This is a genomic window from Polynucleobacter yangtzensis, from assembly GCF_001595965.1.
Taxonomy (GTDB): domain Bacteria; phylum Pseudomonadota; class Gammaproteobacteria; order Burkholderiales; family Burkholderiaceae; genus Polynucleobacter; species Polynucleobacter yangtzensis.
This window is the reverse complement of the sequence record NZ_LOJI01000040.1, coordinates 278-115,105: the sequence shown is the minus strand read 5'-3', so window position 1 is coordinate 115,105 and position 114,828 is coordinate 278. Positions and strand designations below refer to the sequence as shown.

The 114,828-nt window shown below is 45.4% G+C and carries 112 protein-coding genes, 2 tRNA genes, 1 other RNA gene, 4 pseudogenes and 1 riboswitch (1 of these 120 running past the window's edge); of the genes and pseudogenes, 69 read left to right on the top strand and 50 right to left on the bottom strand.

Translation table 11 applies throughout. The features are described from left to right. Positions 1–873 carry the 5' portion of a hypothetical protein gene (locus JaK3_RS09390; RefSeq protein ID WP_150114261.1) on the bottom strand. The gene continues 54 nt to the left of window position 1, outside the view, so 873 of the gene's 927 nt are visible here — the first part of the coding sequence; its start codon is at positions 871–873; its stop codon lies off the left edge, out of view. Between the two features lie 497 nt (positions 874–1,370). On the opposite strand from JaK3_RS09390, the gene JaK3_RS09385 reads away from it, so the two are divergent. Beyond that, complete coding sequence (locus JaK3_RS09385) at positions 1,371–1,802, top strand: hypothetical protein (RefSeq protein WP_068324071.1); 432 nt, start codon at positions 1,371–1,373, stop codon at positions 1,800–1,802. Continuing rightward, a complete protein-coding gene (locus JaK3_RS09380; RefSeq protein WP_240480931.1) occupies positions 1,748–2,443 on the top strand; it encodes a sulfatase family protein in 696 nt (231 codons plus the stop codon). Before JaK3_RS09385 ends, JaK3_RS09380 begins: the two co-directional genes overlap by 55 nt. 144 nt (positions 2,444–2,587) lie before the next feature. Here the strand turns inward: JaK3_RS09380 and JaK3_RS09375 are convergent, their stop codons facing one another. Beyond that, positions 2,588–3,790, bottom strand: coding sequence for a CaiB/BaiF CoA transferase family protein (locus tag JaK3_RS09375; protein ID WP_068324066.1), 1,203 nt, complete (start codon positions 3,788–3,790; stop codon positions 2,588–2,590). 146 nt (positions 3,791–3,936) lie between these two features. Between JaK3_RS09375 and JaK3_RS09370 the strand changes: the two genes are divergently transcribed. Genes JaK3_RS09370 through JaK3_RS09360 form a run of 3 tightly spaced genes read left to right on the top strand, consistent with a single transcriptional unit; the run spans position 3,937 to position 6,855 of the window. Beyond that, on the top strand, positions 3,937–4,722 hold the full coding sequence (locus tag JaK3_RS09370; RefSeq protein WP_068324063.1) for an IclR family transcriptional regulator: 786 nt from the start codon (positions 3,937–3,939) through the stop codon (positions 4,720–4,722). Further along, complete coding sequence (locus tag JaK3_RS09365; RefSeq protein ID WP_068324061.1) at positions 4,723–5,874, top strand: acyl-CoA dehydrogenase family protein; 1,152 nt, start codon at positions 4,723–4,725, stop codon at positions 5,872–5,874. It abuts the gene before it with no gap. A gap of 18 nt (positions 5,875–5,892) precedes the next feature. Then, positions 5,893–6,855, top strand: a complete 963-nt coding sequence (locus tag JaK3_RS09360) for a Bug family tripartite tricarboxylate transporter substrate binding protein (RefSeq protein WP_068324059.1) — start codon at positions 5,893–5,895, stop codon at positions 6,853–6,855. Positions 6,856–7,571: 716 nt separating this feature from the next. Here JaK3_RS09360 and JaK3_RS09355 read toward each other — a convergent pair. After that, positions 7,572–8,642, bottom strand: coding sequence for an ABC transporter ATP-binding protein (locus JaK3_RS09355; protein WP_068324056.1), 1,071 nt, complete (start codon positions 8,640–8,642; stop codon positions 7,572–7,574). A gap of 68 nt (positions 8,643–8,710) precedes the next feature. Here JaK3_RS09355 and JaK3_RS09350 point away from each other — a divergent pair, with 68 nt between their 5' ends. From JaK3_RS09350 to JaK3_RS10695, 5 genes are all read left to right on the top strand, one after another. Beyond that, on the top strand, positions 8,711–10,276 hold the full coding sequence (locus JaK3_RS09350; protein WP_068324053.1) for an ABC transporter permease: 1,566 nt from the start codon (positions 8,711–8,713) through the stop codon (positions 10,274–10,276). Between the two features lie 130 nt (positions 10,277–10,406). Then, a complete protein-coding gene (locus JaK3_RS09345) occupies positions 10,407–11,417 on the top strand; it encodes an extracellular solute-binding protein (protein ID WP_068324632.1) in 1,011 nt (336 codons plus the stop codon). A gap of 10 nt (positions 11,418–11,427) precedes the next feature. Next, entirely contained in the window at positions 11,428–11,631 is a 204-nt protein-coding gene (locus JaK3_RS10880) for a GDCCVxC domain-containing (seleno)protein (RefSeq protein ID WP_082784020.1), read from the top strand. 47 nt (positions 11,632–11,678) lie between these two features. After that, positions 11,679–11,807: a hypothetical protein gene (locus JaK3_RS10925; protein ID WP_276203356.1), complete on the top strand. Its 129-nt coding sequence runs from the start codon at positions 11,679–11,681 to the stop codon at positions 11,805–11,807. A gap of 205 nt (positions 11,808–12,012) precedes the next feature. Next, positions 12,013–12,150 carry a hypothetical protein gene (locus JaK3_RS10695; RefSeq protein WP_161484713.1) on the top strand — a complete coding sequence of 46 codons (138 nt, stop codon included), beginning with the start codon at positions 12,013–12,015 and terminating at the stop codon, positions 12,148–12,150. Between the two features lie 25 nt (positions 12,151–12,175). On the opposite strand, the gene cadR is transcribed toward JaK3_RS10695, so the two are convergent. Next, positions 12,176–12,580 carry a Cd(II)/Pb(II)-responsive transcriptional regulator gene (gene cadR, locus JaK3_RS09340; RefSeq protein ID WP_068324051.1) on the bottom strand — a complete coding sequence of 135 codons (405 nt, stop codon included), beginning with the start codon at positions 12,578–12,580 and terminating at the stop codon, positions 12,176–12,178. 105 nt (positions 12,581–12,685) lie between these two features. On the opposite strand from cadR, the gene JaK3_RS09335 reads away from it, so the two are divergent. From JaK3_RS09335 to JaK3_RS09305, 7 genes are all read left to right on the top strand, one after another. Continuing rightward, positions 12,686–14,878, top strand: coding sequence for a heavy metal translocating P-type ATPase (locus JaK3_RS09335; protein WP_068324048.1), 2,193 nt, complete (start codon positions 12,686–12,688; stop codon positions 14,876–14,878). A 195-nt stretch (positions 14,879–15,073) separates the two neighbouring features. Continuing rightward, complete coding sequence (locus JaK3_RS09330; RefSeq protein WP_062307365.1) at positions 15,074–15,586, top strand: hypothetical protein; 513 nt, start codon at positions 15,074–15,076, stop codon at positions 15,584–15,586. Between the two features lie 597 nt (positions 15,587–16,183). Further along, positions 16,184–17,470, top strand: a complete 1,287-nt coding sequence (locus tag JaK3_RS09325; protein ID WP_068324046.1) for a TolC family protein — start codon at positions 16,184–16,186, stop codon at positions 17,468–17,470. 10 nt (positions 17,471–17,480) lie between these two features. Further along, complete coding sequence (locus JaK3_RS09320) at positions 17,481–18,053, top strand: hypothetical protein (protein ID WP_068324044.1); 573 nt, start codon at positions 17,481–17,483, stop codon at positions 18,051–18,053. Then, a complete protein-coding gene (locus JaK3_RS09315; RefSeq protein ID WP_068324041.1) occupies positions 18,050–19,084 on the top strand; it encodes an efflux RND transporter periplasmic adaptor subunit in 1,035 nt (344 codons plus the stop codon). Before JaK3_RS09320 ends, JaK3_RS09315 begins: the two co-directional genes overlap by 4 nt. Before the next feature lie 8 nt (positions 19,085–19,092). Then, positions 19,093–22,215 (top strand): efflux RND transporter permease subunit, encoded by a 3,123-nt coding sequence (locus JaK3_RS09310; protein ID WP_068324039.1) that lies wholly within the window; start codon positions 19,093–19,095, stop codon positions 22,213–22,215. A gap of 2 nt (positions 22,216–22,217) precedes the next feature. After that, positions 22,218–22,592 carry a hypothetical protein gene (locus JaK3_RS09305; protein ID WP_068324035.1) on the top strand — a complete coding sequence of 125 codons (375 nt, stop codon included), beginning with the start codon at positions 22,218–22,220 and terminating at the stop codon, positions 22,590–22,592. Positions 22,593–22,817: 225 nt separating this feature from the next. Here JaK3_RS09305 and JaK3_RS10755 read toward each other — a convergent pair whose 3' ends face one another. The 3 genes from JaK3_RS10755 to JaK3_RS10690 all read right to left on the bottom strand — a co-directional run bounded on the left by JaK3_RS10755 (position 22,818) and on the right by JaK3_RS10690 (position 23,563). Next, a complete protein-coding gene (locus JaK3_RS10755) occupies positions 22,818–22,994 on the bottom strand; it encodes a hypothetical protein (RefSeq protein WP_167345995.1) in 177 nt (58 codons plus the stop codon). A 2-nt stretch (positions 22,995–22,996) separates the two neighbouring features. Beyond that, a complete protein-coding gene (locus JaK3_RS10750) occupies positions 22,997–23,143 on the bottom strand; it encodes a hypothetical protein (RefSeq protein ID WP_167345994.1) in 147 nt (48 codons plus the stop codon). Positions 23,144–23,416: 273 nt separating this feature from the next. After that, the gene (locus tag JaK3_RS10690; protein ID WP_161484712.1) at positions 23,417–23,563 is read right to left on the bottom strand and encodes a hypothetical protein; all 147 of its coding nucleotides are present in this window, start codon (positions 23,561–23,563) and stop codon (positions 23,417–23,419) included. A gap of 293 nt (positions 23,564–23,856) precedes the next feature. On the opposite strand from JaK3_RS10690, the gene JaK3_RS10635 reads away from it, so the two are divergent. From JaK3_RS10635 to JaK3_RS09220, 17 genes and pseudogenes are all read left to right on the top strand, one after another. Then, a complete protein-coding gene (locus JaK3_RS10635; protein WP_150114259.1) occupies positions 23,857–24,162 on the top strand; it encodes a hypothetical protein in 306 nt (101 codons plus the stop codon). Positions 24,163–24,226: 64 nt separating this feature from the next. Further along, on the top strand, positions 24,227–24,544 hold the full coding sequence (locus JaK3_RS09295; protein ID WP_068324032.1) for a hypothetical protein: 318 nt from the start codon (positions 24,227–24,229) through the stop codon (positions 24,542–24,544). Next, positions 24,544–25,977: a TolC family protein gene (locus JaK3_RS09290; protein WP_068324629.1), complete on the top strand. Its 1,434-nt coding sequence runs from the start codon at positions 24,544–24,546 to the stop codon at positions 25,975–25,977. Before JaK3_RS09295 ends, JaK3_RS09290 begins: the two co-directional genes overlap by 1 nt. An 11-nt stretch (positions 25,978–25,988) precedes the next feature. Further along, entirely contained in the window at positions 25,989–27,401 is a 1,413-nt protein-coding gene (locus tag JaK3_RS09285) for a multicopper oxidase family protein (RefSeq protein WP_068324030.1), read from the top strand. A 266-nt stretch (positions 27,402–27,667) separates the two neighbouring features. After that, on the top strand, positions 27,668–28,228 hold the full coding sequence (locus JaK3_RS09280) for a cupredoxin domain-containing protein (protein WP_082786437.1): 561 nt from the start codon (positions 27,668–27,670) through the stop codon (positions 28,226–28,228). Then, positions 28,209–28,676, top strand: coding sequence for a DUF411 domain-containing protein (locus JaK3_RS09275; protein ID WP_150114258.1), 468 nt, complete (start codon positions 28,209–28,211; stop codon positions 28,674–28,676). The genes JaK3_RS09280 and JaK3_RS09275 overlap by 20 nt, the downstream gene beginning before the upstream one ends. Positions 28,677–28,684: 8 nt before the next feature. Beyond that, a complete protein-coding gene (locus JaK3_RS09270; protein WP_068324027.1) occupies positions 28,685–29,008 on the top strand; it encodes a copper-binding protein in 324 nt (107 codons plus the stop codon). After that, positions 28,995–29,255, top strand: coding sequence for a heavy-metal-associated domain-containing protein (locus tag JaK3_RS09265; RefSeq protein WP_068324025.1), 261 nt, complete (start codon positions 28,995–28,997; stop codon positions 29,253–29,255). Before JaK3_RS09270 ends, JaK3_RS09265 begins: the two co-directional genes overlap by 14 nt. 31 nt (positions 29,256–29,286) lie before the next feature. Next, positions 29,287–29,526 (top strand): DUF2933 domain-containing protein, encoded by a 240-nt coding sequence (locus JaK3_RS09260; protein ID WP_068324023.1) that lies wholly within the window; start codon positions 29,287–29,289, stop codon positions 29,524–29,526. Next, positions 29,526–30,116, top strand: a pseudogene (locus JaK3_RS09255) (methyltransferase family protein). The gene JaK3_RS09260 and the pseudogene JaK3_RS09255 overlap by 1 nt, the downstream one beginning before the upstream one ends. A 96-nt stretch (positions 30,117–30,212) precedes the next feature. Then, on the top strand, positions 30,213–30,815 hold the full coding sequence (locus tag JaK3_RS09250; RefSeq protein ID WP_068324021.1) for a LemA family protein: 603 nt from the start codon (positions 30,213–30,215) through the stop codon (positions 30,813–30,815). Positions 30,816–30,820: 5 nt separating this feature from the next. Next, the gene (locus JaK3_RS09245; protein ID WP_068324019.1) at positions 30,821–31,690 is read left to right on the top strand and encodes a TPM domain-containing protein; all 870 of its coding nucleotides are present in this window, start codon (positions 30,821–30,823) and stop codon (positions 31,688–31,690) included. 2 nt (positions 31,691–31,692) lie between these two features. After that, positions 31,693–32,199, top strand: coding sequence for a TPM domain-containing protein (locus JaK3_RS09240; RefSeq protein WP_068324620.1), 507 nt, complete (start codon positions 31,693–31,695; stop codon positions 32,197–32,199). Between the two features lie 14 nt (positions 32,200–32,213). Next, entirely contained in the window at positions 32,214–34,565 is a 2,352-nt protein-coding gene (locus JaK3_RS09235) for a heavy metal translocating P-type ATPase (RefSeq protein ID WP_068324018.1), read from the top strand. Next, positions 34,565–34,801 (top strand): DUF2789 domain-containing protein, encoded by a 237-nt coding sequence (locus JaK3_RS09230; RefSeq protein WP_068324016.1) that lies wholly within the window; start codon positions 34,565–34,567, stop codon positions 34,799–34,801. The genes JaK3_RS09235 and JaK3_RS09230 overlap by 1 nt, the downstream gene beginning before the upstream one ends. An 86-nt stretch (positions 34,802–34,887) precedes the next feature. Further along, positions 34,888–35,160: a hypothetical protein gene (locus tag JaK3_RS09225; RefSeq protein WP_068324014.1), complete on the top strand. Its 273-nt coding sequence runs from the start codon at positions 34,888–34,890 to the stop codon at positions 35,158–35,160. Positions 35,161–35,256: 96 nt separating this feature from the next. Then, positions 35,257–35,511: a hypothetical protein gene (locus JaK3_RS09220; RefSeq protein ID WP_150114256.1), complete on the top strand. Its 255-nt coding sequence runs from the start codon at positions 35,257–35,259 to the stop codon at positions 35,509–35,511. Between the two features lie 79 nt (positions 35,512–35,590). Here the strand turns inward: JaK3_RS09220 and JaK3_RS09215 are convergent, their stop codons facing one another. The 3 genes from JaK3_RS09215 to JaK3_RS09205 all read right to left on the bottom strand — a co-directional run bounded on the left by JaK3_RS09215 (position 35,591) and on the right by JaK3_RS09205 (position 36,876). Next, positions 35,591–35,968, bottom strand: coding sequence for a hypothetical protein (locus JaK3_RS09215; protein WP_161484711.1), 378 nt, complete (start codon positions 35,966–35,968; stop codon positions 35,591–35,593). An 11-nt stretch (positions 35,969–35,979) separates the two neighbouring features. Beyond that, positions 35,980–36,345, bottom strand: coding sequence for a DUF6876 family protein (locus tag JaK3_RS09210; RefSeq protein WP_068323996.1), 366 nt, complete (start codon positions 36,343–36,345; stop codon positions 35,980–35,982). Positions 36,346–36,435: 90 nt separating this feature from the next. Further along, positions 36,436–36,876: a DUF6641 family protein gene (locus JaK3_RS09205; protein WP_068323994.1), complete on the bottom strand. Its 441-nt coding sequence runs from the start codon at positions 36,874–36,876 to the stop codon at positions 36,436–36,438. Between the two features lie 133 nt (positions 36,877–37,009). Between JaK3_RS09205 and JaK3_RS09200 the strand changes: the two genes are divergently transcribed. Continuing rightward, positions 37,010–37,348 (top strand): hypothetical protein, encoded by a 339-nt coding sequence (locus tag JaK3_RS09200; RefSeq protein WP_068323991.1) that lies wholly within the window; start codon positions 37,010–37,012, stop codon positions 37,346–37,348. 558 nt (positions 37,349–37,906) lie between these two features. Here the strand turns inward: JaK3_RS09200 and JaK3_RS09195 are convergent. Further along, positions 37,907–39,235: a hypothetical protein gene (locus JaK3_RS09195; protein WP_150114254.1), complete on the bottom strand. Its 1,329-nt coding sequence runs from the start codon at positions 39,233–39,235 to the stop codon at positions 37,907–37,909. Positions 39,236–39,569: 334 nt separating this feature from the next. On the opposite strand from JaK3_RS09195, the gene JaK3_RS09190 reads away from it, so the two are divergent. Then, complete coding sequence (locus tag JaK3_RS09190) at positions 39,570–40,136, top strand: tyrosine-type recombinase/integrase (protein ID WP_068323985.1); 567 nt, start codon at positions 39,570–39,572, stop codon at positions 40,134–40,136. A gap of 3 nt (positions 40,137–40,139) precedes the next feature. Here the strand turns inward: JaK3_RS09190 and JaK3_RS09185 are convergent, their stop codons facing one another. Then, positions 40,140–41,033, bottom strand: a complete 894-nt coding sequence (locus JaK3_RS09185; protein WP_068323982.1) for a hypothetical protein — start codon at positions 41,031–41,033, stop codon at positions 40,140–40,142. A gap of 158 nt (positions 41,034–41,191) precedes the next feature. Here JaK3_RS09185 and JaK3_RS09180 point away from each other — a divergent pair, with 158 nt between their 5' ends. Both JaK3_RS09180 and JaK3_RS09175 read left to right on the top strand, forming a co-directional pair. Next, positions 41,192–41,647 (top strand): hypothetical protein, encoded by a 456-nt coding sequence (locus JaK3_RS09180; RefSeq protein ID WP_068323979.1) that lies wholly within the window; start codon positions 41,192–41,194, stop codon positions 41,645–41,647. A 17-nt stretch (positions 41,648–41,664) separates the two neighbouring features. Next, positions 41,665–42,087, top strand: coding sequence for a hypothetical protein (locus JaK3_RS09175; RefSeq protein WP_068323976.1), 423 nt, complete (start codon positions 41,665–41,667; stop codon positions 42,085–42,087). Between the two features lie 3 nt (positions 42,088–42,090). On the opposite strand, the gene JaK3_RS09170 is transcribed toward JaK3_RS09175, so the two are convergent. The 5 genes from JaK3_RS09170 to tsaE all read right to left on the bottom strand — a co-directional run bounded on the left by JaK3_RS09170 (position 42,091) and on the right by tsaE (position 46,215). Further along, entirely contained in the window at positions 42,091–42,564 is a 474-nt protein-coding gene (locus JaK3_RS09170; RefSeq protein ID WP_068323973.1) for a hypothetical protein, read from the bottom strand. Between the two features lie 50 nt (positions 42,565–42,614). Then, on the bottom strand, positions 42,615–43,997 hold the full coding sequence (locus JaK3_RS09165) for a tyrosine-type recombinase/integrase (RefSeq protein WP_068323970.1): 1,383 nt from the start codon (positions 43,995–43,997) through the stop codon (positions 42,615–42,617). A 157-nt stretch (positions 43,998–44,154) separates the two neighbouring features. After that, positions 44,155–44,230, bottom strand: a tRNA-Lys gene (locus JaK3_RS09160). A gap of 87 nt (positions 44,231–44,317) precedes the next feature. Then, positions 44,318–45,664: an N-acetylmuramoyl-L-alanine amidase gene (locus JaK3_RS09155; protein ID WP_068323967.1), complete on the bottom strand. Its 1,347-nt coding sequence runs from the start codon at positions 45,662–45,664 to the stop codon at positions 44,318–44,320. 17 nt (positions 45,665–45,681) lie between these two features. Beyond that, positions 45,682–46,215 carry a tRNA (adenosine(37)-N6)-threonylcarbamoyltransferase complex ATPase subunit type 1 TsaE gene (gene tsaE, locus JaK3_RS09150; protein WP_068323964.1) on the bottom strand — a complete coding sequence of 178 codons (534 nt, stop codon included), beginning with the start codon at positions 46,213–46,215 and terminating at the stop codon, positions 45,682–45,684. 43 nt (positions 46,216–46,258) lie between these two features. Here tsaE and queG point away from each other — a divergent pair, with 43 nt between their 5' ends. Genes queG through JaK3_RS09135 form a run of 3 tightly spaced genes read left to right on the top strand, consistent with a single transcriptional unit; the run spans position 46,259 to position 48,536 of the window. Beyond that, positions 46,259–47,356: a tRNA epoxyqueuosine(34) reductase QueG gene (queG, locus tag JaK3_RS09145; RefSeq protein WP_068323961.1), complete on the top strand. Its 1,098-nt coding sequence runs from the start codon at positions 46,259–46,261 to the stop codon at positions 47,354–47,356. A gap of 26 nt (positions 47,357–47,382) precedes the next feature. Then, complete coding sequence (locus JaK3_RS09140; RefSeq protein WP_068323959.1) at positions 47,383–48,168, top strand: AzlC family ABC transporter permease; 786 nt, start codon at positions 47,383–47,385, stop codon at positions 48,166–48,168. 8 nt (positions 48,169–48,176) lie between these two features. Then, entirely contained in the window at positions 48,177–48,536 is a 360-nt protein-coding gene (locus tag JaK3_RS09135) for an AzlD domain-containing protein (RefSeq protein WP_068324617.1), read from the top strand. A 34-nt stretch (positions 48,537–48,570) separates the two neighbouring features. Here JaK3_RS09135 and JaK3_RS09130 read toward each other — a convergent pair whose 3' ends face one another. Together JaK3_RS09130 and JaK3_RS09125 are read right to left on the bottom strand one after the other, a co-directional pair. Continuing rightward, the gene (locus JaK3_RS09130; RefSeq protein WP_068323957.1) at positions 48,571–51,672 is read right to left on the bottom strand and encodes an FAD-binding and (Fe-S)-binding domain-containing protein; all 3,102 of its coding nucleotides are present in this window, start codon (positions 51,670–51,672) and stop codon (positions 48,571–48,573) included. Further along, the gene (locus JaK3_RS09125) at positions 51,669–52,364 is read right to left on the bottom strand and encodes a GntR family transcriptional regulator (protein ID WP_068323954.1); all 696 of its coding nucleotides are present in this window, start codon (positions 52,362–52,364) and stop codon (positions 51,669–51,671) included. Before JaK3_RS09125 ends, JaK3_RS09130 begins: the two co-directional genes overlap by 4 nt. A gap of 206 nt (positions 52,365–52,570) precedes the next feature. Between JaK3_RS09125 and JaK3_RS09120 the strand changes: the two genes are divergently transcribed. The 3 genes from JaK3_RS09120 (at position 52,571) to JaK3_RS09110 (ending at position 55,772) form a co-directional block, all read left to right on the top strand. After that, positions 52,571–53,755 carry a pyridoxal-phosphate-dependent aminotransferase family protein gene (locus JaK3_RS09120; RefSeq protein ID WP_068323951.1) on the top strand — a complete coding sequence of 395 codons (1,185 nt, stop codon included), beginning with the start codon at positions 52,571–52,573 and terminating at the stop codon, positions 53,753–53,755. A 148-nt stretch (positions 53,756–53,903) separates the two neighbouring features. Next, a complete protein-coding gene (locus JaK3_RS09115; RefSeq protein WP_205627529.1) occupies positions 53,904–54,308 on the top strand; it encodes a GlcG/HbpS family heme-binding protein in 405 nt (134 codons plus the stop codon). A 6-nt stretch (positions 54,309–54,314) separates the two neighbouring features. After that, a complete protein-coding gene (locus JaK3_RS09110) occupies positions 54,315–55,772 on the top strand; it encodes a DEAD/DEAH box helicase (RefSeq protein ID WP_068323945.1) in 1,458 nt (485 codons plus the stop codon). Positions 55,773–55,848: 76 nt separating this feature from the next. On the opposite strand, the gene gluQRS is transcribed toward JaK3_RS09110, so the two are convergent. Further along, a complete protein-coding gene (gene gluQRS / locus JaK3_RS09105) occupies positions 55,849–56,796 on the bottom strand; it encodes a tRNA glutamyl-Q(34) synthetase GluQRS (RefSeq protein ID WP_240480930.1) in 948 nt (315 codons plus the stop codon). A 15-nt stretch (positions 56,797–56,811) separates the two neighbouring features. Here gluQRS and dnaE point away from each other — a divergent pair, with 15 nt between their 5' ends. After that, the gene (gene dnaE, locus JaK3_RS09100; RefSeq protein WP_068323938.1) at positions 56,812–60,429 is read left to right on the top strand and encodes a DNA polymerase III subunit alpha; all 3,618 of its coding nucleotides are present in this window, start codon (positions 56,812–56,814) and stop codon (positions 60,427–60,429) included. Between the two features lie 26 nt (positions 60,430–60,455). Here the strand turns inward: dnaE and JaK3_RS09095 are convergent, their stop codons facing one another. The 3 genes from JaK3_RS09095 to JaK3_RS09085 are packed head-to-tail and all read right to left on the bottom strand — an operon-like array spanning position 60,456 to position 63,165. Continuing rightward, entirely contained in the window at positions 60,456–61,613 is a 1,158-nt protein-coding gene (locus JaK3_RS09095; RefSeq protein ID WP_068323936.1) for a glycosyltransferase family 9 protein, read from the bottom strand. Positions 61,614–61,627: 14 nt separating this feature from the next. Further along, positions 61,628–62,407 carry a glycosyltransferase family 2 protein gene (locus tag JaK3_RS09090; protein ID WP_068323933.1) on the bottom strand — a complete coding sequence of 260 codons (780 nt, stop codon included), beginning with the start codon at positions 62,405–62,407 and terminating at the stop codon, positions 61,628–61,630. Continuing rightward, entirely contained in the window at positions 62,404–63,165 is a 762-nt protein-coding gene (locus JaK3_RS09085) for a glycosyltransferase family 2 protein (protein WP_068323929.1), read from the bottom strand. Before JaK3_RS09085 ends, JaK3_RS09090 begins: the two co-directional genes overlap by 4 nt. Positions 63,166–63,175: 10 nt before the next feature. On the opposite strand from JaK3_RS09085, the gene msbA reads away from it, so the two are divergent. Further along, positions 63,176–64,939: a lipid A export permease/ATP-binding protein MsbA gene (gene msbA, locus JaK3_RS09080; protein WP_068323918.1), complete on the top strand. Its 1,764-nt coding sequence runs from the start codon at positions 63,176–63,178 to the stop codon at positions 64,937–64,939. Positions 64,940–64,956: 17 nt separating this feature from the next. On the opposite strand, the gene rng is transcribed toward msbA, so the two are convergent. The 8 genes and pseudogenes from rng to JaK3_RS09040 form a co-directional block, all read right to left on the bottom strand. Beyond that, complete coding sequence (rng, locus tag JaK3_RS09075) at positions 64,957–66,420, bottom strand: ribonuclease G (protein ID WP_068323915.1); 1,464 nt, start codon at positions 66,418–66,420, stop codon at positions 64,957–64,959. Beyond that, positions 66,417–67,040 carry a Maf family protein gene (locus tag JaK3_RS09070; RefSeq protein WP_068324614.1) on the bottom strand — a complete coding sequence of 208 codons (624 nt, stop codon included), beginning with the start codon at positions 67,038–67,040 and terminating at the stop codon, positions 66,417–66,419. Before JaK3_RS09070 ends, rng begins: the two co-directional genes overlap by 4 nt. A gap of 4 nt (positions 67,041–67,044) precedes the next feature. Continuing rightward, positions 67,045–67,488 (bottom strand): 23S rRNA (pseudouridine(1915)-N(3))-methyltransferase RlmH, encoded by a 444-nt coding sequence (gene rlmH, locus JaK3_RS09065; RefSeq protein ID WP_068323912.1) that lies wholly within the window; start codon positions 67,486–67,488, stop codon positions 67,045–67,047. Between the two features lie 23 nt (positions 67,489–67,511). Next, positions 67,512–67,901, bottom strand: a pseudogene (rsfS, locus tag JaK3_RS09060) (ribosome silencing factor); the annotation flags it as partial. A gap of 45 nt (positions 67,902–67,946) precedes the next feature. Then, complete coding sequence (locus JaK3_RS09055; protein ID WP_068323906.1) at positions 67,947–68,636, bottom strand: nicotinate-nucleotide adenylyltransferase; 690 nt, start codon at positions 68,634–68,636, stop codon at positions 67,947–67,949. A 10-nt stretch (positions 68,637–68,646) separates the two neighbouring features. Next, positions 68,647–69,558, bottom strand: a complete 912-nt coding sequence (hemF, locus tag JaK3_RS09050; protein WP_068324610.1) for an oxygen-dependent coproporphyrinogen oxidase — start codon at positions 69,556–69,558, stop codon at positions 68,647–68,649. A gap of 44 nt (positions 69,559–69,602) precedes the next feature. After that, positions 69,603–70,880: a phosphoribosylamine--glycine ligase gene (gene purD, locus JaK3_RS09045; protein ID WP_068323903.1), complete on the bottom strand. Its 1,278-nt coding sequence runs from the start codon at positions 70,878–70,880 to the stop codon at positions 69,603–69,605. Between the two features lie 51 nt (positions 70,881–70,931). Continuing rightward, positions 70,932–71,651 (bottom strand): YebC/PmpR family DNA-binding transcriptional regulator, encoded by a 720-nt coding sequence (locus JaK3_RS09040; protein WP_068323900.1) that lies wholly within the window; start codon positions 71,649–71,651, stop codon positions 70,932–70,934. A gap of 152 nt (positions 71,652–71,803) precedes the next feature. On the opposite strand from JaK3_RS09040, the gene JaK3_RS09035 reads away from it, so the two are divergent. Continuing rightward, positions 71,804–71,888 (top strand) — tRNA-Leu (locus tag JaK3_RS09035). A gap of 62 nt (positions 71,889–71,950) precedes the next feature. On the opposite strand, the gene JaK3_RS09030 is transcribed toward JaK3_RS09035, so the two are convergent. The 3 genes from JaK3_RS09030 to lptF all read right to left on the bottom strand — a co-directional run bounded on the left by JaK3_RS09030 (position 71,951) and on the right by lptF (position 75,221). Next, positions 71,951–72,892 carry a CysB family HTH-type transcriptional regulator gene (locus tag JaK3_RS09030; RefSeq protein WP_068323897.1) on the bottom strand — a complete coding sequence of 314 codons (942 nt, stop codon included), beginning with the start codon at positions 72,890–72,892 and terminating at the stop codon, positions 71,951–71,953. A 62-nt stretch (positions 72,893–72,954) separates the two neighbouring features. Further along, complete coding sequence (gene lptG / locus JaK3_RS09025; RefSeq protein ID WP_068323894.1) at positions 72,955–74,109, bottom strand: LPS export ABC transporter permease LptG; 1,155 nt, start codon at positions 74,107–74,109, stop codon at positions 72,955–72,957. Next, positions 74,106–75,221: an LPS export ABC transporter permease LptF gene (gene lptF, locus JaK3_RS09020; RefSeq protein ID WP_068323891.1), complete on the bottom strand. Its 1,116-nt coding sequence runs from the start codon at positions 75,219–75,221 to the stop codon at positions 74,106–74,108. Before lptF ends, lptG begins: the two co-directional genes overlap by 4 nt. 164 nt (positions 75,222–75,385) lie before the next feature. Here lptF and JaK3_RS09015 point away from each other — a divergent pair, with 164 nt between their 5' ends. The 7 genes and pseudogenes from JaK3_RS09015 to JaK3_RS08985 all read left to right on the top strand — a co-directional run bounded on the left by JaK3_RS09015 (position 75,386) and on the right by JaK3_RS08985 (position 83,354). Then, positions 75,386–76,990 carry a leucyl aminopeptidase gene (locus JaK3_RS09015; RefSeq protein WP_420865701.1) on the top strand — a complete coding sequence of 535 codons (1,605 nt, stop codon included), beginning with the start codon at positions 75,386–75,388 and terminating at the stop codon, positions 76,988–76,990. Positions 76,991–77,019: 29 nt separating this feature from the next. Beyond that, positions 77,020–77,484: a DNA polymerase III subunit chi gene (locus JaK3_RS09010; protein ID WP_068323888.1), complete on the top strand. Its 465-nt coding sequence runs from the start codon at positions 77,020–77,022 to the stop codon at positions 77,482–77,484. A gap of 5 nt (positions 77,485–77,489) precedes the next feature. Further along, positions 77,490–78,278, top strand: coding sequence for a prolipoprotein diacylglyceryl transferase (gene lgt, locus JaK3_RS09005; protein ID WP_068323885.1), 789 nt, complete (start codon positions 77,490–77,492; stop codon positions 78,276–78,278). A 15-nt stretch (positions 78,279–78,293) separates the two neighbouring features. Beyond that, the gene (locus JaK3_RS09000; protein WP_068323879.1) at positions 78,294–79,202 is read left to right on the top strand and encodes a LysR family transcriptional regulator; all 909 of its coding nucleotides are present in this window, start codon (positions 78,294–78,296) and stop codon (positions 79,200–79,202) included. 135 nt (positions 79,203–79,337) lie between these two features. Beyond that, complete coding sequence (locus tag JaK3_RS08995) at positions 79,338–80,642, top strand: malonyl-CoA decarboxylase (RefSeq protein ID WP_068323876.1); 1,305 nt, start codon at positions 79,338–79,340, stop codon at positions 80,640–80,642. Between the two features lie 251 nt (positions 80,643–80,893). Continuing rightward, positions 80,894–81,790 (top strand): annotated as a pseudogene (locus JaK3_RS08990) (Bug family tripartite tricarboxylate transporter substrate binding protein); the annotation flags it as partial. Positions 81,791–81,830: 40 nt separating this feature from the next. Then, a complete protein-coding gene (locus JaK3_RS08985) occupies positions 81,831–83,354 on the top strand; it encodes a malonate--CoA ligase (RefSeq protein WP_068323872.1) in 1,524 nt (507 codons plus the stop codon). Here JaK3_RS08985 and JaK3_RS08980 read toward each other — a convergent pair whose 3' ends face one another. From JaK3_RS08980 to JaK3_RS08965, 5 genes and pseudogenes are all read right to left on the bottom strand, one after another. Continuing rightward, a complete protein-coding gene (locus JaK3_RS08980) occupies positions 83,355–84,173 on the bottom strand; it encodes a sulfite exporter TauE/SafE family protein (RefSeq protein ID WP_068323869.1) in 819 nt (272 codons plus the stop codon). Beyond that, positions 84,174–84,392: non-coding RNA, 6S RNA (gene ssrS, locus JaK3_RS08975), on the bottom strand. It abuts the gene before it with no gap. A gap of 99 nt (positions 84,393–84,491) precedes the next feature. Beyond that, positions 84,492–84,707, bottom strand: a pseudogene (locus tag JaK3_RS10950) (cell division protein ZapA); the annotation flags it as partial. Further along, positions 84,688–84,975: a hypothetical protein gene (locus tag JaK3_RS08970; RefSeq protein ID WP_068323866.1), complete on the bottom strand. Its 288-nt coding sequence runs from the start codon at positions 84,973–84,975 to the stop codon at positions 84,688–84,690. The pseudogene JaK3_RS10950 and the gene JaK3_RS08970, both read right to left, overlap by 20 nt. Before the next feature lie 102 nt (positions 84,976–85,077). Next, entirely contained in the window at positions 85,078–87,210 is a 2,133-nt protein-coding gene (locus tag JaK3_RS08965) for a TonB-dependent receptor (RefSeq protein WP_068323863.1), read from the bottom strand. Between the two features lie 132 nt (positions 87,211–87,342). Further along, a riboswitch (cobalamin riboswitch) is annotated at positions 87,343–87,557 on the bottom strand. Between the two features lie 82 nt (positions 87,558–87,639). Here JaK3_RS08965 and JaK3_RS08960 point away from each other — a divergent pair. The 6 genes from JaK3_RS08960 to JaK3_RS08935 all read left to right on the top strand — a co-directional run bounded on the left by JaK3_RS08960 (position 87,640) and on the right by JaK3_RS08935 (position 94,290). Further along, complete coding sequence (locus JaK3_RS08960) at positions 87,640–88,257, top strand: Crp/Fnr family transcriptional regulator (RefSeq protein WP_068323860.1); 618 nt, start codon at positions 87,640–87,642, stop codon at positions 88,255–88,257. Positions 88,258–88,459: 202 nt separating this feature from the next. After that, positions 88,460–90,169 (top strand): oxalyl-CoA decarboxylase, encoded by a 1,710-nt coding sequence (oxc, locus tag JaK3_RS08955; RefSeq protein WP_068323857.1) that lies wholly within the window; start codon positions 88,460–88,462, stop codon positions 90,167–90,169. Positions 90,170–90,217: 48 nt separating this feature from the next. After that, complete coding sequence (gene frc, locus JaK3_RS08950; protein ID WP_068323854.1) at positions 90,218–91,468, top strand: formyl-CoA transferase; 1,251 nt, start codon at positions 90,218–90,220, stop codon at positions 91,466–91,468. Positions 91,469–91,539: 71 nt separating this feature from the next. Then, the gene (locus tag JaK3_RS08945; RefSeq protein ID WP_068323851.1) at positions 91,540–91,968 is read left to right on the top strand and encodes a PAS domain-containing protein; all 429 of its coding nucleotides are present in this window, start codon (positions 91,540–91,542) and stop codon (positions 91,966–91,968) included. 140 nt (positions 91,969–92,108) lie between these two features. Continuing rightward, positions 92,109–93,356 (top strand): formyl-CoA transferase, encoded by a 1,248-nt coding sequence (gene frc / locus JaK3_RS08940; RefSeq protein WP_068323848.1) that lies wholly within the window; start codon positions 92,109–92,111, stop codon positions 93,354–93,356. Between the two features lies 1 nt (position 93,357). Continuing rightward, the gene (locus JaK3_RS08935) at positions 93,358–94,290 is read left to right on the top strand and encodes a methionyl-tRNA formyltransferase (RefSeq protein ID WP_068323845.1); all 933 of its coding nucleotides are present in this window, start codon (positions 93,358–93,360) and stop codon (positions 94,288–94,290) included. 12 nt (positions 94,291–94,302) lie between these two features. Here JaK3_RS08935 and panC read toward each other — a convergent pair whose 3' ends face one another. From panC to metG, 4 genes are all read right to left on the bottom strand, one after another. Beyond that, positions 94,303–95,154 (bottom strand): pantoate--beta-alanine ligase, encoded by an 852-nt coding sequence (gene panC / locus JaK3_RS08930; RefSeq protein WP_068323843.1) that lies wholly within the window; start codon positions 95,152–95,154, stop codon positions 94,303–94,305. After that, positions 95,151–96,026, bottom strand: coding sequence for a segregation and condensation protein A (locus JaK3_RS08925; RefSeq protein ID WP_068323842.1), 876 nt, complete (start codon positions 96,024–96,026; stop codon positions 95,151–95,153). Before JaK3_RS08925 ends, panC begins: the two co-directional genes overlap by 4 nt. Then, complete coding sequence (locus tag JaK3_RS08920; RefSeq protein WP_068323839.1) at positions 96,019–96,207, bottom strand: DUF3460 family protein; 189 nt, start codon at positions 96,205–96,207, stop codon at positions 96,019–96,021. The genes JaK3_RS08925 and JaK3_RS08920 overlap by 8 nt, the downstream gene beginning before the upstream one ends. 103 nt (positions 96,208–96,310) lie before the next feature. After that, entirely contained in the window at positions 96,311–97,981 is a 1,671-nt protein-coding gene (metG, locus tag JaK3_RS08915; protein ID WP_082786421.1) for a methionine--tRNA ligase, read from the bottom strand. Between the two features lie 161 nt (positions 97,982–98,142). Here metG and JaK3_RS08910 point away from each other — a divergent pair, with 161 nt between their 5' ends. From JaK3_RS08910 to JaK3_RS08895, 4 genes are read left to right on the top strand one after another with little or no spacing between them, the layout of a single operon-like run. Then, positions 98,143–98,985, top strand: a complete 843-nt coding sequence (locus tag JaK3_RS08910; RefSeq protein WP_068323836.1) for a formate dehydrogenase accessory sulfurtransferase FdhD — start codon at positions 98,143–98,145, stop codon at positions 98,983–98,985. Between the two features lie 40 nt (positions 98,986–99,025). Continuing rightward, positions 99,026–99,592: a dCTP deaminase gene (dcd, locus tag JaK3_RS08905; RefSeq protein ID WP_068323833.1), complete on the top strand. Its 567-nt coding sequence runs from the start codon at positions 99,026–99,028 to the stop codon at positions 99,590–99,592. Between the two features lie 12 nt (positions 99,593–99,604). Continuing rightward, a complete protein-coding gene (locus tag JaK3_RS08900) occupies positions 99,605–100,522 on the top strand; it encodes an ion channel (RefSeq protein WP_068323830.1) in 918 nt (305 codons plus the stop codon). Next, entirely contained in the window at positions 100,519–102,786 is a 2,268-nt protein-coding gene (locus JaK3_RS08895; RefSeq protein ID WP_068323827.1) for an arginine/lysine/ornithine decarboxylase, read from the top strand. Before JaK3_RS08900 ends, JaK3_RS08895 begins: the two co-directional genes overlap by 4 nt. 47 nt (positions 102,787–102,833) lie before the next feature. On the opposite strand, the gene JaK3_RS08890 is transcribed toward JaK3_RS08895, so the two are convergent. Genes JaK3_RS08890 through argH form a run of 3 tightly spaced genes read right to left on the bottom strand, consistent with a single transcriptional unit; the run spans position 102,834 to position 106,335 of the window. Beyond that, a complete protein-coding gene (locus tag JaK3_RS08890) occupies positions 102,834–104,363 on the bottom strand; it encodes a TRAP transporter large permease (protein WP_068323825.1) in 1,530 nt (509 codons plus the stop codon). Further along, positions 104,360–104,911 (bottom strand): TRAP transporter small permease subunit, encoded by a 552-nt coding sequence (locus JaK3_RS08885; RefSeq protein WP_068323821.1) that lies wholly within the window; start codon positions 104,909–104,911, stop codon positions 104,360–104,362. Before JaK3_RS08885 ends, JaK3_RS08890 begins: the two co-directional genes overlap by 4 nt. Positions 104,912–104,916: 5 nt before the next feature. After that, positions 104,917–106,335, bottom strand: coding sequence for an argininosuccinate lyase (argH, locus tag JaK3_RS08880; protein ID WP_068323818.1), 1,419 nt, complete (start codon positions 106,333–106,335; stop codon positions 104,917–104,919). A 43-nt stretch (positions 106,336–106,378) separates the two neighbouring features. Here argH and hemC point away from each other — a divergent pair, with 43 nt between their 5' ends. Together hemC and JaK3_RS08870 are read left to right on the top strand one after the other, a co-directional pair. Further along, entirely contained in the window at positions 106,379–107,344 is a 966-nt protein-coding gene (gene hemC / locus JaK3_RS08875; RefSeq protein ID WP_068323815.1) for a hydroxymethylbilane synthase, read from the top strand. Positions 107,345–107,358: 14 nt separating this feature from the next. Next, positions 107,359–108,183: a uroporphyrinogen-III synthase gene (locus JaK3_RS08870; RefSeq protein WP_068323807.1), complete on the top strand. Its 825-nt coding sequence runs from the start codon at positions 107,359–107,361 to the stop codon at positions 108,181–108,183. Positions 108,184–108,199: 16 nt separating this feature from the next. Here JaK3_RS08870 and JaK3_RS08865 read toward each other — a convergent pair whose 3' ends face one another. Together JaK3_RS08865 and JaK3_RS08860 are read right to left on the bottom strand one after the other, a co-directional pair. After that, positions 108,200–108,772 (bottom strand): chorismate--pyruvate lyase family protein, encoded by a 573-nt coding sequence (locus tag JaK3_RS08865; RefSeq protein WP_068323804.1) that lies wholly within the window; start codon positions 108,770–108,772, stop codon positions 108,200–108,202. A gap of 2 nt (positions 108,773–108,774) precedes the next feature. Continuing rightward, complete coding sequence (locus JaK3_RS08860) at positions 108,775–110,295, bottom strand: DEAD/DEAH box helicase (RefSeq protein WP_068323801.1); 1,521 nt, start codon at positions 110,293–110,295, stop codon at positions 108,775–108,777. 254 nt (positions 110,296–110,549) lie between these two features. On the opposite strand from JaK3_RS08860, the gene leuE reads away from it, so the two are divergent. Then, positions 110,550–111,227, top strand: coding sequence for a leucine efflux protein LeuE (leuE, locus tag JaK3_RS08855; RefSeq protein ID WP_068323799.1), 678 nt, complete (start codon positions 110,550–110,552; stop codon positions 111,225–111,227). 4 nt (positions 111,228–111,231) lie between these two features. On the opposite strand, the gene JaK3_RS08850 is transcribed toward leuE, so the two are convergent. Then, positions 111,232–112,629, bottom strand: coding sequence for a coniferyl aldehyde dehydrogenase (locus JaK3_RS08850; protein WP_068323797.1), 1,398 nt, complete (start codon positions 112,627–112,629; stop codon positions 111,232–111,234). 49 nt (positions 112,630–112,678) lie between these two features. Here JaK3_RS08850 and msrA point away from each other — a divergent pair, with 49 nt between their 5' ends. Next, positions 112,679–113,251 (top strand): peptide-methionine (S)-S-oxide reductase MsrA, encoded by a 573-nt coding sequence (gene msrA / locus JaK3_RS08845; RefSeq protein ID WP_068323794.1) that lies wholly within the window; start codon positions 112,679–112,681, stop codon positions 113,249–113,251. A gap of 12 nt (positions 113,252–113,263) precedes the next feature. Here msrA and pdxH read toward each other — a convergent pair whose 3' ends face one another. Then, positions 113,264–113,899 (bottom strand): pyridoxamine 5'-phosphate oxidase, encoded by a 636-nt coding sequence (gene pdxH, locus JaK3_RS08840; RefSeq protein ID WP_068323791.1) that lies wholly within the window; start codon positions 113,897–113,899, stop codon positions 113,264–113,266. 22 nt (positions 113,900–113,921) lie between these two features. Between pdxH and JaK3_RS08835 the strand changes: the two genes are divergently transcribed. Next, positions 113,922–114,683, top strand: coding sequence for a tRNA threonylcarbamoyladenosine dehydratase (locus JaK3_RS08835; RefSeq protein WP_068323788.1), 762 nt, complete (start codon positions 113,922–113,924; stop codon positions 114,681–114,683). The last annotated feature ends 145 nt before the right edge of the window (positions 114,684–114,828 follow it).

Sequence of the window (114,828 nt, the reverse complement as noted above, 5' to 3'; positions counted from 1 at the left end):
TTGCCCTTGATATATGCGAGTGGCTGAAATAAGGGAGGTGCCTTCAAATATATAGTCTCTAATATCCACTTTTAAGCTAAGCTCATTACCATCAACAGTGATTGTTCGCTTGCTTGGAGGAATAATTTTTTGTGCGATATAGCTTTTATCTTTAATTTGGCCCCATACGCCTTTAGTTAATTTATCGCCTCTATAGACAGCGCGACTTCCAAATCCTTGGCTAGGTTTGAAAAAGTAATCTTTTCGATTTAGCCAAAGAAACTCTTCATTTTTAGCGGAAACCTTGATGGTTTTTGGGATATGACTTAGGAGTATTTCTTTGATGGCGGAGTCAATCCCTAGGGTATCAAGCTGCTCTTGATTGCTCAATATGCAAAGATTATCTTTATTGGCAAATACTGCATGATTAAAGGGATTGGGGGTAATGGCTGCAAGATCCCCAAGGTAGGCCTCCCGTAGAACGGAGTACGCGGGCCCTTGAAAATAAAAGTCAGTTGTTCGGTTGTAGATTAGATCGATTTCAGTTTCACCAAAGCAAACTTTGTTAGTTTGAATGATCAAATTATCTGGGGAGGCAATAATTGTCTTAATTCCATGCTTCTGAAAAAGAGCTTGGAATAATAAAAACTCGGGATATAAAAATTGCTCTGTTGGATTTTCATCAACAATGGCAATCGTTTTTAATTGGGCGTGAGGATCGTTTTTAAAGGATCTCCACTCTTGAGAAAACATATTTAGAAAACTTTCATATATTTCATCAGGCATATTTCGTTTGGCCAGGCTTCTCCCCACGGGTTCACAGCAATTCTTTGATGCGCCAATCTCAAGGGTGCAAATCATGGCACCACCCGCATTTGTATTGATTTCAATCAATTGTGGGCCGTTGACTCCCAAATGGAAATCAAATCCATAAAAAACGCCACTAATATTTTGTCGATGTCTAGCGATTTCTGGGGCATTTTCAAGGACTAGCTCTTGAAACAAAGATGTGCCGCAAACTGTAAAGACTGCTTTGGCTAATGTTTCCATTTGGTCTAGAGCGGCGCGTTCAATAAATACTCCGCTTTTAGATAGCATGGAGCTTATTTTTGTCGCAGCTATATCTGCAAGCTCAAGATTGCTAATGAGGTGATGTACTTCAACATCTAGCTTCTGTTCATCTACGCTGATGCAACTGCAGTGGGCGTTGAGTTCGGCGGCTTTATCTGACATGGGTTTTGGAGATATTGAAGTTTATACAAGCTGTATTCGAGTAATTTACCATTCTCTATTAAATTACTTAGCTTTGGTTTCGAACCAGGGCGCAAGAATTAAAATCAAAAGGACAGCCTTGGTTTTTGGCTGTAAATTTTGTCAACCCTCACGATGTAATGTATTTTAATTCTGATTTGCCGGGTGAAAATATTCAAGGAAAATCGCACTCCTTGAATATTGCCAGGGCACCTCAAGATGAAATATACAGCGCGACATGGGATGCTCCTTTGCCGTCCACAAGATCTCAGTCACTCGATGCTCCTGGTCGTCCGGTTGGTCAAAAAATATATCAAGCAATACAAGATTTAATGGTGGGTCAATGGCCAGATGAGGATCGTCGTTGGAAAGCGCTTCAAGATTACTATTTCAATGCAATTCGTGACTGCGATCTTCGCGTGCAATCTGTTTTAGATATTCTTAAACAAAATGATATGGAAAAAATACCATTATCATTTTCAATGCTGATCATGGTGAGCTGGCAGGGCATCATCAGTTGCGAGGCAAGGGAACAACTGCTTATCGACAACAAAATCATATTCCGCTCATGATTGTTCATCCCGCATATCCTGGAGGGTCAGAGTGCAAAGCCTTGACCTCTCAGCTTGATATTGCCCCAACTATTATTGGCTTAACCGGCTTGAATGAAAAAGCAAGACAAAAGGCTAGTGTTGGATTGCAGGGAAGGGATTTTTCGAGGCTATTGAAGAATCCTAATCAGGCAAGCATTGATACTTTGCGCCCCTCGATATTATTTAATTTTGACATGCTCTCATATCAAGATGTTCGCTGGGCTGGAATGACTATTGATACAAAGAAATATCACTCTCTTACTTCAAGTCAGCAATTGGCAATGCTTGAAAAGTATCCGCCTAATTTTTCAAATCGAACATCTATCAGAAGTTATTTTGACGGACGATATCGGTTTTCAAGATATTTCGCTCCTAATAACTTTAATACTCCAAAATCTCTTGAAGAGTTAATGGCAAATAATGATCTTGAAATTTACGACCTCCACAATGACCCTGAGGAAGTCCATAATTTAGCTTTAGAAATAAATAAAAATCATGAGCTTATTTTCTTCTTGAATCAAAAACTAAACGAGATCATTGCCACAGAGGTGGGTGTTGATAATGGCCTGTATATGCCTATCAGAAATGGAAAGTGGTATTTTGGCAAAGTCGAGTCTTAATTTCTCTTAATCTAAATTTCATTAAGTTTTTTTGGTGCCCATGCCTACTGCAGCAAAAAAAGAAATGGCTTAAAAGATATTTCGCCTTCAAAGCCATATATATCTTGGTCGGTCGGGCGAGATTAGAGTTTCCCGTTCCAAGGGTTAAATTACTTTTTCATTCTTCAGGCGATTAATTTCTTCTTCTGAAAATCCAAGAGCTGTATAGAAGGATTGATTATCTTCACCAGTTTTAGGGCCAGTTTTAATTGGGATATCTAAAATCTCAGGAATTCTGGGTACTGCACAGGGTGCTGGGATGCTTCCCAATTCAGCATCATTTAGTCGAATAATCCCTTGCCTAGCTTTAACTTGAGGATCTTTGAGGACATCCTCAATGTCATATACCTTTGTGTATGGAATATCTGACTCATTTAATGTAATCTCAACTTGTTGATAGGTGTTGTTCTGAAACCAGCCAGCAATTCCGTTATCTAGCTCTATTACGTTTTTGCAGCGCTGAGGATTACTTGTGAATCTTGGATCATCTATCCATTCTGATTTGTTGATGGCGTTGCATAATCTCTTGAATATTGCATCCGAGGATGCAACCAGGGTTACCCACTTTCCATCCTTGGTCTGATACATATTTGATGGGGCGGTATAGCTTGCTCTATTGCCTTCATGCTTTCGGTTGATGCCCAAGAATTCATATTCAACAGCAAGAGGGTCTAGCAGTCTAAATAAAGCTTCAGTTGCAGATAGATCAATTTCAAATCCACCCTGAGAGGGGTCTCTCCTTAACGATGCTATGGCTGAAGCAATGCTAAATGCCCCAAACAGGCCCGCAATTAAATCTCCAATAGGCAGGTTTGGATGCTGTGGGCCACTTTCGGAAGTGCCAATGAGATTGGTTAATCCACTCATGGCTTCAAATATTCTGGCAAACCCTGGACGTTCTGCGTAGGGACCAGTTTGTCCAAATCCAGTTAATCGGAGAACTAGTAAATTTGGGTTGACTTTTAATAGGGTTTTCAAATCAAGCTCCCAGCGATCTAATGTGCCAGTTCTGAAGTTTTCTACTAGTACATCGGTATCTTTCAGAATCTTTAGAAATATTTCCTTACCTTTCGGGTTCCTTACATCAAGGGTAATTCCTTTTTTTCCGCGATTTACTGTTTTCCAATAGAGCGCATGCTCAGACGTAGTTGGCGCCAATCCTCTAAGGGCATCAGATCCATTGGGTAGCTCAATTTTTGTCACATCTGCTCCAAGGTCGCCGCATAGGGTTGAGGCAAATGGGGCGGCAATTACTGTTGATAAATCAATAATGCGCACATCTTTAAGTAATGGGGGGCGAGTAGTCATGTAAACACCAAGCAAATAAAAAGGGATTAAACCGAAGTTATTTTTTATTGTGCCACTGTTTCGCACAGCGAAACAAAGGATAAAATGAATTGTGGATTTAATCAAAAAAGAAGATGATCTCTCTATGTCAAATAGCGTGAACTGTCATGATTGATCGTCAATTTGCAATCAATTTAAGCAGGGGTCTGGAGGTGCTTCGTGCATTTACCCCGGCTGATCAGCTTTTGGGGAATCGCGAACTTTGCGAACGAACATCACTACCTAAGGCAACCATTTCGCGTTTGACTTACACCTTAGAGAGGTTGGGATATTTATTGCGAGTTGAGCGATTGCAAAAATATCGTCTTGGTCCTGGTGTACTGATGTTGGGATACCCAATGTTGGCCAGCATGGATATTCGCCATCTTGCCAGACCTCATATGGAAAAGTTAGCTGCCAAGACGAAGTGGACAGTTAACTTAGGGATGCTAGGGCGCTTGGAAGTGGTTTATGTGGATGCTTTGCGTTTGGATAAGAAGAACTTTCTCAAGCCTGATATTGGAAGTAGCCGACCTTTGCTTACAACTTCAATTGGGCGGGCATTATTGCTTGCATCGACAGGGGCGGATCAAAAAGCAATCTTGAATCGCCTAAAAATAGCCGACCCATCTCAGTATCGACGAGACATTAGCTGCTTTTATCGCGATCAAGAATTTTATGAAAAAAATGCCTATTGTTTAAGTAGAGGGGACTGGGAAGGCGATGTATATGCCGTAGCGGTACCACTGCGTGTGGGGAGTAGCGATGATCCTCTGGTTGCTCTGAATTGCACGATTAGTGGCGCAAAGCTTTCGCAAGCTGATATTGCTAAAACGGTTATTCCACATTTATTTGAGGCAAAGCGCAATATTGAACGAGATGGCGGGGTAACTTATATGAATAGAGGGCGATAAGTGATTAATGATATTGAAGTTAACAATAGGCGATTAGAGAATATTCGCCGTTTTGTTCGAGAGGTGGCAATTCCTGCGGAGGCCCAGGTTGTAGAAGAAAATAAGATTCCTGAATCTATTGTTAATCAGATGAGGGCTAATGGCTATTTTGGATGGAGCATCCCCAAAGAGTACGGTGGAAGTGGCTTAACTACAGAAGAGTTGGCGCTTGCAAATATTGAGTTATCGCAGGCCGCCACTGCATTTAGGGCACGTGCTGGCACGAATACTGGTATTGGATCTGAGGGTTTGGTACAGGATGGAACCCGCGCCCAAAAAGAGCAGTGGTTGCCAAGATTGGCATCGGGCGAGATTACTGGATGCCTTGCTTTAACGGAGCCAGAGGCCGGATCGGATGCAACAGCATTGCAATCTACTGCAGTAAGTGATGGAAATAATCAATTTTTAATCAACGGCACAAAACGCTACATTACCAATGCGCCGATTGCTGATCTATTTACGGTTTTTGCAAGAACGGATTTAAATGATTTATCCCACAAAGGGATTACCGCATTTTTAATTTCGAGAGAAACTCCAGGAATATCGACGGGTCTAGAACATAAGAAAATGGGGCAATCTGGATCGCCGGTATCTGAAGTGTATTTAAGTAATGTTCTCGCAAGTTCTGACAATGTATTGGGTGGTCAATTAGGCATGGGTTTTGCAACAGCCATGAAGGCCTTGAATAAACAGCGCATCAATTTAGCGGCATTATGTATTGGGCCAGCTATTCGATTGTTGGATGAAGCCTTAAGACATGTGAAAACTCGTGAGCAGTTTGGTAAGCCAATATCAGAGTTCCAGCTAATTCAGGCAATGCTGGCGGAAAGCAAAGTGGAGATTGAGGCTGCAAAAAGCCTGGTGCTAGAAACAGCAAGATCACGAGATCGAGGCGAGGATGTCACTACCCAAGCATCAATTTGCAAATACTATGCCTCTGAAATGTGCGGCAGAGTGGCAGATCGAGTGGTTCAAATTTTTGGTGGCGCGGGGTATTGTGCTGATATCGGGGGTCCGATAGAAATGTTGTACAGAGATGTGCGTTTATTTCGCCTGTATGAGGGCACTAGTCAGATTCACCTGCTTAATATTGCTAAGCGAATTTTGAAGTAATTCTTAAGGAAATTTTTTATGAAAAAATATATTGTTAGTGCAATTTGCATTGCGTCATTATGTGTCGGAGTGGCAAATGCACAGGAATGGCCAAATCGATCAATACGATTCATTTCCCCATTTGCACCTGGGGGTTCTAACGATATCGCCACAAGAGTGATAGCTGAAAAGCTAAGCCCGAAACTTTCACAAGCGATTATTGTTGAAAATAAGCCTGGCGCGAATATACGCATTGCCTCAGAAATGATTGCTAAGGCAGAGCCTGATGGTTATAACTTCATTATGGTGGCGGCGCCACACACAACTAATCCTGCTTTATATGGACAGCTTCCTTATGACACGGTGAAGGATTTCACTCCTATTATCCAAACGGTAAGAGCTCCACTGTTTTTAATGGTGCCTGCTAATTCACCAATCAAGAATGTCGCAGAACTTCTAGCGGCATCAGCAAAATCGCCAAATGGACTTAATGTCTCGAGCCCCGGAAATGGTACCGCACCACATTTGGCTTTAGAGTTATTTAACAATATCGCTAAATCAAATCTCACTCACATTCCGTATAAAGGTGATGCTCCCGCAGTTACCGATATCTTGGGAGAAAGGGTTGATGCAGGCGTTCACCCAATCATCTCACCACTACCTCATATTAAGAATGGAAAGATTCGGGTTCTTGCAGTATTTGGATCTACTAGATCTCCGCTGTTGCCAGATGTGCCATCTCTCGGTGAGTTGGGTTACCCAAATACAGAGGTTTACACATGGTTTGGATTGGTTGGTCCAGCAAAACTGCCGGTAAAAATTGTTGATCGCCTAAACAAGGATATCAATGAAATCTTGGCTCAGCCTGAGATCAAACAACGATTTGCTGATATGGGTATGGAAACAGTAGGCGGAACTCCGGAACAGTTCTCAAAATATGTTCGGGACGATATTGCAAAGTGGAGAGCTTTGGTTGCAAAGAGAAATATTAAGCCTGACTAATCATGTTTGTCGGATTTCCCGACAAGCCATCCTCTATAGTGTCGCGAAACGCGACACTTGCAAGTCGCTTACGGTCGCCCAGCGCCTTCCATCCTGACCCACTTCGGTCCAATAGATCGCCTATTGCTCTAAACAGCCACTACATTTATCCAACCCAAAAAGAAAAAGCCCCTAGATTTCTCTAGAGGCTTTTGTATAACTGGTGGGTTAGGCGAGATTCGAACTCGCGACCAACGGATTAAAAGAAGTCGTGCCTCTTCAAAAACCTATATAAATCAGTGATTTGTACGACCAAAAAATGACTGTGCGATTGACTGTGCGATTGAAAATCGGGTCAAAATTGGTGGTCAGTTTGGGAACAGTCTTGGGAGGTAGGTATATTCCTGTATCTGAAACAAGCCGCGAGAGGCCGCTCTAGATTTTCCTAGTAATCCATATGACTTAAAAGAAATAGCCCCTAGTTTTCTCCAGGGGCTTTTGTATAGCTGGTGGGTCGGAAGGTTCGAATTAGCGATCAAGGGATGAAAAGTCCTGATTAGAAGCCGACTTACTAAAGCTAGCACAAAGAGTCCGTCAATTTTGAGTGAATATTGAAGCTGGAGCAGCAATAGATCTACCTAATAAATTTTTGTGGCAATTCAAGAGGCTGGAGTGGTAATTACTGAGCCCGCAAGGGTGTGTCGTATAAAACAACAAATTATGAATGGAGCTCTAAGTTAGGGGTCAAATGTTACCACGTGGTCAGCAACCAATTGGATGCCAATTTTTTCACCAACGGCATGATCATGGTGGCTTGGGACATAGGCAAATATTTCAATGCCCGATGCAAGCTTTAGTGTGTATAAAAAGTCTGCACCCCTGAAGATTTTACGGACAACTTCAGCCTGCATGGGGCTGCGGTCATCATGTTGAATATCATCCGCACGTAATAGAACATCAATTTCTTTACCAATATCTTTTGCGTGATCTTTGTCTATTTCGAGTTCGCCGATTTCGATCATTATTTTGTTATTTGGTTGGACGATACCTTTGATAAAAATACCACGGCCAATAAAATCAGCTACATAACGACTGGCGGGCTTATGATAAAGCTCATAAGGGGCATCCCATTGAATTACTTTCCCTTCAGTCATGACACCAATCTTGTCAGCAATTGCAAAGGCTTCATATTGATCATGCGTAACTAGTAGGGCGGTAATATTGTTTGCCTTCAAAATGTCACGCATTTCACTAGCAAGGCGCTCCCTTAATTCGATATCAAGACTTGAGAAGGGTTCATCGAGCAAAATTAAATCGGGCTCTGGTGCCATCGCTCTAGCAAGTGCAACCCGCTGTTGTTGGCCGCCACTCAATTCATGGGGATAAGCATCAGCCTTATCTGTGAGTGAAACTCTTTGAAGCCACTCCATGGCTAGGCTAGTTCTTTGATTGTTTGGAAGATGCTGTAAGCCAAATGCAATATTCTCCAAAACATTTAAATGGGGGAAGAGCGCAAAGTCTTGAAAGACCATGCCAACCCGTCTTTGATTCGGAGGAATATGAGTGGATTGCGAGCTAACAACTATATCTCGTAGTTGAATTTCCCCCGTCTTAATCGGCTCGAATCCGCAAATCGCTCTTAGAACGGTCGACTTTCCGCAGCCTGAGGACCCTAAGAGACATCCAATTTCACCTTGCCCAAGAGCTAAATTGAGTCCTTTGACTGCGGTAACGCGGCCATGACCATCCCGACTGGGGTAGTCGATCTCTAGGTTCTTAATTGACAGCAGCGGGTGCACAGAGTTCATCCCTATAATTTTCTCATTAATGCTAATGGTTTAATGCATAGCTAGAGTCTAAACGGATTACTGAGTTCATGAATCGTATTGTGGTGCCACTTGCCTTATTGTTATTTTTGCCGCTCTTCGGCTTAGCGGCGCCATTTCTATTTCCGGGCTTGGGGGGCGGTGATGCTCCGGCAGTGGGTACGTTGAATCACTTATGGAATTTTGTTTTGAGCGGTTACATTGCTTCAACCATAATGCTTATAGCTGGTGTTGGCATGGGGGTTTTTATTCTGGGCGTAGGTAATGCTTGGATTATTGCGAGCTACGATTTCCCTGGCAAGAAGGTATTTGAGTGGGCCTTGATTCTGCCTTTGGCTGTGCCCACATATGTAATGGCCTATCTTTTTGTAGATCTTCTGCAGTTTTCTGGGCCCATTCAGTCGGCATTGCGTACTTTTCTGGGTCTAGATTCACTATGGTTTTTCCCTGACCCAAGGTCATTGAGTGGTGCGATTTGGTCTTTCTCTTTCTGCCTTTTTCCTTACGTCTATCTCATCACTCGTACCGCTTTTTTAGAGCGCAGTCGCCGCTTGATCGAAGTATCTGAAACTCTAGGCTACAGTCCCCTGCAAGGTTTTATAAAGCTAGTGTTGCCGATGGCAAGACCTGCTATCTTTGCGGGAATGGCTTTGGCTTTGATGGAGGTTTTGGCTGATTTTGGTGCTGTCTCTTACTTTGGGGTACAAACCTTTGCCACCGGCATCTTTAAGGCCTGGCTATCTTTTGGCGATCGTTTAGCCGCAGTGCAACTAGCTTTAGGTTTACTCGGTTTTGTATTGCTAATCTTTTTTATTGAACAAAGTAGTCGCTCTAAATTACGCTATTCAAGCTCATCCCAAGGCAGGCCAACTACCAAGCGTTTACATGGCAGACATTCTCTTTTTGCATTTTTATTTTGTGGTTTCACATTGCTTTTTGGCTTCTTGTTGCCAGCCTTCGCACTATTACAATTGCTTTACAAGCAAGGCCTCAGTGTTGATATACGCTATCTAGATTGGTTAAGTAATTCGCTTTCGGTGTCGTTTGCGACCGCTTTGATTTCAGTTGCTCTTGCGGTATTTTTTGCTTACGCTGTCAGGGTGAATCCCCGCTTGGCTTGGGTAAATCGATTGCTTGGATTTGGTTATGCATTACCGGGCGCAGTATTGGCTATTGGCATTCTTTCATTCTTAGAGATTTTTCATTTAGCTTGGTGGATGTCAGCCAGTATTTTGGTGCTGGTGTATGCCTACTTGGTGCGCTTTTTGTCTTCTAGTTTGCAAAGCATAGAAGCGGGTCTTTTGCGCATTACGCCATCCATGGATGGTTCGGCTGCTTTATTGGGGCTCTCTAAGACTCAAATTCTGAGAAGAGTGCATGTGCCACTACTCAAGCGTAGCCTGATTACTGCAGGCTTATTTGTATTTGTAGATGTAATGAAAGAATTACCAGCCACCTTGTTGTTACGTCCATTTAACTTTGATACCTTAGCTGTAGCTACTTATCAATTAGCCGCAGATGAGCGATTATCTGAGCTAGCCCTGCCTTCCTTAACCATTGTTTTAGTGGGGCTTTTTCCAGTTCTTGTACTTTCAAAGGCAATTGCAAGGCCTTAAGTAGTCGTCTATTAATTCTAATTGATAATCATTCTTATTTGTGATAAATTGAATCAACCTCAATTTCATCGTAAATACAGAAATGACAACTCAACTATTTTCAAAAATCTCCAGTCTTTTATTGGCGCTAATGTCTTGCTGTCTCATTGGCTCAGCTCAAGCTCAATCGAGCGTCAAAGAGTTAAATTTATATTCTGCGCGGCATTATCAGACGGATGAGGCGCTCTATAGTGACTTCACTAAAAAGACTGGCATCAAAATTAATCGTATTGAGGCGGACGACAATGCCTTGGGGGAGAGATTGAAAAGCGAGGGTGCCAATAGTCCTGCTGACGTTATATTGATGGTCGATGCCGCTAGACTATGGCGTGCACAGATTGATGGTTTTTTTAAGCCCATTCATTCAAAATATTTGGAGAGTCGTATCCCGGAAAACTTGCGCTCTAAGCCAGATCCAGAAGGGTCAACTTGGTTCGGTTTCTCAACTAGGGCTCGCTTGGTGGTTTACAACAAGGCTAAAGTTAATCCGCAGGATGTAGATACCTATGAAAAGCTGGCAGAGCCAATGAATAAAGGCAAAGTATGCACCCGCTCAGGAGCCCATCCTTATATGCTCTCATTAATTGGCGCAATGATTGAGCGACGTGGCGAAGCGGCTACCGAAGAATGGGCTAAGGGAATGGTGGCGAACATGGCTCGCCCCCCAAGAGGTGGGGATACTGACCAAATTAAGGCGGTAGCCTCGGGCGAGTGTGGCGTTGCCCTAACGAACTCTTATTACTTAGTGAGGCTTTTGCGCTCAACTAAACCGGAGGACCAAGACATTGTTTCGAAAATTGGATTTATCTGGCCCAATCAAAAAACGAGTGGAACGCATATTAATATTGCTGGTGGTGGTGTGGCAAAGAATGCACCTCACCCACAAGCAGCAATTCAGTTTTTAGAGTATCTAGCTAGTGATTCCGCCCAAGAATATTTTGCGAATGGCAATAATGAATGGCCGGTCGTTAAATCTGTTAAGATCGAAAATGAAGGGCTCAAAATGCTAGGGTCATTCAAAGCGGAAAATATTTCTATTGCGGCTATTGGCAAGAATCAGATTGCCGCCCAAAGATTGCTTGACCGAGTTGGCTATAAATAAACTTTAATGCATGAAACTCAACTCAACAATCACTTGCCCCAAGTGTGGCGCCCAGAAGATAGAGCAAATGCCAACAGACAGTTGCCAATTCTTTTATGAATGCTCTAGTTGTAAGGCAATTCTTAAGCCCAAATCTGGCGATTGTTGCGTTTACTGTAGTTATGGTGATGTTCCTTGTCCGCCAATACAAGAAAATAATGGGTGTTGCGGGTAAATGTCCCGGAACTAGATTCTTTAGTATGAATAAGATAAGCTAAATCCATGGAAAATAGTGCTAATCAACCAATCCAGAATCTCTCAGAAGAAGAAAAACAAGCTCAAGCCGAGAGAGCTTTGGAGTTGGAGCAACTTGAAAGTCGTGAGTTTCAAGGAACTTATCGCAACGATTAAGCGCTGATTAATCAAGTCTTATTTAAGGTCAGTACCTATGATGTTTTTTAAAAGGACATTTCCTAAAGTAATTCAGTTGAAGCAAATTCAATCTCTGTTGACTGCCGTTTCTTCAAAATGGGGGCAAAAATTTGTTGATTACGATAGACAGCAGCCACTTATAGGCATAGGATGAATCTAGTAGTTCATCAATAAGGAGGTCGATATGTATGGTGGTCATATGATGGATAACATGTGTGGTTCAAGTGGCGGTGGCGTAGGAATAATTGGCATCTTGGTTTCAGTTACCTTGGTTCTAGCTATAGCCGCCTTAGTCAAACATCTTTTCTTTAATAAGAAATAATCAAACTATGGGGCGAGCAGTCGCCTCATAGTGATTTCATGGGTTGCGACAATTCATTGAGAATTCCGCAATGGGCTGAGTCTTGATTAACTTGACATAACTCACGAAGCCCCTTCAGTTGCTTTTCAAGCTGTCGCAAATCCTTAATGCGGTTAGTGACGGTCTGTATATGAGCATCTAGCAAGTTATTAACAGAGCCGCAGTTTTCATTGGGTAAGTCTTTAAAGCGGAGCAGTTGCCTTATTTCATTTAAAGCCATATCCAATGAGCGGCAGTGACGAATAAAGATAAGACGCTCTAGGTGCTGATTCTCATAAATCCGAAAGTTACCATCTGTTCTCGCAGGTTTCGCTAACAAGCCCTCTTGCTCATAGAAGCGAATGGTTTCTACTTGAGTATCTGTGGCTTTGGCTAATTCACCGATTTTCATTTGGTTTACCTCAACAGCATTTGATTTAACTATTTTAATTTCTTGACTCTATAGCTACTATAGGCTTTTTAATGGGTAAATGTTAAAAATAGTTAGGTTATTGAAATGAGTCAGTGCCAATCCTCTTGCGGTTGCTCTTCGCCTGCCGCACCACAACCATCAGCGACATCTTTCGGTGGGAATAAAGCCGTCTTTCATATTGAGAATATGGATTGCCCAACGGAAGAGGCGTTAATCCGAAAGAGGCTAGCTACGGTTGAAGGCATTGCGGGGTTAGATTTCAACTTGATTCAACGAAAACTTTCGATAAGTCATAACTTAGATTCGCTTGAGACAATTCAATCTGCTTTAGTGAGTGTTGGCATGAAAGCGTTTCTTGAAGAGGGTTCGCCCACTAAAAGCTCCAGACATCAACAGCCAGCCAAAACAAATTGGTGGCCTCTAGCTATCGCTGGTGTGACGGCCGCTTTGGCTGAGTTAATTGAGTTCTTCCCATTTGAGGTAAACCAACTTAGTAGTCAGTATCTTGTGATTGCCTTGGTTATATTCTCTATTGCTAGTGGTGGCCTAACAACGTATAAAAAGGGTTGGATTGCCCTAAAGAATGGCAATCTAAATATCAATGCCCTTATGTCGGTTGCGGTGACCGGTGGGATGGCAATCGGTAGTTGGCCTGAAGCCGCTATGGTGATGTTCTTATTTTCAATGGCTGAATTAATTGAGGCTAAGTCCCTTGACCGTGCTCGTAATGCGATTAGTGGCTTATTAGATTTAACGCCAGAGATAGCTACTGTGCTTCAAGTTGATGGCAGTTGGTTGCCAACTCCAGTCAAATCCATTACCTTAGGCTCAATCGTTCAAGTTCGCCCAGGGGAGCGTATCGCGTTAGATGGCGTACTCACAAGCGGGAATTCAACAGTCAATCAAGCGCCTATAACGGGTGAGAGTTTGCCAATTGATAAGGTGCAAGGCGATACTGTTTTTGCGGGAACCATTAATCAAACAGGTTCTTTTCAGTTTAAGGTGACAGCAACCTCAACAGGCTCTACGCTTGCCCGTATTATTCATGCGGTAGAGGCGGCTCAGGGCAGTCGTGCCCCAACACAGAGATTTGTTGACCAGTTTGCGAAGATTTATACGCCAACTGTTTTCTTAATTGCGGTATTGGTGGCTGTCATTCCTCCGTTGGCTCTAGATATGTCGTGGCATGACTGGATTTATAAAGCGTTAGTGATGTTAGTCATTGCTTGCCCATGTGCTTTGGTCATTTCCACGCCAGTGACGATTGTTAGTGGATTGGCTGCTGCCGCACGTAAAGGCATCTTAGTAAAGGGCGGCGTCTTTCTTGAGATGGGACGCCATATGAAAGTTTTGGCACTGGATAAGACAGGAACGATTACCTATGGCAAACCTAAGCAAACCGATTTAATTATTTTGGGCGGTGAGGCCAAGCATACGCATCAAGTTGCTGCCAGCTTAGCGGCTCGTTCAGACCATCCCGTATCTTTAGCGATTGCCGATAGTGCTGCGGAAAACAATCTTTCATTAATTGAAGTGGATAAGTTTGAGGCCATCTTGGGCAGAGGAGTTCGAGGCACTCTTGAAGGGGTTACTTATCAACTGGGTAATCACCGCCTGATTGAGGAGCTAGGCTTATGCTCGCCTGAAATTGAAGCTCAACTACTTCCGTTAGAGCAACAAGGTAAAACCGTAGTGATGCTTACTAACTCATCACAAGTATTAGCATTGATAGCAGTCGCTGATACAGTGAGGGATACCAGCAAGCAAGCCATTAAAGACCTTCATCATTTGAGCATCAGAACGATGATGCTTACTGGTGATAATGTCTATACGGCAGAAGCTATTGGCCAGGAAGTGGGTGTTGACGTAATTAAGGGCAATTTATTACCTGAAGACAAACTTAAAATTATTGATGAAATACTAAACAAAAATCCTGATGGCAAGGTTGGTATGGTGGGTGATGGCATTAATGATGCGCCAGCTTTAGCAAAGGCAAGTATTGGATTTGCCATGGGAAGCGCAGGAACTGATACAGCTATTGAGGCAGCAGATGTGGCATTAATGGATGATGATTTAAGAAAGATACCTAGCTTTGTTAGGTTATCCCAAACAACGGCCAATATTTTGTATCAAAACATTACCTTGGCGCTTGGCATTAAGGCGATATTTTTGGTGCTGACTTTTACAGGACAGGCAACTATGTGGATGGCAGTTTTTGCTGACATGGGAGCTAGCTTGTTGGTAGTGGCTAACGGATTGCGGCTATTGCGTAATTAGAGTGTTTTAAGCAACGGTTAAGGGTTAGTGGAAATGCTCAATCCTGGCGATCCCAGATCAATTTATTGAAAAAATCAAGCTAATTGTGATTTTTATCAACTTGCGTGATTGACAGACGCCAAAAATAAGATCTCAATGGAATATGCAGACATGATTGTTTTTGAAAATTAAGCATTCAACAGAAGGAGCGCTATGATGAAAAAACTAGGATGGATTGCTGGTTTAAGTTTAGGTGTTTTATTGAGTACGCACGTCATAGCGCAACCAGCAGGGGCGGGTACTAGGACTACGCAGACCCAACAAAAAAATGTTGATGTTGCAGAGTTTGACAAGCAGGCGGCTCAAATCCAGGAGAACTTTAAAAAGATGCAAGAGCAGATGGATAAGATTCGTGCCACTAAAGATCCTCAAGAAAGACAAAAGCTCATGCAAAATCACTGGAACACAATGCAAGGCAATATGAATATGATGCAAGGCATGTGGAACTCGGGAATGATGGGGTGTTGTGGTGGCAATGGGGGCATGATGGGCGGCCATATGATGGGCCCAATGATGGGTTGGAATGGAATGGGGCCTTATTACTCAAAATTAACTTCCGAGCAGTTAAAGCAACGCCAATACATGATGGATCAATACATGGGCATGCAGCAAAACATGATGAATCAAATGATGCAACAAAATTACATGTGGATGGATCAGCCCAAATAGTAAATAGTGGGAGGCTAGGCTCTTGTACTTATCGTGAAATGATTGCCTAGTATCATATTAAGAAATATTCGGATCAGCAGATGAATTGTCCGTTGGTCCGCTTAACCCAATAAAGCCAATTATCAGCCTATTTTTATGCATTTTGGAGGGTGTGCACGAATTAAAGAAGTGTGCTAAATTAAGATTGTGAAAAAATTAATAGTTCTCGCTGCTGTGTTTTTTATTGGGCTGCAAACGTCGTTTGCAGCAGTTGCGAGCTATTGCCTTCATGAGCAGTCCACCATTTCTCACCCGGGGCACCATGAGCATGACCATAAAGGGCCCACAGAAAAGGCCGGGTCAAATTTAGTGAATGATTCTGATTGCGGAACATGTCATTTAACCCACTCGTCCTTTTTCACCGAATCCAGCGTAAGTTATCTTGTTCTAAATAAGCTTCACTTTGTAATAGCTATCGATCTGCATTTCCCCGATCTTAGTATCCCTCCGCCATATAAGCCCAATTGGATTCCTCTCGCTTAAGTTGGCGAGAACCATCCCTAAACTCAACTAAAAAATTCTCGTCAACTCTCAATTGTTAAATCAAATGGAGTTGTTATGTTTCGAGAGAAAATGCCGTTGTGGCGAAATTTTTCTGTTTGGATGCTCTGCATTCCATCGATATTCTGGTCAATATTTGCCTATGCCGATGATGTAAAGCTGAATAAGAACGAATTAAAGTCCCTGTATGAAATAGCTTGGGAGCGTCAGCCTGAGTCAAAATCGTATCAATTCAGAGTGGATGCTGCATTAGCGAAGCAAAAGATTGCAAGTAGCTTCTTGGCTAGCCCTGCATCTATTGAGATCGCTCAAAAAACTGATAGAGCGAATAGCAATCAAGGTGCAAGCGAGACCATTGCGGGGCTGGGCATCCCGCTTTGGTTGTGGGGTGAGCGCGCCAATTCTATTGGGTTAGCGGATGCTGAATATAAGAGATTGCTTTCTCAGTATCTTCTAATTCAACTGAAAGTGGCCGCTGAAGTTCGCGATGCTTACTGGTCATATAAACGATCTAACGTAGAGTTAGATTTGGCTAATGGTAGATTTCAAAACGCAAAGGCACTAAGTTTTGATGTAGAAAAAAGATTTAGGGCTGGAGACTTATCGCGTGCAGATTTGCATCAAGCTAATGGCGCATTAGCCAATGCAGAAGCAAGTCTAGCTGAAGCTCAAGCCAACTTTATCAATGCAGAGCAAAAAGTTCGCTCATTGTTGGGTGTTGGTATGGTGGAAAAATCTATCAAGACCGGATTATTAAATCAGCTTGCTGAGCCAATCCCAAAGGTTCCGGATAATTTATCGAGTCTAGATTTCAATTTACCAGTAGTAGCAGCATTACTTGATCAGCTTGAGGTAGCTAAGAAAGCAGTTTCACTAGCTAAAGCGCAAACGCGATCAACACCGGAATTGCAACTTCTGACAACAAGAGGGCGGGATGTTTATGGTGTTCCATTTCAACAATCCATTACTCTAGGAATACGCATTCCGTTTGGTTCGGATTCTCGCTATCAAAATAAATTAGCAACAACAACTGCTGAAATGGTAGAAGCTGAGTCGCAGTTGGCGCTTGAAAGGGAGAGGACTCTCTCGAATATTGAGTCAAGTGTTTTGCTGGTAAAGACTGCTCGACTAAAAGCCGACTCATCTGAAAAAAGAGCCGTATTGGCTAATGAAACACGATCTTTTTTTGAAAAGTCGTTTCGATTTGGTGAGACGGATTTACCTACAAGATTGCGTATTGAGTTAGAGGCATCGGATGCAAGCCGACAAGCTGCTGTTGCAAAAATTAATTACGCAGTGGCCATTTCAAATTTACGCCAAGCCCTTGGGCTGTTACCGGAATAAGGATTTATCGATGAATTATTTAAAACGCAAACTCATTCTACTTTCCGCAGTTCTTTTTCTGTCAGCTGCGTCTGTAAACTTAGTTATTGCTGGTCCGGGCCATGATCATGATGCTGGTCAAGCAGTTAATTCCGTTGGGGTAGCATTGCCCCGTTTTTATGCAGAATCTGATATGTATGAGGTTGTTGGTGTTTTCGATGAAAAGCTGATTCGACTCTACATAGATCATTTTTTAACCAACAAACCTGTGAAAGCTGCACAAGTCAATATTGACCTAGACGGCCAAAAAATTGAGCTCAAAGAAGCTCCTGGCAATGTCTATGAGGGCCCTCTTGCTAAAAACTTAAAGGGTGATCTCGTGCCTGTAACTATCACCATTATTGATGGTGATGTAAGCGACATTATTGCAACTACGTTTGTCAATCAACACACCAACTCTACAAAATTTAGCTGGTGGTTGGTTGCTAAGTTGGCGATCGGTGTATTGGTTCTGCTTGCGATTTCCTGGCGCTTTTACTCTAAACGCGGACAAATCATCCCGAAAATACAAAAAATACTTATGCAAATTAAGGATCGCAAATGATTATCTTTATTACATTATTTAAACCTATTTTGATTGCGGCCGCACTATTTTTTTTCAGTTTGTCCTACGCAGGATCTGATCATGGGGATGAAAAGAATTCAAGTGGCGCACTGAGTGTTGACACTCCCAAAAGGCAAGCCAATGGCAATCTTTTTATACCCAAGTTAGCGCAAAGGCAGTTGAAGGTTGAGACTGAATTGACTCAAGAGGGCGATTTTCCTAAAACACTCGATTTGGCAGGCAAGGTCATGATGGATCCAAACTATGGCGGCAAGGTTCAAGCGATTGTTGCCGGAAGAATCACACCAGGACCTAAAGGATTTCCATTGCCCGGGCAAAGTGTGACGAAAGGTGATGTGCTTGCTTACGTAACGCCAGAGGCTGGCCCTAGCGGTACCCGTTCTTTAGCTGAAAGCCGTTTAAAACGATTGCGGGAGTTAAGTGATACCGTACCTCGCAAAACGATTGAGGAGGCTCAGGCCGCGGTTGCCAATGAAGAATTGAGAGCGCCTGTTTCGGGGATTATCTCGACGATGGGCATTGTTTCTGGGCAGGTGGTCGAGGCAAGGCAATTAATTTTCGAGGTAGTAAATCCAAGTCGATTATTGGTTGAGGCATTAGCTTATGACGGCACTATGCTCAAAAATATATCTGGTGGATTCATTGAATATTCTGGAAAAACTATTGAACTTCAGTATTTGGGCGGAGGTCAATCTATGAGAGAGCTCGCACTTCCCATTACATTTTCTGGGAAAAATGATGATTTGCTAGGAATTCCTATTGGTCAACCGCTTAGAGTGTTTGTTAGTACTGAGACCAAATATAAAGGCTTCAAAATTCCATTCTCGGCAATTGTTAAAAATGGTGCTAATCAAAACATTGTCTGGATTAAGAAGTCGCCAGAAGAGTTTGAGCCAAAAGTAGTCTTATATGAGCCGCTCGATGGAAAGTATGTCGTTGTCACTTCAGGATTGTCTGCGCAAGATAGGGTTGTAAGTAGCGCAGCTTCCTTAATTAATCAAATTCGCTAAGGGCTACTATGTTTACCTGGCTATTAAACTTTAGCTTGAAAAATCGTCTGATTGTCATCTTGATTGGATTAATCATCATGGCATACGGAGCATTTGCGCTCCAGAGCATGCCGGTAGATGTTTTTCCAGACCTCAATAAGCCAACCGTAACTGTAATGACTGAAGCTGGTGGAATGGCCTCTGAGGAGGTTGAGCAATTAATTACATTTCCATTGGAAACGGTAATGAATGGTCTTCCGGGTGTCGAGTCAGTGAGATCAATTTCGAGCGCTGGACTCTCTTTTATCTACATCACCTTTAATTGGAGCACGGATATATATCGAGCCCGTCAAATGGTGAGTGAGCGTTTAAGCACAATGGAAAACACGTTACCCGATAGGGTTGTACCGCGAATGGGACCGATCAGCTCCATCATGGGCGAAATTATGCAAATTGCAATCCCAATTGATGAGGCTAAGATTTCTCCAATGCAAGTTCGCGAGTATGCAGACTGGGTTTTAAGACCTCGATTAATGGCGATTCCTGGAGTTGCTCAGGTTATTCCAATCGGAGGTCAGGTCCGTCAATTTCAAGTCCAGCCTAATACGCGGCGAATGTCCGAGCTAGGGGTGACGGTATCGCAGCTGGAGGGGGTTCTTAGGGGGCATTCATCGAATACTTCTGGGGGCTTCATTGAGGTTAATAGCAAGGAATACCTGATTCGTAACATTGGCAGAACTTCTAGCTTGGATGATTTGAGAAACTTGGCAGTGACAACAAAGGGTGGTCAGCAAATTTTGCTAAAGCAAATAGCTGAGGTTACATTTGCGCCAGCAGTTAAGCGAGGTGATGCTGGTTATGAAGGGGGTCCCGCAGTTATCTTGGGAATTCAAAAGCAACCATCGGCCGACACAATCGATTTGAGTTTAAAAATTGAAAATGCACTGAATCAATTAAAGCAAGGCCTTCCTGAAGGGATGAATGCGCCCAGAATGACGTTTAGGCAGGCTACATTTATAGAGGCATCTATCAATACACTTGAGGGAAAACTGATTGGTGCTTCAATCTTTGTAGCAATTATTTTGTATCTGTTTTTGGGTACATTCAGGCCAGTTTTTATTTCATTGACTGCAATTCCAATATCGATATTAATCACTGCGTTAGTTTTTAAATACTTTGGTCTTTCCATTAACACTATGACCTTAGGAGGGCTTGCTATTGCTATTGGTGGACTAGTGGATGATGCGGTTGTTGATGTTGAAAATATCATTCGCAGACTGAAAATCAATACCGATAAGCCAGAAGGTGAGCGTGTCAGCATTATTGAGGTAGTGCGGATGGCATCACTTGAAGTGAGAACCGGGATTATCTACGCAACTGCCATCATAGTATTGGTTTTTATTCCCTTATTTGCACTTTCGGGAATTGAAGGTAAATTGTTTACCCCTCTTGGGATAGCGTTTATAGTTTCTACGCTGGCCTCTTTGATCGTGTCGGTAACGGTTACGCCAGTATTGAGTTATTACCTATTGCCAGCCATGAAACAGGCTAGCCATGGAGATACCAAAATCCTAGTTTGGCTTAAATCGCATTACCAAATAATGCTCAATCGATTTTTGGTGGCGCCAAAAAGATATATTGTTTACGCCGCTTCCTTGGTTCTCGTTTCTGGGCTCAGCATTTTTGTAATGCCAACTGCTTTTTTGCCTCCGTTTAATGAAGGGACATTATTGGTAGGTTTGAGACTCAATCCGGGGGTTGCCTTAACCGAATCTTCAGCGATTGCGCGGCAAGCTGAAGTACTTATTCGTCAAATCCCTGAGGTGACCTATGTTGGCAGAAGGAGTGGTCGCGCTGAGCTTGATGAGCACGCGGAAGGCGTACATGTTAGTGAGCTTGATGTGGGACTTAAGCCTGCAAAAGAATTAACAAGATCGATGGCTGATATTCAAGATGACATTCGAAAGAGATTGGTGAACTTACCTGCTGCGATTGCGATAGGGCAACCTATCTCACACAGAATCGACCACATGCTATCAGGAGTGCGTTCACAAATTGCCATCAAGATTTTTGGTGATGACTTGGATATTTTGCGCAGTCAAGCAGATTTATTACGCTCAAAATTATCTGGAGTTTCAGGTCTCGTAGACTTAGAGATTGAAAAGCAAGTATTAGCTCCGCAAATTAAAGTACGAATTAATTATGACCTTGCATCGCAATATGGAGTCTCCACATCTCAAGTCATGGAGGTATTGCAGTCAATAGTAGAAGGGGAGCGCCTTTCTCAAATCATCGAGGGAAGTAAACGTTTTGGGCTTGTGCTGAAATTGCCAGAGACTTCTCGAACGCTTGATGGGTTGTCTGATGTTTTAATTGATACTCCACTCGGAAGAATACCGCTTTCAAAGATTGCTTCCTTGGAGGATAGCGATGGTCCCAATCAAATTAGCAGGGATGATGGGAAAAGGCGAATTGTCATTTCTGCAAATACATCAAATAGGGCGTTATCTGACGTAGTAAAAGATATTAGGGTTGTAGTCGATAATTTCCGTATGCCCGAAGGTTATTTCGTTACGTTAGGAGGACAATTTGTCGCTCAAGAAATGGCCTCTAAGTTGATTGGATTTTTATCAATTGGCTCATTGTTAATGATGTTTGCTGTACTTTATACAAAGTACAAATCAACCCTTTTATCTCTCATGATTATGTCTAATATTCCATTGGCAATGATTGGTGCAATCATTGGTTTATGGCTATCTGGTCAGCCACTGTCAATTGCCGCCCTCATCGGATTTATTACGCTGGCTGGTATATCTGTGCGAAATGGGATATTGAAAATAAGCCACTACCTAAATCTGATGAGGCTAGAGGGTGAGTCCTTCAGTAAGGCAATGATAGTGAGAGGCTCAATTGAGAGATTGTCCCCGGTTTTGATGACTGCGTTAGTTACAGCATTTGCTTTAGCTCCTTTGCTGTTTGAGGCGGAACGGCCGGGAACGGAGATATTGCATCCAGTGGCGGTTGTAATTTTTTCTGGGCTTATTAGCTCAACCTTATTAGATACCTTTCTAACGCCGGCTATGTTTTGGCTCTATGGAAAGAATGACGCTGAAAAATCATTATTAATTACAAATGCACAAGAGGGATATTAGAAATGAAAATTCGATCACTTATATTAACGTTCGTTATTTTTCTATCGACTACATCTATTGCAAATGCTGACGGGAGGCATGATCATGCCCCTCTATTTGGAGGAAAAATATTTGTAGTCAAGGATATTGATGTTGAGCTTGTCGCAAAAAATGATTTAGTGCAAATTTATGTGCGAGATCATGGAAAGCCTATTGACATTAATGGGGGAAACGCAAAGCTGACATTACTAAATGGAGCAAGCAAGCAAGAATATGAGCTTGCTGCAAATAGGGAAAATTTTGAGATAAGAGGAAAATTTAATATAGAAAAGGGTACTAAGGTAATTGCAATTATTAAATTGAAAAATCAAGTCATTACGGCTAGATATGTTTACTGAGACACCACTTTTTTGATCTAGGTTTTAAGACGGTAGATAGCTAGAATGATTATATGGAGTTCGGGTTCATGGGAGAGTAATTTATTCAGGATGAATAAATTACTCTCTTAGCGCCATCTTCAATCCTAACCACAATAGCGCCGCCTCTTTCTTCCATAAGGCTGCTGCAAGTCCAAGATTGAAGTCGTCAACGAGGCTGTAGCTATTAGGTTTTGATATAGAGGGTTATTTTTGACTAGATGAGAGAGTTTTCGCTAGGTCCGCCTGCCCAGCCTTAATCTTTTGCCTAGCCCTTTCAGCCTTTACAGCTTGCTGATCGCGCTTTACACGATCTTTCATTGACTTAAGCCTGGCTTGCTCTGGACTTAATGGCTTTTGTGGGGCAATTTCATTGAACCTCATGATTATCCAATCTGTAGCGGTTGGTGTGGCACGTTATTTGCGCCAAAGATAGCTTGAAATAACCGATATGCCTGGGCTTGGTTTTGAGCGTAGAGAATAGTTTCCACCCACATCCCTGCTGCATTGACTGTTGCCTTATATCTTTTCATATTAATATTTAGCTTTTCTTATCAAGCTTTTACAAATCAAGCGTTACTTAAAGTAACGCTTGTATAGCTATCTACTTGTTTTTGTTGAAATTCATTTTTAGTGCGCCACTAGCCATCTCAATCGCTACGTCTAAATTGCCAGCCTCAGTCTCTGACTTGAGTAATTCCAATGCATCAATTAAGTCAGTCATATTTGTCGCGCAGATGGATGTTTTGCCGGGAATAATTTCAATGCGTTTGCTACCGTAAAACACTGATAGACATAAGGTGCCATCAGCTGGAGCTTACCCTTATCTGTGTTGCTGTTGTGTCAGCAAGGCTTAAGTCGTCAATAAAGCGATGCACTTCAATATCTAGTTTCTTGTTATCCACGCTGATGCAGCTACATTGAGCATTTAGTTTGGCGGCTTTGTCTAACATGGAGTTAATATGTTTTTTAATCATTTAATAGAGTGCGCTAGTTTAGGAGCATTGTAGGTGTTGGCTGTAACTTTTTACGATGGAGGGATCTTTTTCGGCATAAGGCTGCCCATTAGTTATTGGGCTTATTGGAGCTTGGGATGCCGGCGAAATGGATATCTCATGCTTAAAAAATGGGCGGAAATACCAGCATGGGTGACAAATATAAAAATTGGGTGTAATCTTTAGAGATGCGGAAGGTATGCGTTTTCTTATGTTTAAGTTTCTTTTTTAGCCTCATTCATGCGGCTAGCATGCCCGTTTTCGTTCCTGACCATGGCCATGAGCATCAATCCCAGTCGGCGTCACATGCTGATCACTCTGGTTCACATGCTCAGCATAAGCAATGCGATGATTGCAGCCCGTCTTTAGAAAAGGTCGCGAAAAAAGCATCTGCAAAGTGCCACACTAGCGCCCAATGCTGTTTTGGTGTCGCTAACTTAACCAGTTCAACACCTGTGATTACCCCTTTGCAGTATGCGGAAAATCTGTCTGCATACGCCCCCACATTGGCTGTTGGCCAATCGCTGGACAGCATTTACAAACCCCCTCGGATTTAAATTTCCCCAGCAGTAACTAGATTTGGCGATATTTTTATCGCTGTGTTTGTCTATTGGAGAAATTATGAGCATGTTAAAAGGCATGCGAGGCAATGGAATATTTCTATTCGCGCTCGCCTTACAGGGTGGTTCAGTTGCATTAGCACAGGACGGAGTGGCATCGACCGCTTCGGCATTCGCAGTTTCCCAGCCCCTGCAATACAAATCGGTATTTGAAGGTTATCAGCCGTACTCTGAGGAGGAAGTCATCTCCTGGAAGCAGGCTAATGCTACGGTCGAAAAGATTGGGGGCTGGAAAGCGTATGCAAAAGAAGCCTCTCAATCCGATCAATTACCTGCAAATGAAGGGCATTCAAAAAGCCACCATGAGGGAGTCAAATGATGGCCAATATTCCTTTTGTGAAACGATATAAGCTGGCATCGATCTTGTTGCTCGGCGCTCTATCCGGTTGCGCTAGTGTCAATATTGATGACACTTTGCAAAAAACCAATCTCGAATCTAGTAAGTTTACGAATGGTCAGGTTGTGCTCGCAAAGTCATCTGATGAACGTGATGCGCTTAAAGCTAGGGCTCAAGAGCTTCTAACCAAAAAGCTCACTCAAAGCGATGCCGTTCAGCTTGCCTTAATTAATAGCCCAGCAGTGCAAGCATTAATTGCCCAGAATTGGTCTGAAGCAGCGTCTGCTGCTCAGGCAGGCAGGATGTCAAATCCGTACTTTGCCTTCGAGCGCATGGTTACCAGCCCTGAGATTGAATTTAATCGTTGGTTTGTATTTGGATTATTGGATCTCATCACTTTGCCCCAACGCAAAGGAATTGCTGATAAGCGGATTGAGCAGGCGCAATTACGCTTAACTACTGAAATTATTGATCAGGTGACTTTGGTTCGTCAGGCTTGGGTTCGTGCGGTCTCTGCTGAAGAATCCTTGAAGTATGCCGAGCAAGTATTTCGTAGTGCTGAAGCAAGTGCGGAATTGGCAAAGCGTATGGAGGCGGTTGGTAATTTCAACAAAATTAGCCGCGCAAGACAGCAAGCGTTTTATGCTGATTCAGCAACGCAGTTTGCCAATGCAAAGCAGTCAGCAGTTAGTCGCAGGGAGGAGCTGGTTCGCGCTCTTGGTTTAAGTGAGCTTCAGGCTGGTGAGTTGAAATTGCCTAATCGCCTCCCAGATTTACCAAAACAACCCCCTGATGCCCAATGGATTGCCCAGCAAGCTGGTGTGGAGCGTTTGGATATTCGTCTTGCCACAGCAACCTTGGAAGCGGCTGCAAAAGCACAAGGCCTTAATACGATTACGAGCTTTACGGATATTGAGTTAGGCATCAATCGTGGCACTAAATTTAACTCATCAACGGGTGAAAGTACGCCAAAGCAAGGCTATGAGATATCGATTCGTTTACCCATTTTTGATTGGGGTGACATGAGTCGTGATGCGATGAATGCCCAAACTTTGGCCGCATTTAATCGACTAGAGGGCGTGACTCGAAATGCTAGCTCAAATCTAAGGGAGACCTATTCCGCATACCGTACTGCCTACGATGTTTCTCAACATTATCGTAAGGAAGTTATTCCAGTTCGAAAAGCAATTGCAGAAGAAAGTCAGCTTCGCTATAACGGCATGATTATTGGTGTCTTTGAGTTGATCGCAGACTCAAGGGATCAAGTCTCAGCCGTGATTTCAGCAATCAATGCTCAGCAACAATTTTGGCTAACGGATGCAGCATTGCAATCATCCTTAATCGGTAGGCCAACAATATTGCAGGTGCCAAGTGTCACAGGTGCGGGAATGTTAGCTAACCCTGCGGGACATTAAGAGAGAAAATTATGAGTTCAAGAAGAGAGTTTTTTAAATATGCAGGAATTGCTGGTGGCGCCGTTGCTGCCGCAGCCGTAGGTCGATATGCATTATCTGGTGTGCCTGAGATAGTGACTCAAGTGAACACCAATACGATGCCACCATTGACCCCAAGCACTGGCAGACCTTACAACCCTGTTGTGACTTTAAATGGCTGGACATTGCCTTGGAGAATGAACGAGGGCGTTAAGGAGTTTCATTTGGTTGCCGAGCCTGTCGTGCGTGAAATGGCACCAGGTTTTAAGGCGCACCTATGGGGATATAACGGCCAAAGTCCAGGACCTACGATTGAGGTGGTAGAGGGGGACCGAGTCAGAATATTTGTTACCAATCGATTGCCTGAACAAACCTCAGTGCATTGGCATGGCCAACGGCTTCCAAACGGAATGGATGGTGTGACGGGTTTAACTCAAAAGGGTATTCCGCCTGGGAAAACCTTTATGTACGAGTTTGTCGCCCGTCGTCCTGGTACGTTCATGTATCACCCACATGCCGATGAAATGACTCAAATGGCTATGGGAATGATGGGTATGTGGATTACTCACCCTAAAGAAAAGAATCCATTAATTGATGATGTTAATAGAGACTTTTGCTTTTTACTAAGCTCCTATGACATTGATCCTGGCAGTTACACGCCAAAAGTTGCAACGATGGTTGATTTCAATATTTGGAGCTGGAATAGTCGGGTTTTTCCAGGAATCGACTCTTTGAATGTCGCTTTAAACGACAAAGTCAGAATTCGGGTCGGTAATTTGACGATGACCAATCACCCAATCCATCTACACGGTCATGAGTTTTCTGTAACGGGAACGGATGGTGGTCCCGTACCTAAAACGGCTCGTTGGCCTGAAGTGACAACCGATATAGCAGTTGGGCAAATGCGGCAAATTGAGTTTATTGCTGATGAAGAAGGGGATTGGGCGCTTCATTGCCACAAGAGCCATCACACCATGAATGCTATGGGACATAACCTTCCAACCATGATTGGTGTTGATCATCGAGGGGTTGGTAAAAAGATCAATAGCCTCATACCGGACTATATGGTGATGGGTGAGCGTGGCATGGGTGATATGTCCGAGATGGAGATGCCAATACCGGATAACACTGCTCGCATGATGACTGGTATGGGACCTTTCGGTTCTGTGGAAATGGGAGGGATGTTTAGCGTACTGAAAGTGCGTAAAGATCAAAAGCCTGGGGATTATCAAGACTCAGGCTGGTACAAACATCCAGCAGGGACAGTGGCAGAAATCTACAAAGGGCCGCTACCGTCGGCCCCAACCCAATCTAATTTAGGAAAAGCCGATGGCTCCAATAAAACCAGTTCTACAAAAGAAATAGAAGTGCAGGTAAGAAAACCTAACGGACATTCTGGACATTAATAAAGGAAACCAAAATGAAAAAAATTCAATTTACATTAGCAGCAATTTCAATCGCCGCCTCTAGCTTAGTATTTGCACAGGGCTCAATGCAGTCTGGTGGAATGGGTATGATGGGGCAGGGAGCGATGAATCAAGATCAAATGGCATCGATGTGCCAAAAAATGCATCCTGAAATGAGTCTTGATCAGTGCAAGTCTATGCATGACAACATGGCAAAAATGTCACCCGAACAAAGGGTTGCAATGTGCCAAAAGATGCATCCCGAAATGAGTGCTGATCAGTGCAAGGCTATGCATGACAAGATGCATGGAGGAGCTTCTGGCGCTGGAATGGGTGGCATGGGAGCAATGGCGCACGATCATGGTGCAGGCGGTGGTCATCAACATGGAAGTGAAAGCTCGGCCATAGGCCAGCCTGGTCTTGCTAAAAATATCAGTCGGACGGTTAGGGTGAGTATGACTGATGATATGAAATTTAATCCTAGCAACATTAACGTTAAACAAGGTGAAACGATCCATTTTGTCGTAAAGAATCTGGGCAAAACCAAACATGAAATGGTGCTAGGAACAGATCAAGATCTCAAAGAGCATTACCAGCAGATGATGAAGCATCCAGAAATGGAGCATGCCGAACCAAATATGATTACCTTGGCGCCTGGAAAATCAGGTGAAATTATTTGGCAATTTACTAAGTCTGGAAAAGTGCAGTTTGCCTGCTTACAACCTGGTCATTACGATGCAGGGATGAAGGGGGTGGTTTCAGTTGGTGGTACTAAAACTGCTACGCCAGCAAAACAAGGAGATAGCCATGACTCACACCAACATTAATTTAGGAAGAAGGGCGCTATCTTTTGGCCTAATGTTGATGCCCTTTGCATCGTACGCCGGATCTGGGAAGCCATTAATAACCATATGGAAGAGTCCTACTTGCGGGTGCTGCAAAGATTGGATTGCCTACGTTGAGAAAAATGGTTTTGCCACAAAAGTGAATAGCGATGGCAATGACGAGATTAGAAAGAGAATGGGTATGCCAATTCAATTTGGATCTTGTCATACCGCTGTAATTGAGGGTTACGTTATTGAAGGGCATGTGCCAGCAAGAGAAATCAAACGATTGTTGGCAGAAAAACCCAAAGCGGTCGGAATTGCCGTTCCTGCAATGCCAATGGGTTCGCCAGGGATGGATGGCCCTGAATATGGCTCTAGAAAAGATCCATATGACGTATTGCTTATTTCAAAAAATGGCCAATCCCAGGTTTATCAATCTTATCGTTAGGAGTTCATATGAGTAAATTTAAACAATATTTGAGTGTTCTTTTCTTATTTGCAGGTGTAATCTTGACTCATCAAGTTAGCGCACAAGTAGATGGAGCTTATACCACTGGACAAGTTCGCAAGGTAGATTTGGAGCAGGCAAAAATCACTATTCGTCATGAGGAAATTAAGAATTTAGATATGCCGCCAATGACCATGATTTTTAATGTAAAAAATAAATCTATGCTCAGCGGTCTAAAGACAGGTGATTCTGTGAAGTTTGTTGCGGCTAGCGAAGGTGGAAAGCTCTATGTGACGGAAATTAAAAAGGGAAATGAGAATGAGTCAAATTAATTTAAATGTAGGCGGGATGACTTGTGGATCCTGTGTAAAGCATGTCACTAAGGCGCTTGAGTCATTAGAAGGGGTTTCTGATATCAACGTGGATCTGCAAAGTGGGAAAGTCCATCTACAGCGTAGAAGTTTTAAATCAGACGATTTGATCCATGCGTTAAATGAAGAGGGTTATCCATCATCGTTGGATTTAGACGGCAGCATCCAGACGCCGCAGAAAAAATCGGGTGGTTGCTGTTGCGGGTAAGTCAACTTAATCATATTTGAGGAAAAAGATCATGGAAAACAATCTAGAAAATCCGACCCCACCCAAGTTTTGGGGCTCTAAATATTCAATTGGGTACCTGGTGATTGGTGCGATAGCAGCTTACTTTTTATTAAAAGAGCACTATGCTCATACGATAGCAGCCTTACCATTCTTACTATTGTTAGCTTGCCCTCTCATGCATATGTTCATGCACCATGGGCATGGACATGAACAGGAAAATGCAGATGTGAATAAGAAGGATGGTAAATGATGGAAACAGCTAATAACGCTTATGGTTTATGGCTCTTAGTAGTGCTCAATTCAGCCATTTTTATTATGTTCGCTTTTAGTTTCTTCAAGCCCAACACTTCTAGAGATTGGTGAACTTTTGGCGCTTTCTCAGCCTTTATTGTTGCGCTCTTTGTTGAGATGTATGGATTTCCGTTGACCATATATCTCATGTCGGGATGGCTGCAAACCAAGTTTCCGGGGCTTGATGTTTTTAGTCATAACTCGGGACATTTGTGGTCAACGTTGACTGGGGAGAAGGGCGATCCACATTTTGGTGTGCTTCACATTGCTAGCTATGTATTTCTTGGGTATGGGTTTTATTTGCTCTCAAGCTCTTGGAATGTTTTGTATCACGCTCAAAGACGCAAAGAGCTGGCGACTACAGGGCCTTATGCCAAGATTCGTCACCCTCAATATGTTGCCTTTGTGATGATCTTGCTTGGGTTTTTATTTCAATGGCCTACGTTACTAACGTTATTAATGTTTCCAGTTTTATTGTGGATGTACGGACGCTTATCGATTACCGAGGAAAAAGAAATGCAAGCTCAGTTTGGGGGTGTCTATGATTAATATGCTGCAAAAACCCCACGCTTTATCCCCAATTTCTAATTGTCACTAATGGGCTTTACTGTAGTTGAGTAATTTAATTTAATGAAGGAGTAATAAATGCGTAAATATCTCATTGGTGCCTTAGCACTGCTAACGGTACTGTTATCTGGATGTGGGTATAACCAAATTCAGTCTCAAGATGAGCAGGTTATTTCTAGTTGGTCTGAAGTATTAAACCAGTATCAGCGCAGAGCTGATCTCATTCCAAATTTAGTAAGCACGGTTAAGGGCGAGGCGAAATTTGAGCAAGACACCCTCACCAAGGTTGTGGAGGCAAGAGCTAAGGCAACATCAATCCAGGCAACGCCTGAGTTAGTCAATAACCCTGAGGCCTTCCAGAAGTTCCAGCAAGCTCAAGGGCAGCTAACCTCTGCCTTATCAAGACTGTTGGTGGTTTCTGAGAATTATCCAAGTTTGCGGGCAAACCAAGGTTTTAGAGATTTGCAAGCCCAACTAGAAGGAACTGAGAATCGCATTACAGTTGCTCGTAATCGATACATTAAATCGGTGCAAGAGTACAACGTTACGATTCGCTCATTTCCATCAAATTTGACTGCTATGATTTTTGGCTACAAGGCTAAAGCAAATTTCACAGTTGAAAATGAGAAGGAGTTAGCTACACCTCCTAGCGTGTCATTTGATACTCCTGCCGCAAAATAATCAATATGTCTGCCTTGGGATGCTTCTCCAATTTGCTCAAGCGAGCATTGGTTGCACTGTCGGTATTAACGCTGCTGAGCCTGCCGCAATTTTCACTGGCTCAGCAGGCTATTCCGCTTCTATCGGGCCGAGTTATCGATCAAACGGAAACTCTGACAGCAAGCGAGATTGGTGCGCTTGATCAAACCTTAAGAAACTTTGAGGCAAGAAAAGGTAGCCAGTTTGCAGTATTGATAGTGCCATCTACGCAGCCTGAATCAATTGAGCAATTCGCAATTAGGGTGGCCGATCAATGGAAAATCGGACGTAAAAAAATTGATGATGGCGTCATCCTCATTATTGCCAAATCCGATAGAAAACTGCGGATTGAGGTTGGTTATGGCTTAGAAGGGGCATTAACTGACGCCACTAGCAAGCGCATCATTGATCAGGTAATTGTTCCTCGCTTTAAGCAGCAGGATTTTTATGGGGGCATTACTGCTGGAGTTGATGCCGTTATTGGTGTCATTGATGGCGAAGCATTGCCACAACCAATTCAAGATAGGTCAATAGGGGAGGATGACATTCGCCAATCATTGCCAATCATCTTTATTGTTGCCTTGGTTTTGGGTCACATACTTAGATCGATATTGGGAAGATTGCCAGGCTCCCTTGTAACCGGTGGTTTTGTAGCTGTTATGGCGTGGTTTATTTTTGGCGCTATCTCCATGGTGATCTTTGCTGGAGTAGCCGGACTCCTTATCTCTTTACTTGGGATTGGGATTGGTAGGCGTGGCTTTGGTGGTTACAGCAGTAGCGGTGGAGGCGGTGGTGGGGGTGGATTTAGCGGCGGCGGCGGTGGTTTTGGTGGTGGTGGATCCTCGGGGAGATGGTAGATATGAGTCTTAGTCGATTTATCAAACATCTCTGCTCTCATAGTCGCAAGGTAGGCCAATGCTTTTCCAAAGCCGATTTAGCTGCAATAACCAAGGCGATTGGCGATAGTGAGAATAAGCACTCAGGCCAAATCTGCTTTGCTGTTGAGGGCGCTCTGGAAGTGCCTGCTTTATTAAAAAACTTCAGCCCTAGAGATCGTGCAATCGAAGTCTTTGCAAACTTAAAAATTTGGGACACCGAGCACAATAATGGGGTGCTAATTTATGTTTTATTGGCTGATCACGCTGTAGAAATAGTCTCTGACAGGGGCATTTATGCAAGTGCAGACGTAAGCACATGGGATGTTATCTGTCGTGAGATGGAGTCTAAGTTTGCAAGAAATCAATATAGAGCTGGGGCTTTGTCAGGCATCGAATTGGTAAGTAAAGTATTGCAGGAGCACTTTCCTAAATCAGCTGCATCAAAAAATGAAATTGCCAATGAGCCAGTTTTATTGGGTATCAAATAAACAAGGATTTAATAATGAGCGGTAGCAATCAAACCCACCACCATGAGCCTAGTCATGACCACGCTCATCATGAACATTCATCAGGGGCAGATGCGCTAAAGGATCCTGTTTGCGGTATGGCAGTAACGAATCAATCTAAGCACAGTTACTCGCTAAAAGACATCATGTATTACTTTTGCAGTAATGGGTGCAAAGAAAAATTTGTGAGCTCTCCCGCAAAATATCTTAATGAGGGCGTAAAGAGTGCGCCCGTTCCGGAACCAGTAGCGGGCACAATTTATACCTGTCCAATGCACCCCCAAATTAGGCAAGACCATCCTGGCAATTGCCCAATTTGCGGGATGAGTTTAGAGCAATTGCTTCCCGAGTTGGAAGAAGAGGAAAACCCAGAGTTGATTGATTTCCAAAGACGTTTTTGGTGGACATTACCCTTAACAGTGGTTGTCACGGTCCTTGCCATGTTTGGCCATCAATTAAATCTGCTGGAGTCTCAAGTCCAAACTTGGGTTGAATTAGTTCTCTCCTTGCCGATTGTTTTATGGGCGGGCTGGCCATTCTTTCATCGAGGTTGGCAATCTATTGTCAATCGCAGTCCCAATATGTGGACATTGATCGGTCTTGGAACGGGCGCTGCATTCTTATATAGCGTTGTCGCCACTGTAGCGCCTGAGATTTTCCCAGTGTCCTTTATGTCAATGGGGCGGATTGGGGTTTATTTTGAAGCTGCCGCAGTCATTATTTCCTTGACCCTGCTAGGTCAGGTTTTGGAGCTCAAGGCACGCTCCCAAACTTCTGCTGCGATTAAATCTTTATTAGGATTGGCTCCCAAGACGGCCAGAAGAATTAAAGCGGATGGAACGGAGGAAGATATTCCCTTAACCAATGTCCACATTGAAGATTTATTACGAGTTCGCCCAGGTGAAAAAGTGCCAGTGGATGGCGTCATTGTTGAAGGGGCTAGTGCGCTAGATGAATCCATGCTCACTGGCGAGCCTTTACCAGTTAGTAAGCGCATAGGAGATCGTGTCATTGGCGCCACTATGAATACCAATGGAGCCTTAATCATTAAAGCAGAACGGGTTGGATCATCAACAATGTTGGCGCAAATTGTGCAAATGGTTGCTCAGGCTCAACGCTCGAGAGCGCCTATGCAGCGTATGGCAGATATTGTTGCTGGTTACTTTGTTGTAACTGTTGTAGCTATAGCGGTCATGACTTTGTTGGTATGGGGCTTTTTTGGTCCTCAGCCGAGTTGGGTCTTCGGTCTTATTAATGCGGTATCAGTATTGATCATCGCCTGTCCGTGTGCACTGGGTCTTGCTACGCCGATGTCCATCATGGTTGCTACTGGTAAAGGAGCAACAAAGGGTATTTTGTTTCGTGATGCCGCTGCGATTGAGAATTTACGCAAAGTGAATACGCTGATTATTGATAAAACTGGCACCTTAACCGAGGGTAAGCCGATTTTTGATAAGGTTATTGCAGCTCCTGGTTTTATCGGCGATGAAATTTTAAGATTAGCCGCAAGTCTTGATCAGGGCAGCGAGCATCCTCTTGCTGACGCCATTGTTCGGGCTGCAAGAGAGAAAAATCTAACGCTCGAAAAACCTGAAAACTTTGAGTCTAGCTCTGGTATTGGCGTTCAAGGCAGTATCGCCTCACTTCATTTGGCGTTGGGTAATACGGCCCTGATGGATAAGCTGGGAGTGTCTGTTGACATCCTCAAACCACAGGCTGAGGAATTGCGATCTGAAGGCGCTAGCGTGATGCATCTGGCTATTGATGGCAAGCTCGCTGGCCTGTTGGCTGTATCAGATCCAATTAAGGCTACTACGCCTGAAGCATTGCAGATCCTAGGGGATGCGGGTATGCGAATTGTGATGGCGACTGGGGATGGATTAACGACCGCTAAGTCTGTAGGTAAGAGGCTTGGGATTCAGGAGGTTTATGGTGAGGTAAAGCCAGCAGATAAGCTAGAGCTAGTGACCCGTCTTCAAAATGAAGGTCGAATTGTGGCTATGGCAGGCGATGGCATTAATGATGCACCAGCCTTAGCAAAAGCCAATGTTGGTATTGCTATGGGTACCGGAACTGATGTAGCGATGAATAGCGCCCAAATCACCTTAGTTAAGGGTGATCTTAGAGGAATTGCGATAGCCAAATCCCTTTCTGACGATACCGTGGGTAATATGAAGCAAAACTTAGTCTTTGCGTTCCTCTATAACGCCATGGGCATTCCGATTGCTGCGGGACTGCTCTATCCATTTACTGGGTGGCTGCTATCGCCATTAATTGCAGCGTTGGCTATGAGTTTAAGCTCAGCCTCAGTCATTACCAATGCATTACGTCTAAGAAGGGGGTCATAGTGGAAAAATCATTTCATCGATTTACGGAATTGTTCGAGCAGCTCGGGTTGGCATCTGATCCTGCCAGCATCAAAGAATTTATTGGCAAACATGCTCCTCTTGCTGAGTCTATTGCTTTAGAAGAGGCGCCATTTTGGTCGATCTCTCAATCTACATTGCTTCGTGAAGAGTTGATGCTGGATGCTGATTGGGCAGAGATTATTGACCAGCTGAATAAAGATCTACGTGTCAGCTAAATTACAAACCTAACCTTATTAGTTGGGAAATAATGCCTATTAAATACAGCTAATTTTTATATCACTTGCAACCTAAGGAGCACTTAATGAATCATCAAAAAATCATACTTTCTTTTCTTATTGCAGCTTCAATTTGCGCCACTGGTGCTTTTGCTGCCGATGGGGATAATAAGGCTAGCACTGCAAATACGCCGCAAGGCAGCTCTGTAAATGGGTCTGGGGCAACATCAAAGCCCAAGCCACATTCCCATGTAGAAGAAAAGCAAGGCTATGTGCCTCCCATTAAAGGTAATAAGCCGTCTGATGAGAAAGATAAATCGACTGATACGAGTCGTCACATCCATACTCGTGACCGCTAATTGGTGTCCCTGGCAAGCTTTGAGAGCGATTCCTGTTTTACCTGCTTGTCAGGCGTTGATATTGAGTCAAAAAATCTTTGATAAAGGAGTTTTACTGTGAATAATTCTATTAAGCTGCATGGGCTATCTCTTGGAAATACTATGGGGGTGCTCTACATTGCTTGTGCTATTTTTGATGCACTTTTTCCACCATATGGATTTCTTGTAAAGCTGGAGTCAGCAACGCCATGGCCGATCTATGGGAGTCTGAGTGGCTTTCTAACGGGACTCGTAATGTTTGCAGTTTCTGGTTTTTTAATTGGTGCGCTCTACGCTGTCAATTTGAAATTTTGGGGAAAACGGCTCTCATGACGAAATATGGAGATATCGAAAAAATCTTAAGAATAATTTTATCGTTAGATTTTGGTTTTTAAGAAGCTAAGATTTAACCCTAGGAAAAGTAAACAATCACCTTATTCCTATCCTCAACTCTTACCACAATAGCGCCAGCCTTTTTCTTTCTTAGCGCCGCCGCTAGTGCGTCATTAAAATTTCCATATGTGCCTGCAGTCATCCAAGATGTGTAGGCATTATTCATTTTGTATTGCGCTTTATAGCTGTTTGAAGTCATCTTCTTTGTACTTTCTACTTTTGCTAGATCTTGCTGTCCAGTCTGGATCTTCTGCCTTGCACGTTCTGCTTTGACTGCTGCTTGTGCACGTTTAGCTTGATCCTTGAGGCTTTTGATCCGGGCTTGATCTGGGCTGAGTGGTCCAGTGGGTTTAATCGAGTTAAATTCAAAAAATCGCATCAAGTATTTAGTGCTCAATATCTAACTGATTAATATTCGCTGGGTAGCAATATCACCCATTTATCTTCATTGCGGCAGGCATACAGGCTCATTTCACCAAAGGGGAAGTCTGTATATGGGATGCGTTGTTTGGCTAGGGTATTGCCATTGCCATCAGTAATAACTAGATTGCCTGAGGCATTAGCACAGGTCAGACTACAGCTAGTAAAGCCCTCATTGTTGGGTAAGTGCATGACGTGACTGGCAATAGCATCCATTAGCCAATAACAGCCTACAGTTTCTGCGAGATATTTAGTACCATCGGTAAGTAGGACTTTAGGCCATAGGGGGTAGTAGTACTCGGTGCCAGTAAATTGGCTCAATTGACTCAAAACGTGGGTTTTTGACGTATTCATTTTTACTATGTCTCATCGATAAGAAAGTGTTACTGCAAGTAACACTTGTGATCGAGTCAAAACCCTGCGATTTTGACTCGTTTGGTGGAATTATTTAGTTTTGAAGTTGGCTTTGAGTGCGCCGCTAGCCAGTTCAATTTCTTCATCAAAACTGCCTTTTTCCACTTCAGCTTTGATGATTGCTAGGCCTTCTAATAAGCCATCTAAATCAGCTACTTGGATGCTGGGCATGCCACGCTTGAGTTCTAATACCTTTGCGCCATAGCGTATGGACACGCACAGCTTGCCATCACTGTTTTGAAACCACCAAGGCTTAATGCGCTTGTTGATTTGTACCCGTTTAGCTGTGCCGTCTGCTGCTTTGACGGTCTTTTCTTTCTTGATTTCTAGCTGCGTGCCGTTTAGCTGGCATTTAGCCAGTTCAATTTGTTCCCATAGCTTATTACTCAGCTTATTGCGACGCTGGACGATAGGGGGTTGATTGATGGGTTTGGTAGCTGCTACGAATTTGAGTTTGTCGATTGTTGCCATCGTGTTCTCCATAAAGTTGATAGGGCAACACAACAATATTGTCGGTAAATGCGGATGGACAACCGGTATTTTTATATTGGACGAATAAACCAAGAAAAAATGACATTCCTTGTTCAGAGAACTAAATACTTTCATGAAATACAAAAAGAAAAAGCCCACACCCAAGCAATACGCTATAGAACGCAAGATCCATATTGATACGCAGACTACTAATCAATGGCTTCGTGAAAGCGGGATAGGCTTAAAGAACATAGACGTAGGAACACCAGAGGTGTTCCAGGCTTTAAAGCTGGCAAACAAGGCAATTAAGCAGCACGCCTACTTATTAAGTTATGAGCAGCTACAAACCTTGTATCAGTTTGTAGTGGATGCTAGAAGGGTGGATAGGCGGTTAAAGATGCCGCAAGGGCGATGCTACAAAGTAATGAATATCACTAAACAGGCAATTAGAAAGGCAGCGCAGTACAGTTAAAAGTTCAAGCTAGATAGCGTGGTACGAGTAAGTCACTCGTTAATAAATGGCAAAAGCGCGGGTTGTAATATGAGGCTAATGACCCCGCCCTACACATGTTGCCCGTAACAGCATGTGATTCATAGGTGATGCCGCAGAGCAGCACGTGTAAAAACGGCTGGGAGTTTTAATACATCAGTCTCCAAACCAACTCTGTTACGGTCGTGTAGTGAAACGATACTCAGATCAAAAACTATACGGAACGGCGGTTAATAGCAACAAGACTTAGGTCTTCTGCTATAGCCGTCGTTCGTTCACTTAATCTAGATCAACTAGACAGCACCACTAGCTACTGCGTAGCTAGTGGCTTTAAATCAATAATAGAAAATAAGTGCAAAGTAATGTGAGTGAGCGAGAGCGAGTGAGCATTACTGCGGCACTAGCGAACTTTAGTTCGCTCTATAACTTGTGGCTATATTTCATCAATAGGGGTTAAAAATCACCACCCTGAAAGCATAAGTACTCCACCACAAAAAAATGCAGCGCTATTTTTTTTTGGTACTTACAACCTTTTTATGCCTACTTACGCGCTTGATTACGTAGCTTTTGGATCTTCTTGCGTTTCTTCTCAAACTCGATTTGATCCTCAGCTATAGACGCTTGCATGCGATTAGCCCACAGATCAGCTGATTTATAAGCAGATCCTAATTCACGTTCCATGAGTAAGCTAGTCATGTCATTAGCCCATACACGTTCGCTCTTTTGATTGATTTGCTCTTCAATCTCATCAATGTACGGCACTAGGGATCTGGCGATACGGGTGATTAAGTCGTTGGTTAGATCAATATTGGGTGGAATAAAGTGCAGTGCCGAGATCTCGGCTAAAGGTACGCGAGTAGCAGCGGGGTTCTCTGGATCAAAGTACACATCTCGATTGAACTTACGTACACAACGACAAATCACAAACATCAAGTCATCTGGTAAGTGGACTTGTTTGGCTGATAGATGTTCTGGGTAATCAAAATGACCCAGTGGCCATTCTTCTTGAATATCAAAGTAGCGCAGTAGTGCGATCTTGGCGCGTTTGAGTTTTTCTTGGCTATCGGCTGAGGAGCTCTTGCGTGCTAGTGCCAGTATGCGGGTCTGCGTTGTCTCGTCATACCATTTCACAAAATCATTCTTGGCAATGCCAGTCTCTCGTGCATAACGCAGCACAGTAGCGTACTCACTGACTTGCTTTTTAGACTTCTTGCTAAAGATAAAGCGTACTAGTAACGCTTCATTGGGCGTATTGCTTTGGATGGGCTCTAGTGTGGCTTTGAAATAGCTGCGAATAATGTCGTAAAGCATGTCACCATCTTTACTGTTTTCGAGAAACTCATAAATCCCGTAGCAGTCCCTTAGACCTTCGGTGGTTTTGACTTTTTCACGATCAGACAGGTGGGCTAGACGATTGCGGATGGTTTCAGCTTGTTTAAGTAAGTGATGCTGCTCTTTGTTACGCTGTTCAATTTGCGCTTCAAAGACAGCAAGACTTGAACTGCGATCCATCGGTGCAGTCTGTTTAACCTTGGGAATTTTATTAACTCTAGCCTTTTTAACTGGGGTATTGCGAGTTTTTACGGCAGCTACTTGCTTAACCACGCTGTTGTGCTTGGCAGCAATGGTGCTGCGGTTTTTAATACTTTCCGCCAGTTTTTCCACCTTGGATTTCGCTGCTTCTTGACGTTCCTTCTCTAAACGCAGCTGAGCTGCTTTACTCAGTACTTTTTGCTGCTTTTTAGGCGTGGTTTTAGCGGACTTTTTGGGCTCGTTAGACTCTTGGGCTGCGATTGCTGCGTTGCGTGCTGCAGACGCTTGTTTTATGAAATCTACCCGTTCTTGGGCTGTTTTAAATTGTTTAGTCATTGAGTGCATCCGCTGTTGGCAAAGTGTTACTTGCAGTAACACTTATAGATATTACCTTAGCCACTTTACCCAATGAAAGTAGTGTTTTCATGGTGAAAGCCGTGGCATTTAAGCCACGATCTTTGAGGAGCTACGGTCTCAACACAAAATACAGATTAAGTGTTGAGAGAAATTTTAGGAGCTGTAAGTCATTGAATCTTGGAAGATCTTTTGATCATCCCAAAATCCCCATAAAAACCCGCCAATTTGCCATGGTATTGCCAATATCGGTAGGAATTGCTTTGATCTGAAAACACAATATAACTAAGTAAATACTGTTAACGAGGAAAAACAAATGGCACAAGCGAGAACATTAAGTGATCAAGAGTTAGAGCAGGTATTAGCGTATGCAGCAAGCACCAAGCATGGGCTGCGTAATCAAACAATTTTATTAATGACGCACTGGGCAGGTATGCGTATTGGGGAAGTAGCAGCGGTGCGTTATGGTGATGTATTGGCTAGTGATGGCACGATCCGTAGCGAAGTAAAGCTATCAGCCACGCAAACCAAGGGTAGTAAAAGTAGGGTGGTCTTATTATCCGAGCGTATGCAAGGTGCAATTGCCAAGTACATTGCCCAGTATCCCTGTGTTGATCTCAAAAAGCCCTTGTTTAAGACGCTGCGTGCCGATGGTTTTACACCGAATACCTTAACGCATATTGTCAGTGGCTTATACAAGCAAGCTGGCTATGATGGCGCTACGAGCCATAGTGGTCGTAGAGGCTTTTTAACTCGCTTAAGCGAGAAGGGGGTATCAGTCAGAGTAATGATGCAGTTAGCTGGTCATAGCCAAATGAGCACTACGCAGCGCTACATTGATACCAGGCCAGACATGCTTCGCAATGCTGTGGAGTTAATTTGATTTTTATAGTGCGAGGATGCGAGTTTTTTCCTTTTTAGTCCATGCATTATTTTCACTAATAATCTGGTGAAATTCCACGGGATCGAACTTTACAAAGTGTTTGGGCTTAGATTGCGATGGAAATATTCCGCGGGCAGCATTCTCAGCAATATAGGTAGCGGTTTTAAGTTTTCGAGAGGTCATTTGCTCTAAGGCACGTAATTCTACAATTGCGTCCGAGCTAATGCATCTCGATTTTCTATCCTTTTTGATCTTGCATTCTTCACCAATTTGCCAAAGCTTCCAATCGGGACGCGCTGATCGAATATATAGAACGCTCATTGCATCAATGATGTTTTGCATGTGAATGCCCTTAGAAGCTAATGCATATTTAGGCTTTGTTGGCGCAATCGGTGCTTGAATATGCTTATCTAATAGGGCTTTAACTTCTTTAAGCACCTTTTGTCTTGTGGAGTCTATTGGAATGGCCAATAAGAGGGCGGGAGGCCAATTCAATTTTGGCCTGGTGACATCTAAATACCTTACTACCGCTTCATTAACATCAGCCTTGTTTGATTTACCACCCCCAGCAAATTTATAAATCGGAACGGTTGTTGAGGGTGCTCCTTCAATGCCAAACAAATCAACCCCACGTTCAACCCACCAAGTCTTAAAAAGATACTTTTGTACATTACCAAAGGCATCGTAAATCTTAAGTACCTTTTCGAAATCTGCCGGCAATCGATCCTTGTCTGCCTTAGTTAAGCAACCTTTCTTGGTTCTGTAACGCCTTGCCAACTCATAGCTGGGGCTAAGAGCTAAAAAATTAAACCAATATCGATAGAGGTGGTGCACTTCTACGAATTTCCCATCCTTTTGAAAGTCCGATTTGAGGACGGACAGTGGATTTTTTGCCATTTTTATGCTTATTTTGTTGACTAAATTAATTTAAATTATTTCAGTCAAATAGGAAATAGTCAAGTCAATGCGACATTAGTGCCATGGCGTAAACAACTAGTTTTCGTCATAACTATCGACTTACTTAATTTTTAAAACAACCAATAAAAGGAATCAAAATGAAAAAAATATCATCGTTTTTTGAAAACATCACCAATGATGAGGATAAGCTCCAGGCTTTGATTTGTCCGCGCAATCTCGCTTTTGGTGTGAATGATCTTGGACAGATGAAGCTGTGCGAATTACTTGACGTGGATTATCTTCAGCCATTACGTAATTCAAGTAATAAAGCTAATCTTTTGAAAAACAGTCATTTGATGCGCCCCGGCATCAAAATAAAAATCCACGCAAACTGGTTTCGTAAAACTGAGGAAATTTTTTGGGTTCGCATATCGAAAATAAAAACTCTTGTGACGGGAGAGCAAATTTTTTATGCCCAACTTGAGCATGATGCTGAATACCTGCCTGTAGGGACGGGTCTAGGGCCAATTCGCCTTTGCAATATCTACGATGTCGATTTCGAAGGCGCCCATGAGGCGAATCATTTTGACAATGTTTCCACGGCCGTCAACTAAGAATAAAGGGGAAAATTATGTCAATTAATACACAAAAACAAACTTGCGCAATCTCAATGTCTGATCTAGGCATTTCAACTGTCGTCATGACCAGCATCGAAGACATTGAATCGATTTCCGATCAGTTTGAAACACAGCCAGATTCGATATGGTATCAAGGACGTGGCAAGCATTTTATGCATCAATTCTTGAAGAAGGAATTGCAGGCTCAGGATGCGCACTTTTCTAAACACCCCAAGCTTGTGAATGAGTTCAATGAAGAGTGGACTAATTTTTGTGAGGATTGCGTTTTGCTGTTTGTACTCGATGCCTACTTATTTGATAAGCCGTATCAACTGATGCATCCAGACTCATTTATGAAAAATGTGAAAAAGGCTGCTATTGATGCAAGCGGTGGGATAACTCCAGACTTGATTGCTGGAATTCCAGTTATTAACTAGTATTCAGGCAAACCCAGCCAAACTCAACTGTTTTTCAACATCCCTAAAGGCCAGCTCTATGTTGGCCTTTTTTACATCCTTCGCACTGGGCGATACAAATACGTATCTGCCTTGTGTAGTGACTTTGATTTCCACCAATCCTAGCTGCGTATTAAATTGATAGTTGACGGTAAATCGCGGTACCAACTCACCCTTATAAGACTTATGCGTGACTGATAACTTGGCTTTAGCTGCCTTGGGCAAAGTCCAATAGTCGTTCAAATCTGTATCACAACGCTTAATCAAAGTCTTCACTGCCACTAGGGCATCCTTCTTGGATAGCTTTTTGAGTTGTGGCAGTTCTTTGCTTAAATCCTCACCAGCTTCAAGACGTGTCTTTACTTGCTTGAAGTGCGATAAGTCACAGGCTCGCTCTAAGCTTTGCTTGAGAGTAGCATTGGCTTTACGTTCAAAGAAGGTTTGAATAAATGGGGTCATCAGATCACCATAGCCGTGAGGTATTGCATTGGGTAGGAAGTATTCATAATTTACGCTGCCTTACCTAATGCTTTATTCAGTTCGTCTTTAAGTTCTTTAGTTGCTTTGGCATTGGCTTCAACCAAGGGCAAATACACACCAGTGCTTGCCCCAACCAAACTAATCACATCATTGCGTACTGGGCTAGCGTTCATGTAACGCAAAATCTCATCTGCTTGAGCCGTTTTATCGTCAGGAATCTTGCCTGCTAACTGCTCGGCAATCATCAAGGGCTTCAAATGGCTATAGTGGCGCTCAATCATCAGGATTGAAGTGCCCATCTGTTTAGCCAGCTGCCCAAAATCCAATCCTTCTAGTACTCGCTGCGTAGCGTAGTAGTGACGCAGGCTATACAAGCTTCTAGGCTTGCCATCTTTGTCGCCCTTATCTAGGCCAGACTCTCTCAAGCAATCACCAAAAGCATTAACCAAGTTATACGGCATAGTTCCATCGCGCATACGGAAGATATGCTTATCTTTTTTCTTGGCAATCAGCTCTTCTAGCGTCATGTCTTTGTATTCAGGTTGGAGTTCACGCAGCTTATCTAGCAATGGCCACAGTTCATTACGAGCAACCAGTTCACGACTACCACGCTTGCCTTGCGGCAGAGTGATATGAATGACGCGCATACTAGGCTTTTGAATAAACTCAATATGCTTCCACTTGAGTTCTTTCGTCTCAGTGCCAGGACGAACGCCGGTACAAGCAATAAAAGTAATGTACAGGCCAAGTAGCTCGCGAAGATAACGTGACTTAGAGGCTCTGCCTTCAGTGGTCCACTTATGAATGAATTGCTGCAACTCCACTAACTCATCAGTGCTAAAGATGCCACGTGCTTCAGTAGCTTCTCCTGTGTTTTTGGTGCTGGGTCTTTGGCTCTCACTCATGTAGCCTTTTTCAACGGCGTAATCAAATACGCAATTAAGAGCAGCATTGTGATTGTTCTGAGTAGAAGCTTTAAGTTCGTAGCCAACTTTCTCGGTGCGCCAGCGATGAAAGTCGGAGATGAGTGCAGGGGTGATGTTGTCAATATGGTGATTGCCAAAGAAGGGGGTGAGGTAGGTATCGATGGCGCGATAGTAGTCAGCGTAGGTCTTTTTGCCTGTTCCAGCCTTCACTTGCTCTTTTAAGCTGGCGCTGACAACTTGAGCTACTGCTTTGAACTTCTTGCTAACTACCGATAATCCGCGCTTTTCAAGTACGCGAGCTTCATGAAATAGGTCTTCTGCGACACGTTTTGCGGCCTCTAAATCACTGGTTTTACTGGTCGTTCTGAACCAAGTTTTCTTAGAGCCAATTTTGTAATGAATCTGCCAGACGCTGGAATTCGAACGGCGCTTTAAACGCAGTTCATGGGGTCGTATAACGACGGTGGATTCAGCAGTGGCGCGCATTCTAGGGTGATTTAAGTTTGTAACCCTATTATATCAATTTACGATATGAAAAGCAAATAATTGAAGTGTGCGATTGGTGTGCGATTGATTTTTACGCAAAAAATAGACAAAAAAAATGACTTGCGGTTAGCAAGTCATTGTTTCTACTACGAATAACTGGTGGGTCGGGCGAGATTCGAACTCGCGACCAACGGATTAAAAGTCCGCTGCTCTACCGACTGAGCTACCGACCCAGTTAAGCCATAAATTATAGCAAGAAGTTTGTAGGCCATCCTCGGGTTTTCGGGGTCTGCCTCTCAGCCCTTGTAGTTACAAGTCGCTTATGAATTCACCCGTCTGGCGACCGGTGGATTTTTGGAAAAATACTCCTTAATTCCCCTCAAAATCGCCTCTGCGATGCGATCCTGGTAGCTGTCATCGTTTAGGCGGGCCTCTTCCTGTGGATTGCTAATAAAAGCGGTTTCTACGAGGATTGAGGGGATGTCTGGGGCCTTTAAAACCGCAAAACTGGCTTGCTCTACCTTCGGTTTATGTAGGGCTGCAAATCCACCGATTTGCTTCAAGATCGAATTACCCACCTGCAGGGAATCTTTAATCTGAGCAGTGGTCGACATATCTAGAAGTAAGTTGGCAACCTGCCTATCTTGCGTCTTGATATTGATGCCACCGATGAGATCGGAGGCATTCTCTTTATTGGCCATCCAGCGAGCGGTGGTACTACTAGCACCCATTTGCGAAAGTGCAAAGACGGAAGCGCCTCTAGCATTTCGTTCGATGAATGCATCTGCATGAATCGATACAAAGAGATCTGCTTCAACACGGCGTGCTTTTTGTACTCGGACATGTAGAGGCACAAAGTAATCGCCATCTCTAGTCAAGAAGGGACGCATATACGCTTCGCCTTCAATCTTATCTTTGAGTCGCTTAGCAATTGCGAGAACAACATGTTTTTCCTTGGAGCCTGCTGCACCAATGGCGCCAGGATCCTCGCCGCCATGCCCAGGATCAATCGCAATGGTGATTAAGCGCTTGTATTTGGCAGGCGCTGGCAACTCTTTGGTTTCAGGTATGGCTTGGGCAACAGGAGCTGCCGGAACCTTGGCAAGCTCTTTTTCTTTCTTGGTCGCGAACTGCGCAATTAAATCGATCTCTTCGTTGGATTTCTCAAGAGCAGTTTCTTTTTTAGCACTGCTTCTCACTAAAGCCATTAAAGGATCTGGTGGTGTAGTAGGGTACAAGTCAAACACCATGCGGTAGTTGTACTCAGCTACTGGATCAAGAGTAAAGAGTTGTGGCTTGATGGGTTCTTTTAAGTCAAACACCAAACGCACAATGCCTGGCTGAAATTGCCCTACTCGAACTTGCGAGATGTAAGGGTCATTGGGTTTTACTTTGGCAACTAAATCTTTGAGTGTGGGATTGAGTTCCAGCCCCTGCACATCAACTACCAAGCGATCTGGATTAGTCAGAATCTGCTGCGTAATCGGTAGCGGTGTATCGGATTCCAGGGTTACGCGGGTGTAGTCCTCGGAAGGCCATACGCGTACGCCTAATATCTTGGCGCCCCAGGCAATATCAACCTCAGTGAGCAATAGAGCAAAGCTCAAGAACTTCGCTGAAGTCTTGAGAGTTTGTCTTTTCGAGAGATTGGTTTTCTGATTGCTCATGTATTAATAGCGAATGACTATTGTCGAATCTCTTGTAATGCCATTTTTCCAGATTCAGTGATTGCATTGATCTTAATAGTGCGTTCGTTTTCATCTGCTCCTGCTACTAACTGAATTTGAATATCAAAACCTGGCAAAGTGCCTTCAGCTTTTTCTGGCCATTCAATTAAGCAAATGCCTGGAACGTCAAAGTGTTCTGCAAATCCAGCTTCTTTCCATTCCAGTGGATCGCGCATGCGATACAAATCAAAATGGTGAATAGTGATTGCGTGATCTTTTAGTTGTAGGGAGTAAGGTTCACACAAGGTATAGGTCGGGCTCTTCACTTTGCCCTCATGACCCATTGTCTGAATGAGGTATCTCGAAAAGGTCGTTTTACCAGCGCCGAGATCGCCCTCTAGGGAGATATTGAGATGCGAGCTTGGCTGCTTAGTTAGAAAGCGCTCAAAACTAGCGGCTAGCTGCTTTGCAAGAGAGGCAGTGTCGGCTTCCTGCCTACAATAGAGATCAATTGCAGTGAGCGGGGTCTGGATTACCTGTGTTTGAGCCATTCCCCTAGTTTATTCAATTATTAAGATACATTCTGTATTCCATATGCCTTTACCTACCAGCCCTCAAACCTTGGATGAGCCCAATCTGCGCGATTGGCTCAATACCCAGGCTATGGCTTTGGGGTTTGATGGCTTACGCATTACCGACACCCATTTAGGTCCTGCGACCGAACGCTTGAAAGAGTGGTTGGCTGAAGGTCGCCACGGTCAAATGGAATACATGCAGCGCCATGCAGAATTGCGCGCTAATCCCGAGCTTTTAGTTCCTGGTACGGTGCGTGTTATTTGTGTCTCGATGAACTACCTCCCGCCAGAAACCGATTTTGATGCTGAGTGGCAACGACTAGAAGATCCTACGCAAGCAGTCGTATCGATGTATGCCAGAGGGCGCGATTATCACAAGGTGCTGCGTAACCGCTTACAAGAATTTGCCCAGCTGATTGAAGAGCGTATCGGCAAATTAGGCTATCGCGTGTTTACAGATTCCGCACCGCTCATGGAAGTAGAGCTGGCTCGCAAAGCAGGCTTAGGCTGGCGTGGCAAACATACGCTCCTACTCAATCGAGAATCAGGATCCACATTCTTCTTGGGTGAGATCTTGGTGGATGTACCACTACCCATTGATGAAGAAGTTGAAGAGCGCTGTGGTACCTGTACATCCTGTATAGATATATGTCCTACACAAGCTATCACTGCGCCTTATCAACTCGATGCGAGAAGATGTATCTCTTACTTAACGATTGAAAACCCTGACGCTATTCCTGTGGAGTTTCGACAAGCTATGGGTAATCGCGTGTATGGCTGCGATGACTGCCAACTCATTTGCCCATGGAATAAGTTTGCCAAACGAACAGAGCTACCTGATTTTGCAAGACGTCACGGTTTAGGGCAGGCGACCCTATTGCAACTTTGGTCCTGGACTGAAGCGGAGTTTGAGCAACGCCATGAAGGTAGTGCCATTCGCAGAATCGGTTACAGCCGTTGGCGCCGTAATCTAGCAGTAGCCATGGGCAATGCTTTGGCTAGCGGGCTTGAGAAGGGCGCAATTACTGAAGCGCTAAACGCAGCACTTCCTAGTGCCGATCCTTTAGTGGCTGAGCACATTGAGTGGGCCTTAGGTCAACATGCGCAGTCAGCATAAATATTCACAAGCTTTACAATTGCTATATGTCATCTAACGACCAGCCCTACATCGATCCTAGCGAAATCCCGCTAGAAGAGGCTGCGGTACAACGCTTTAAAAATCCAAGTCATGCCTTTTGGTCTGGCATTCGGGATGCTGCTGGTGCGCCTGCGATGGTACTCTTTGCTGGCATGGTTGGCTTTGGGGCGATGGGTAAAACCAATGGCTTTGATGTTTGGTTCACAACCTTCACTTCGTTTTTCATGTTCGCCTTACCAGGTCAGGTTGTTTTGCTCGAGATGGCGATTACTGGCTCATCTGTTTTAGCGATCGCTTTAGCGGTTACGCTAACCTCAACACGCTTTATCACCATGACGGTGACACTCTTTCCGCAGTTTCATCAAAAAGATCGCAATCGTAGTCTTTATGCTTCCGTCCATTTATTGGCGATGACAGCATGGGCTATCTCGATGCGGGAGTTTCATGCGATTGAGATTAAGCACCGCCTCAGTTACTTTGTAGGGCTAGGGCTCTTATGTTGGTTGATCTCTGTGCCTGGAACTGTCTTAGGTTACTACTTGGCTGGTATGGTGCCAAAGCCAGTTACTTTGGGCTTGGTGTTTATTAACCCATTGTTCTTCTTACTCACCTTTACCGAAGTAAAGCCTTGGATTAATCGCATTGCACTTTTACTAGGCTGCATCTTTGGCCCGATCTTTTTCCTAATTGATCGCGATACTAGTTTGTTAACGGCTGGTTTAGTTGCGGGCACCATGGCTTACTTTATCGACCGTAAGTTCTTGCGCAAAAAAGCGGGAGTGCTCGGATGAACGGGGCGATGGACGCTTTCAATCACATGAGTGATGCACTGACGGGTTGGGGTCTATGGATTGCCTTGGTTGGCGCCTGCCTAGGTACGTACTTCTGTCGTGCTATTGGTGTATTTCTGTCACAGAGTATTAATCAAGATAGCGAGATCTTTCGCTGGTTAGCTGCGGTGACCTACGCGATGGTTGCTGCACTTACAGTGCGTTTGATTGTGATGCCGCTTGGCCTGATGGCAACCGTACCTTTATGGATTCGTATTTTGATCTGCGCCTTGGCGATTGGCGTGATGGTTTCTAAACCCACAAAACGATTAGTTCCAGCCTTATTGACTGGAACCTTGTTGATGGTGGGTTACGGCGTGATTCGTTAACTAACCAAATAACGCCAGCCCATCTTTTTTGTTTTTATAGATGCGCCGCCAAAATTATGGCGATGTGCACTGCTTCTCTTTGAGTGCCATCCGCAATCTGATGACGACAGCTCGTACCATCAGCCACTACCCAGCAATCTGGTGACTTCCGAATACTAGGCAATAGGCTAGCTTCAGCCATTTGCTTGGACACTTCAATATGCTCAGCTTCATAACCAAAGCTACCTGCCATGCCACAGCAAGACGATTCAATCAGCTTAGGCTCTGCGTTCGGAATGAGTTTGAGTAATTCCATTGCGGGAGTAACAGCAGCAAAAGACTTCTGATGACAGTGACCATGAAACAGCACTGATTTATTAGCTGCTTTGAGATTTAACTGAAGCTTACCGGCCTTAGCCTCGCTTGCTAAGAATTCTTCTAGCAATTGCGCCTGTTTAGAAACGCTCACTGCGCGCTCACCAAAGCCCATTACCAAAGCTTCATCCTTTAAGGTAAACAAGCATGAAGGCTCTAGACCAATAATCGGAATGTGCTTGTCGGCATAAGGCGCGAGATGGTCAACTAATTCACCAAGTGTTTCCTTGGCTTTATCAACCATGCCTGCAGCTAAATAGGTTCTGCCACAGCAAAACTCTTTTGAGCAAGTATTGCCTTGGTTTGTTGCTTTAGTTTGACCATTGCTTTGGCTCTTGCTTTGAGTCTTATTAGGGATATGCACACGATAGCCAGCTGCCTTGAGTACTTTTAATGCTGCCTGGAGGTTTTCGTCTTCAAAGTAAGCGTTAAAGGTATCGGCTAACAGTACAACACCCTTGCCATCGGTATTGCTCGCCAACTGTTCTGGAGTGTATTGATAAGAATCTTTTGCCTTTTGGTTCCAGAAAGTCTTGCTCTTCCAAATTGGCAGGCTTCTTTGCGCAGAGATACCCATAACCCATTCTTGTATCTTAGCAACCGGCGCAATGTGATTACGTAAGTTCAAAAGAGTTGGTAGCAGTGGGATAGCGCTAATCGTGCTGGCATATTTGGGGAGATAGGCCACCGCTAGATCTCTGAGAGAGTGACCTACACGCTTCTTGTAAGCAGAGAGGAACTCAATCTTCATCTTGGCCATATCCACGCCAGTAGGACATTCACGGCGGCAAGCTTTGCAGCTTACGCAAAGCTCCATGACTTCTTTGATGGCATCGCTAGCTAATGGAGAAGATTCGGGAGATGCTCCACTTTTCAGATCGAGCTGATTGGAGAGTGCCAGACGAAGAGTATTTGCTCTACCGCGTGTCAGATGTTTCTCATCACGGGTGACGCGGTAGCTTGGGCACATCACTTCCGCATCAAACTTACGGCAGTGACCATTGTTATTGCACATCTCCACTGCTTTGGCTAAACCTATCGCCGGATCACCACCAGTGCCTGGCGCTGTAGTTTCTTCTGTGACAGGATCGTTTTGTACGTTCCAAGCAGACCAATCTAATGCTGGTTGGAGTGGAATGACTTTATAACTTGGTGGAAATCTAAAGTTGATGGAGTCATCCATCTTGGGTGGATTAACAATCTTGCCCGGATTAAATAATCCTTTGGGATCAAATGCGTATTTAATTTCTGCAAGGGCTTCAGTGATCTTTGGACCAAACTGCCAAGAGATCCATTCGCCACGACATAGACCATCACCATGCTCACCGCTATAAGCACCTTTGTATTTGCGCACCAGGGCAGAAGCTTCTTCAGCAACTGCGCGCATCTTCTGAGCGCCGTCTCTGCGCATATCCAATATAGGGCGTACGTGCAATGTACCTACGGATGCGTGGGCGTACCAAGTGCCGCGTGAACCATATTTAGAAAATACCTCAGTGAGTGCTTGGGTGTAATCAGCCAAACTCTCCAGAGGTACAGCACAGTCTTCAATAAAGCTGACCGGCTTACCATCGCCTTTGAGGCTCATCATGATGTTGAGACCCGCTTTACGTACTTCCCACAAATTCTTTTGCAGGGAGGCGTCAGGCATAGTCACTACAGAACCTGGCAAGCCCAGATCACTCATGAGTTCTTGCAGGGCTTTGAGCTTTTCTAAGAGTGGAGCATGTGCATCACCTGAAAACTCCACCAATAAAATCGCTTCAGGCGTTTTAGCGGTGTGATCAACCAAGGCTGTTTCAATGGTTTTCTTAAAGCTTGGGTTGCTGCGCGCCAAATCAATCATGGTGCGATCGACTAACTCAACAGCGGTAGGGCCGAGCTTCACAATATGCTGAGCACTATCCATCGCCTTGTAGAAGCTGGCAAAGTTCACAATGCCGAGCACTTTATGTTGTGGCAATGGCGCGAGTTTGAGCTTGAGAGATTTGAAATACGCCAAAGTACCTTCGCTGCCCACTAACAGGTGCGCCAAGTTCACGCTGCCATCTTGGGTATAAGGCAATTCACTTTGAGGATTGAAGATATCGAGGTTATATCCCGCTACCCGTCTTAATACTTTTGGAAAATGGGCCTCAATCTCCGGGGTTAGGGTGTGGGCTAGGTTTTTAACAAAATCACCTAGCTCTTTTGCAGCGCCAGAACTGCTAGCGTAATTACCAAACTGTGCGACTTGGCCATCCGCTAACCACGCATCAATACCTAAAACGTTATGCACCATATTGCCGTAAGCAATAGAGCGACTGCCGCAGGAATTATTACCTGCCATGCCGCCAATGGTTGCTTGACCAGCAGTAGAAACGTCAACTGGATACCAGAGGCCATATTGCTTTAGAGAGCCATTAAGGTGATCAAGCACGATGCCGGGCTCAACTTCAACATAAGCTTTATCAAGATTGAGATCTATAACGTTTCTGAAATATTTAGTGTTATCAATCACCAGTGCTGCGCCAGTGGTTTGACCGCATTGGCTAGTGCCACCACCACGAGGCAGCACAGGTACACCCAGTTCAGCAGCGATCTGAATGGCGCTGGCAATATCTTGCGCAGTCTTTGGTACAAATACGGCAACTGGCATGGCTTGATAGATAGAGGCATCCGTTGCATAGCGTCCACGACTCGCGCTATCGGTCATCACTTCGCCAGAAGTCTCCTGACGCAAGCGCTTGGCTAGCTCAGCTTGATCCACCATGAGTTCTTTGAGGTCTAGAGGCTTATTCATGACTTGCTTGTCTCCGCATCTTTGATTTCTGCTTCTGATTTCAGTAACTGCACTACAACATCACGTTTGTTTTGAACGTGCTGGATCATGATTCTGCGCATGCGTGCAGCATCTCTGGCTTTGAGAGCGTCGAGCATCTCTTGATGTTCTTCAACCGCCTTTTCCCATTTCACGCCATCCTGGTTGGAGCGAAAGCGCAGAGCTTCAATGCGTGCGTTGACTTGTGTGAAGAGTTTGGAGAGCACCGGATTATTTGCTGCTTGATTAATCAGATGATGAATACGTAGATTGAGTTTGTAATAGCTCGATAAATCACGGCGCGCATACGAAGCCATCATTTCATATTGAAGGGCTTCCAATTCAGAGAGGATGGCATCGCTAATATTGTTAGTAGCCAACTCGCCAGAGAATCCTTCAAGGTCAGCAATCACATCAAAAGTGTGAATGACATCCTCAAGACTGAGTTGCACAGCAATGGCGCCACGATTGGCGATAAGCTCTACTAAGCCATCTGCAGCTAAGCGACGAATTGCCTCCCGAATAGGGGTGCGAGATACATTGAGACTCTCAGCTAATTCACGTTCATTGAGTTTGCTGCCGGGCGCGATCTTGCCTTCAACCAAGAGTGATCTGAGCTTTTGGAAGGTGGCCTCGTGCAAATTCTGAGAATTAGGCTGTTCTATAGCTGCCATGCTGGAATCCCCTAAACCCTATATTTGTATACAAAATTAACAATAAGCCATCATAAAGCATAAATACAGGCTTTAAATGCCTATTTTTAGGTTTATTTAAGGAATTATTTCAAATAATTTGTATACAAAATGGAAAATTGGCAAAAATTGTCATACACTAGTGCCAGAAATATCACCCATAAACACACCCATAAGTGAGACAAAGCATGTTGAAACTTGATAACCACGCATCAGGACGCCACTTTTTACATATTCCCGGCCCTAGTCCTGTTCCTCCGCGCGTACTGCGCGCCATCAGCTATCAAACCATCGACCATCGTGGTCCTGAGTTTGGTGCCTTTGGTCTGAAGGTTTTAGAAAACATCAAAAAGATTTTCAAAACTGAGCAGCCTGTAATTATTTATTCCGCTTCTGGAACAGGTTCATGGGAAGGTGCTTTGGTAAACGTACTGAGTCCTGGCGACAAAGTGTTGTTCTACGAAACAGGACAGTTTGCGAACTTATGGCGCGCGCTTGGTAAGCGCCTTGGTTTGGACGTAGAAGTAGTTGGTAAAGCGGGACAAGATTCTTGGCGTTGGGGTGTAGATGCTTCTGTTATTGAAGAGCGTTTACGCAAAGACACGGGCCACGAGATCAAAGCGGTTTGCGTAGTACACAACGAAACTTCTACTGGTGTGACATCAAATATCGCAGCAGTGCGTAAAGCGATTGATTCTCTGAAGCATCCAGCCTTATTGCTTGTAGACAGCGTATCTGGCTTGGGTTCGGCGGATTATGAGCATGACAAGTGGGGCGCTGACGTTACGATTTCTGGCTCACAAAAAGGCTTGATGTTACCTCCAGGCATTGGCTTTAATGCTCTGTCACCACGTGCTATCGAAGTCAGTAAAAGCAACAAAATGCCTAAAGCATATTGGGCTTGGGATGAAATTCTCGAATCCAATAAAACAGGTTACTGGCCAACAACTCCGAGCACCAATTTGATGTACGGTTTGCATGAAGCAATGGACATGATGATGGCTGAAGGATTGGATACGATCTTTGCACGTCATCAACGTTTAGCTGCAGCTTGTCGTGAAGCGGTAAAAGCGTGGGGCTTAGAAATTCAGTGTCAAGACAAAGATTGCTATTCACCAGTGCTTACTTGTATTGCAACACCAGAGGGTATGGATGCCGATGTATTGCGTAAACATGCTTTAGAGAAGTTCAACCTCTCATTGGGTACTGGTTTAGGTAAGATCAAAGGCAAGGCATTCCGCATCGGCCATTTGGGCGATTGCAATGAATTGAGCTTAATGGCTGCTTTAAGTGGTGTAGAGATGAGCTTGGGCTCCATGGGCTTTAAACCCAAGGCCAGTGGCGTAGTTGCCGCCCAAGAATTTCTCAAATAGCCTTAAATAATCAATAGGTTGGGTGGAGACAGGGTGTAGCAAGGCTTCTAGACCGAAGTCGGGCTACACCCCTTATAATTCAGGTGCTCTATATAGATAGCACTTTCATCATATAAAACATATTCGAGACAAAGAAAGATTAACCATGTTGGCTACTAAACCATATTTAACTCAAGCTGATGTTCAAAAGATTTTGGATGCAGCAAACAAGCACGCTGCCGCAAATAATTGGGCTGTGACTATTGCCGTTTGTGATGATGGCGGTCATGTGTTAGGTTTAATTCGTCGCGATGGTTGCGCTCCTGTATCCACATACATTGCTCAAGAAAAAGCACGTACTGCAGCAATGGGTAAACGTGAGAGCCGTGTCTACGAAGAAATTATTAATAACGGCCGTACCTCTTTCTTATCTGCTCCGCATATCTCGGGCATGTTGGAAGGTGGGGTCAATATCGAGGTAAATGGGTTTACCATCGGCGCAGTCGGCGTTTCCGGCGTTAAATCGACCGAGGATGCTGAAACCGCTAAGGCCGGCATTGCGGCCATCCTGTAAGTTACCTTGACAAATACTGCTACTGAAATAAATTCTTCTACAGGGGTTAGCGAAGCCGCTAACCCTAGTGTTACTGACACTGACACTGCTGCCACTGCTTCACCTCCGGCAACAATCACTTTTGCTGACTTTGGTTTAGATCCGAAAATTCAAAAAGCGGTTCTGGAGCAGGGCTACAACACTCCGACTCCGATTCAAGCGCAATCGATTCCGCATGTCTTAGCGGGAAGCGACCTCATGGGCGCTGCGCAAACCGGTACCGGTAAGACCGCTGCTTTTGTATTGCCGATCATTCAAAAGATTTTGCGTCACGCAAGCAATAGCGCGTCACCAGCACGTCATCCCATTCGTGCACTGGTTCTCACGCCAACCCGTGAGTTGGCCGTGCAAGTGGCTGAAAACGCTGCGAACTATTCCAAGCACACTGATCTGCGCGCTGCAGTGGTCTACGGCGGCGTGGACATGAAAGAGCAAGTAGGTATTTTGCGCAATGGCGTAGAGATCCTGATTGCCACCCCTGGTCGTTTGCTTGATCACATTGGTTCAAAAGTGGCCAACCTCTCGCAAGTAGAGATCTTGGTTTTGGACGAAGCCGATCGCATGCTCGACATGGGTTTCTTGCCAGACTTACAACGAATCATTGATTTAATTCCGGCGCAAAGACAAACCTTATTGTTCTCGGCGACTTTCTCACCAGAAATTAAAAAGCTGGCGCAAAGCTATTTGCGTACTCCAGTGACGGTAGAGGTGGCACGTCAAAATGCTGCTGCTGATACGGTTAAGCAAGTAGTGCATATGGTTTCCTCTGCAGATAAGCAACGCGCAATTGTGAAGGTGCTTGAAGCACGCACACGTGCAGGCTTATCACGTCAATGCATCATCTTTACCAATAGTCGTTTGGGCTGCGCAAAGTTATCGCGTGCCTTAGAGCGTGACGGTATTAAAGCGGGCGCGATTCATGGCGATAAGAGCCAAGGTGAACGTACTTTAACTTTGGATGCATTTAAGTCTGGCGCCATCGAAGCTTTAGTGGCGACTGATGTAGCTGCTCGTGGTTTGGATATTCCGGATATGCCTTGCGTAATCAATCACGAACTGCCATACAACGCAGAAGACTTTATTCACCGTATCGGTCGTACCGGTCGCGCTGGCAGCAAGGGCGATGCGATTGCATTGGTTGATGCTAGTGAGAAACGCTTACTCGACGATATTGAAAAGTTGATGAAGCGTAAATTGGATGTGAAGCCTTTGCCTGAAGGTGCACCTTCACAAAGTCGCCCATCATTCAGTAGCTATGGCAGTGCACCAGCAAAAATGTCAGACCCTTTCTTCTACAAGCCTTACGAGCCATCTGCATCTACAGCTTCCACTACAGATCCTGCAAAGCCAGAAGAGAAAAAAGTAGGTATTACTCCTGCTAAGCCTGCGGTTGGTGCTTTGCTCGGTGGCTTTAAAAAGAAATAAAGAATCAAGAATCAAGAATCAAGAATCAAGAAACAAGAAACAAGAATTAAAGAAATAAGAAATAAAAAAGGAAAGACTAAGTTCTTGAGTTTTTCCATGCATGAGTGGCTGCTAACAGCCACTCAGCAATCGTAGTGTTTTCGCCATCAGGTAAGTTTTTCAATCCCAAATGCTTTGCTGCTTTGCGCAACTCCATCAGCGAGTGTTTTTCATCTTGCGTATTGATTTGCGTTGCGAGTGTTTGTTTACTGAGCTTTTCACCATGCTCATCAAGCACTAAAGGTAGATGAAAATACTTTGGCCTCTGATATCCCAATATCTTTTGTAGGTAAATTTGTCTTGCGGTATTGCTCAATAAATCTTTGCCACGCACGATATGGGTAATGCCTTGTTCGGCATCATCAACTACAACAGCTAGCTGGTAGGTAAATAATCCATCGCTTCTGCGTAGTACAAAATCACCGACTTCCTGATTGAGATTTTGGCTTTGGTGTCCTAGTTCTAAATCCTCAAATTCAATATGGCAATTTGGGGGCAGGGCGATCCGCCAAGCTTTCCCCGAATTTTTAAAGGCTTCTGCGGAATTGCTTATTAAAGAGGCGGGGCGGCAGGTGCCTGGATAGACCATTTCTTGATTGCGGGGGGTTTCTATTCCGAGGTTGGCTAGGGTGTAGGCAATGGTCTGCCTAGAGCAAGTACAGGCATAAAGGCATTTCAAGCTATTTAAGCGCTCCAAAGCCCTCTGGTAAGCCTCTTGGCGCTGGGATTGATGGATGATCTCCTCATCCCAAGAAAGCCCACATGCGAGCAATTGGGACTGTATTTGCTGGGTTGCTTCGGGGATGCAGCGAGGGGTGTCTAAATCCTCGATTCTGAGGAGCCATTTACCCCCATTTTTGCGGGCATCTAGCCAGCTTCCGAGGGCAGCAACCAGGGATCCGGCGTGCAGTGGGCCAGTAGGGGAAGGGGCAAATCGCCCGCGATAGCCACCGGCTGGGGATGGAGGGTTTTTAGGTGTCGACACAGCTAAAATCATCTCATGGCTTTACCCCGTTTTGTACATCTCCGCGTCCATTCCGAGTTTTCGATTACGGATGGAGTCGTTCGCATTGATGATGCAGTCGCGGCGGCCGTCAAAGATGAGATGGGCGCCCTAGCGATTACGGATTTAAGTAATTTATTTGGTTTAGTGCGTTTTTATACTGCCGCACGCTCAAGTGGCATTAAACCGATTGCTGGTGCCGACGTTTGGATCAGCAATCCGCAAGATCCAGACCAGCCCCATCGTTTATTGCTCTTAGTTCAAAACCATTCTGGATATCTCAATTTATGTGAGTTGCTCAGTAGGGCCTCTTTAGATAATCAATCACGCGGTCGTGCTGAAGTGGATTCTGCTTGGTTTAGTGAGCCCGCTGCTAAAGCTGAAGATAAAAAAGCCAAGCGGACCTTATCTTATGGATTGATTGCGCTCTCTGGCGCGCGCATGGGTGAAGTAGGGGCAGCATTGCTAGCTGGTCAAGAAGATCAAGCGAGGATTATTGCTAGACGTTATGAAAAGCTGTTTCCCAATTCCTTCTATATCGAGGTTCAGCGCGGCGGTAATCCACAAGACGAGAAGCAACTGCAACTTGCCTGTCATTTAGCGAGTGAGCTCGATTTACCGGTGGTTGCAACACACCCAGTGCAGTTCATGCAGAGAAGTGACTTTACGGCGCATGAAGCCCGTGTTTGTATTGCTGAAGGCGAATTGCTTGGCAATCCACGTCGCACCAAAAAGTTTAATGAAGAGCAATACTTCTTGACCCAAGAAGAGATGGAAAAACGTTTCGCAGATTTGCCAGCAGCAATTGCAAACTCTGTTGAAATTGCTAAGCGTTGCAATCTCTCTTTGGTTTTAGGTCAGCCACGCTTGCCAGATTTTCCAATACCACCTGGAATTACTTTGGAAGACTATCTCTTGCAGCAATCTGAGATCGGTCTGAAGCGCCATATGGAACGCAACTTCCCGGATGCGCAAGAACGCGAAAAAGAAATGGCCCGCTATCACGAGCGTTTGGTCTTTGAGGTGAAGACCATCTCTCAAATGGGATTTCCTGGTTACTTCTTAATCGTGGCAGACTTCATTAACTGGGCTAAAAACAATGGAGTGCCTGTAGGGCCGGGTCGTGGATCTGGTGCGGGCTCTTTAGTCGCGTACTCACTCGGTATTACCGATTTGGATCCGCTGCGTTACAACTTACTCTTTGAGCGCTTCCTCAATCCAGAGCGGGTATCGATGCCAGACTTCGATATTGACTTCTGTCAGCACGGTCGCGACCGTGTGATTCAGTATGTGAAAGATAAGTACGGCAAAGATGCGGTGAGTCAGATTGCTACTTTTGGAACGATGGCTGCCAGAGCGGCGATTCGTGACGTGGGTCGCGTACTTGAGCAAGGTTATAACTTCGTCGACGGTATCGCTAAACTGGTACCCAATAAGCCAGGTCAGTACATGACGATTGAAATGGCTAAGAAGGAAGAGAAGCAATTAGCCGAACGCGAAAAGAATGAAGACGAGGTGCGTCAATTACTTTCATTAGCGCAGCAATTAGAGGGCATGACTCGTAACGTGGGTATGCATGCGGGTGGTGTGTTGATCGCCCCGGGACGCCTCACCGATTTCTGCCCTCTCTACACGCAAGAGAGTAAAGATCAAGACAGTAGCTCCGTCATTAGTCAGTTTGATAAAGATGACGTAGAAGCAATCGGCTTGGTAAAGTTCGACTTCTTGGGTTTAACCACGCTCACGATCTTGGCAGCAGCAGAGCGCTGGATTAAAACATTGCACGCTGATCGCAGAGATTGGAATATCGGTGAGATACCGCTTGATGATGAAAAAGCATTTGATGTTCTTAAGCGCGCTAATACGGTAGCCGTCTTCCAGCTAGAAAGTCGCGGCATGCAAGGCATGCTTCGTGAAGCTAAGCCCGACCGCTTTGAAGACATTATTGCCTTGGTGGCTTTGTACCGCCCAGGTCCTATGGATTTGATCCCAGACTTTATTGAGCGTAAACACGGTCGCCAAAAAGTGGAGTATCCCGATCCACGTATTGAGCCAGTTCTGCGTGAGACCTACGGCATCATGGTCTACCAAGAGCAGGTGATGCAGATGGCGCAGATGATTGGCGGCTACTCATTGGGTGGCGCTGATATGTTGCGCCGTGCGATGGGTAAGAAAAAGCCTGAAGAAATGGCACAGCATCGCAAGATCTTTAGTGATGGTGCAAAAGCAGGCGGCATCTCCGAGAGTAAAGCCAACGAAATCTATGACTTGATGGAGCGCTTTGCGGGCTACGGATTTAATAAGTCCCACGCTGCTGCCTATGCGCTCTTGGCATATCAAACTGCTTGGCTTAAAGCGTATTACCCCGCAGAATTTATGGCGGCCAACTTATCGCTCGCGATGGATGACACCGATAAGGTGAAGATTCTGTATGACGATTGCTTGGCCAACAACATTCGAGTGTTCTCGCCAGATATTAATACTGGTGTTTATGAGTTCACTCCATTGCGTGCGCCTGATGCAGCTCCAGACTCCCCAATTAGTCATGTCCGTTACGGCTTAGGTGCAGTACGTGGTACTGGCGAGGCTGCAATTGAATCCATTGTTAAAGCACGTGAAACTGGCGGACCATTTAAGGATCTGTTTGATTTCTGTGCTCGTGTAGACCGCAGACAGGTAAATCGCCGTGCGATTGAAGCCTTAATGCGTGCGGGTGCATTTGATAGCCTCTATCGCGATTCTGTCCCTGCGGGCGGCAATCTGTACGACATTCGCTCTACCTTGCTTGCTTCTTTAGCAAGAGCGATTGAAGCTGCCGAGCAAGCTGAGGCATCGATTCATCAAGTGAGTTTGTTTGAAGTTGCTGGCGAAGAGAATCGCCATCTACCAGAGTTAGTGCGCGAGCCTGTTTGGTCTGAAAAGAAGCGTCTGCAAGAAGAGAAGAATGCTTTAGGGCTCTGTTTAACGGGTCATATGTTTGATGCCTATCGTGACGAGACCTCCCACTTCATTCGTCAACCTTTGTCAAAAGTTACTGAAGGCAAAGATCAGCTGATCGCTGGCATCATCACTTCAGCGCGGATGTTGACTGGCCAGCGCGGTCGCATGATGATTGCGACAATTGATGATGGCACTGCGGCCCTGGAAGTCACTTTGTACAGCGAAGTGTATGAGCCTAATCGCTCATGGCTCAAGGAAGATGAGCTCCTAGTCGCCAAAGTGAACGTGACTCCCGATAAGTTCTCAGGTGGTATGCGTATTGTTTCTGAGGCGGTGATGGACATCACTGGTGCGCGTATGCGTTTTGCTCGTAACATTCACGTATGTATTGATAACGCTATTGATATCAAGATGCTGCGTAGTCAAATTAATCCTTACTTGATGGCTAATCGCGTCAGAGATCCTAAGTTAGGGGCTTCTGCTCCAGCTGCGCCGGGCTCAAATGATGGCATGAAGGGTTTAATGTTGACTGCTGCTGTTACCACTAGTGGTGGCGCTTGCTTGATGCGGTTCCCAGAAGAGCTGCGTATCTATCCAGATGATGCCTGCTTACATAGTTTGAACCAAATCTTGGCATCCAAGCAAAAAGATCCCGTACAAGTTCAGTACCACTAAGAATATTGTTCGGTGTTGTCGCTAATTTAGTTTGCTAGCGCTTTTTGAATTGCTTCAATCACTTGATTAGGTTCTAGTAGATCTAAACACTCGCTGTAGCTATCCGCTTTATCAAGACAACCGGCTTTACGGCATGGCACGCATTCACCAGGGCCTTGCAAAATGGTGACATTGCCCACGGTTTGTGTACGGGCGCGCAATTGATAGGGTTGTTCGCCGATAAAGCCATTGGGCCACGGGCCAAAGTTGGTTGGCGGAGTAGCGCCAAATAGGGTGATGGTTGGAGTGTTACAAGCTGCTGCTAAATGCGTGATGGACGTATCAACACCAATATATAAAGCAGCACTCCGAATGAGTGTGCCCGCCTGTGGAATAGATAGCTTACCCGCAGCGTTGATTACCTTGCCCTTAATTTCTTGAGCCAATAAGGACATGATGTCGTGATTGAGTTGCACATCTTGCTTTGCGGGTGAAGCGCTTAATACAACCTGAAAACCTTGATTCACTAACCAGGTAATGAGCTCTTGCCAGTATGCGAGTGGCCAACGTTTATAAGCGGTCAGAGGTCCTGGATGTATGACGACATAGGGTTGCTTGAGTTCACTGGCGATGATGGGTGTCAAGGGTTCGCCTACAGGAGGCGTTACCGAGATCTGCTTAGAGAATAAATCCGCTGGATTTTTAAAGAACGTTTCTAGAAGGCGTAGCTTTTCTGTAATGACATGTTGATTAAAGTAATCAACATCCACGGTGTGCATGCAGATGAACTTCTTCCAGGCATTTTGCTTCTCACTCTTGCTACGCTTGTGCTTATCTGCAGAATCTTTACCTTGAGGATGGCCGCCTAGGACACCCACTCTTCTAAAGGCGGCTACTAAGCCATATAGGTAGGCCCGGTCGCTAGGTTGGGTGACTACTGCCAAGTCATAACGCTGAAATAGGCGATTAAATAAGGAGAGGTATTCACTAAAGCCTGGGCGATCTGAGGTTTCAATGACTTCAGTAATGTCGGGATTGCCATGCAACATCTCTAACTTGCCGCGATAGCCCAAAAAATGAAATTCTGCTTTAGGCCACAATTCTCTAGCTTTGCTAATGAGGGGTGTTGTGACCAGCACGTCGCCGATTTGCCGAGTGGCAATGAATAAGACTTTTTTGGGCTTGATTTTGGAGTAAGTAGTCATATTGTTGTGAATGCTCACAGTGCCTTAGCCAAAATCTTCTCACGTACACGCCGCGCATTCTCGGCAGCATTGCTTTGATCATTAATTTTATGAAAGAGATGCAAGACTTCGGTAGACCAAGAACCAGATTTGCGAGTGATGCCGTGATGCTGCAATCTAAATACAAAGTCAGCATCTTCGTGACCCCATCCCGTCATGGTTTCATCAAAGCCGTTTATAGCTTCGGCATCCGCTTTCCAGCAGGCCATATTGCAGCCTTTGATACGGCGCCAAACAAATTTTTTGTAATCACGCCAGGAGCCGTTACCTAGCTTGATTTTAAGAGGCCAGTATTTATTAATGCCTCCACTAAATCTCTTGCCTAGCAAGCCTGATGAGAACTTCTGAAAACTCCATTGCGACCAGGTGAGTAATTCTTGGGTGAGACTTTCATTGAGAAGAATTCTGCTGCCAGTAACTAAATATCCTTTTTGCGCCAGTTCTCGATGTCTGGCCACAAAGTCCGGCTGCACGATGCAGTCGCCATCTAAAAAGACTAGGTAGTCCCCATGGGCAGCATTAATAGCTTGGTTCAGAATTTTGGTTTTCCGAAAACCTTGGTCTTCTTGCCATAGATGTTTGATAGCAGTGGGATGTGAGCCGCTAAAAGAATCAATCACTTGCTTCGTGCTCTCGGTAGAGCCATCATCTGCAATGATGATCTCAAAGTTCTTATCCGTTTGAGTGGCTAACGATTCCAGACAAAGCTTGAGCGCTTGTGGCCAGTTATAAGTGGCCAGCAAAATCGAAATCATTTATTGGCTTCCTGATTGAGGTGCCAGAGCTTGATATAGCGGTAGTACGTACCTTGACCATTAGATACTGCTAGAGCAAATCCTTGCGCCCCATCTAAGAATCCTGCGCGAATAATATAAGTGCGGATAAATGCCCATATGCCATGAAGAACAGCTTTCAGAGGGCTGCTCGTTTTGCCTTTGGCAAATGCTTGCTCTGCGGATGCGGTGGAATAGCGATCGAGCTTTTGCAGAACTTGAGAGTAGTTCATGAAGCTGTAATGGAGTAGTGGGTTTTCTAATTTGGCTACCTGACCATTGGGAATGAGGCGCTCATGGACTAGGTCATTTGAGAAGCGGGCGGTACCACACTTAAATAGACGATCTACATAGTCAGGGCTCCAGCCGGAGTGGCGGATAAAACGACCGCAGTACCAAGATAGTCTAGGGATAGCGAAACAGTCCACATGGGCGCTATGGTGAATTGCCGTCAGAATCTCAGATTTGAGGGCTGGGGTTAGGCGCTCGTCTGCATCTATGGATAAGACCCATTCCCCGGTTGCAAGGTCTAATGCACGGTTCTTTTGAGGGCCAAAACCAGGCCAGTCAGATGGCTGGGATATGGTTGCACCATGGTTTTTGGCTATTTCTAGGGTGCGATCTGAGCTATTGGTATCAACAACCACGATCTGTTGGGCAATACCCTCCAGAGAGGCCAGACAATCGTCCAAATTGGCCTCTTCATTGCGGGTGATGAGTATGACTGATAAGGTGGGCATAATTCATTATATGAATGCTCAAGACCGTACCGCCTTAAATCGCTTAATTACATACCTAAAGCCCCATATTGGCTTGATTATCGGGTCTCTTTTGGCCATGGCGGTAGTAGCCGCCGCCGAGACCTCCATTCCGGCCCTGATGAAGCCTTTATTAGATCGTGGCTTTACTGGACAGCTCAATAGCAAGCTCTGGCAGGTTCCAGTCTTCTTGGTGGGTTTGGCTTTGGTGCGCAGTTTGGCTCAATTTTTATCCAACTATTTATTAACTCGCGTTATTAATGCGGTGTTGTTGAAGTTGCGTGAGCAAATGTTTCAAACACTTTTGCATGCCAGCACATCATTTTTCCAAAAGAACTCCGCATCAACTCTAATTAATGGTGTGGTATTCGAGGTAAATAATGTACTTACCGTGATGGGCGGCATGTTAATCAGCTTGGTGCGAGACTCGCTCACCGTAGTTGGCTTAATGGGGTACTTGATTTATCTGAACTGGCAATTGACATTGGTAGTTCTGATTATTTTCCCGGTGATCGCATTTGTCATGAGTAAGATCAATCGTCGCCTAAGATCTCTTAATAGGGAGCAGCAGACTCTCACTAGTGAGTTGGCCTATATCGTCGAAGAAGCGGCTGCAGGCTACAAAATTGTCAAAGTGCATGGCGCTGAAGCGTATGAGATGGATCGCTTTAAGCAAAAGGCGGAGCGTTTACGCCAGTTTGCTTTGAAGTCTGCAGTAGCCGGAGGTCTCAATCAGCCGATTACTCAGCTTATTGCCTCTATGGCTCTGTCGATAGTGTTGGTGATTGCTTTGATGCAATCTGCGACTGAAGGCACTACTGTTGGGGGTTTTGCGGCATTTATCACTGCGATGATGTTAGTCATTTCACCACTTAAGCATTTAGCGGATATCAATCAGCCGCTTCAGCGTGGACTCACTGCAGCAGAAATGATTTTTGGGATGATGGATCAACCCTTTGAAGAGGATGAAGATCGCAAACTCAACATGCGATCTTTAGAAAAGGCTAAAGGCGCTATTCGATTTGATGACGTTGGCTTTGCGTATCAACAAGAAGCGGGGCGAAAAGATGCTCTGCGCAATATCAATCTGGATATTAAGCCGGGTGAGGTTGTAGCTTTTGTTGGTCCCTCTGGTGGAGGCAAATCTACTCTCGTGAATTTATTGCCGCGATTCTACAAGCCAACTAGCGGTCATATTTTCTTGGACGGCATTCCATTAGAGGACATCGTCTTATCTGATGTTCGTAAGCAAATAGCATTTGTCAGCCAAGATGTGGTTCTCTTTAACGATACGATTGCAGCAAACGTAGCCTATGGAGCGGATTCACAAGAGGCAATAGATCGTGGCAGGGTGATAGAAGCATTGGAGGCCGCCAATCTGAGTGCGCTCATCAAGGAGCTGCCAGAGGGCATTGATTCGATAGTGGGTGATAACGGTAATCGCTTATCTGGCGGGCAGCGTCAGCGCATGGCTATTGCGCGGGCTATCTATAAAAATGCCCCAATTTTGATCTTGGATGAAGCAACTTCAGCCTTGGATTCTGAGTCTGAGAGACAGGTGCAAGACGCTCTAGAGCGCTTGATGGCTGGTAGAACAACTTTGGTAATTGCTCACCGCCTATCGACGATTGAACATGCCGATCGTATTGTGGTGTTGGAACACGGTCAGATTATTGAAAATGGTTCACACGAAGAGCTGATTAAGCAAGATGGACTTTATGCCAACTTGCATCGTATTCAGTTTTCTAATGCTTAATTAACGAACGAACCAAATTAACTAAGAACAATATCGTATTGTTCTTGGCGGAAGCTACCCTCTGCCTGGAGGGTGATGGGTTTTCCAATAAAGTCACCGAGTTGTGCCAAGAATTGATTCTCTTCTTCTAGGAATAGATCAATGACATCAGGCGCAGCCACAATCCTAAATTCTCTTGGATTAAATTGGCGGTGCTCCCGCACAATCTCACGCAAAATCTCGTAGCAAATCGTTTGTGCAGTTTTAACTTCACCCTTACCAAGGCAAGTAGCACAAGGCTCGCAGGTAATATGAGCTAAAGATTCACGAGTACGTTTGCGCGTCATCTCTACCAAACCTAAAGCGGAGAAGTCGCTCACTGAGGTGCGCGCATGATCGCGCTCAAGATTGCGCTTAAGTTCATGTAGAACAGATTCTTGATGATCTTTGCCAATCATGTCGATGAAATCAATAATGATGATTCCACCTAGATTGCGTAAGCGTAGCTGTCGAGCGATTGCTTGGGCTGCTTCTAAATTCGTTTTAAAAACAGTGTCATCAAGATTGCGAGCACCGACATAACTACCAGTATTCACATCAATCGTAGTCATAGACTCTGTTTGATCAATCATCAGATAGCCACCCGACTTGAGGTCAACTCTGCGACCCAGCGCCTTATTAATCTCTGCATCGACATCAAATAAATCAAAGAGGGCGCGCTCGCCACGATGTAATGTCAGCTTGCCCAATAGATTGGGCATGTAAGAATTAGTAAATGCTTTGAGCTTCTCGAAATTCTCAGCCGAATCCACGCGAATCTGGGTAGTTTCTTCTCCAGCCACATCCCGCAATACTCGTTCAGCCAGGCTGAGGTCTTGATAGAGCAGGGTGGGCGCAGGATTGTGTTTCATGGCTGCATGGATGTTGTCCCAGGTAGTGCGTAGGTAAAGCATGTCATGCTGTAGTTCAGTATCTGAGGCATCCTGAGCACTCGTGCGAACGATAATCCCACCTTTTTCATCTGCAGCCATCAATCTGGCGAGACGAGTCTTGATGGCTTCGCGCTCCTCAGGTTGGTCGATTCGCTGAGAAACGCCAATATATTTTTCGGTAGCGGTATCACTACCTGCTGGAGGAAGGTAAACCAAATTGCGCCCAGCAATACTTAATTGGGTTGTAAGACGTGCGCCTTTTGTACCTAAAGGATCTTTGAGCACCTGAACTAAAAGTGTTTGACCTTCAAACAATAGCTTTTCAATTTGCGCTTGGGGATTATTTTGGGTGATATCTGCTACATGCATAAAAGCAGTGCGCTCTAAGCCAACCTCAATAAACGCCGATTGCATACCCGGCAATACTCGGACTACTTTTGCTAAATAAATATTACCCACAATGCCGCGTTGGCGAGTGCGCTCAATTTGCAGCTCCTGAACAGCCCCTTGCTGAATTAAAGCAACGCGCGTTTCTTGCGGGGTGATATTGATCAGTATTTCTTCGTTCATACGCGAGTCAGGCCGGCAATTTCTAGTAATTGTTGGGTTTCATAGATGGGTAGGCCCATGATACCGCTATAACTTCCTTGGATAGAGGGAATAAAAGCACCCCCTAGCCCTTGAATGCCATAGGCCCCAGCCTTACCAAAGGGTTCGCCGCTGGCGATATAAGCTTCAATCTGCTTTTGAGATAGCTCTGCAAATTGCACACGTGATACCTGCACCAAAATCTTGGGTATTTCTGTGGGGGCTAGCGTAACGGCAACCGCAGTTAATACCTCATGCACTTTGCCACTGAGCATATTCAGAATCCGCATAGCATCGGCTGCATCACCCGGTTTCCCCAAGATTTCACCATCAGGACTGTTGGGCAGACTAACCGTAGTATCCGCACAAAGAATCGGAGCCCAAGGTAAATTCCTTTTTTGCCAACGAGCGAGTGCTGCCGCGCTTTTTGCCAAGGTAACTCTTTCAACATACACGCGAGCATTTTCTTGGGGGAGAGGCGCTTCAATCCCTTCACTATCCTCATCGACACTTGGTAAAAGCATTTCGAAGCGAACACCAATTTGTTTTAAGAGTTCTTGGCGACGCGGACTTTGTGAGGCGAGATAAATAAATGGGCTCACAAGATTACTCACGATGGTAGGGGTGACCCTGCAGAATGGTCCAAGCACGATAGAGTTGCTCTACCAGCAGCACTCTAGCCATAGCGTGGGGAAGGGTGAGGCTGGAGAGGCGCCACATTGCCTGAGCAGTGGTTTTCAGGCTGGGATCTAAGCCATCTGCACCACCAATTAAGAAGGTGATATCAAAACCCTCTTGGCGCCAACTGGCCAATTGAGTAGCTAAGTTTTGAGTAGTTTGGTCTTTGCCGCGCTCATCTAAGGCAATGACTCTTGAGCCCTTCGGAATAGCAGCAGCAATTTTGACGGCCTCTTTAGCAGGCGTCAGATCTGGTTTGATTTCTTTGATTTCAATGCTGCAGTCTGCGGGCATTCTTTTGATGTAGTCATGGGTTGCGGTTGCAACCCAATCAGGCATCTTATGACCAACTGAAACAATGGTGAGGCGCATCGATGCTTTTAACGACGAAGTTATTCGTCGTCGTCTTCAGATTCACTAGCTTTGGCAAGACCTTTGCTACCAGCCAATTTCACACGCACAGGTTTAGCACCCCACATGCCTTCTAGCTGATAGTAAGAGCGCAGCATCGGTTGCAAAATGTGCACGACGATATCGCCGCAATCAACCAATACCCATTCACCAGTCTCCAAGCCTTCAATAGAGATGACTTCGCCACCTTTGGCATTTACCTCCTCTTTAACGGACATTGCTAATGAGCGAGTTTGGCGATTACTTGAACCAGTGGCAATAATGACCCGGTCAAATAATTCACTTAATTTGGTGGTGTCGTAGACGCGTATATCTTGCGCCTTCACATCTTCTAGAGCATCAATCACGACGCGTTGTAATTTACGTAAGTCCATATTTTCTCGACAATAATTTTTGTATTTAGGGTGATCTTAGCTTGATTACTGATACAAGCCCAGATTTGTAATGATTTCTAGGGTGTGGGTTGGAATTTGCTCAGATGCTATGGCGCTTCTGGAGCTGGATTTAAGGCGATCTCTTAATTCGGTAGAGGATAGGTCGACATTGAGGCTTTCATCGATGTATATGAGGCCTGCAGCGCATTTTTCAAGGGCGGCAGCATCCTTTGTCTGATGTTCTTGCAGAAATTGACCCACCTCAGAGCTGATTTGCTCCTTTAAGTCGTGGTGTGGTCTAGTGGCTACGGCAAAATTTACGTATTGACTGAGTTTTTCCCAGGAGTTCCAGCTGGGTAGTGCAACCAAGGAATCAGCTCCCATGAGCCAAGTTAGGCTGGCATCCACTCCAAATCGCTCGCGCAGTGCTTTCACGGTATCAATGGCGTAACTTGGGCCGGCACGATCTATTTCTATGCGATCAATTCCCACCTGAGTCGATATCTTTAAATACAAAAACGCACGAGCTAAATCAATACCAGCGGCTTCAGTCAATCTAAAGCGCATTTCTGCTGAAGTGATGCAGGTGCTTTTTTGCCATGGCTCACCACTAGGTATCAGTAGGAGCGCGTCTAAGCGCAGTAGCTTGGCAAAATGCGTTGCCAGTTTGAGGTGGCCAACATGAGGGGGATCAAAAGTGCCCCCCAGAATGCCAATTTTCTTAATAGCGCTCAATGATGGATGCTCACGCTAGCCAATCGCGTGGCTTGAGGTAGTAGTCATACAGCTTAGCTTCTGGCGTGCCAGGCTTAGGCTGCCAGTTGTACCACCACTGAACCACTGGAGGCATTGACATCAAAATAGATTCGGTACGGCCACCAGAGTGCAGACCAAAGATGGTGCCTCGATCAAAGATGAGGTTGTATTCCACATAGCGGCCACGGCGATATTCTTGGAAAGCCTTTTCTTCAGGAGTAAAGTTATCTTGATGGCGACGCTGCACAATAGGCAGGTAAGCATTAATGAATGCATCACCCACTGCGCGAGTCATCGCAAAGCTCTTTTCAAAACCGAGTTCATTAAAGTCGTCAAAGAAAACGCCGCCAATGCCGCGTGGCTCTTCACGATGCTTTAAATAGAAGTATTCATCACACCACTTCTTGAAGCGAGGATAGAGCTCTTCACCAAAAGGATCTAAGGCATCTTTAGCGGTTTGATGAAAATGTTTACAGTCTTCATCAACGCCGTAATAGGGTGTGAGATCAAAGCCACCACCAAACCACCAAACTGGTTCTTTGTCAGGGGCTTGCGCAATAAAGCAGCGCACATTCATATGTGTAGTCGGTACTTTGGGGTTATTTGGGTGAAACACCAAAGAGACACCCATTGCTTCAAAGCTACGGCCCGCGACTTCTGGGCGGTGATGCGATGCTGAGGGCGGCATTTGGTCGCCGCGAACGTGTGAGAAACCTACACCACCTTTTTCAAGAATATTGCCGCCATCCAAAATACAGGTGCGGCCATAGCCTTTGAGTTTGCTGTCTTCAGGCTTATGCCATTCATCTGCAACAAATACTTTGCCATCCAAAGCACTCATTGCAGTGGTGATGCGTTCTTGCAATCCTAAAAAGTAATCTTTTAAGGCGGCAATATCGATTTGGGTGTGTTGATCTGACAAGTGAGCTCTATCGATAGTTATATTTATTTAATTGCGCGGTAACCAATATCCTTGCGATATTGCATGCCATCGAATTTGATGTGATTGATTGCATCGTATGCTTTTTGTTGTGCGCCACGAACGGTATCAGCAAGTCCAACAACGCACATCACACGTCCACCAGAAGTGATTACTTTGCCATCTTGCAGTTTTGTGCCAGCATGGAAGGTAATTTGATCTTCAGTATCAGCAGGGATGCCGGTAATGACATCGCCAGCACGTGGGGTATCGGGGTAGTTATGTGCAGCAAGTACCACACCTAGAGCAGTACGGCGATCCCATTCCAGCTCGACCTCATTGAGTGTGCCATCCACAGCATGATCTAAGGCGTTCACAAGATCGCTACGCAGACGCGCCATGATTGGTTGAGTCTCTGGGTCGCCCATGCGGCAATTAAATTCAAGGGTCTTGATCTTGCCATCAGGTGCGATCATCAAGCCTGCATACAAGAAGCCGGTATAAGGAATGCCATCAGCTTTCATGCCATTCACGGTTGGCATGATCACTTCACGTAATGCACGTGCATGGATTTCTGGAGTAACCACTGGGGCAGGGGAGTAAGCACCCATACCGCCGGTATTTGGACCCTGATCAGCATCAAGCAGTCGTTTGTGATCCTGGCTTGTTGCCAAAGCTAAAACATTTTTACCGTCAACCAAAACAATGAAGCTAGCTTCTTCACCGGTGAGAAATTCTTCAATGACTACACGGGCACCAGCATTACCTAATTTGTTATCAGCCAACATCATGTCCACTGCGGCATGCGCCTCTTCAAGACTCATGGCAACGACTACGCCTTTGCCTGCCGCAAGCCCATCAGCCTTAATCACAATCGGCGCACCTTTAGCATCAATGTAAGCATGAGCTTCTAAAGCGCTAGAAAAAGTTTGGTAATCCGCAGTCGGAATACCATGACGCTTCATAAAGGCTTTAGAGAAGTCTTTAGAGGACTCTAATTGCGCAGCCAATTGGGTTGGCCCAAAAATACGCAAGCCATTATTACGGAATACATCTACGATGCCTGCAGCTAAAGGAGCTTCAGGACCAACTACTGTCAGGTGAATTTTCTCGCGCTTAGCAAAATCAGCAAGTTCCTGTAACCCGGTGATCGGCAGGTTCTCAATGCCCGTAGCAGTCTGTTTGGCAGTGGCAGTTCCGCCATTACCCGGCGCAACATAGACTGTTTGTACTTGTGGGGATTGAGCTAGTTTCCAAGCTAGCGCATGTTCGCGTCCGCCAGATCCGATCAGTAGAATTTTCATAACAAGCTATCTATTATTTAAATGAGGTAATTAAAAAATTAAATTCAGAAATCAAAGTTCAGCGTTCGTAAAGACTTCTTGAACGTCATCCAAGTTCTCAAGTGCATCCAGCAATTTCTGCATGCTTTCTGCTTGCTCACCTTCAAGAGCGATCTCAGTCTCAGGGCGCATAGCAACGGTTGCCAGCTCAGGCTTAAGGCCTGCTTGACTAATGGCATCCTGTACTTTTGAGAAATCCGAAACAGGGCATAACACTTCTAAAGATCCATCATCATGAGTGATGACATCTTCTGCACCAGCATTTAACGCAACTTCCATGAGTTGATCTTCGTTAGTGCCAGGAGCAAACAACATTTGGCCACAGTGTTTGAATAAAAAAGCAACTGAACCTTCTGTACCCATGTTGCCACCATTTTTATTAAATGCATGACGAACTTCTGCAACGGTACGAGTGCGGTTATCGGTTAAGCAATCAACGATAATGGCAGCGCCATTCATGCCGTAACCCTCATAACGAATCTCTTCGTAGTTCACGCCCTCAAGTGAGCCAGTTCCGCGCTGAATTGCTCGTTGCACGTTGTCATTAGGCATATTTGAGTCTTTGGCCTTATCAATCGCCAAACGCAAACGTGGATTAGTAGCAACGTCGCCACCACCTAATTTGGCGGCTACGGTAATTTCTTTAATGAGTTTGGTCCAAATCTTGCCGCGTTTTTCGTCCTGACGACCTTTGCGGTGCTGAATATTGGCCCATTTCGAATGGCCGGCCATACGGGTAAGTCCTTTTAATAATTTGGCTAGAAGACCTCATTTTAAGGGGTTCTAGACCCAAGGTAGGGGGTATCTGACCATTTTTTGTTACACTCTCATGTCTTAGCAGTAACAAAATAGCAAAGTAAGCAGAATTTCCACTGCAAACACCTGCCTCGGTGATGGAATTGGTAGACGTGCCGGACTCAAAATCCGGTGCCGCAAGGCGTGGCGGTTCGAGTCCGCCCCGAGGCACCACTCAAAGGCTGATCAGTCTTTGAACATCCTCAATATCAGACTCAATCACAAACTGCACGCGGTTAGATCTCGTACGTCTCGCTTTCGTTCGACATTGCCTGCTCAACAATTTTCTTGGTGAGTGTCGGTGAGAAGAGTTCAATGAAGGTGTATACAAAAGATCGCAAGTAAGCGCCTTGCTTAACTCCCAAATGCGTGACGTTGTTGCCAAACAAGTGCCCCGCAGGAATCACCTTCAGATTGCGATCTCGATCAGGATCATATGCATGGCCCGCAACGATGCCGATACCCATGCCGGTTTCAACATAGGTCTTAATCACGTCAGCATCAATCGCTTCCAAAATAATGTCAGGCGTAATGTTTCTTTGTGCAAACGCTGCATCAATCTTGCTGCGACCCGCGAATGCTTTGTCATAGGTAATGATGGGGTACTTAGCGATCTCTTCTAGCGTTAGCGTTGCTTGATTGAGAAGTGGATGGCTGAGCGGCACCATTAATACGTGATGCCATTGATAGCCTGGAAGTGCGAGTACACCTGGAGTATTGGCAATGCCTTCAGTTGCAATTGCAATATCTGCGCGATCATGTGTGAGTAATTCTGCAATTTGTCCTGGGCTGCCTTGCTGAATGCTGACCTTCACCTTTGGGAAACGTTTAGTAAATTCAGTAAGTACTTTGGGTAGGGCATACCGCGCTTGCGTGTGGGTGGTGGCGATTACGAAACTACCTTGATCTTGGCTAGCAAAATCTTTGCCTACGCGTTTTAGTGTTTCCACTTCATCTAGGATGCGCTCAATCGAGCTCAAAATCCGTTTGCCTGGCTCCGTTAGGGAGCGAATGCGTTTGCCATGACGACGGAAAATCTCAACGCCTAACTCATCTTCTAGCTCGATGATGGCCTTGGATACGCCAGGTTGTGACGTAAACAGCGCTTTTGCAGCGGTTGTTAGGTTGAAGTTTTGTCTAACGGCTTCGCGTACAAAGCGGAATTGATGCAGATTCATAAGGATTCCTGTCTATATATCAACAGCGATATAGGAATCACATTCTAAATGATTTTTAGGTATTAAGCCTTAGAAACCCAGCGTAATCCAACTAGGGCTAATAGGAAATAGAGCAAAGGCGGGGTAAGAGCAGTGATCAGGGCTGGCCAGGAACCCAAAAGTCCTACGTTTGAGAATAGGGAGTTAAAGAGCTGGAAGCTCATGCCCAGCATGATGCCGCCGAACACTTTAATACCAACGCTTCCTGCACGTACCTTCAAGTAAGCAAAGGGAAGCGCCAAAGTGAGCATCACAAAAATGGTGAATGGGTAAATGACTTTTTTCCAGAAGGCAATCGAATGCCTATGCGCATCTTGTTTGTTATCACGCAGATGGGAGATGAAGCGGCCCAAACTCACAATAGACATTTTTTCAGGGCTAATTAAAAGCACGCTCAAAATTTGTGGCGTGACTTCGGACTCCAGAGTAACAATCGGGTGAGTAAAAGTCTGCGCAGAAAAAACTGGATTAAGCGGGTCTGATTGTTTGGTTTCTTTGAAACGAGTTTCTGTAACATCGTTTAAAACCCAGACACCTGTCTCATCAAACTGTCCTGATACGGCACTACGAATGGAGAGCAGGTGATAGGTGTCGTCAAACTCATACATGCGGATATTGCGAATTTCATTATCCTTATCAACCTTACCAACGTTGACGTAGCGGACCCCAGGACGAACAGGGCCACTGCCATCCTCATCGCGCAAGCGATCTTTTACCCAGACACCAGTTCTAAATTGGGATGAGTATGCTGAACCCATAGCTTTCATGCGAATCTGATCGGACTTGGCTTCTGCGTAAGGCCCAACCCATTCACTCATGATGAGTGTAAGTGCAATCAATGGAAGAGAGATTTTGGTGAGCGTAATGAGTCCGCGTCTCACATCTAAGCCAGCGATGCGCAAGATGGTGAACTCAGACTGGCTAGCTAGCATCGCAAATACATAAATACTGCCAATCAAGCCTGCAATCGGAATAATTTCTGAAATACGGCTTGGTGCCTTCAGGAGAACGTGAAGTAGCGCCAAGGGGAGTGTGTAAGCACCCTGCACTGAACCAAGCTCGCTCAAAATATCGAAGAACAAAAACAAAGCTACCAGTGCAAAGAGAATGAACCCAAAAGCAGCATAGATCTGCTTGGCTAAATAGCGCTCATAGATGAAGGGAAAGAGCAGCTTCATTTTCTAGCTATTGAGGCGGGCAACTGACGGAGCCACCACTTGAGTGAGGGGTTGATACGATTGCGAATTAAGACTGTTGCAATCAAAAGAGCAAGTAAATGGATCGGCCAAATGGCCACAAAAACACTGACCTTACCTTGTGAAACAAAATTTTGCGTCAGGTTCAGCAGGTTGCTATAAATCAGGTAAATCAATACCGCATAGAACATTGCTGTGTAATTGCCGAGACGCGGATTTACATATGCAAGTGGTATGGCGATTAGCACTAAACCCAAAGCCATTAAAGGCAAGCCAACACGCCAAAGCAATTCAGCGCGATTAGGGTTCACAGAAGCAGGGTTAGGGTCGTTGAGAAGTTCGGTAATGGTCTTCTCACGATCGCGAGGTGCAGGGGCTAATGCATCCTTACTGCGAATCTTGGTGCTGTACTCATTAAATTCGAGAATTCTAAAATCGGGCTGAGTGGGTTGCCCCTCATAGCGTCGGCCGTTATTGAGGACGATAGACTTTTCTCCACCCTCCGAATTTTGAATGTAGCCGGTGGATGACACCGCAATACTCAGGCGACCATTCTTAGAGTCTGCTACGAAGATATTTTTTACTTCACTCTTATCTACATCGAGCTCTTCAATAAAGAAAACACGTTCTGCTTTTGCAGATTCTTTAAATTGCCCAGCGCTCACCATTGATACATCATCACGCTGTTGAAAGCGCTGACTGATTAAAGTGGATTCCCGATTTGCCCATGGCCAAACAAAAAGTGCAAGTAGGGCGATGACGATGATGAGCGGTGTAGCGAATTGCAAAATAGGGCGAATGAGATTGGTGACACTTAAGCCGCTTGCAAACCAAACGATCATTTCGGAATCTTTGTACCAGCGGACTAAAACAATGAGGGTTGCTACAAACAGCGAGACCGTTAAAAGAACGGCGAGATAACCCAAAGTGGCTAAGGCAATTAAAACGAGCGCATCCTCAGGGTTGACTGCGCCGTTGGCGGCATAGCCCAAGATTCGGATAACCAAAGTAGTCACCATGATGGTGACTAAGACCAAAAACACCCCACCAGTCGTAAAACTGAGTTCGCGGCGGAGGGCCTGTTTAAAAATCATGAAAAATAAGGGTCTGGATTCGTGGGGTTATTAGGGGCTATAAATGGCTTATATTGCTATCGATAAGGGAGACTATTCTCATGTCGGAGGATAATGGATAAACGTCCCGGATTAGCAATTTCCCCTCTTTTGATTCGACCAAAATACCGTAATAGATTATGACAATTCAATTTAGTACCAAGATTTTCCCTCAAGCCGACCTGCAGAGCCCAAAACTCCAGAAATCTAGCCTCAAATCTCTATTGGGTCACAACACCGACTGTTTGGTCTTGGCCTTCTCAAAAGCAGATTTTGATAGTTTCTCTGGGGCTAAAGGCGCCAAGGCCAAAGCTGGCTTTTTGCCGGAGCTGGATCTCTTGCTTGGAGGTTCTGTTAATCACGCTATTGTTGTTGGGGATTTAGATCCTAAGCAGGCTTCCGTTTGCATGTTGCGAGCAGAAAAATCTTGGACTGCTAGTGGTGTTAAAGCAAAACGCATATTGCTAGTTGCTTTGGGTGACGTTCATCTTGCTAGCGAACGTAGTTTGACTACTTATTCCAAAGTAGCTCGCGCAGCTTTGAAGGTGCTGAGCGGCGGCTCAATTGAGAATGCACTTTGGTTTACTCCAAGTTTTGCGCTTTCCCATAAAGCAGATTTTATCGCAGAAGAGGTGCGCCTGACCGTTCAATACGCTGGCGATCAAGCCTATCGTTTTGGCGTTCGTCAGCCTGCCATGAAATTTAAAGCGAAAGATAAAGCAGATACATTTAAACATTTAGTGTTTGCTGGTAATGATGATTGTGCAAAAGAGCTGAAGGCTGCTGTAGAGCAGGGTGTAGCCATGGTTGAGGGTATGAACTTAGCGAAAGATTTGGGTAATCTTCCGCCCAATGTCTGTACGCCAACATATTTAGGTAAGACTGCACAAGGCTTGAGCAAGAAGGCGGGCTTGAAAGTGGAAGTGCTAGGACGCAAACAGATTGAAGCCTTAGGAATGGGCTCCTTCTTGTCGGTTGCGAAAGGCTCTGATACTCCACCTCAGTTTATTGTGATGCGTCACCAAGGCGGCAAAGCGGGCGAGGCCCCGATTGTCTTAGTTGGCAAAGGAATTACTTTTGACACGGGCGGTATCTCACTCAAGCCAGGCGAAGCGATGGATGAGATGAAGTACGACATGTGTGGTGCTGCATCAGTGATAGGCACCATGTACGCCGTTTCTTTAATGAATTTAAAGAAGAATGTCATTGGCGTCATTCCTACTTGTGAAAATATGCCATCAGGTCAGGCTACGCGACCAGGCGATATTGTGAAGAGCATGTCTGGGCAGACGATTGAGATTCTCAATACCGATGCAGAAGGCCGTCTCATATTGTGTGATGCCTTAACTTATGTTGAACGCTTTAAACCCGCAGCGGTGATTGATATCGCCACCTTAACTGGCGCATGCGTAATTGCTTTGGGTCATGTGCATAGCGGTTTATTTTCTGAAGACGAAGGCTTGGTGAGTGAGCTCACTAAAGCTGGTCATGCTTCTTTGGATACCGTATGGCGCTTGCCTTTAGATGCTGCTTATCATGAGCAACTCAAATCGAATTTTGCAGATGTCGCCAATATTGGCGGACGTCCAGCAGGAAGCGTAACGGCAGCATGTTTCTTGTCACGCTTTACAGAGAAATACAAATGGGCTCACTTGGATATTGCAGGAACAGCCTGGAAGAGCGGCGCCGCTAAGGGCTCGACTGGTCGTCCAGTTCCCTTGTTGGTGAACTTCTTGCTTGAACGTAAGTAAGAACTTGAGAAGTTTTGGATAGATACCGAATGGCACGAATTGATTTTCATAGCAATGTAAACGACAAGCTGGAATACGCCTGTCGTTTAACACGCAAGATTTGGAGTGCCACGCCTGAAGGCGAGCCTGTTCGTAATATCGTGATGGTTGGTGAGAAAGCTGATCTCCAAAAGTTAAATGATCTTTTGTGGTCATTTAGTGGTGCTGATTTTTTACCGCACTGCTTTATCGAAGACGAGGCCGCAGCAGAAACGCCCATTGTTTTGACAGACGACTTTACTTCCTCCGCCCTAAATAACGTACCTCATGCGGATGTGATGATTCACCTGGGTATGCGTATGCCTGCGGATGTAGCCGCTCTTGTCGCGCGCTTCCCTAGAATCGTTGAGGTAGTTACTGTCAATGAGGCTGAGCGTTTGGCTGGGCGCGAACGCTATAAAGCCTACCGGGATCTAGGTCACGAGTTGCATAACTTTGATCAATCCAAAAGTTAATATTCATGTTGATTCATCCTCAGTTTGACCCCGCAGCAATTCGTATTGGATCCTTTGCTATTCACTGGTATGGCTTGATGTATCTGATGGCTTTTGTGCAGTTTTTGCTATTAGGTCGCTTACGTATTCGAGCGCCGCGTTATCAGGTTTTAGGCTGGACTTATAAAGATCTTGAGGATCTCCTCTTTGCTGGTGTTCTCGGTGTTGTGCTTGGTGGGCGCTTAGGCTATACCTTGTTTTATATGCCTGGCTTTTACTTGGCCAATCCCTTGAGTATTTTCAAAATCTGGGAAGGTGGTATGTCTTTCCATGGTGGCTTGCTAGGAGTGCTTGCTGCTCTTTACTGGTTTGCTAAAAAACGGAAGACCACTTTCTTTGTTGTTAGTGATTTAGTAGCTCCACTCGTTCCATTTGGCTTAGCTTTTGGTCGACTTGGTAACTTTATTAACGGAGAGCTCTGGGGTAGGCCTACTGATTTGCCTTGGGCAATGGTGTTCCCATTAGTTGATTCTGTGCCGCGTCACCCCTCGCAAATTTATCAACTGCTAGGTGAGGGTGTATTACTTGGTATTGCGCTCTGGATTTATGCAGGCAAACCAAGGCGCGTAGGTCAGGTGTCTGGATTCTTCTTATTGGGCTACGGTATTTGCCGTTTCTTAGCCGAATACGCGCGTGAACCAGATGCGTTCCTTGGTCTTCTTGGTCTAGGCTTGTCGATGGGTCAATGGTTATGCGTTCCGATGATTCTATTTGGCATCTATTTGATGACCGCATTTAAATCTAAAAGCATTTAAAGTTCATCACCCTCTATGTTGAATGAAGAACTGACACTGCGAAAGTTAGAAATTCTATGTTCTTTCGTGCGAACCGGAAGCCTCTCACGAACTGCAGAAGAGTTGCACTTGAGCTCAGTCAGCATTCACAAGGCGTTGCACTCTCTTGAGTCAGGGATTGGGTGCCCTTTATTTGTTAAAGAGGGACGCCAATTAAAAGCCTTGCCAGCGGCAATCTATTTAGCTGAGGCAAGTAATGATTTGCTATCAGACGTAGATCGCATTCTAAAAAAGACGAGGGCTAAAGCAGGGCTTGAAAGCGGGCAAATTCGCCTAGGGTCTATGTATTCCCTGACTGCCAACATCATTCCTCGCATGATCATGGGCACCAAAATCCGCAGGCCCGATTTAGATATCGACTTATTTCTTGGGTCTAATGAAGAGTTGATGAAGCGCTTGACTGAGGGCAGTGTTGATGCAGTTGTCATTGCTGTTCCAGCGCACGACTTGCCTGAGGGCGTCCAGGTTGTCTCTCTTTTTGAGGATCAGTTATTTCTGGCCTCTTCAAAAGGCAGTAAGCCTGCCGCAGCCGATATTGACCTATCAGAATATCAACATAAGAAATTTCTTACCCTTCAAGATGGCTTTGCTACTACCTCGGGGTTTTATGAGGCATTTCAGCTTGCTGGTTTTAAACCTGATGTAGTTATGAGGGTGGGCGATATCTTTTCCCTAATGAATATGGTTTCCGGTGATCTGGGACATTCCTTGTTGCCCGGTAGGGTAAGGGCGCTAATGGGCGATGCAATCGAATTTACGCCTTTATTACCTAAATACCAGGTGATTCAACGTATTGGCCTAATGTATCTTCAGGCTAATGAATCAAACCCCAATATTTTGGCTTTAGCGGCTGAAGCCCGCATGCTGCATCGCAAAAACTCCTGATTTACCCTAAGGTTTTGCGCCTATACTTAACTTTAAGTTAATAATTATTCATTTAACTTAATTGATTTTGCATGTTCTGAGTAATAAATTGAACTCGATCTTAATTTTGTCGTTTTTCTTATTTGAAAAGATTACATGCTCGAAAAGTTAGCAAAAGCCCGCAACCTATCAAAGGCAAACAACGCCATTAAGCGCTTGATTTCTGAGCGAGGCGAATCTAATGCAGTCAGCATGGCTGACGATGTTGTGAACAACTATCGTAAGCTGACAAAAGACCAACACATTGCATTCTTTACTTATTTATTTGAGAAATTAAATCCTCAAGTCGATGCAGTTCTTAAGGCTGCACAAAATTTTGCTGCCGAATCTACAGCGCGCAATTACATTCAATTACAAAAAGTTTCTGAATCTCCTAGGCAAGAATTGTTCCGCCGCTTAAATCGTGCCGGTCATGGAACTGCTGCTGTGGTGCAAATGCGGCGAGATCTTTTGCAAATCTTAGATAAGAAGCCCGAGCTAGCAGCAGTCGATTTTGATATGCGCCATCTTCTGTCATCTTGGTTCAATCCAGGATTTTTGAAGATGCATCGTGTTGACTGGAAATCACCTGCAGAGGTTTTGGAGAAGTTGATTCACCACGAAGCGGTACATGCCATTGATGGCTGGGATGATTTACGTCGCCGCCTACAGCCTGATCACCGTTGCTTTGCCTTCTTCCACCCGCAGCTGCCTAGCGAGCCTTTGATCTTTGTGGAAGTGGCCTTATTACCCGAGATCCCGACCGTTATTACGCCCTTGGTGGATAAGAAAGCTGAGACAGTGGATCAGCCATCTCAATACAAAGTAGCGGTGTTCTATTCAATTAGTAACTGTGAGCCGGGTCTGCGTGGCGTATCAATGGGCAACTTCTTAATTAAGCGTGTTGCCGAGCAGTTACATGCTGAATTCCCAGGGCTCAAAACCTTTGTTACTCTATCGCCGATACCTGGATTTATGGATTGGGTATCTGCTGGTGCTAACTTGGGTGAGGATGTGCCTGCAGAAAGATTGAAGCCAAACTTACGGGCGGCACGAGACCAGGCATTAGCAAATCTTAAGTTAGATGCGCAGTCATGGACAGAAAAACTCAGTGCTGGATGGCATCCCGATTTGGCATCACCTAAAGAGCAAGAGTCTTTGCTTTGTTTAGCCTCTATCTATTTGGGTCTAGGTTCTACTGGTCGTAATGGCAATCCAGTTGCTAAGTTCCATTTAGGCAATGGCGCTAAGTTGCATTTGGTAAATTGGGCGGGAGATTTATCTCGTAAAGGCTTGCGTCAGTCAGCGGGTTTGATGGTGAACTATCTCTATGATCTAGGGAATGTGGAAGAAAACCATGAGAAATTTGCCAATGGCGAAATCGTGTATTCAAGATCGGTAGGGCGCTTGATGGCGCCGTGATAAGGAATTGAGGAGGAGATGCCCCAAGGCAGAATCCAAAGAGATTCACTTTAGGGTTTAATAAGCAAACTGGGCATCAAGATCCAGAAGGTAGTATGGTGTGCGATTCAGCGGTATTAATAATGAACATAGCCATGAAATAGTGGCAAGTGGAGGAGATGAAGATGATTAACCAATTAAGCCTTTCGGCAATGATCAAGAAGGCAATTCTTTTGGTTTGCGCTGCCCCTTTGGTGGTGATGGCGTAAGAGTGGCCCAATAAACCGATTACCTTTGTTGTGCCCTTTCCTGCGGGCGGTGGTACAGACGCTTTTGCGCGACCATTGGCAACACAGTTGACTAAGCAATTGGGTAAGCAAATTATTATTGATAATCGTGGTGGCGCAGGTGGAACCTTGGGCGCCTCTATTGCTGCTAAGGCTGCTCCAGATGGATATACCTTTTTTGTGGGTGCAGCGCACCATGCAATTGCACCTTCCATGTATCCAAACTTGGATTACGATATCGAGAAAAGTTTTGTGCCAGTTGCAATGATTGCAAGTCCACCGCAGGTGATCGTTGTTAATCCTAAGAATGTTCAAGTGAAAGACTTGAAAGAATTTATTGCACTATTGAAGAAAAACCCAGGTAAGTTCAACTACGCCAGCGCCGGTAATGGATCTACACATCATCTGGCAGGCGAGCAATTCAAGATGTTGACCAAAACCTTTATTACGCACATCCCTTATCGTGGTGCTGGCCCAGCCATGCAAGACTTAATTGCTGGTCAGGTAGACATCGAGTTCGACGGATTGGGTTCTTCAGCCGCACAAATTAAGAATGGCTCGATTGTTGCTTTGGCAGTTGCATCACAAAAGCGCGCTCCAGGATTTCCGAACGTACCTACTGCAGCTGAAGCTGGTTTAGTGGGTTACGAGGTTTCTACATGGTATGGCTTGTTTGCTCCTAAAGGAACTCCGCAACCGATCGTTGACAAGATGATTGCTGAGACACAGAAGGCGCTGAATACGCCTGAGCTCAAAACTATCTGGACTAATAACGGTTCCGAAACTCCAACCCTTTCAGGCGAAGCTTTTGGAAAATTTGTGAGTGCTGATGTTAAGCGTTGGGCTGCCGTTGCTAAGGCTTCTGGCGCCAAATTAGACTAAGAATTTTTATTAAATATTACCCCTGGGGTTTGAGGTTTAAATGAATTTATATTCACTATTGGAAAAAGGTTTTCCAAAAGATAAAAAAGCATGCGCTCTCGAGACGCATGATGGTCTGTATTACTCCTGGGGTGACCTTGAGGCTGCAACGGCAAAGCTGGCAAATTTACTTGCCAGCTTGAAGTTGCCAAAAGGGTCTAGGGTTGCAGTTCAGGTTGAGAAGTCACCTGAGGCTCTTTTTCTATACCTAGCAACAATTCGTGCGGGTTATGTGTATTTGCCACTCAATACCGCCTACCAGTCTGCTGAAATTCAATATTTTTTAGAAAATGCAGAGCCGGCGGTAGTTGTTTGCAGTAGCAAGAATCTATCTTGGGTATCTAAGGTTGCTGCTAAAGCCGGCACCAAGCATGTCTTTACCCTAGATGAAAACCGCACCGGTTCTTTGTTGGACCGTGCAGCTGGTTTAAGCGATAAATTCAAAACTGTACCCGCTAAGGATGATGATCTTGCGGCTATTTTGTATACCTCCGGCACTACTGGCCGTAGCAAAGGTGCAATGCTGACTCATAAGAACTTGGGCAGCAATGCTCAAGTATTGCAAAAGTTTTGGGGTTGGAAAAAAGGCGATGTTCTATTGCACGCTTTGCCTATCTTTCACGTTCACGGTTTGTTCGTTGCGGCCCATGGCGCATTGATTAATGGCAGCAAGATGATTTGGTTGCCGCGTTTAGATACTGCGCAACTGATCAAACATATGCCACAGGCAACAGTGATGATGGGTGTGCCAACATTCTATGTACGCTTATTAGCCGATAAAGGCTTTAATAAGAAAGTGGCACGCAATATGCGCCTTTTTGTTTCTGGTTCTGCTCCACTACTTACAGAAACGTTTAATACTTTCAAGGAAGTCATTGGTCAGCCAATTTTGGAACGCTATGGCATGAGCGAGACCGTGATGTTGGTCTCCAACCCTTATAAGGGTAAGCGCGTAGGTGGCTCCGTTGGCCTGCCTCTTCCTGGTGTAAAGGTGCGCGTAGTGAATGAAGACAATAAACCTTGCAAGGTCGATGAAATTGGCGGCATTCAGGTTAAAGGTCCAAACATATTCAAAGGCTACTGGCGTATGCCAGAGAAGACTGCTGAAGAATTTACCAAAGATGGTTGGTTCAAGACAGGTGACGTTGGTCGTTGGGGTGGTGATGCCAATGGCGGCAAAGCACCGAAGGAGTATTTGTGTATCGTTGGCCGCAGTAAGGATTTAATTATTTCTGGTGGCTATAACGTTTATCCAAAAGAAATTGAAAGCTTTATCGATGACATGCCTGGTGTTGAAGAAAGCGCTGTGATTGGCATTCCGCATCCAGATTTCGGTGAGGCAGTGATGGCGGTAGTTGTGCCCAAGGCTGGGGCTAAATTAAATGCCGAAGAGATGATCGCTACTTTGAAAACACAAATTGCAAACTTCAAGATTCCAAAGCGCGTGGAAATTGTTTCTGATTTACCGCGTAATGCTATGGGTAAAGTGCAAAAGAATATTTTGCGCCAGCAATTTACTAGTTAGTTAGTAACCAAATGCTTTGCGGCTTTCATTAAACATGAAGGCCGCAAGCATTAGTAGCATCACCCCAAAAATACGTTTGAGTTGTGCCACATCCAGTTTGCGAGCCATTTTGGCGCCAAGCGGTGCTGTGAAAATACTCACTGCCGCAATACACACTACCGCTGGTAAATAAACAAATCCTAGAGACCCGGAGGGTAGGTTGGGGTGACCCCAACTACCGTACATGTAGCCTGCAGTGGCTGCTGCTGCAATCGGAAAGCCCAAGCCAGAGGAGCTCGCCATAGCAACGTGTGGTTTGACATTGCACCAGAGCATAAATGGCACAGTGATGAAGGCCCCGCCGGCCCCCACTAAGCTCGATAGTGCTCCTGCAAATGATCCAAACCCAAATAAGCCTAGAGAACCAGGTAAATCTCTACCTGGCTTAGGCTTTTTATTGAGCAGCATCTGAATGGATGTATAGACAATAAAAATGGCGAAGAAAAGTGAGAGCCAAGAAGTATTTAGGGCTTCAAAAATTTCGCTGCCACCAATCAAACTGCCAACGACCAAGCCGGGACTCAGCGACCCAACCAACTTCCAATCGATAGAGCCATGTTTGTGATGCGCCCAAATTGCGGAGGTGGTGGTGAACAAGATGGTGGCCATACCAGTAGCGATGGCCATGTGCACAATCACTTCTTGACTAAAGCCTTGATGGTTAAAAACTAAGATCATGAATGGCACCAGAATCATGCCGCCACCAATGCCTAGTAGGCCTGCTAAAAATCCGGAGATGCTGCCACACAGCATCAACATGGCGATATCGCTTAGTAACATGAATTCCCCGCCTTAGCCGCTAGGCCGTCATCCTGAACCCTAAGGTTCAAGGTGGAACGGCTACTCTGTTTCGGGTGCATTAAGAGGCTCAGGGAGTGACCAAGTCTAAGTTGGCACTGTGAACTTTCAAAACGCTCACGCCCACAAGGTAAAGATCGTTCCGGATGCTTGCGCATCGGTTCAAGGAACTATTGGCCTTGGCGAACCAGGCAGGGAAAGGGTTTGCATCAAAGCGTCGACTTGATCCTCTAGAGCGCGAATTTCACTTTGCAGGCGAGTGATTTCATCGGAGCTCACGTTGGAGGAGTTGCTTTGCTGCGTTTGATTTTTTTGTAATGTAATGAGGTCGCCGGCAATTTTGAGCGCCGCCATCATGCTGGCGCGTTCAATGCTGCGATTACCACCACTAATAGCAAGCTGAATTTGTTCGTCAACTAGGACGCATGCTGCTCTTAATAAAGGTTCATGCTCAGCGCTCGTTGCTAAGGTGATTTTTTGGCCGGCAAGGCTGACTTCAATGCGTTGTTGGCTCATTATCATCCTCTGGATTGTTTGGTGTAGCAACTTCGCCAAGTAGATTTAGTTGGCGACCATCACTTTGATCTGGTAGGCGACTCAAAATGCGTTGAACGCGTTTTTGAGCTTCATCAATTTTGCCTTCCAGTTGCGCTCGATTTTGATTCAAGTTTCTTACTGCATCTTCAATCAATGAAATTTTTTCGGATATGCGGGCAATAGAGATGCTCAGCGAACTTAGATCGCTAGTATCTTCGCTTGGGGGAATTGGGCTTAATTCACTCATATTGGCATTGTAGCCTCAGCTTCAAACCATGGGGGAGGGCGCTACTTTAAGACCGCAATGCAGAATTGGGGTCTTAAAGTAGGCGAATCATTACTGGGGTGTTTAATTGAAGTTGTATTTCAGGGTTACAAAAACCGACCTTGGTTCGCTTGGATAGTAAGAGTAACGACTAGAGACATTGCTTGGCGCAGTTCCGTACGTGGCATATTGCGCATTACCAACGTTTTTGACTGTAAGACGTGCTTCAATGCCTTGGAACTTATACGAGGTAAATATATCCCCAATGACGTAAGACGGCATCACTGGTGTTGCGCTGTAGTAGCTTGGGCCGGTATCGTAATGCTGACTGCTAACGTAATTCACTACTCCACCAATGGTCCAATTTGTTGCAATGAGGTAATTCGCTCTAGCATTAAGAAGCGTGTCTGGAACTACTGGAATAGCATTTCCGGAAAATGGCCCATTGGCATAGTATGACTTTTGGTATTTTCCTCCGAAGCCAATATTGAATGAGGGTGAAATATTAGATGCAACATCCAATAGAATTCCGCCGCGATTCACTTGATAAATTGAGTTGTAGTTGTAACCTGTGGCGGGGTTATAGCTAATTTCATTTTGTGTCATAGACTTAAATATCGACGATGTCACTTTAGAACTCAAAACATCCCAGTTGCCGCCAACCTCATATGTCTGAGTTGTTTGTGGTTGCAAAATCCCGCTAAAGACGGTTGATGTAGTTTGGGTTGTTGGGTTGTATAGCAGGCCCCAGTATTCGTCAATATTGGGGAATCTGAAGGACTGATTCCACTTCACATACACACGTTGTCCTGGCAGGTAGTTAGCATTAAGCGCTAAATCTCCTGCATTGGCAGCATATTGCTGATTGCCAGAGACAGTCCCATTGGAAGCGGTGATGGCAGAGCTAGTTGTTGATGCTTGCTGCACTTGTCGACGGAATCCTCCGCTTGCCTCCAAAATATTTCCTAGGGGAATTCTTTGCATTACGTAGACTGAATTATTAATTTGTGTGGCGTTTTGCGAATCGCTTGTTAGATTGTTGTAATAAGTTCCAAAGGGATTGCTCGTGGCATCGAATTGATTCGCGAGAATGATGCTTTGAGATTGTGGCGTGTAGCTATTGCTTCCAGCTTGATTCGCTTTCGAGAAATCATAGCCAAAGATCGAAGTGCCAATAACGCCAAAGTCTGCTTTCAGGCGCGGTGACAAAGCAAGCTGCCAGCCTTGCAATTTATTATTCATCGGACTACCGGCTGAACCAAACTCGGGGCTAGCAAAGTAATCTGCTTGGGGTACGTAGAAGAAAGAGGATTTATTGTTATAAGAGGTATCGATTTCTACTACGTAATTCTCGCTTAATGTTTTTGTTAATCCTTGGCGAAAGCCAGAATTATTGGTTGTTATGTTATTGCCCGCATTTTGCGGTCTAACGGAGAGTGGGTTTCCTGAGCCAACCAATCCCACTACAGGACTAGCAAGTTGTGAATTGGTGTAGCCGTAATATGCATCAACAAAAAAGCGATCTCTGTTGCCTAAATCTTGCAAAATTTTCGCATCGATAGAGTAGGCGTTTGCCCCTGTATTAGGACGCCAGCCATTGGTATTCGATGTGTTGGCGCTGACTTGTAAAGTCGTTTTATCGACTGTATTTCTAAAGATGGCATTGTTAATGGAGGTGCCCCAAGTGCCGTAGGTCGCAGAGGCCTGGTTAATTGTTTTCTTGCCACCATTAGTGATGATGTTGATCACGCCACCAACTGCACCATTGCCGTATTGAACACTTGCGCCACCCTGAAGAATTTCGATACGCTCAATGGAATCGATTGGAATAGATTCCCAGTCGACGCTTCCTGAATCAATTGGATTTACTCGGATGCCATCAACCAAGATTGCGGTTGTGCTGTTGCCGGTTGGTCCAAATCCACCCATGTCGACTGATGCATCTAAATTTAAGGCGCTTGAATTTAAACCGCTTACTCTTAAGCCGCCAATTTGTGATAGCACCTGAGGAATTGTGTTGGAGGTTGAGTTCTCAATTTCATCGCGCGTAATCACTTTGACATTCGCTGGGACCTGATTAAGGTTTTCCTCAAATCGCGTACCAGTCACAATGAGTGTAGATGGATTATTTTGTGCAAATGCTAGCTGGTTGATGCTGAGGGAGAGAAGGGTGCCACATACTACGGCGATTTTTTTCTGCTTTAACTGCAAGTTCATAAAAGACTTTCTGTTATCGATTGCCCAGCTAACTTCCCCGTTAGCTAGGTCGAACAGAATTTCACGTGCAGGAGTTCAGACGTCAATGAGGCGCAGGTTACGCTTTATTGGCGCGCGAAGATCCCCGTCCGCAAAATTCCACCTGTCTTGGCCGGTATCCGGGCTAGTAAATATCAGAATCTGGCCTTCCCATGCGATTGACGCGCACAGTGGCTTTGTCAGATTCCTGACGCCTTTCAAATGAATAAAAGGCGCATTTACCTACCGTTGCGGGGGCAGCACACGTTTAGTGTTTCCCGTTTAACTTTATTGCATTGCAATAAAGCACCACGACCCCGCCATTCTAGCTTATCTGCTGAGGTCAAAGCCCCCAAATCCCGCTTAAAAATGTAAAAAAGCCTACAATGTGAGCTCTAGGAGCAAGTATTGATGACCGTATTAGATAAGCATCCCGAAAAGAACCTGATTCGCCTGCAGTTGAGCCAAAACTCGGTCTTAAAAAGCTTAGATCCAGCTGCAATGGCTGAGTTGGAGCGTCATTTAGAGATCTCGGACCTCAAAAAATCCGAAATTTTGCTTCATCAAGGCGACCATCAGATGGAGCAGTACTTTGTTTTGGACGGCATCCTAAAGCGTATTGTTTCTAGTGCAGATGCAAAAGAAATGATCCTGCGTTTTGCCATCGAAAAAGATATTGAAACTAGCTATGCGGCATGGCGTCTGAAGACGGCTGCCCCCTACAGTATTGCCTCTGTGACCAAGGCCCGCGTGGCTCGGATGCCCCTCAAGAAGTGGGCGGAGTTCTTGGATGAGCACAAGATTCTGAAAGAGAGTTTTGAGTTTGAAGTCATGCGCCTGATGAGTGAAATCATGGCCCATACGATTACTTTGCATATGCTCGATGCCCCGGGTCGGGTGGAGCGTTTCCTGCGTAAATACGAGGATTTGTTTGAGCTCCTTCCTAAAAAGGAGCTGGCGGCTTATCTCAACCTCTCCCCGGAGACACTGAGTCGCCTCAAAACAAAGCATAAAGAGCTTTTTGTATAAGCAGTCACCCAGCTGTAATTACAGGATTTAGAGGGAAATTGACCGAAGTCAATGATGAACCCCCTCCCCAAGCCTAATATTCATCTCAGCCTAAGCGGGGTCAAAAATTCCGCAGTGCGATTAATAACTAAATTGGAGACATTAGCGAAAGCTAAATTGCATTAGCCCTTATCGGGCGATTTGTGATTCTTGAAAAATTTCTATGACAACAGATAATCAAAACACACAGTTAACGGATGGCTTCCATCTCGTCATTGATGCCTTAAAGGCAAACGACCTTGATACGATTTTCGGCCTGGTTGGTATTCCAATTACCGACTTATGTCGTTTAGCACAGGCTGAAGGTTTGCGTTTTATTGGCTTCCGTCATGAGCAGCATGCAGGTAATGCTGCAGCGATTGCTGGTTACATGACGCAAAAGCCAGGCATTTGCATGACAGTTTCTGCACCTGGTTTCTTGAATGGCTTAACAGCACTTGCTAATGCAACTGTGAACTGCTTCCCAATGATTTTGATCTCTGGTTCAAGCGAGCGTGAAATCGTTGACTTGCAACAAGGCGACTACGAAGAGATGGATCAGCTCAACGCGGCTAAGCCATATTGCAAAGCTGCTTATCGTATCAACCATATCGAAGATATTGGCATCGGTTTTGCACGTGCAATTCGCGCTGCGGTTTCTGGTCGCCCAGGTGGTGTGTATTTGGACTTGCCAGCACAGTTGCTCGCGCAAACAATGCCTGTTGAAGAAGCTAAGAAATCCATCTTCAAGGTAATCGATCCAGTTCCACGTCAGATCCCAGCGGCCGATGCGGTTGCTCGTGCATTGGACGTGTTGAAGGGTGCTAAGCGTCCATTGATTCTGTTGGGTAAAGGCGCTGCTTATGCTCAAGCTGATAAAGAGATCCGTGATTTGGTTGAAAAATCTGGCATTCCTTATTTGCCAATGTCTATGGCTAAAGGTTTGTTGCCAGACAATCATCCACAGTCTGCTTCTGCAGCGCGCTCATTTGTATTAGCTGAAGCTGATGCAGTGTTATTGGTTGGTGCGCGTTTGAATTGGTTGCTTGCACATGGTAAAGGTAAAACTTGGGGTAAAGAACCTAAGAAATTTATCCAAATCGATATTCAGGCAAACGAAGTTGATAGCAACGTACAAATCGCTGCTCCATTAATTGGTGATATTGGTTCATGCGTTGGTGAGCTCTTGAAGGGCATCTCTGCTGTTCCCAAGCCAAGCGCTGAGTGGATTGCAGCTATCACCGAGAAGAAAGATAAGAACACAGCCAAGATGGCTGAGACATTGGCTAAAGAAGCAAACCCAATGAACTTCCATGGTGCATTGCGTGTGATTCGTGATGTGATCAAGAAGAACCCAGATGTGAACTTGGTAAACGAAGGTGCAAATACACTCGACTATTGCCGCGCAATCGTTGATATGTATAAGCCACGTAAGCGTTTTGACTCTGGTACTTGGGGAATTATGGGTATCGGTATGGGTTATGCGATTGGTGCTGCTGTAACTAGCGGTTTGCCAACAGTAGCCGTAGAGGGTGATAGCGCGTTCGGTTTCAGCGGTATGGAATTGGAAACTATTTGCCGTTACAACTTGCCAATTACAACAGTTGTTTTCAATAACAACGGTGTATACCGCGGTACCGACGTTAATCCAACTGGCGGTGCTGATGTTGCGCCCACCGTGTTTGTTAAGGACGCTCGTTACGACAAGATGATTGAAGCATTTGGTGGCGTAGGTTACTACGTAACTACACCAGCAGAGTTAGAAGCAGCCTTAACAGAAGCAATTGCTGCCGGTAAACCAGCTCTCATCAATGCTGTTATTGATGAAACTGCAGGTACTGAGAGTGGACGTTTAACAAACTTAAACCCATCCACAGCAGCTGCTAAGAAGTAATTCAAGATAAATTTAGAAGTAAACAAGAAAGACTTAAGGAGAAACAACATGACTAAACCATTAGACGGTATTCGCATTATTGACTTTACACACGTACAAGCAGGTCCTGCATGTACTCAGTTATTGGGCTTTTATGGCGCAGACGTCATCAAGGTTGAGCGTCCAGGTGCTGGCGACGTTACTCGTAGCCAATTGCGCGATATTCCAGGCGCTGACGCTTTGTACTTCACTATGTTGAACGGCAACAAGCGCTCTTTGACTTTGGATACTAAGACTCCAGAAGGTAAAGAAGTTTTAGAGAAGATGATTAAAGTTTCAGATGTAATGGTTGAGAACTTTGGCCCAGGCGCATTAGACCGCATGGGCTTCTCTTGGAAGCGTATTCAGGAGTTGAACCCAAAAATGATTTTGGCTTCTGTTAAGGGCTTTAGTGATGGCCACTCATACGAAGATTTGAAAGTGTATGAGAACGTTGCCCAGTGTGCTGGTGGTGCTGCTTCTACTACTGGTTTTTGGGATGGTCCTCCTACAGTTTCTGCTGCTGCTTTGGGCGACTCAAACACTGGTATGCACTTGGCAATCGGTATCTTGACAGCGTTGATGCAGCGTCAAAAAACTGGCAAAGGTCAAAAAGTATCTTGCTCAATGCAAGACGCTGTATTGAACTTGTGCCGCGTGAAGTTGCGCGATCAACAACGTTTAGACAAAGTTGGATACTTGGAAGAGTACCCACAATACCCACACGGTTCATTCACTGACGTAGTTCCACGCGGCGGTAACGCTGGTGGTGGCGGTCAGCCAGGTTGGGTTTTGAAGTGTAAGGGTTGGGAAACAGATCCAAACGCGTATATCTATTTCACAATTCAAGGTCACGCTTGGGAGCCAATTACTAAGGCTTTGGGCAAACCAGAGTGGGCAACTGATCCAGCATATATGACTGCTGAAGCTCGTCAAGACAAAATTTTTGACATCTTCGCAACTATCGAAGACTGGCTCAAAGATAAGACTAAGTACGAAGCTGTGGACATCCTCCGCAAATTCGATATTCCATGCGCTCCAGTTCTCTCAATGAAAGAATTGGCTGCTTCACCAGACTTGCGTAAGAGCGGTTCTATCGTTGAAGTTGACCACAAAGTACGTGGCAAGTATTTGACAATCGGTAGCCCAATCAAGTTCTCTGATTTGGAAATCGAAGTGAAACCATCTCCAGTATTGGGTGAGCACACTGATGAAGTGTTGGCTGACCTTGGCTATAGCGCTGATGATATCGCTAAGTTGCACACAGCTAAAGCAGTTTAATAATAAGTAACACTGGCATTATTTTGAAGGCGCTCCTTGTGGGCGCCTTTTTTATTCTATAGACTGGACCCATGAATACCGATATCGATTTACATCAATTAGTGGAGTGCGTAGGTGATGCGATCATCGTGGCTGATGCCCATGAAAAGATCGTGCTTTGGAATCCTGCCGCAACTCGTATCTTTGGATATTTGGAAGAAGAGGCTTTGGGAAATACTTTGGATCTCATAGTTCCAGAGCGCCAACGTCAAAAACACAATGAAGGTTACAGCCACTCCATGGAGACAGGCACCACTCGCTATGGAACATCTCTATTGAAGGTGCCTGCCAAACATAAGGATGGCAGCATGCTGTCGATCGCCTTTACAGTAGGAATGCTATTTGACGCCTCTGGTAAGGCCAATGGGGTGGTAGCCATCATTCGGGATGAAACCGAGCGCTTTGCCCAAGAAAGGGCTCTCAAAAAGCGTCTTGCTGATCTTGAAAATCCTCAGACTTAGCCACATATAGTCTTATAGCGACGCCAATTCAGGCTTAAAAGGGATCTGTGCCCAAATATTGGGCACGCACCATTTTTCCCTATTTCCCGCTGGTAAAATTGCCTCAATTCAAAATTTTCATTCTTATTAGGACTTAAACCATGGCAAAAGCACTAGAAGGGGTCAAAATCCTCGACTTTACGCACGTTCAATCAGGCCCAACCTGTACTCAGTTACTGGCTTGGTTTGGTGCTGACGTAATCAAAGTAGAAAAATCTGGCGAAGGTGATGCAACACGCGGTCAGTTGCGCGATATCCCTGATGCTGATAGCTTGTATTTCACGATGTTGAACCATAACAAGCGTTCTATTACCGTGAATACGAAAACCCAAAAGGGTAAAGAAATTCTTGAGCGCCTCATTAAAGAGTGCGACGTTTTAGTTGAGAACTTTGCACCAGGTGCTTTGGATCGCATGGGATTTTCTTGGGAGCGTATACAAGAACTTAATCCAATGATGATCATGGCTTCTGTAAAAGGCTTTGGTCCTGGCCCATACGAAGATTGCAAAGTGTATGAGAACGTAGCGCAATGCGCGGGCGGCTCAGCATCAACGACTGGTTTTGATGATGGTCCTCCGATGGTAACTGGTGCACAAATCGGTGATAGCGGAACTGGTTTGCATTTAGCGCTCGGTATTGTGACTGCCCTGTATCAACGTACTCACTCTGGCCGTGGTCAGAAGGTATTGGCAGCAATGCAAGATGCAGTATTGAACTTGTGCCGCGTGAAGTTGCGTGATCAACAACGTTTAGAGCGTGTTGGCTTGATGCAAGAGTACCCTCAGTTCCCGAACGGTGAGTTCGGCGACTCTGTACCCCGCGCAGGCAATGCTTCTGGCGGTGGTCAGCCAGGTTGGATTGTGAAATGCAAAGGTTGGGAAACAGATCCAAACGCCTATATGTATGTAATCGTTCAGGCTCCAGTTTGGGAGGCCATTTGCAAAGTAATCGGTCGTGAAGATTGGATTACTGATGTACGTTTTGCATCACCAATGGCGCGCTTGCCACATCTCATGGAAATTTTCGGCGAGATCGAGAAGTGGACTATGACGATGACCAAGTTTGAAGTAATGGATATCCTCAATCAGTACGACATTCCATGCGGCCCAATTTTGTCCATGAAAGAAATCGCTGAAGAGCCTGCATTGCGTGCTACTGGCACCGTGGTTGAAGTGGATCATCCAATTCGTGGCAAGTACCTTACTGTTGGTAACCCAATCAAGATGTCTGATAGCCCAACAGAAGTGACACGTTCACCATTGCTTGGTGAGCACACCGATGAGATTCTTCATGAGTTGGGTTACACCACTGACGATTTGATTTCTCTCCGTCACGACAAGGTGATCTAAGATGCGGGTTGCTTTGATTGGGAGTGCGGATTTTGGTAAAGCAGCATTAGAAGCTTTTTTAGATCGCGGCGATGAAGTGGTTGCCGTTTTCTGCCCACCTGACAATCCCAAATCAAGCAAGCCGGAAGTTTTAAAAGAAGCTGCACTCGCAAGGGGCTTAAACCCCTTGCAGTTCGCTTCCCTGAAGGGTCCTGAGGCTGCTCAAGCGCTGATTGATAGCAATGCTGAGATCTGTGTAATGGCATATGTCATTCAATTTGTACCGCAAGAGCTCTGCAAGATTCCAAAGCACGGCACTATTCAATATCACCCATCCTTACTACCTAAATATCGCGGCCCAAGCGCCATTAACTGGGCGATCGCATTAGGTGAAGAGAAAACGGGCTTAACGATCTTCCGCCCATCTGATGGTCTGGATGAAGGCGAAGTAATTTTGCAAAAAGAAGTTGCCATTGGGCCTAATGACACATTAGGCAAGATCTACTTTGATCACCTTTTCCCAATCGGCGTTAAAGCATTGCTCGAAGCAGCTGACTTGGTGGTCGCAGGCAAGCATCAAGAAATCATTCAAGATGAATCCCAAGCGAACTACGAAGGTTGGTTTGATGCGAATGCTGCTCAGATTCATTGGGCAACCCATATTAGCCAGATCTACAACTTGATCCGCGCATGCAATCCAGCGCCTGGTGCGTGGACGAAGTTTGGCGAGCAAAAGGTTCAGATCTACGATTGCCACAAGCACGTAGCTGCTACATTCGGCGCCGTCAAAGGCAAACCTGGAGAAGTAACTCAGATCACGCTTGATTCAATCTTCATCACCTGCCATGGTGGGCAGATTGAAGTCCTCAAAGCCAAAGGCGCTGCAGGTAAGGTGACTGGTGCTGAATTAGCTAAAGAATTGAATTTAGAGGTAGGGCAGTTCTTTGCCCTGTAAAAAACTTAGAAATTAAATTTCTAAGTTATCAATCAAGCGTGTTTTACCAAGCTTTGCTGCAGTCAGAATAACAAGCGGCTCACCAGCTTGTAGTTGCTCATTTGATGCTGGCGCTAAATCGCTTTGCTGACGTATGGCAATGTAATCAGGCTTCCATCCACGCCCAACAAGTGAGGCAACTGCTAATTTTTCAATTTCAGAGATTGCCTTTGCATCGCGTACATTTAAATCGAGCACACGTTGGCGCACTTCTTTTAATACCTTCATAAGCTCTGGTGCTTCAGCACGCTCTTCAACTGAAAGGTAGCCATTACGAGAGGAGAGGGCAAGACCATCTTCCGCACGAATGGTTTCACCAGGAATAATTTCCACTGGCAAAGCAAACTGCTTGGCCATTTGACGAATAATCATTAACTGTTGGTAATCTTTTTTACCAAACACGGCAACCTTAGGCTGAACACAAGAGAAGAGCTTTAGAACAACGGTGCAAACACCCTTAAAGAATCCAGGGCGGAACTCACCCTCGAGGATGTCCCCCAACTGCTGCGGTGGATCAACGCGGTACTCTTGTGGCTGCGGGTAGAGGTCTCTCTCAGTCGGTGCAAACAAGATGTAGACACCTTCTTTTTCCAGCTTATCGATATCAGCCTGCATGGTACGAGGGTAGCTATCAAAATCTTCGTTAGGACCAAACTGCAAACGGTTCACAAAGATGCTGGCAACTACTGGATCACCATGTTGTCTTGCTAAGCGCATTAGAGAGAGGTGCCCCTCATGGAGGTTGCCCATGGTTGGCACAAATGATGCTCGGTTTTGGCCGCGCAAGTGGTCACGCAATTCCTGAATGTCGCTAATGATTTTCATGCAACAGGGGTATAGGCAAGACGCACATAAATTGGCGCATACGGCTCAGCTTGAGTAATTTCAACTAAAGCTTCACGTGAGAGCTCAAGCATTGCGATGAAGTTCACGATCACCACTGGTATGCCTTTGCCAGATTTAATGGCATCTTCAAATAACTCACCAAACTCTACGAATTTAGTGCCTTGTAAACGGCGCAAGATGCGTGTCATGAAGTCACGCACAGATAATTCTTCACGAGTAATGGTGTGATGTTGCGTGAGCTTGGCACGGTGTAGAACATCACGCCAAGCTGCTTGCAAGTCTTCTACATTGACATCCGGCCATGCAATCGCAATAGTAGTGTCCACATAGCCATGAGCCACTTGGAAGTCACGACCTTGTTGTGGAATCTGATCAAGTTCCTGAGCAGCAAGCTTCATGCGCTCGTACTCGAGCAAGCGGCGTACCAATTCTGCGCGTGGATCTTCCACCTCTTCTTCGCTGTCTGCCTTCTTCATTGGCAGAAGCATGCGGGACTTAATTTCAATCAACATAGCAGCCATGAGTAAGTACTCGGCAGCTAGTTCTAAATTGTGATGACGGATTTGATCGATGTAGCTGAGGTACTGTTGCGTAACCTGTGCCATCGGAATATCCAGAACGTTGAAGTTCTGTTTGCGAATGAGGTAAAGCAGTAGATCTAATGGGCCTTCAAATGCTTCTAGAAAAACTTCTAGTGCATCTGGTGGGATATAAAGATCGGTAGGGAGCTTAAAGAGTGGCTCGCCATACAGTTTGGCGAATGCTTCCGACATGCCATCGGTAACCGATGGAGTGCTATCTAGTAAGTCCGATATTGGCTGAGCGCTTGGCTCATTGCCAGAGTTAGTCATTCGAATACACGTAAGCGCGTTGCTTCAATTTCGCAGCTTTTGCGCGGCGTTGATCTTCAACGCTTAATGGCTCTTTGTCCCAGAGGAGGGCACGACCAGCTTGCTGTTCAGCCTCGAGGTTTGGGTGCTCGGATTTGAGTTCATTTAAGAACTGGGTGAATTCAGATTGATATCTTGCCATGACATTTCCTAAAATACTCAATAAATTCAATAACTTATGAAATTAATTCGAAAAGTTATCTAGGGACTACAACCGCCATTATAGGTGCTTTTTAGGGGGCTTTTTACAAGTTTGCAGCCAGCAAAGCCTCAATTTGTGGGGCTTCAACCCTAGTCATTAGGTGCTTGTATGACTTGATAGGGGTCTTGCTGGAAAGGGGGGTATTAATGTCCGCCCAGGAAAGGGATGGCAAGGAGAGAAATTCCTCTACGCCAGCAGCTACATGAGGAATAACTGGCTTGAGATACAGGCTGAGCATGCGGAATGCCTCAAGAGTAATACTGCAGACCCTTTGCAACTCAGCTTCACGCTCTGGATCTTTGGCGATTTCCCATGGCTTGTTCTCGTCAACAAAGCCATTCACCTTATCTGCTAGTTCCATGACGGTACGCAGTGCTTTGGCATACTCGCGTCTCTCATAGAGTTCGGCAATTTTTTCGCTAGATGACGCAATTTCTTTTAGCAGTGGATTACTCATTGCTTCATCAGAAACAATGCCTCCAAAACGCTTCACCAAGAAGCCAGCGCTGCGACTTGCGATGTTGATGTATTTACCTAATAAGTCACTGTTAACACGCGCGACAAAATCTTGAAGATTTAAATCTAAATCTTCCATGCTGTCATTGAGCTTGGTTGCAAAGTAGTAGCGGAACCACTCTGGATTAAAGCCGCATTCAATCACGCTGTTTGCAGAGATCAGTGTGCCGCGTGACTTACTCATCTTCTCGCCGTCAACCGTTAAGAAGCCGTGTGCAAAAACATTGGTTGGCGTGCGGTAACCCGCAAATTGCAAAGTAGCCGGCCAAAATAAAGTATGGAAATACAAAATGTCTTTGCCGATGAAATGGTATTGCTCAGTTGTTGTATCTGGCTTAACCCATTCATCAAAATTCAGGCCTTTAGCCTGACAATAATTGAGGAAACTGGCGTAGTAACCAATAGGGGCATCAAGCCAGACATAGAAGTACTTACCAGGTGCATCGGGGATCTCAAACCCGAAATACGGGGCATCGCGGGAGATATCCCAGTCGCCCAACTTGCTTTCGCCGGGTTGACCAACCCATTCTTTCATCTTATTGCGAGCCTCTGGCTGTAACGGTGTTTTTACTTGAGTCCAGTCGCGCAAGAACTCTTCGCAACGCGGATCTGATAACTTAAAGAAGTAGTGATCAGAAATCTTTTTGATTGGTGTTGCACCACTGACTACTGAGAATGGATTCTTGAGGTCAGTAGGTGAGTAGGTTGCACCACACTTTTCGCAGTTGTCGCCATATTGATCTTTGGCGCCACACTTAGGACATTCGCCTTTAATGAAGCGATCTGGCAAAAACATTTCCTTAACAGGATCGTAGGCTTGCTCAATAGCTCGCTTTTCAATCAATCCTGCATCACGCAGCTTTATGTAAATGCTCTGCGCAAGTTTTTCATTCTCTGGACTGTCTGTGGTGTAGTAGTTATCGAATGAAATCAGGAAGTTATCAAAGTCACGCTTATGTTCTTTCCAAACATTAGCAATCAGTTCTTTTGGTGTAAGACCTTCTTTTTCGGCGCGCAACATGATGGGGGTGCCGTGAGTGTCATCGGCGCCAACGTAATGCACTTCATGGCCACGCATTCTTTGGAAGCGAACCCAAATATCGGTCTGTACATACTCCACCAGATGGCCGATATGGATCTGACCATTGGCATAGGGTAGGGCCGAGGTAACAAGAAGGCGGCGTTGGGAACTGCTCATGTAATGCGGACTTAAATAAGAAGGTTAAAAGGTTAACTGGGGTTTAGCCCTCAATTATGCTGGCTTATGCAGTGATTTTAGTCTGCGGTTAAAGTAAAGCACCGTGAAGTCTTCATAAACCCCGATAAACTTCCTTTAAGCCCGACCCCGAGAGAGTATTTATGGCAGCAAAACCCAATATTCAGATGTCCTGCGCCTCCGTGCCCGTAGTGCATGAGGTTGAGGTTATGGATGAAATGGGACGTCTTAAAAAGACCCATATTCCTGGTGAGCGCCCTCTGACTATTTACTTAGATAAGCGTGAAGTTGTAACCCTCATGACGCTGGGTAGCGCTCCGGAGGCTCTAGTGCTGGGCTATTTGCGTAATCAGCGCCTGGTTGAGTCTCCAGACGATATCGAGAGCATTCAGGTGGACTGGGAGACGGATTCAGCTGCTGTGAAAACCCGCCGGAGTACGGTGGATATTGATGCCCTAACGAGTAAGCGGGTGGTGACGACGGGATGTGGACAAGGCACGATGTTTGGTGGCCTCATTGAGGAGATGGACGAGATTCAGCTTCCTCAAGGACCGACATTGTCCCAAGAGGCAATAGTTACTTTGATTGACTCCATCCGCATTCATGACACCATCTATAAAAAGTCTGGTTCAGTCCATGCATGTGCAGTTTTTGAGCGCGACGGTAATGAGGGCGTACGTCTTTTGCATTTCATTGAGGATGTGGGTCGCCACAATGCAGTCGACTCGATTTCTGGCTTGATGTGGTTGGCTAATAAACCGGGCAGGGATCTCATTTTCTTTACTACTGGCCGCCTAACCTCAGAGATGGTAATTAAGGGCGCCCAGATGGGCATTCCCTTCCTCTTGACCCGCTCAGGAGTCACCTTGATGGGGTTAGAACTGGCTCGCAAAACCAATCTCACCATCCTGTCTCGCTGCTCTGGCAAACACTTCGAGATCTATAACGCCCCTGAGAGGGTCGTTTTTAGCCAAAAACCCCAATAAATTCATGGGCAGGTATGGGCGAAGGTTTTACAATTCGCCCATGACTATTAAATCTGACCACTGGATCCGCCGCATGGGCGAGCAAGGCATGATCAGCCCATTTGAACCTGGGCAAGTTCGCCAAGACTCCTCAGGCAACAAAATCGTAAGTTATGGCACTTCAAGCTACGGCTATGACATTCGTTGTGCAGACGAATTCAAAATCTTCACCAATATCAATAGCACCATTGTTGACCCAAAGAATTTCGACGAACAATCCTTTGTTGATTTCAAGGGTGACGTTTGCATCATTCCGCCGAATTCATTTGCACTAGCAAGAACGGTTGAGTACTTCAAGATTCCACGCAGCGTCCTTACTGTTTGCGTTGGTAAAAGTACATATGCACGTTGCGGCATTATTGTGAACGTCACACCATTCGAGCCAGAGTGGGAAGGTTATGTCACTCTAGAGTTTTCTAACACCACACCATTGCCTGCCAAGATTTATGCAGGTGAAGGTTGTGCACAAGTACTCTTCTTTGAGAGTGACGAAGTGTGTGGTACATCGTATAAAGATCGCGGTGGTAAGTATCAAGGTCAGCGGGGCGTTACCCTGCCCAAGACCTAAGCCATTACGGCAGTGCGTAAATTTTTTCCATTTAATCGCCGTCCTGCGCGAATTAATTTAGACGAATATCGTGCAACACTCTCGCGCACTGAAGTTGCACGTCCAGAGAACAATTTTTATCACTGGCTTTTAGGGACTAGCTGGGGCAGTTTTATGCTGCTGGTGGTCTTGGTTTATCTTGGGGCCAACCTTGTGTTTGCCTTTGCTTACTTGGCTTGTGGAGATGGCGCAATTACTCATGCTCAGCCCGGTTCTTTGTTGGATGTCTTTTTCTTTAGTGTGCAAACCATGGCAACGATTGGTTACGGTCGTATGACGCCAATAGGTAGCTGGCCAAATGCCATAGTGACCTTTGAAGCCTTTTTTGGAATTGTGTATTCCGCATTAACCACCGGTTTGGCTTTTGCACGCTTCACTAGACCGACTGCTGGTGTGCGCTTCTCTAAAGTGGCTGTCGTTGGAAGTCATGATGGCGTACAAACATTTAAGTTTCGCGTAGCAAATGATCGCAGCTCGCATATTGTCGAAGCGCAGTTACGTCTGTGGTTGATCGCCGAGAGTATGACGAGTGAGGGTGAGCGTTATCGTCGCTCAGTCGAATTGCAGTTGCACCGTTCTGAGAGCCCAGTATTCTCATTGACTTGGACTGCGATGCATAGTGTTGATGAGACAAGCGCCTTAAAAGATTACTTGGGTAAAGAGGCAATTGAACGCCAATGGCATTTGCTGATTACCTTTACTGGTTATCACGAGAGCTTAGCCAATCAGGTCTACGCTCGCCATGTTTACTTGCCTAAAGATGTGCAGCAAAATGCGACATTCATCGATATAGTCACAGCATTGCCAGATGGTGATCGAGTAATTGATCTAACCAATTTTGATAAGTGGGTTCCGAATACATCGGACAAGTTAGTAGGGGAGTATTTATGAAATTTCGTTTCCCAATCATCATTATTGATGAGGACTTCCGCTCCGAAAATATTTCGGGCTCGGGTATTCGTGACCTCGCTGAGGCCATTGAGAATGAGGGCATGGAGGTTATTGGCTTAACCAGTTATGGTGATCTGACTTCGTTTGCTCAGCAAGCTTCTCGCGCATCTACTTTCATTGTTTCGATTGATGATGAAGAATTTGACTCTGATTCTGAAGACCATGATCTTCCGGCTTTAAATAACCTACGTGCTTTTATTACCGAAGTGCGTAAGCGTAATGAAGATATTCCAATCTTCTTGTATGGTGAGACTCGTACTTCACGTCATATGCCTAATGATATCTTGCGTGAATTGCATGGCTTTATTCATATGAATGAAGATACGCCTGAGTTTGTTGCGCGTCATATTATTCGTGAAGCAAAGGTGTACTTAGATTCTCTAGCGCCACCATTCTTCCGTGCGCTCACTAATTACGCCTCTGAAGGTTCGTATTCTTGGCATTGCCCTGGTCACTCTGGCGGCGTTGCTTTCTTAAAGAGCCCAGTAGGGCGCATGTTCCACCAGTTCTTTGGTGAAAACATGCTCCGTGCTGACGTTTGTAATGCTGTTGAAGAGTTGGGACAACTCTTGGACCATACTGGCCCAGTTTTACAGAGCGAGCGTAATGCTGCCCGCATCTTTAATGCCGACCATTTGTTCTTCGTAACTAACGGCACTTCAACATCGAACAAGATTGTTTGGCACTCTACTGTTGCGCCGGGCGATGTTGTATTGGTGGACCGCAATTGCCATAAATCAGTCATTCATTCCATCACCATGATGGGTGCGATTCCTATCTTCTTGATGCCTACCCGTAATCATCTGGGCATTATTGGCCCGATCCCAAAGGAAGAGTTTGAATGGAAAAACATCCAGAAGAAAATTGATGCCAATCCATTCATCAAAAATAAGAACGTAGTACCTCGCGTAATGACGCTGACTCAAAGTACCTATGACGGCATCGTCTATAACGTTGAGATGATTAAAGAGATGCTCGATGGCAAAGTTGACTCTTTGCATTTCGATGAAGCTTGGTTGCCACATGCTGCCTTCCATCCTTTCTATAAGGATATGCATGCCATTGGCTCAGATCGTAAGCGCACCAAGAAGAGTTTGATGTTTGCTACCCAATCAACTCATAAGTTATTGGCTGGCTTATCCCAGGCATCTCAAGTATTAGTGCAGGATGCGGAAGATACAAAATTGGATCGTGACTGTTTCAATGAAGCTTATTTGATGCATACCTCAACCAGCCCTCAGTACGCCATTATTGCCTCATGCGACGTATCTGCGGCCATGATGGAGTCTCCTGGCGGCACAACCCTGGTAGAAGAATCTATTGCTGAAGCAATGGATTTCCGTCGCGCTATGCGTGAAGTGGACGATAAGTTTGGTGCTGACTGGTGGTTTAAGGTCTGGGGTCCAGATCATTTGGCCGAAGAGGGTATTGGTGAGCGTTCAGATTGGGTCTTAGAACCATCCGCTGCTTGGCATGACTTTGGTAAGTTGGCTAAAGACTTCAACATGCTAGATCCTATTAAGGCGACAGTGGTTACCCCTGGTTTAGATATTGAGGGTAACTTTGGCTCGATGGGTATCCCAGCCAGCATTGTTACCAAGTACCTTGCAGAACATGGTGTGATCGTTGAGAAGTGTGGCCTGTACTCCTTCTTCATCATGTTCACCATTGGCATTACTAAGGGCCGTTGGAATACTCTTGTAACTGAATTGCAACAATTTAAAGATCACTTTGATAAGAATGCGCCTTTGTGGAAAGTGCTGCCAGAGTTCGTAGCTAAACACCCACGCTATGAGCGCGTTGGCTTAAAAGATATTTGTCAGCAGATCCATGAGTTCTATAAGAGCCGTGATGTAGCACGTATGACAACAGAGATGTATACCTCAGACATGGTTCCTGCGATGATGCCTTCAGAAGCATGGGCAAAGATGGCGCACAAACAAGTTGATCGTGTGCCGCTAGATCAACTCGAGGGGCGCGTAACGGCCATGTTGGTTACACCGTACCCTCCAGGCATTCCATTGCTTATCCCGGGCGAGCGTTTTAACAAACGCATCATTGACTATCTCTACTTTGCTAGAGACTTCAATGAGCAGTTCCCTGGATTTGAAACGGATATCCACGGTTTAGTGAAAACTAGCATTGATGGGAAAAGCGAGTACTACGTGGATTGCGTTAGACAAGAGCGCGACATTACTCTTTAATTCAGGCTTTATGTTGCAATACGATGCCCCGCAAATGCGGGGCATTTTTATTTGACCGGCTTGTCCAGTTGAAACGTCACTGGGGCATCCTCATCCACCTTATTTGATGGGGTATCTGGCTTATTTTCATCGCTGGTGAAGTTGAAATCTTGGCTCTCTACGACTGCGGCAGGCTTATCTAAGAAGGTTGTCACCAAGGCGGGGAAAGCAATCACGACCGCAACCATCACTAATTGGAGTGCTACCCAAGGCAAAGCGCCCCAGTAGATATCGCTACTCTTCACTTCCTTAGGAGCCACGCCTCTGAGATAGAAAAGGGCAAAGCCAAATGGGGGGTGCATGAACGAGGTTTGCATGTTTACGCAAAGCATGACTCCAAACCAAACTAAAGCAGCGCTGGCCGCTGCTTGTGGATTGCCATTCATGGATGCCAAAAGTACTGGGGCTAATAGTTTGACAGCTACTGGCGCCAACATCGGTACAACGATGAATGCGATTTCAAAGAAGTCTAGGAAGAAGGCTAAAAAGAAAACAAATAAATTCACTACGACCAGAAAGCCAACCCAGCCGCCCGGTAAATTGGAGAAAAGCTCTTCAACCCAGAAGCCGCCATCCACTCCCTGAAACACGACAGAGAAACAAGTCGACCCAATCAAAATAAATACCACCATGGCAGTAATGCGCATAGTGTTCTGATAAGCCTCTTGTACTAGACCATTAAGGTTCGGAATGCTCGCCCTACGAATCCACGCTAGTAATAGCGCACCCATTGCGCCCATCGCTCCAGATTCTGTCGGTGTTGCAATGCCAGTCATGATGGTCCCTAGTACTAAAAAAATTAGCACTGCAGATGGGATGATTCCCATGAGGCACTTTTTCCAAAGCGCCCAGCCCTTTAGCGTGAGATCACTCTCGGGAACTGGCGGCAAGTAGTCGGGGCGAATGCGGCTTAGGAAGAAGGTATAGAGCGCAAAGAGGGCGATCTGTAAAAGTGAGGGCCCCCATGCGCCCAGATACATGCTGCCCACATCAGCACTGCCGCTTTGTGTTTTTAGTTGATCTGCCAAAACAATCAATACCAATGATGGTGGCACTAATTGAGTAATGGTTCCAGATGCCGCTAAAACGCCTGTAGCGTAGCGCATGTTGTAGCCGTAACGCATCATCACCGGTAACGAGATCATTGCCATAGCGATCACCTGAGCGGCTACGGTGCCGGTAATGGCACCCAAGATAAATCCAACGATGATGACGGAGTAACCTAGACCTCCACGGACCCGCCCAAAAAGCTGCCCCATTGAATCAAGCATCTCTTCTGCAAGCCCACAGCGCTCAAGAATGGCGCCCATAAAGGTGAAGAAAGGTATGGCTAGTAATAAATCATTGGCGAGCACGCTGCCAAAGATACGTTGTGGAATAGCTTGTAAAAATGCCATTCCAAAAAAGCCTTCGCTAATTGCAATGAGAGAGAAAAATAATCCTGCTGCCATCAGTGAGAAGGCGACCGGGAAGCCGATCAACATAAAGACGATCAGTCCACCAAACATTAAGGGTGGCATCCACTCCAATGGAATCATTGCATCGGCTTTTCGTAACGAAGGTCTTCGGCGGGCAAGGTAATGTCACCTTTGAGTGCACCGATACGTTTGATGATTTCAGATAAGCCTTGTAGGCTCAGCATGAAAAATCCAAATGGAACTACAAACTTAATGGGGTAACGCGCTAATCCACCGGAGTTTAGCGAATGTTCCATCACTAACCAAGATGGATAAAAAAGAGTGGTCCATGAGAGCCATGCAAACAATAGGCATGCCGGCATCAAAAAGAAAGTTAAGCCAAAGAGATCGACCCATAAACGACCACGATCAGAAAGCTGGGAATAAATTAAATCAACCCGAACGTGCTCGTTGCGTCTTAGTGTGTAGGAGGCGCCAAGCATGACTGCGGCAGCAAAGAGGTACCACTGCAGCTCAAGTGGCCAGTTGTTGCTGATATCTAATCCATAGCGCAGAAGTGCATTGGCTGCTGAAACTACGCAAGACAGCAAAATCATCATGCTTGCTGCCTTACCCAGAAGCTGGTTTACGCGATCAATGCCTGCAGAGAGTTTGGAACAAAACCCCATGCAATTTAGAGATCTGCACGACCCCGTTTGATGGCTGCAAGAACTTGAGCAGGGGCGGTGCCACCTGCGTGTTGGCGTGATTGAACTGAGCCATCCACTGTGAGCAATGCAAAAACATCATCACTCATTAACTCAGGGCGATTATCAAGACCACAAGCAAAGCGAAGCTCGGAGAGACTGAGATCAGTCAGCATGCAGTTTCTGCCTACGCAGGCCTTAACAGCATGTGCTACAGCTTCATGTGCATCACGGAAGGCTAAGCCTTTTTTAACCAAGTAGTCGGCTAAGTCTGTTGCTGTTGCAAAACCTTCTTCAGCAGCTTTCTTCATTACCTCGGCTTTAACTTCAATGTGTGGAACCATGTCAGCAAAAATACGCAAGGTATCTTGCACTGTATCTACAGCATCAAATAAAGGTTCTTTATCTTCTTGGTTATCTTTGTTATAGGCAAGCGGTTGACCTTTCATCAGGGTCAACATAGAAATCAAATCACCATAAACGCGACCAGTCTTGCCACGAGCTAATTCAGGGACGTCAGGATTTTTCTTCTGCGGCATGATTGAGCTGCCAGTACAAAAGCGATCAGGTAGATCAATAAAGCCAAAGCGTGGGCTCAACCAAAGGATGAGCTCTTCAGAAAGGCGTGATACGTGCATCATCAAGATGGATGCAAAAGCACAGAACTCAATCGCAAAGTCACGATCAGATACTGCGTCCAAGGAGTTATTGCAGATGCCATCAAACCCAAGCGCTTTGGCGACTTGCTCGCGATCGATTGGGTAAGTAGTTCCTGCTAATGCAGCGGCACCTAAAGGCAGGCGATTAAAGCGCGCACGCAAATCCGCTAAGCGGCTTGCATCACGACTAAACATTTCATAGTAGGCCATCAAGTGGTGACCAAATGTAATTGGCTGCGCTACTTGTAAATGGGTGTGACCAGGCATGATGGTTGAAGCATGCTTCTCAGCCAAATCCAACAATGCCACACGTAAAGATTTCAGAGTCACAGCAATGTCATCGACGCTGCCACGAAGCCAAAGACGTAGATCAGTTGCTACTTGGTCATTGCGTGAACGACCGGTATGCAAACGCTTGCCAGCATCACCAACCAAGGCAGTAAGACGAGCTTCAATATTGAGATGAACATCCTCAAGGGCGAGTTGCCATTTAAATTGACCGGACTCGATCTCACCCTTAATTTGCGCCATTCCCTTTTTAATATCAGCCAAATCTTGGGTGCTAATGATTTTTTGGGTTGCCAACATCTCAGCATGGGCTAGGGATCCAGCGATATCTACCATCGCAAAGCGTTGATCAAAGCCGATAGAGGCTGTATAACGCTGTACTAGTTCGTCAACGGGTTCGGCAAAACGGGCCGACCAAGCTTGGGCTTTGTTGTCTAAGGAATTGTTTGATGAGCTCATAAACACAGTATATTGGTGTAGGTCTTTGATTATTTTAAATGTTATGTCCCAAACCCTGAATTCCACCCCCTCGGCAGCCCCAAAGCGCCTCGTAATCGCCTCCCGTGAAAGTCGCCTAGCTATGTGGCAGGCTGAGCACGTCCGAGATTGCCTTAAAAAGCTCTATCCGGACTGCGATGTCCAGATTTTGGGGATGACTACCCGCGGTGACCAGATTTTGGATAGAGCCCTCTCTAAAGTGGGTGGTAAGGGTCTTTTTGTAAAAGAGCTAGAAACCGCCCTAGAGGATGGTCGTGCAGATTTGGCAGTGCATTCCTTAAAGGATGTCCCTATGGTGATGCCAGAGGGTTTTGACCTTTCCTGTGTGATGGCAAGAGAAGATGCAAGAGACGCTTTTGTTTCTAATGATTACCCTAGCCTGGAAGATCTTCCTGCTGGAGCGATTGTTGGTACATCTAGTTTGCGACGTGAATCTGTTTTGCGCGCCAAGTTTCCGCATCTCGAGATTCAACCCCTACGCGGTAATTTAGATACACGCATGGGTAAATTGGATAAGGGCGAGTACCAAGCCATTATTTTGGCCGCTGCTGGCTTAAAACGTTTAGGTTTGGAGTCGCGCATCCGTGCATTCTTGCCATATGATCCTTATACGCCTGCTGCAGGTCAGGGCGCTTTGGGTATCGAAACTTTAAGTAAGCATCCGAACATCAAGCAATGGCTTGCTCCATTAAATGATTTGCCAACTCTATTCGCTGTTTCTGCTGAGCGCATGGTGTCACGTCAGTTGGGTGGCTCATGTGAAGTGCCGCTCGCTGCACACGCTGTCTGGGATCAAAATCAAATGCAGATTCGCTCATTTGTCGCAAGCACCGATGGCAAATCTATTTGTCTTGCTAACGGCAGTGCGCAAGTGAAATCAGTTGAGGATGCGGAAGCCCTAGGTCTTGCAGTTGCAAAAGATCTGCTGTCACAGGGTGCAGCAGACCTAATCCCAAAGATTTCTAAATAAACGCATTAGTAGCGATGAGTACTAAAACGATTGTCGTTACCAGACCTAGTGGCCAAGCTCGCCAGCTGATTGAGGTCCTCACTCGTGCAATCGAAGCGAGCGGAGTAGGGAAACGTAGTCTTCCGGAGATACTGTCGCTACCTTTACTCACCATTGTTCCAAGGTCGGACGAACATTTGGCGGACCATATTGCGGCTGTATTGAGTGATGCCGATCTAGTTATATTTGTTAGTCCCAATGCCATTGAAAGCGTGATGCGTTTATTGGAACGAGACTGGCAAGACTTTTCCAAAAAGATTATTCCCATTGGTGTGATGGGTGGCAGTAGTCATTTAGCTTTAAAAAACCATGGCATTGGTTTAGAAGAAAATCCTACCCCCATCATCATCCCTAAAAATAATGAGAACTGGGACTCTGAGGGTTTGTGGCAGGAGCTTCAAGCCCTTCAATGGAATTGGCAGAAGAAAAAGGTGGTGATCTTTAAAGGTGAGGGCGGTCGTGATTGGCTGGCTGACACATTAACAAAGGCTGGCGCTGCTGTAGAGGCTATTTCCACCTACAGCCGTGTGCCCTTGGATCTAGATAACCCCGCTTGGCATCTCGTGCGAGAAATGGATTTAAGCAAATCTCTTTGGTTGCTGACTTCTTCTGAGGCGGTGCGTTATCTAGGTGAAGTCATGAAAGATCAGTTTATCCAAAACCTCAATTCTGCTAGCGCGCTATGCCCACATCACAATATTGCTGATGCAGCTGAGTTAATTGGATTTGGTGAAGTCTTTACCAGTGAGCCTGGTGATGAAGCTTTGATTAAATCCACTTTAGCTTGGTTAACAATCTAAAAGCAAAAACAAAAAGCTAAAACTTCACAGCAACCAATAAAGCAGGTAAGAAAATTTCATTTACCAAAATAGGGTGACCCTTTAATCGATAGAGGGTGCGTCGTGCCCATAGTGGTGAACTCAAACCAGAAAGATGCTTGGAAGACTTTTTCCACAATTCACTGCTTTTATCTAAACGAGCTATGTCTCGCGGAGGCCTTGCTTTTGAGTGCTTGCGGGTTTTGGCAAACAAGACAGCCCCGAGAGGCTTTGTGCCTAGGCGTAGGACCCCATGATTACTGCCGCTAGAGCTCAAGGTGGGTATGACGCTATGTGCCATGACCAAAGGAGTTCCGTTGGCGCAAAGAAGCACTTCACGCACTCTACAACGCCTTAGCTTGAAATGAAAATAGCGACTTTCGTCGCTATTAAGTGATTGAGGGCAGTCACGCAAAACCTGTACTTCTAGTTTTTGCCCAATTGCTTTCTCAATTTTTTGGGTGAGAGACCCGGTATCGCTTAGCCAAGGTTGCCACTCGCGTGGCGCCCGATGGATTTCACCGGAACCGACTCGATTCCATGCAGAACGGAGACGATTACGGCGAATCATTTTTAGCTACCGCTAAAGTTGCGACGTTGACCGCCAGCCTTTGGTTTCGCAAAACGCGGACCACCTGCTGGACGTGAATCACCAGAGCGTGCTGGACGTGAGTCAGCAGAACGCGCAGGACGTGAGTCAGCAGAGCGGGCTGGACGTGAATCGCCTGAACCACCGCCGCCAAAGCGAGACTCTGAACGAGCGCCTGAGCCATAACGACCGCCACCACCGCCTGAGCGATTACCACCAAAGCCGCCGCCGGAACGACCGCCACCACCGCCCGAGCGACCGCCACCAGGACGACCACCGCCACCACCAAAGTTTGGCTTGGCTTGTGGCTCAAGACCTGCAATGACTGAAGCAACGATATCTTGCTGTGTAAAGCGTTCGATATTGCGGATCTTGGCGCGATCACGATGTTCAACCAAAGTGATAGCAACACCATTGCGACCTGCACGACCAGTACGACCGATGCGATGCGTATAGTCTTCTGGTTTCATTGGCAAGCCAAAGTTAATCACGTGACTAATGCGTGGTACATCAATACCGCGAGCCGCTACGTCAGTCGCAACCAAAATCTTGGTGTGACCTTTACGCAAAGACTCAAGGCGACGCATACGCACAGCCTGAGGCATTGCACCGTGAAGGGCAGTAGCTTCGTAGCCATTAGCGCGCAAGGTGTCAGCAATTTTTTCGCTCTCAACTTGAGTGCTTGCAAACACAACCGCTTGATCCAAATCGGCATCAGCCAAAATGTGCTCAAGCAACTTATGCTTGTGTGACATGCTGTCAGCCCAATGCAACTTCTGTTCAATGTTGGCGTGCTTTTCACCTGCGTGAGCAAGTTCAATACGCTTGGCATCTGTAGTCAACTCGTTTGCTAAAGACATAATCTTTGGCGCAAAAGTTGCAGAGAACATCAAAGTTTGGTTGCGGCCTGCACAACGCTTATCAATAGCCTCGAGATCATCAGCAAATCCCATGTCGAGCATGCGATCGGCTTCGTCAATAACGAGTTGTTTTACGTCGTCTAAGCGAATTGCCTTGCTGTCGCACAAGTCTAGCAAACGACCTGGGGTTGCAACAACTAACAATGCACCTTTTAACGCCTGGATTTGCTTGCCGTAAGGCATGCCACCCATAACAGTTGCGATACGGATACCTTTCATGCCGCGAACTAAGTTCACTGCATCGGCGGCAACCTGTTGAGCTAATTCACGAGTAGGGCAGAGCACCAACACTTTAGGTTGTGCGCGACCTGGTACGGGTGAGTTATTCGGGTTGTCTTCGATGAGTTGATTAATCAAAGGCAATAAAAAGGCTGCGGTTTTACCGCTACCGGTTTGGCTGCTGACCAATAAGTCACCACCAGCTAAGGCTGCAGGAATAACCTGAGCTTGCACGGAGGTGGCTTGGGTGTAACCCAGTTCAGCAACGTTTTTAAGGAGTGATGCCGCTAGGGGGAAATTCTGGAATTCATTTCCAGCGCTCTTTGAGTCGTGTGACTCGTGTTTAGTTTCTTTAGAAAAAGTCATGCTATTACACATCCCCTTTAAGGGATGTCTCCGTATGTTGCACCCATGGTTTTTTATAGGGTGCGATGGTCAAAGGCATCGACCATCAGACAAGCGGCAGCGCGTTTTTGTGACTTCTGTGTTTATGACTTCTAAACGGTACGCTGAAATAGAGCTGGGGGGCGATGAATCAAATTGCTTAAAAAAGCCTCCCATTATGACAGTTTGAGAGCTCGATTACAAGGGTTTTCCCGAATTAATTATATGATTGAGCGATGGAATGGCTCACCCTCAGTCTCTTATCGCCCAGTAATGCGGGTATCGTGGATTTCTCAAGTTATTTACTTGGGACGCTATTCATTATTTTGTTGCCTGGCCCAAATTCGCTTTATGTCTTAACGATTGCCATTCAAAAGGGTTGGCGTGCTGGCGCATGGGGTGCAGTCGGCATCTTTATTGGTGATTCGATATTGATGTTGGCCGTTGTTTTAGGGGCGGCATCTATCTTGATTACTTCGCCCATTATTTTTAGTCTTGTGCGCACCCTCGGGGCTGCCTATTTGGCGTGGATGGGTTACGGCTTATTTCGAAATGGTCAGCAGCGTTGGTCATCGGGCTTAGAGGCAAAAACGTCTGAGATTCAAATGCGCTTGATGCGTTTACATCCATTATTGGCTGCATTGACACTATCGCTCACCAATCCTAAAGCTATCTTTTTCTTTATTGCTTTCTTCTCGCAATTTATTCGACCAGATTTTGTACGCCCATTGCATACCTTCTTTTATCTTGCAATTGTTCTGCAGATAATGAGCATGGCTTATTTGGCATGCCTCATTGGTGTGGGCCAAGCCTCTTTAAGGTTCTTTCAATCGCGCCCCCGTTTTGCTGCGGCACTCTGGATGCTAGCAGGCATCTTGTTTATTGGGTTTGCGATCCGATTGCTTCTCGTTTGAAGATTTACTTCAAATAACCCAACAACCACTCAGTCATTTTTCCGTAAGGAGGGCGCGCTGTTTTTGTACCTTTGAAGAAATTCAAACCAAAGAAACCGCGTACTTCAAGAATCGACTTCTGGTGGCTAAAGGTATCAAAGCCTGCTTTACCGTGATAGCTACCCATGCCGCTGGCACCAACACCACCAAAAGGTAGATCTTCAATGGTGATGTGAAGTAGTGTGTCATTGACGGTAACCCCGCCAGAGCGAGTCTCACTCAAAACCTGCTTCATATTCTTTTTGTCTTTACCAAACCAATACAAAGCAAGTGGATTTGGTTTGTTATTGACATAAGCAATCGCTGCAGAGGTATCGGCAACAGTCACGATTGGCAGAATAGGCCCAAAGATTTCTTCATGAAGAATGCGCGCTTCTGGCGAAACGTTGATCAATGCAATTGGCTCAAAAGGTCGTGCGCCGGCGCCCGGGTTATTAAGGAGAGGAATTGCTTTGGCTCCACGATCTAGTGCATCACTCACTAAGTGCTGCCAGTACTCCAGTTGTCTTTCATCAATCGGGCCTGTTAATTCCGCAGGATTGCTAAATTGAGTTTGTGCTGCAGCTTGTAACTCTTGAATAAATGCATCTTGAAGGCTTGGTTCAAGCAACACATAGTCTGGCGCAATGCAGGTTTGTCCGCCATTTAGCAACTTGCCATAGGTGATCGAGGCAGCCGCGTCTTTGAGTTTGGCGCTCTTATCAATGATGACGGGAGTTGTACCACCTAGCTCCAGTGTGACCGGCGTAAGGTTCTCTGCTGCGGCGCGCATCACCTTTTTACCGATTGTGCCGGAGCCAGTAAAGAAGAGGTGATCAAAAGGCAGCGCTGCAAATTGCTCGGCTACATCCGGGCCCCCAGTAGTGACACAAAACTCTGATGGGTGGAAATATTCTTGAATTAAGCTCGCAACAAATCCGGAGGTGCGTGAACTGCGTTCAGATGGTTTTAGCCAAACGCGATTACCAGCAGCAAAAGCAGCGATCGCCGGAATGAGGGCTAATTGAACAGGATAGTTCCATGGGCTCAAAATACCAACTACACCAAGTGGCTGACTTTCAACATAGGCATGTGAAGCGCCCATATGAAAAGGCACTTCTCTTTGCTCAGGCTTCATCCATTCTTTAAGGTGCTTGCGTGTATATTTGCATGCCTGATAAATCATCTGGCATTCAGCAAGTCTTGTCTCTACGGAATGGCGTACGCCAAAGTCTGCCTCAAGAGCTTTGCAAATTTTCTCTTCATTGGCATCAATCATTTTTTCAATGCGAGCAATGCGATCTAACCTGACGTCAATCGTAGGATTTGGTTCGGCAGCAAAGGCTGCTTTAATTTCGTCGAGCTGGATGGTGAAGCGATTCATAGGGGATTATTGGTTGGCAGACATTGGAATAAGGCATTAGGATAAAGCCATGGAAACAAATATCAATAAAAACGAACCCCTTTTTGAGCGCGCAACCCTCGGTGGGGGCTGTTTTTGGTGTCTTGAGGCGGTTTATCAGCAAATTACCGGGGTGAAATCCGTGGTTTCTGGTTACGCCGGTGGTGCGAGACCTAATCCGACTTATGAAGCTGTCTGTACTGGCCTATCTGGCCATGCGGAGATTGTGGATATTTTGTTTGATCCACAAGTGGTTTCATTTCGAGATTTGCTAGAAATCTTCTTTGTGATTCATGATCCAACCACTTTGAACTATCAAGGAAATGATCATGGCACCCAATATCGTTCCGTCATCTTTACGCATAGCGATGAGCAAACCAAGATTGCACATGAAGTAGTAAGGGAGTTAGAGGAATCGAAAATCTACTCCAATCCTGTAGTTACGCAGATTGAAGATGCGCCAACTATTTATCCGGCAGAAGACTATCACCAGAATTATTTTCAGCAGCACCCTAATCAAGGGTATTGCATGGCGGTGGTTGCGCCCAAGTTGGCTAAATTTAGAGCGAAATTTAAATCGATGATTGCGCCCCAGTATTCCTAAATCTATAAAAGCTTAAGGCGCTAAGCGGTTCACATGCCACTGATTTCCATCTAGTTTGTAGTGCATGCGGTCATGCAGTCTCGAAGGGCGCCCCTGCCAGAATTCAATTTCAGTAGGGCGTAGACGATAACCACCCCAGTGCTCTGGACGAGGGGGCTTGTCACCAAATTCAGCCTTAAAGCGTTTCTCTGCTTCTTCCAAGAACTCGCGGTTTGGGATAGTTGCACTTTGAGGCGAGGCCCAGGCACCAATTCTGGAAGCAGGTGGACGGGAGTGGAAGTATTCATCGCTCTCAGCGGCGGTTACCTTCTCAACAACACCCTGAATGCGCACCTGTCGCTCCAGTTCATGCCAATGAAATAGTAGGGCTGCCTGCGGGCGAATGGCTAAATCCCGGCCTTTTTGGCTTTCGTAGTTAGTAAAAAAGGTAAAGCCATTTTGATCGGCACCTTTTAGTAAGACAATACGGGCTGATGGATTTCCTGCTTGATCTGCTGTTGCCAGGGTCATGGAGTTGGGTTCCGGGCACTCCGCCTTCATTGCTTGTTCAAACCAGAGTTGAAAAAGCTGCAAGGGGTCCTGAGGCACTTCGGTCTCTGATAGCTGGCCAAAGGTATAGTTTTTGCGGAGTTGAGCAATGGAGTCCATTTATTCAGTATAAAGAGAAGCTATGGCAGAAGACAAGGCAGAAGATAAGGCAGAGGGCAGCTTAGAAAATCGTCGTTTTGGCGGAGTCTCCAGACTCTACGGGCCAGAACTGCGCGAGCGTTTTCTGAATGCCACTGTAGTGGTTGCGGGTCTAGGAGGAGTTGGCTCTTGGGCTGCCGAGGCTTTAGCGCGCACTGGCATAGGACATTTAGTCTTGATTGATTTTGATCATATTGCCGAGAGCAACACAAACCGACAATTGCATGCTTTGGAGGGGCAGTACGGCAAAGCAAAAGTTGAGGCAATGACGCAACGCATTCTGCAAATTAATCCAGAAATCAAGCTCACTTCTTGTGATGAGTTTTTAGAACCAGAAAATCTCGATCGACTCATTCCAGAAAATGCATTGGTGCTAGATGCCACTGATTCAGTGCAAACCAAAATTGCTTTATCTGTTTGGGCTGTTAAAAATCAGCGTGCATTAGTCATGTGTGGCGCTGCCGGCGGAAAATCGGATCCCACATCCGTGCGTTGCGAAGATCTCTCGCGCACTGAACAAGATGCTTTACTAGCTAAGGTGCGCCAAGGGCTAAGACAAGATCACGGCTTTTCCAGAAATCTTAAGAAAAAGATTGGCATTCGCGCCATCTACTCTCACGAGCCACGTGCAGGTGCTTCTAGCGGTGGCTTGGCTTGCTCCGGCTATGGCTCTACGGTGATGGTTACTGCTGCCTGTGGCTTAGCGGCAGCTGCAGAAATACTCAATCTGATTGCTGCTCAGTAGTTTTTTATAAAAAGCGCCAGAAATCCTTAGGGGGATTCCCTGTAGGAATTTACTGATTCTTTTGTAATCAATAATAATTTATTGCAAGACCACTCATTGATTTCAAAGACATTTTTATTAAAGTCTATTCAGATTTATTCAATTC

Excerpts from the sequence above, each read along its gene's own strand:
- JaK3_RS09385 (WP_068324071.1), top strand. The coding sequence starts at position 1,371 with ATGTATTTTAATTCTGATTTGCCGGGTGAAAATATTCAAGGAAAATCG.
- JaK3_RS09375 (WP_068324066.1), bottom strand. The coding sequence starts at position 3,790 with ATGACTACTCGCCCCCCATTACTTAAAGATGTGCGCATTATTGATTTA.
- JaK3_RS09370 (WP_068324063.1), top strand. The coding sequence starts at position 3,937 with ATGATTGATCGTCAATTTGCAATCAATTTAAGCAGGGGTCTGGAGGTG.
- JaK3_RS09360 (WP_068324059.1), top strand. The coding sequence starts at position 5,893 with ATGAAAAAATATATTGTTAGTGCAATTTGCATTGCGTCATTATGTGTC.
- JaK3_RS09355 (WP_068324056.1), bottom strand. The coding sequence starts at position 8,642 with ATGAACTCTGTGCACCCGCTGCTGTCAATTAAGAACCTAGAGATCGAC.
- JaK3_RS09350 (WP_068324053.1), top strand. The coding sequence starts at position 8,711 with ATGAATCGTATTGTGGTGCCACTTGCCTTATTGTTATTTTTGCCGCTC.
- JaK3_RS09345 (WP_068324632.1), top strand. The coding sequence starts at position 10,407 with ATGTCTTGCTGTCTCATTGGCTCAGCTCAAGCTCAATCGAGCGTCAAA.
- JaK3_RS10880 (WP_082784020.1), top strand. The coding sequence starts at position 11,428 with ATGAAACTCAACTCAACAATCACTTGCCCCAAGTGTGGCGCCCAGAAG.
- JaK3_RS10925 (WP_276203356.1), top strand. The coding sequence starts at position 11,679 with ATGGAAAATAGTGCTAATCAACCAATCCAGAATCTCTCAGAAGAAGAA.
- JaK3_RS10695 (WP_161484713.1), top strand. The coding sequence starts at position 12,013 with ATGTATGGTGGTCATATGATGGATAACATGTGTGGTTCAAGTGGCGGT.
- cadR (WP_068324051.1), bottom strand. The coding sequence starts at position 12,580 with ATGAAAATCGGTGAATTAGCCAAAGCCACAGATACTCAAGTAGAAACC.
- JaK3_RS09335 (WP_068324048.1), top strand. The coding sequence starts at position 12,686 with ATGAGTCAGTGCCAATCCTCTTGCGGTTGCTCTTCGCCTGCCGCACCA.
- JaK3_RS09330 (WP_062307365.1), top strand. The coding sequence starts at position 15,074 with ATGAAAAAACTAGGATGGATTGCTGGTTTAAGTTTAGGTGTTTTATTG.
- JaK3_RS09325 (WP_068324046.1), top strand. The coding sequence starts at position 16,184 with ATGTTTCGAGAGAAAATGCCGTTGTGGCGAAATTTTTCTGTTTGGATG.
- JaK3_RS09320 (WP_068324044.1), top strand. The coding sequence starts at position 17,481 with ATGAATTATTTAAAACGCAAACTCATTCTACTTTCCGCAGTTCTTTTT.
- JaK3_RS09315 (WP_068324041.1), top strand. The coding sequence starts at position 18,050 with ATGATTATCTTTATTACATTATTTAAACCTATTTTGATTGCGGCCGCA.
- JaK3_RS09310 (WP_068324039.1), top strand. The coding sequence starts at position 19,093 with ATGTTTACCTGGCTATTAAACTTTAGCTTGAAAAATCGTCTGATTGTC.
- JaK3_RS09305 (WP_068324035.1), top strand. The coding sequence starts at position 22,218 with ATGAAAATTCGATCACTTATATTAACGTTCGTTATTTTTCTATCGACT.
- JaK3_RS10755 (WP_167345995.1), bottom strand. The coding sequence starts at position 22,994 with ATGAGGTTCAATGAAATTGCCCCACAAAAGCCATTAAGTCCAGAGCAA.
- JaK3_RS10750 (WP_167345994.1), bottom strand. The coding sequence starts at position 23,143 with ATGAAAAGATATAAGGCAACAGTCAATGCAGCAGGGATGTGGGTGGAA.
- JaK3_RS10690 (WP_161484712.1), bottom strand. The coding sequence starts at position 23,563 with ATGTTAGACAAAGCCGCCAAACTAAATGCTCAATGTAGCTGCATCAGC.
- JaK3_RS10635 (WP_150114259.1), top strand. The coding sequence starts at position 23,857 with ATGCCCGTTTTCGTTCCTGACCATGGCCATGAGCATCAATCCCAGTCG.
- JaK3_RS09295 (WP_068324032.1), top strand. The coding sequence starts at position 24,227 with ATGAGCATGTTAAAAGGCATGCGAGGCAATGGAATATTTCTATTCGCG.
- JaK3_RS09290 (WP_068324629.1), top strand. The coding sequence starts at position 24,544 with ATGGCCAATATTCCTTTTGTGAAACGATATAAGCTGGCATCGATCTTG.
- JaK3_RS09285 (WP_068324030.1), top strand. The coding sequence starts at position 25,989 with ATGAGTTCAAGAAGAGAGTTTTTTAAATATGCAGGAATTGCTGGTGGC.
- JaK3_RS09280 (WP_082786437.1), top strand. The coding sequence starts at position 27,668 with ATGAGTGCTGATCAGTGCAAGGCTATGCATGACAAGATGCATGGAGGA.
- JaK3_RS09275 (WP_150114258.1), top strand. The coding sequence starts at position 28,209 with ATGACTCACACCAACATTAATTTAGGAAGAAGGGCGCTATCTTTTGGC.
- JaK3_RS09270 (WP_068324027.1), top strand. The coding sequence starts at position 28,685 with ATGAGTAAATTTAAACAATATTTGAGTGTTCTTTTCTTATTTGCAGGT.
- JaK3_RS09265 (WP_068324025.1), top strand. The coding sequence starts at position 28,995 with ATGAGTCAAATTAATTTAAATGTAGGCGGGATGACTTGTGGATCCTGT.
- JaK3_RS09260 (WP_068324023.1), top strand. The coding sequence starts at position 29,287 with ATGGAAAACAATCTAGAAAATCCGACCCCACCCAAGTTTTGGGGCTCT.
- JaK3_RS09250 (WP_068324021.1), top strand. The coding sequence starts at position 30,213 with ATGCGTAAATATCTCATTGGTGCCTTAGCACTGCTAACGGTACTGTTA.
- JaK3_RS09245 (WP_068324019.1), top strand. The coding sequence starts at position 30,821 with ATGTCTGCCTTGGGATGCTTCTCCAATTTGCTCAAGCGAGCATTGGTT.
- JaK3_RS09240 (WP_068324620.1), top strand. The coding sequence starts at position 31,693 with ATGAGTCTTAGTCGATTTATCAAACATCTCTGCTCTCATAGTCGCAAG.
- JaK3_RS09235 (WP_068324018.1), top strand. The coding sequence starts at position 32,214 with ATGAGCGGTAGCAATCAAACCCACCACCATGAGCCTAGTCATGACCAC.
- JaK3_RS09225 (WP_068324014.1), top strand. The coding sequence starts at position 34,888 with ATGAATCATCAAAAAATCATACTTTCTTTTCTTATTGCAGCTTCAATT.
- JaK3_RS09210 (WP_068323996.1), bottom strand. The coding sequence starts at position 36,345 with ATGAATACGTCAAAAACCCACGTTTTGAGTCAATTGAGCCAATTTACT.
- JaK3_RS09205 (WP_068323994.1), bottom strand. The coding sequence starts at position 36,876 with ATGGCAACAATCGACAAACTCAAATTCGTAGCAGCTACCAAACCCATC.
- JaK3_RS09200 (WP_068323991.1), top strand. The coding sequence starts at position 37,010 with ATGAAATACAAAAAGAAAAAGCCCACACCCAAGCAATACGCTATAGAA.
- JaK3_RS09195 (WP_150114254.1), bottom strand. The coding sequence starts at position 39,235 with ATGACTAAACAATTTAAAACAGCCCAAGAACGGGTAGATTTCATAAAA.
- JaK3_RS09190 (WP_068323985.1), top strand. The coding sequence starts at position 39,570 with ATGGCACAAGCGAGAACATTAAGTGATCAAGAGTTAGAGCAGGTATTA.
- JaK3_RS09185 (WP_068323982.1), bottom strand. The coding sequence starts at position 41,033 with ATGGCAAAAAATCCACTGTCCGTCCTCAAATCGGACTTTCAAAAGGAT.
- JaK3_RS09180 (WP_068323979.1), top strand. The coding sequence starts at position 41,192 with ATGAAAAAAATATCATCGTTTTTTGAAAACATCACCAATGATGAGGAT.
- JaK3_RS09175 (WP_068323976.1), top strand. The coding sequence starts at position 41,665 with ATGTCAATTAATACACAAAAACAAACTTGCGCAATCTCAATGTCTGAT.
- JaK3_RS09170 (WP_068323973.1), bottom strand. The coding sequence starts at position 42,564 with ATGACCCCATTTATTCAAACCTTCTTTGAACGTAAAGCCAATGCTACT.
- JaK3_RS09165 (WP_068323970.1), bottom strand. The coding sequence starts at position 43,997 with ATGCGCGCCACTGCTGAATCCACCGTCGTTATACGACCCCATGAACTG.
- JaK3_RS09155 (WP_068323967.1), bottom strand. The coding sequence starts at position 45,664 with ATGAGCAATCAGAAAACCAATCTCTCGAAAAGACAAACTCTCAAGACT.
- tsaE (WP_068323964.1), bottom strand. The coding sequence starts at position 46,215 with ATGGCTCAAACACAGGTAATCCAGACCCCGCTCACTGCAATTGATCTC.
- queG (WP_068323961.1), top strand. The coding sequence starts at position 46,259 with ATGCCTTTACCTACCAGCCCTCAAACCTTGGATGAGCCCAATCTGCGC.
- JaK3_RS09140 (WP_068323959.1), top strand. The coding sequence starts at position 47,383 with ATGTCATCTAACGACCAGCCCTACATCGATCCTAGCGAAATCCCGCTA.
- JaK3_RS09135 (WP_068324617.1), top strand. The coding sequence starts at position 48,177 with ATGGACGCTTTCAATCACATGAGTGATGCACTGACGGGTTGGGGTCTA.
- JaK3_RS09130 (WP_068323957.1), bottom strand. The coding sequence starts at position 51,672 with ATGAATAAGCCTCTAGACCTCAAAGAACTCATGGTGGATCAAGCTGAG.
- JaK3_RS09125 (WP_068323954.1), bottom strand. The coding sequence starts at position 52,364 with ATGGCAGCTATAGAACAGCCTAATTCTCAGAATTTGCACGAGGCCACC.
- JaK3_RS09120 (WP_068323951.1), top strand. The coding sequence starts at position 52,571 with ATGTTGAAACTTGATAACCACGCATCAGGACGCCACTTTTTACATATT.
- dnaE (WP_068323938.1), top strand. The coding sequence starts at position 56,812 with ATGGCTTTACCCCGTTTTGTACATCTCCGCGTCCATTCCGAGTTTTCG.
- JaK3_RS09095 (WP_068323936.1), bottom strand. The coding sequence starts at position 61,613 with ATGACTACTTACTCCAAAATCAAGCCCAAAAAAGTCTTATTCATTGCC.
- JaK3_RS09090 (WP_068323933.1), bottom strand. The coding sequence starts at position 62,407 with ATGATTTCGATTTTGCTGGCCACTTATAACTGGCCACAAGCGCTCAAG.
- JaK3_RS09085 (WP_068323929.1), bottom strand. The coding sequence starts at position 63,165 with ATGCCCACCTTATCAGTCATACTCATCACCCGCAATGAAGAGGCCAAT.
- msbA (WP_068323918.1), top strand. The coding sequence starts at position 63,176 with ATGAATGCTCAAGACCGTACCGCCTTAAATCGCTTAATTACATACCTA.
- rng (WP_068323915.1), bottom strand. The coding sequence starts at position 66,420 with ATGAACGAAGAAATACTGATCAATATCACCCCGCAAGAAACGCGCGTT.
- rlmH (WP_068323912.1), bottom strand. The coding sequence starts at position 67,488 with ATGCGCCTCACCATTGTTTCAGTTGGTCATAAGATGCCTGATTGGGTT.
- purD (WP_068323903.1), bottom strand. The coding sequence starts at position 70,880 with ATGAAAATTCTACTGATCGGATCTGGCGGACGCGAACATGCGCTAGCT.
- JaK3_RS09040 (WP_068323900.1), bottom strand. The coding sequence starts at position 71,651 with ATGGCCGGCCATTCGAAATGGGCCAATATTCAGCACCGCAAAGGTCGT.
- JaK3_RS09030 (WP_068323897.1), bottom strand. The coding sequence starts at position 72,892 with ATGAATCTGCATCAATTCCGCTTTGTACGCGAAGCCGTTAGACAAAAC.
- lptG (WP_068323894.1), bottom strand. The coding sequence starts at position 74,109 with ATGAAGCTGCTCTTTCCCTTCATCTATGAGCGCTATTTAGCCAAGCAG.
- lptF (WP_068323891.1), bottom strand. The coding sequence starts at position 75,221 with ATGATTTTTAAACAGGCCCTCCGCCGCGAACTCAGTTTTACGACTGGT.
- JaK3_RS09010 (WP_068323888.1), top strand. The coding sequence starts at position 77,020 with ATGGCACGAATTGATTTTCATAGCAATGTAAACGACAAGCTGGAATAC.
- lgt (WP_068323885.1), top strand. The coding sequence starts at position 77,490 with ATGTTGATTCATCCTCAGTTTGACCCCGCAGCAATTCGTATTGGATCC.
- JaK3_RS09000 (WP_068323879.1), top strand. The coding sequence starts at position 78,294 with ATGTTGAATGAAGAACTGACACTGCGAAAGTTAGAAATTCTATGTTCT.
- JaK3_RS08995 (WP_068323876.1), top strand. The coding sequence starts at position 79,338 with ATGCTCGAAAAGTTAGCAAAAGCCCGCAACCTATCAAAGGCAAACAAC.
- JaK3_RS08985 (WP_068323872.1), top strand. The coding sequence starts at position 81,831 with ATGAATTTATATTCACTATTGGAAAAAGGTTTTCCAAAAGATAAAAAA.
- JaK3_RS08980 (WP_068323869.1), bottom strand. The coding sequence starts at position 84,173 with ATGTTACTAAGCGATATCGCCATGTTGATGCTGTGTGGCAGCATCTCC.
- JaK3_RS08970 (WP_068323866.1), bottom strand. The coding sequence starts at position 84,975 with ATGAGTGAATTAAGCCCAATTCCCCCAAGCGAAGATACTAGCGATCTA.
- JaK3_RS08965 (WP_068323863.1), bottom strand. The coding sequence starts at position 87,210 with ATGAACTTGCAGTTAAAGCAGAAAAAAATCGCCGTAGTATGTGGCACC.
- JaK3_RS08960 (WP_068323860.1), top strand. The coding sequence starts at position 87,640 with ATGACCGTATTAGATAAGCATCCCGAAAAGAACCTGATTCGCCTGCAG.
- oxc (WP_068323857.1), top strand. The coding sequence starts at position 88,460 with ATGACAACAGATAATCAAAACACACAGTTAACGGATGGCTTCCATCTC.
- frc (WP_068323854.1), top strand. The coding sequence starts at position 90,218 with ATGACTAAACCATTAGACGGTATTCGCATTATTGACTTTACACACGTA.
- JaK3_RS08945 (WP_068323851.1), top strand. The coding sequence starts at position 91,540 with ATGAATACCGATATCGATTTACATCAATTAGTGGAGTGCGTAGGTGAT.
- frc (WP_068323848.1), top strand. The coding sequence starts at position 92,109 with ATGGCAAAAGCACTAGAAGGGGTCAAAATCCTCGACTTTACGCACGTT.
- JaK3_RS08935 (WP_068323845.1), top strand. The coding sequence starts at position 93,358 with ATGCGGGTTGCTTTGATTGGGAGTGCGGATTTTGGTAAAGCAGCATTA.
- panC (WP_068323843.1), bottom strand. The coding sequence starts at position 95,154 with ATGAAAATCATTAGCGACATTCAGGAATTGCGTGACCACTTGCGCGGC.
- JaK3_RS08925 (WP_068323842.1), bottom strand. The coding sequence starts at position 96,026 with ATGACTAACTCTGGCAATGAGCCAAGCGCTCAGCCAATATCGGACTTA.
- JaK3_RS08920 (WP_068323839.1), bottom strand. The coding sequence starts at position 96,207 with ATGGCAAGATATCAATCTGAATTCACCCAGTTCTTAAATGAACTCAAA.
- metG (WP_082786421.1), bottom strand. The coding sequence starts at position 97,981 with ATGAGCAGTTCCCAACGCCGCCTTCTTGTTACCTCGGCCCTACCCTAT.
- JaK3_RS08910 (WP_068323836.1), top strand. The coding sequence starts at position 98,143 with ATGGCAGCAAAACCCAATATTCAGATGTCCTGCGCCTCCGTGCCCGTA.
- dcd (WP_068323833.1), top strand. The coding sequence starts at position 99,026 with ATGACTATTAAATCTGACCACTGGATCCGCCGCATGGGCGAGCAAGGC.
- JaK3_RS08895 (WP_068323827.1), top strand. The coding sequence starts at position 100,519 with ATGAAATTTCGTTTCCCAATCATCATTATTGATGAGGACTTCCGCTCC.
- JaK3_RS08890 (WP_068323825.1), bottom strand. The coding sequence starts at position 104,363 with ATGATTCCATTGGAGTGGATGCCACCCTTAATGTTTGGTGGACTGATC.
- JaK3_RS08885 (WP_068323821.1), bottom strand. The coding sequence starts at position 104,911 with ATGGGGTTTTGTTCCAAACTCTCTGCAGGCATTGATCGCGTAAACCAG.
- argH (WP_068323818.1), bottom strand. The coding sequence starts at position 106,335 with ATGAGCTCATCAAACAATTCCTTAGACAACAAAGCCCAAGCTTGGTCG.
- hemC (WP_068323815.1), top strand. The coding sequence starts at position 106,379 with ATGTCCCAAACCCTGAATTCCACCCCCTCGGCAGCCCCAAAGCGCCTC.
- JaK3_RS08870 (WP_068323807.1), top strand. The coding sequence starts at position 107,359 with ATGAGTACTAAAACGATTGTCGTTACCAGACCTAGTGGCCAAGCTCGC.
- JaK3_RS08865 (WP_068323804.1), bottom strand. The coding sequence starts at position 108,772 with ATGATTCGCCGTAATCGTCTCCGTTCTGCATGGAATCGAGTCGGTTCC.
- JaK3_RS08860 (WP_068323801.1), bottom strand. The coding sequence starts at position 110,295 with ATGACTTTTTCTAAAGAAACTAAACACGAGTCACACGACTCAAAGAGC.
- leuE (WP_068323799.1), top strand. The coding sequence starts at position 110,550 with ATGGAATGGCTCACCCTCAGTCTCTTATCGCCCAGTAATGCGGGTATC.
- JaK3_RS08850 (WP_068323797.1), bottom strand. The coding sequence starts at position 112,629 with ATGAATCGCTTCACCATCCAGCTCGACGAAATTAAAGCAGCCTTTGCT.
- msrA (WP_068323794.1), top strand. The coding sequence starts at position 112,679 with ATGGAAACAAATATCAATAAAAACGAACCCCTTTTTGAGCGCGCAACC.
- pdxH (WP_068323791.1), bottom strand. The coding sequence starts at position 113,899 with ATGGACTCCATTGCTCAACTCCGCAAAAACTATACCTTTGGCCAGCTA.
- JaK3_RS08835 (WP_068323788.1), top strand. The coding sequence starts at position 113,922 with ATGGCAGAAGACAAGGCAGAAGATAAGGCAGAGGGCAGCTTAGAAAAT.